107 protein-coding genes, 2 rRNA genes and 1 pseudogene (2 of these 110 running past the window's edge) are annotated in these 110,725 nt (G+C 57.5%); 44 read left to right on the top strand and 66 right to left on the bottom strand.

The annotated features are described in order from the left end of the window. The 5 genes from rpsN to KUF54_RS14150 all read right to left on the bottom strand — a co-directional run. Positions 1-209, bottom strand: the 5' portion of a protein-coding gene (gene rpsN, locus KUF54_RS14170) for a 30S ribosomal protein S14 (RefSeq protein WP_219343419.1). The gene continues 97 nt to the left of window position 1, outside the view; only the first 209 of its 306 coding nucleotides appear in the window; its start codon is at positions 207-209; the stop codon falls past the left edge of the window. Positions 210-217: 8 nt separating this feature from the next. Beyond that, the gene (gene rplE / locus KUF54_RS14165; protein WP_191722409.1) at positions 218-757 is read right to left on the bottom strand and encodes a 50S ribosomal protein L5; all 540 of its coding nucleotides are present in this window, start codon (positions 755-757) and stop codon (positions 218-220) included. Between the two features lie 10 nt (positions 758-767). After that, a complete protein-coding gene (gene rplX / locus KUF54_RS14160; protein ID WP_219343418.1) occupies positions 768-1,088 on the bottom strand; it encodes a 50S ribosomal protein L24 in 321 nt (106 codons plus the stop codon). Between the two features lie 11 nt (positions 1,089-1,099). Continuing rightward, the gene (gene rplN / locus KUF54_RS14155) at positions 1,100-1,468 is read right to left on the bottom strand and encodes a 50S ribosomal protein L14 (protein WP_099735453.1); all 369 of its coding nucleotides are present in this window, start codon (positions 1,466-1,468) and stop codon (positions 1,100-1,102) included. A 422-nt stretch (positions 1,469-1,890) separates the two neighbouring features. After that, positions 1,891-3,486 (bottom strand): glycerol-3-phosphate dehydrogenase/oxidase, encoded by a 1,596-nt coding sequence (locus KUF54_RS14150; RefSeq protein WP_219343417.1) that lies wholly within the window; start codon positions 3,484-3,486, stop codon positions 1,891-1,893. Positions 3,487-3,885: 399 nt separating this feature from the next. Here KUF54_RS14150 and KUF54_RS14145 point away from each other — a divergent pair, with 399 nt between their 5' ends. The 4 genes from KUF54_RS14145 (at position 3,886) to KUF54_RS14130 (ending at position 7,792) form a co-directional block, all read left to right on the top strand. Continuing rightward, positions 3,886-4,650: a DeoR/GlpR family DNA-binding transcription regulator gene (locus KUF54_RS14145; protein WP_219343416.1), complete on the top strand. Its 765-nt coding sequence runs from the start codon at positions 3,886-3,888 to the stop codon at positions 4,648-4,650. Then, entirely contained in the window at positions 4,647-5,144 is a 498-nt protein-coding gene (locus tag KUF54_RS14140; RefSeq protein ID WP_219343415.1) for a GNAT family N-acetyltransferase, read from the top strand. Before KUF54_RS14145 ends, KUF54_RS14140 begins: the two co-directional genes overlap by 4 nt. After that, on the top strand, positions 5,141-6,637 hold the full coding sequence (gene glpK / locus KUF54_RS14135) for a glycerol kinase GlpK (protein ID WP_219343414.1): 1,497 nt from the start codon (positions 5,141-5,143) through the stop codon (positions 6,635-6,637). The genes KUF54_RS14140 and glpK overlap by 4 nt, the downstream gene beginning before the upstream one ends. A gap of 183 nt (positions 6,638-6,820) precedes the next feature. Then, positions 6,821-7,792, top strand: a complete 972-nt coding sequence (locus tag KUF54_RS14130; protein ID WP_219343413.1) for a tripartite tricarboxylate transporter substrate binding protein — start codon at positions 6,821-6,823, stop codon at positions 7,790-7,792. An 82-nt stretch (positions 7,793-7,874) separates the two neighbouring features. On the opposite strand, the gene aqpZ is transcribed toward KUF54_RS14130, so the two are convergent. Then, complete coding sequence (aqpZ, locus tag KUF54_RS14125; RefSeq protein ID WP_219343412.1) at positions 7,875-8,573, bottom strand: aquaporin Z; 699 nt, start codon at positions 8,571-8,573, stop codon at positions 7,875-7,877. Positions 8,574-9,111: 538 nt separating this feature from the next. Between aqpZ and proC the strand changes: the two genes are divergently transcribed. Next, entirely contained in the window at positions 9,112-9,951 is an 840-nt protein-coding gene (gene proC, locus KUF54_RS14120) for a pyrroline-5-carboxylate reductase (protein WP_219343411.1), read from the top strand. 83 nt (positions 9,952-10,034) lie between these two features. On the opposite strand, the gene ubiA is transcribed toward proC, so the two are convergent. The 3 genes from ubiA to recG all read right to left on the bottom strand — a co-directional run bounded on the left by ubiA (position 10,035) and on the right by recG (position 14,344). After that, entirely contained in the window at positions 10,035-10,937 is a 903-nt protein-coding gene (gene ubiA, locus KUF54_RS14115; protein ID WP_219343410.1) for a 4-hydroxybenzoate octaprenyltransferase, read from the bottom strand. A gap of 97 nt (positions 10,938-11,034) precedes the next feature. Then, complete coding sequence (locus tag KUF54_RS14110; RefSeq protein WP_219343409.1) at positions 11,035-12,003, bottom strand: LysR substrate-binding domain-containing protein; 969 nt, start codon at positions 12,001-12,003, stop codon at positions 11,035-11,037. A gap of 142 nt (positions 12,004-12,145) precedes the next feature. Beyond that, positions 12,146-14,344, bottom strand: coding sequence for an ATP-dependent DNA helicase RecG (gene recG, locus KUF54_RS14105; protein WP_219343408.1), 2,199 nt, complete (start codon positions 14,342-14,344; stop codon positions 12,146-12,148). A gap of 149 nt (positions 14,345-14,493) precedes the next feature. Between recG and KUF54_RS14100 the strand changes: the two genes are divergently transcribed. The 3 genes from KUF54_RS14100 to KUF54_RS14090 all read left to right on the top strand — a co-directional run bounded on the left by KUF54_RS14100 (position 14,494) and on the right by KUF54_RS14090 (position 17,889). Then, positions 14,494-15,726 carry an HD-GYP domain-containing protein gene (locus KUF54_RS14100; protein ID WP_219343407.1) on the top strand — a complete coding sequence of 411 codons (1,233 nt, stop codon included), beginning with the start codon at positions 14,494-14,496 and terminating at the stop codon, positions 15,724-15,726. Between the two features lie 87 nt (positions 15,727-15,813). Further along, the gene (queA, locus tag KUF54_RS14095) at positions 15,814-16,902 is read left to right on the top strand and encodes a tRNA preQ1(34) S-adenosylmethionine ribosyltransferase-isomerase QueA (RefSeq protein ID WP_219343406.1); all 1,089 of its coding nucleotides are present in this window, start codon (positions 15,814-15,816) and stop codon (positions 16,900-16,902) included. 126 nt (positions 16,903-17,028) lie between these two features. Beyond that, positions 17,029-17,889 carry a Wzz/FepE/Etk N-terminal domain-containing protein gene (locus KUF54_RS14090; protein ID WP_219343405.1) on the top strand — a complete coding sequence of 287 codons (861 nt, stop codon included), beginning with the start codon at positions 17,029-17,031 and terminating at the stop codon, positions 17,887-17,889. 68 nt (positions 17,890-17,957) lie between these two features. Here the strand turns inward: KUF54_RS14090 and KUF54_RS14085 are convergent, their stop codons facing one another. Further along, entirely contained in the window at positions 17,958-18,692 is a 735-nt protein-coding gene (locus tag KUF54_RS14085) for a uracil-DNA glycosylase (protein WP_219343404.1), read from the bottom strand. Between the two features lie 166 nt (positions 18,693-18,858). Here KUF54_RS14085 and KUF54_RS14080 point away from each other — a divergent pair, with 166 nt between their 5' ends. Beyond that, positions 18,859-19,263, top strand: coding sequence for a winged helix-turn-helix domain-containing protein (locus KUF54_RS14080; protein ID WP_219343403.1), 405 nt, complete (start codon positions 18,859-18,861; stop codon positions 19,261-19,263). 20 nt (positions 19,264-19,283) lie between these two features. Here the strand turns inward: KUF54_RS14080 and trpC are convergent, their stop codons facing one another. The 6 genes from trpC to trpE form a co-directional block, all read right to left on the bottom strand. Then, on the bottom strand, positions 19,284-20,084 hold the full coding sequence (gene trpC, locus KUF54_RS14075) for an indole-3-glycerol phosphate synthase TrpC (protein WP_219343402.1): 801 nt from the start codon (positions 20,082-20,084) through the stop codon (positions 19,284-19,286). Positions 20,085-20,099: 15 nt separating this feature from the next. Then, positions 20,100-20,714: a hypothetical protein gene (locus KUF54_RS14070; protein WP_219343401.1), complete on the bottom strand. Its 615-nt coding sequence runs from the start codon at positions 20,712-20,714 to the stop codon at positions 20,100-20,102. Further along, positions 20,711-21,745 carry an anthranilate phosphoribosyltransferase gene (trpD, locus tag KUF54_RS14065; RefSeq protein ID WP_219343400.1) on the bottom strand — a complete coding sequence of 345 codons (1,035 nt, stop codon included), beginning with the start codon at positions 21,743-21,745 and terminating at the stop codon, positions 20,711-20,713. The genes KUF54_RS14070 and trpD overlap by 4 nt, the downstream gene beginning before the upstream one ends. A 119-nt stretch (positions 21,746-21,864) precedes the next feature. Further along, positions 21,865-22,446: an aminodeoxychorismate/anthranilate synthase component II gene (locus KUF54_RS14060; protein ID WP_219343399.1), complete on the bottom strand. Its 582-nt coding sequence runs from the start codon at positions 22,444-22,446 to the stop codon at positions 21,865-21,867. A gap of 4 nt (positions 22,447-22,450) precedes the next feature. Continuing rightward, positions 22,451-22,786, bottom strand: a complete 336-nt coding sequence (locus KUF54_RS14055) for a chorismate mutase (protein WP_219343398.1) — start codon at positions 22,784-22,786, stop codon at positions 22,451-22,453. After that, complete coding sequence (gene trpE, locus KUF54_RS14050) at positions 22,783-24,282, bottom strand: anthranilate synthase component I (RefSeq protein ID WP_219343397.1); 1,500 nt, start codon at positions 24,280-24,282, stop codon at positions 22,783-22,785. Before trpE ends, KUF54_RS14055 begins: the two co-directional genes overlap by 4 nt. A gap of 445 nt (positions 24,283-24,727) precedes the next feature. Between trpE and KUF54_RS14045 the strand changes: the two genes are divergently transcribed. Then, on the top strand, positions 24,728-25,390 hold the full coding sequence (locus tag KUF54_RS14045) for a chalcone isomerase family protein (protein WP_219343396.1): 663 nt from the start codon (positions 24,728-24,730) through the stop codon (positions 25,388-25,390). Between the two features lie 3 nt (positions 25,391-25,393). Here the strand turns inward: KUF54_RS14045 and speD are convergent, their stop codons facing one another. From speD to rpe, 3 genes are all read right to left on the bottom strand, one after another. After that, entirely contained in the window at positions 25,394-25,774 is a 381-nt protein-coding gene (speD, locus tag KUF54_RS14040) for an adenosylmethionine decarboxylase (RefSeq protein WP_219343395.1), read from the bottom strand. A gap of 10 nt (positions 25,775-25,784) precedes the next feature. Continuing rightward, positions 25,785-26,471 (bottom strand): phosphoglycolate phosphatase, encoded by a 687-nt coding sequence (gene gph / locus KUF54_RS14035; RefSeq protein ID WP_219343394.1) that lies wholly within the window; start codon positions 26,469-26,471, stop codon positions 25,785-25,787. Positions 26,472-26,584: 113 nt separating this feature from the next. Further along, the gene (gene rpe / locus KUF54_RS14030) at positions 26,585-27,268 is read right to left on the bottom strand and encodes a ribulose-phosphate 3-epimerase (RefSeq protein WP_219343393.1); all 684 of its coding nucleotides are present in this window, start codon (positions 27,266-27,268) and stop codon (positions 26,585-26,587) included. A gap of 31 nt (positions 27,269-27,299) precedes the next feature. Between rpe and apaG the strand changes: the two genes are divergently transcribed. The 7 genes from apaG (at position 27,300) to KUF54_RS13995 (ending at position 35,214) form a co-directional block, all read left to right on the top strand. Then, positions 27,300-27,707 carry a Co2+/Mg2+ efflux protein ApaG gene (apaG, locus tag KUF54_RS14025; protein WP_219343392.1) on the top strand — a complete coding sequence of 136 codons (408 nt, stop codon included), beginning with the start codon at positions 27,300-27,302 and terminating at the stop codon, positions 27,705-27,707. Positions 27,708-27,725: 18 nt separating this feature from the next. After that, positions 27,726-29,699 (top strand): site-specific recombinase, encoded by a 1,974-nt coding sequence (locus KUF54_RS14020; protein ID WP_219343391.1) that lies wholly within the window; start codon positions 27,726-27,728, stop codon positions 29,697-29,699. A gap of 90 nt (positions 29,700-29,789) precedes the next feature. Beyond that, positions 29,790-30,875, top strand: a complete 1,086-nt coding sequence (locus KUF54_RS14015; protein WP_219343390.1) for an ABC transporter substrate-binding protein — start codon at positions 29,790-29,792, stop codon at positions 30,873-30,875. Continuing rightward, entirely contained in the window at positions 30,872-31,585 is a 714-nt protein-coding gene (locus tag KUF54_RS14010; RefSeq protein ID WP_219343389.1) for a hypothetical protein, read from the top strand. The genes KUF54_RS14015 and KUF54_RS14010 overlap by 4 nt, the downstream gene beginning before the upstream one ends. Continuing rightward, on the top strand, positions 31,582-32,346 hold the full coding sequence (locus tag KUF54_RS14005) for a hypothetical protein (RefSeq protein ID WP_219343388.1): 765 nt from the start codon (positions 31,582-31,584) through the stop codon (positions 32,344-32,346). Before KUF54_RS14010 ends, KUF54_RS14005 begins: the two co-directional genes overlap by 4 nt. Continuing rightward, positions 32,336-33,136: a hypothetical protein gene (locus KUF54_RS14000; protein ID WP_219343387.1), complete on the top strand. Its 801-nt coding sequence runs from the start codon at positions 32,336-32,338 to the stop codon at positions 33,134-33,136. Before KUF54_RS14005 ends, KUF54_RS14000 begins: the two co-directional genes overlap by 11 nt. Beyond that, on the top strand, positions 33,133-35,214 hold the full coding sequence (locus KUF54_RS13995; RefSeq protein WP_219343386.1) for a SpoIIE family protein phosphatase: 2,082 nt from the start codon (positions 33,133-33,135) through the stop codon (positions 35,212-35,214). Before KUF54_RS14000 ends, KUF54_RS13995 begins: the two co-directional genes overlap by 4 nt. Here the strand turns inward: KUF54_RS13995 and KUF54_RS13990 are convergent. Both KUF54_RS13990 and KUF54_RS13985 read right to left on the bottom strand, forming a co-directional pair. Then, complete coding sequence (locus KUF54_RS13990; protein WP_255576118.1) at positions 35,211-35,672, bottom strand: ATP-binding protein; 462 nt, start codon at positions 35,670-35,672, stop codon at positions 35,211-35,213. The genes KUF54_RS13995 and KUF54_RS13990 overlap by 4 nt on opposite strands. A gap of 34 nt (positions 35,673-35,706) precedes the next feature. After that, a complete protein-coding gene (locus tag KUF54_RS13985) occupies positions 35,707-37,467 on the bottom strand; it encodes a solute carrier family 23 protein (protein ID WP_219343385.1) in 1,761 nt (586 codons plus the stop codon). A gap of 97 nt (positions 37,468-37,564) precedes the next feature. On the opposite strand from KUF54_RS13985, the gene KUF54_RS13980 reads away from it, so the two are divergent. The 5 genes from KUF54_RS13980 to KUF54_RS13960 all read left to right on the top strand — a co-directional run bounded on the left by KUF54_RS13980 (position 37,565) and on the right by KUF54_RS13960 (position 41,852). After that, positions 37,565-37,897 carry an STAS domain-containing protein gene (locus tag KUF54_RS13980; protein ID WP_219343384.1) on the top strand — a complete coding sequence of 111 codons (333 nt, stop codon included), beginning with the start codon at positions 37,565-37,567 and terminating at the stop codon, positions 37,895-37,897. Between the two features lie 66 nt (positions 37,898-37,963). After that, complete coding sequence (gene thiL / locus KUF54_RS13975) at positions 37,964-38,941, top strand: thiamine-phosphate kinase (protein WP_219343383.1); 978 nt, start codon at positions 37,964-37,966, stop codon at positions 38,939-38,941. Between the two features lie 68 nt (positions 38,942-39,009). After that, positions 39,010-40,635, top strand: coding sequence for a DUF4139 domain-containing protein (locus KUF54_RS13970; protein ID WP_219343382.1), 1,626 nt, complete (start codon positions 39,010-39,012; stop codon positions 40,633-40,635). Positions 40,636-40,738: 103 nt separating this feature from the next. Then, the gene (locus KUF54_RS13965) at positions 40,739-41,332 is read left to right on the top strand and encodes a phosphatidylglycerophosphatase A (RefSeq protein WP_219343381.1); all 594 of its coding nucleotides are present in this window, start codon (positions 40,739-40,741) and stop codon (positions 41,330-41,332) included. A gap of 19 nt (positions 41,333-41,351) precedes the next feature. Continuing rightward, positions 41,352-41,852 (top strand): CinA family protein, encoded by a 501-nt coding sequence (locus tag KUF54_RS13960; RefSeq protein WP_219343380.1) that lies wholly within the window; start codon positions 41,352-41,354, stop codon positions 41,850-41,852. Here KUF54_RS13960 and KUF54_RS13955 read toward each other — a convergent pair. From KUF54_RS13955 to KUF54_RS13890, 14 genes are all read right to left on the bottom strand, one after another. Then, positions 41,846-43,753: a pilus assembly protein TadG-related protein gene (locus tag KUF54_RS13955; protein ID WP_219343379.1), complete on the bottom strand. Its 1,908-nt coding sequence runs from the start codon at positions 43,751-43,753 to the stop codon at positions 41,846-41,848. The genes KUF54_RS13960 and KUF54_RS13955 overlap by 7 nt on opposite strands. A 22-nt stretch (positions 43,754-43,775) precedes the next feature. After that, positions 43,776-44,225 carry a DUF3613 domain-containing protein gene (locus KUF54_RS13950; RefSeq protein ID WP_219343378.1) on the bottom strand — a complete coding sequence of 150 codons (450 nt, stop codon included), beginning with the start codon at positions 44,223-44,225 and terminating at the stop codon, positions 43,776-43,778. A gap of 30 nt (positions 44,226-44,255) precedes the next feature. After that, entirely contained in the window at positions 44,256-45,968 is a 1,713-nt protein-coding gene (locus KUF54_RS13945; RefSeq protein WP_219343377.1) for a lipopolysaccharide assembly protein LapB, read from the bottom strand. Next, a complete protein-coding gene (locus tag KUF54_RS13940) occupies positions 45,965-46,909 on the bottom strand; it encodes a type II secretion system F family protein (protein WP_219343376.1) in 945 nt (314 codons plus the stop codon). Before KUF54_RS13940 ends, KUF54_RS13945 begins: the two co-directional genes overlap by 4 nt. Next, positions 46,909-47,895 carry a type II secretion system F family protein gene (locus KUF54_RS13935; protein WP_219343375.1) on the bottom strand — a complete coding sequence of 329 codons (987 nt, stop codon included), beginning with the start codon at positions 47,893-47,895 and terminating at the stop codon, positions 46,909-46,911. Before KUF54_RS13935 ends, KUF54_RS13940 begins: the two co-directional genes overlap by 1 nt. Beyond that, the gene (locus tag KUF54_RS13930; RefSeq protein WP_219343374.1) at positions 47,888-49,222 is read right to left on the bottom strand and encodes a CpaF family protein; all 1,335 of its coding nucleotides are present in this window, start codon (positions 49,220-49,222) and stop codon (positions 47,888-47,890) included. The genes KUF54_RS13935 and KUF54_RS13930 overlap by 8 nt, the downstream gene beginning before the upstream one ends. After that, positions 49,219-50,571, bottom strand: a complete 1,353-nt coding sequence (locus tag KUF54_RS13925; protein WP_255576115.1) for a histidine kinase — start codon at positions 50,569-50,571, stop codon at positions 49,219-49,221. The genes KUF54_RS13930 and KUF54_RS13925 overlap by 4 nt, the downstream gene beginning before the upstream one ends. A gap of 18 nt (positions 50,572-50,589) precedes the next feature. Beyond that, a complete protein-coding gene (locus KUF54_RS13920) occupies positions 50,590-51,912 on the bottom strand; it encodes a type II and III secretion system protein family protein (protein WP_255576114.1) in 1,323 nt (440 codons plus the stop codon). A gap of 45 nt (positions 51,913-51,957) precedes the next feature. Next, positions 51,958-52,950, bottom strand: a complete 993-nt coding sequence (cpaB, locus tag KUF54_RS13915; RefSeq protein ID WP_219343372.1) for a Flp pilus assembly protein CpaB — start codon at positions 52,948-52,950, stop codon at positions 51,958-51,960. Between the two features lie 55 nt (positions 52,951-53,005). Then, complete coding sequence (locus tag KUF54_RS13910; RefSeq protein ID WP_219343371.1) at positions 53,006-53,542, bottom strand: TadE/TadG family type IV pilus assembly protein; 537 nt, start codon at positions 53,540-53,542, stop codon at positions 53,006-53,008. Positions 53,543-53,562: 20 nt separating this feature from the next. Beyond that, positions 53,563-54,033, bottom strand: a complete 471-nt coding sequence (locus tag KUF54_RS13905; protein ID WP_219343370.1) for a prepilin peptidase — start codon at positions 54,031-54,033, stop codon at positions 53,563-53,565. Positions 54,034-54,044: 11 nt separating this feature from the next. Further along, a complete protein-coding gene (locus tag KUF54_RS13900) occupies positions 54,045-54,215 on the bottom strand; it encodes a Flp family type IVb pilin (protein ID WP_219343369.1) in 171 nt (56 codons plus the stop codon). A gap of 420 nt (positions 54,216-54,635) precedes the next feature. Then, the gene (locus KUF54_RS13895; RefSeq protein WP_219343368.1) at positions 54,636-54,953 is read right to left on the bottom strand and encodes a helix-turn-helix domain-containing protein; all 318 of its coding nucleotides are present in this window, start codon (positions 54,951-54,953) and stop codon (positions 54,636-54,638) included. Positions 54,954-55,088: 135 nt separating this feature from the next. Further along, complete coding sequence (locus KUF54_RS13890) at positions 55,089-55,886, bottom strand: YecA family protein (protein WP_219346413.1); 798 nt, start codon at positions 55,884-55,886, stop codon at positions 55,089-55,091. A 211-nt stretch (positions 55,887-56,097) separates the two neighbouring features. On the opposite strand from KUF54_RS13890, the gene KUF54_RS13885 reads away from it, so the two are divergent. Together KUF54_RS13885 and KUF54_RS13880 are read left to right on the top strand one after the other, a co-directional pair. Next, the gene (locus KUF54_RS13885; protein WP_219343367.1) at positions 56,098-57,831 is read left to right on the top strand and encodes an FMN-binding glutamate synthase family protein; all 1,734 of its coding nucleotides are present in this window, start codon (positions 56,098-56,100) and stop codon (positions 57,829-57,831) included. A gap of 67 nt (positions 57,832-57,898) precedes the next feature. Continuing rightward, positions 57,899-58,708 (top strand): RIO1 family regulatory kinase/ATPase, encoded by an 810-nt coding sequence (locus tag KUF54_RS13880; protein ID WP_219346412.1) that lies wholly within the window; start codon positions 57,899-57,901, stop codon positions 58,706-58,708. 113 nt (positions 58,709-58,821) lie between these two features. Here the strand turns inward: KUF54_RS13880 and KUF54_RS13875 are convergent, their stop codons facing one another. Continuing rightward, complete coding sequence (locus KUF54_RS13875; RefSeq protein ID WP_219343366.1) at positions 58,822-60,135, bottom strand: dicarboxylate/amino acid:cation symporter; 1,314 nt, start codon at positions 60,133-60,135, stop codon at positions 58,822-58,824. Between the two features lie 329 nt (positions 60,136-60,464). Between KUF54_RS13875 and KUF54_RS13870 the strand changes: the two genes are divergently transcribed. After that, complete coding sequence (locus KUF54_RS13870; protein WP_219346411.1) at positions 60,465-63,077, top strand: PAS-domain containing protein; 2,613 nt, start codon at positions 60,465-60,467, stop codon at positions 63,075-63,077. A gap of 785 nt (positions 63,078-63,862) precedes the next feature. On the opposite strand, the gene KUF54_RS13865 is transcribed toward KUF54_RS13870, so the two are convergent. The 9 genes from KUF54_RS13865 to KUF54_RS13825 form a co-directional block, all read right to left on the bottom strand. Next, positions 63,863-64,501 (bottom strand): response regulator transcription factor, encoded by a 639-nt coding sequence (locus KUF54_RS13865; RefSeq protein ID WP_219343365.1) that lies wholly within the window; start codon positions 64,499-64,501, stop codon positions 63,863-63,865. Between the two features lie 57 nt (positions 64,502-64,558). After that, the gene (locus KUF54_RS13860) at positions 64,559-65,389 is read right to left on the bottom strand and encodes an urease accessory protein UreD (protein WP_219343364.1); all 831 of its coding nucleotides are present in this window, start codon (positions 65,387-65,389) and stop codon (positions 64,559-64,561) included. Between the two features lie 68 nt (positions 65,390-65,457). Next, positions 65,458-66,162 carry an urea ABC transporter ATP-binding subunit UrtE gene (gene urtE / locus KUF54_RS13855; protein ID WP_219343363.1) on the bottom strand — a complete coding sequence of 235 codons (705 nt, stop codon included), beginning with the start codon at positions 66,160-66,162 and terminating at the stop codon, positions 65,458-65,460. 52 nt (positions 66,163-66,214) lie between these two features. Next, positions 66,215-67,105 (bottom strand): urea ABC transporter ATP-binding protein UrtD, encoded by an 891-nt coding sequence (urtD, locus tag KUF54_RS13850; protein WP_219343362.1) that lies wholly within the window; start codon positions 67,103-67,105, stop codon positions 66,215-66,217. Continuing rightward, positions 67,102-68,289: an urea ABC transporter permease subunit UrtC gene (urtC, locus tag KUF54_RS13845; protein WP_219343361.1), complete on the bottom strand. Its 1,188-nt coding sequence runs from the start codon at positions 68,287-68,289 to the stop codon at positions 67,102-67,104. Before urtC ends, urtD begins: the two co-directional genes overlap by 4 nt. Before the next feature lie 3 nt (positions 68,290-68,292). Continuing rightward, positions 68,293-69,906: an urea ABC transporter permease subunit UrtB gene (gene urtB, locus KUF54_RS13840; RefSeq protein ID WP_219343360.1), complete on the bottom strand. Its 1,614-nt coding sequence runs from the start codon at positions 69,904-69,906 to the stop codon at positions 68,293-68,295. 141 nt (positions 69,907-70,047) lie between these two features. Further along, the gene (gene urtA / locus KUF54_RS13835) at positions 70,048-71,316 is read right to left on the bottom strand and encodes an urea ABC transporter substrate-binding protein (protein ID WP_219343359.1); all 1,269 of its coding nucleotides are present in this window, start codon (positions 71,314-71,316) and stop codon (positions 70,048-70,050) included. 160 nt (positions 71,317-71,476) lie between these two features. Beyond that, complete coding sequence (locus KUF54_RS13830; RefSeq protein ID WP_219343358.1) at positions 71,477-72,208, bottom strand: DUF4198 domain-containing protein; 732 nt, start codon at positions 72,206-72,208, stop codon at positions 71,477-71,479. A gap of 203 nt (positions 72,209-72,411) precedes the next feature. After that, on the bottom strand, positions 72,412-72,573 hold the full coding sequence (locus KUF54_RS13825) for a hypothetical protein (protein WP_219343357.1): 162 nt from the start codon (positions 72,571-72,573) through the stop codon (positions 72,412-72,414). On the opposite strand from KUF54_RS13825, the gene KUF54_RS13820 reads away from it, so the two are divergent. From KUF54_RS13820 to ureC, 4 genes are all read left to right on the top strand, one after another. Next, positions 72,572-72,874 (top strand): urease subunit gamma, encoded by a 303-nt coding sequence (locus KUF54_RS13820; RefSeq protein WP_099735397.1) that lies wholly within the window; start codon positions 72,572-72,574, stop codon positions 72,872-72,874. The genes KUF54_RS13825 and KUF54_RS13820 overlap by 2 nt on opposite strands. Positions 72,875-72,940: 66 nt before the next feature. Continuing rightward, the gene (locus KUF54_RS13815) at positions 72,941-73,558 is read left to right on the top strand and encodes a HupE/UreJ family protein (protein ID WP_219343356.1); all 618 of its coding nucleotides are present in this window, start codon (positions 72,941-72,943) and stop codon (positions 73,556-73,558) included. Between the two features lie 10 nt (positions 73,559-73,568). Continuing rightward, positions 73,569-73,874, top strand: a complete 306-nt coding sequence (locus KUF54_RS13810; RefSeq protein ID WP_219343355.1) for an urease subunit beta — start codon at positions 73,569-73,571, stop codon at positions 73,872-73,874. Next, positions 73,874-75,616 (top strand): urease subunit alpha, encoded by a 1,743-nt coding sequence (ureC, locus tag KUF54_RS13805; RefSeq protein ID WP_219343354.1) that lies wholly within the window; start codon positions 73,874-73,876, stop codon positions 75,614-75,616. Before KUF54_RS13810 ends, ureC begins: the two co-directional genes overlap by 1 nt. On the opposite strand, the gene KUF54_RS13800 is transcribed toward ureC, so the two are convergent. Further along, positions 75,601-76,107 (bottom strand): gamma-glutamylcyclotransferase, encoded by a 507-nt coding sequence (locus KUF54_RS13800; protein ID WP_219343353.1) that lies wholly within the window; start codon positions 76,105-76,107, stop codon positions 75,601-75,603. The two genes, ureC and KUF54_RS13800, sit on opposite strands and share 16 nt — an antisense overlap. A 100-nt stretch (positions 76,108-76,207) precedes the next feature. On the opposite strand from KUF54_RS13800, the pseudogene ureE reads away from it, so the two are divergent. The 6 genes and pseudogenes from ureE to KUF54_RS13770 form a co-directional block, all read left to right on the top strand. Next, a pseudogene (gene ureE, locus KUF54_RS13795) lies at positions 76,208-76,750 on the top strand (urease accessory protein UreE); the annotation flags it as partial. Between the two features lie 2 nt (positions 76,751-76,752). After that, positions 76,753-77,085, top strand: coding sequence for a multidrug efflux SMR transporter (locus KUF54_RS13790; protein ID WP_219343351.1), 333 nt, complete (start codon positions 76,753-76,755; stop codon positions 77,083-77,085). A 47-nt stretch (positions 77,086-77,132) separates the two neighbouring features. Beyond that, entirely contained in the window at positions 77,133-77,792 is a 660-nt protein-coding gene (locus KUF54_RS13785) for an urease accessory protein UreF (protein ID WP_219346410.1), read from the top strand. Continuing rightward, complete coding sequence (gene ureG / locus KUF54_RS13780; protein WP_219343350.1) at positions 77,789-78,448, top strand: urease accessory protein UreG; 660 nt, start codon at positions 77,789-77,791, stop codon at positions 78,446-78,448. The genes KUF54_RS13785 and ureG overlap by 4 nt, the downstream gene beginning before the upstream one ends. Before the next feature lie 590 nt (positions 78,449-79,038). Continuing rightward, complete coding sequence (locus KUF54_RS13775) at positions 79,039-79,554, top strand: N-acetyltransferase (protein WP_219343349.1); 516 nt, start codon at positions 79,039-79,041, stop codon at positions 79,552-79,554. Between the two features lie 40 nt (positions 79,555-79,594). Continuing rightward, entirely contained in the window at positions 79,595-80,302 is a 708-nt protein-coding gene (locus KUF54_RS13770) for a hemerythrin domain-containing protein (protein WP_219343348.1), read from the top strand. A gap of 128 nt (positions 80,303-80,430) precedes the next feature. On the opposite strand, the gene KUF54_RS13765 is transcribed toward KUF54_RS13770, so the two are convergent. Continuing rightward, positions 80,431-81,570 carry a 3-deoxy-7-phosphoheptulonate synthase gene (locus tag KUF54_RS13765; RefSeq protein WP_255576110.1) on the bottom strand — a complete coding sequence of 380 codons (1,140 nt, stop codon included), beginning with the start codon at positions 81,568-81,570 and terminating at the stop codon, positions 80,431-80,433. A gap of 43 nt (positions 81,571-81,613) precedes the next feature. Then, positions 81,614-81,934: a multidrug efflux SMR transporter gene (locus KUF54_RS13760; protein ID WP_219343347.1), complete on the bottom strand. Its 321-nt coding sequence runs from the start codon at positions 81,932-81,934 to the stop codon at positions 81,614-81,616. A 248-nt stretch (positions 81,935-82,182) separates the two neighbouring features. Here KUF54_RS13760 and KUF54_RS13755 point away from each other — a divergent pair, with 248 nt between their 5' ends. After that, the gene (locus KUF54_RS13755; protein WP_219343346.1) at positions 82,183-82,986 is read left to right on the top strand and encodes an SDR family NAD(P)-dependent oxidoreductase; all 804 of its coding nucleotides are present in this window, start codon (positions 82,183-82,185) and stop codon (positions 82,984-82,986) included. Between the two features lie 68 nt (positions 82,987-83,054). Here the strand turns inward: KUF54_RS13755 and KUF54_RS13750 are convergent, their stop codons facing one another. The 7 genes from KUF54_RS13750 to KUF54_RS13720 form a co-directional block, all read right to left on the bottom strand. Continuing rightward, positions 83,055-83,570, bottom strand: coding sequence for a putative toxin-antitoxin system toxin component, PIN family (locus KUF54_RS13750; RefSeq protein WP_219343345.1), 516 nt, complete (start codon positions 83,568-83,570; stop codon positions 83,055-83,057). Then, on the bottom strand, positions 83,567-84,868 hold the full coding sequence (locus KUF54_RS13745; protein ID WP_219343344.1) for a class I SAM-dependent RNA methyltransferase: 1,302 nt from the start codon (positions 84,866-84,868) through the stop codon (positions 83,567-83,569). The genes KUF54_RS13750 and KUF54_RS13745 overlap by 4 nt, the downstream gene beginning before the upstream one ends. A gap of 139 nt (positions 84,869-85,007) precedes the next feature. After that, positions 85,008-85,406 (bottom strand): D-ribose pyranase, encoded by a 399-nt coding sequence (gene rbsD / locus KUF54_RS13740; RefSeq protein ID WP_219343343.1) that lies wholly within the window; start codon positions 85,404-85,406, stop codon positions 85,008-85,010. Then, positions 85,403-86,368 (bottom strand): ribokinase, encoded by a 966-nt coding sequence (rbsK, locus tag KUF54_RS13735; protein ID WP_219343342.1) that lies wholly within the window; start codon positions 86,366-86,368, stop codon positions 85,403-85,405. Before rbsK ends, rbsD begins: the two co-directional genes overlap by 4 nt. A 7-nt stretch (positions 86,369-86,375) precedes the next feature. Continuing rightward, the gene (locus KUF54_RS13730) at positions 86,376-87,383 is read right to left on the bottom strand and encodes an ABC transporter permease (RefSeq protein WP_219343341.1); all 1,008 of its coding nucleotides are present in this window, start codon (positions 87,381-87,383) and stop codon (positions 86,376-86,378) included. Continuing rightward, positions 87,383-88,960, bottom strand: coding sequence for a sugar ABC transporter ATP-binding protein (locus KUF54_RS13725; protein WP_219343340.1), 1,578 nt, complete (start codon positions 88,958-88,960; stop codon positions 87,383-87,385). Before KUF54_RS13725 ends, KUF54_RS13730 begins: the two co-directional genes overlap by 1 nt. A 5-nt stretch (positions 88,961-88,965) precedes the next feature. Further along, the gene (locus KUF54_RS13720) at positions 88,966-89,913 is read right to left on the bottom strand and encodes a sugar ABC transporter substrate-binding protein (RefSeq protein WP_219343339.1); all 948 of its coding nucleotides are present in this window, start codon (positions 89,911-89,913) and stop codon (positions 88,966-88,968) included. Between the two features lie 261 nt (positions 89,914-90,174). Here KUF54_RS13720 and KUF54_RS13715 point away from each other — a divergent pair, with 261 nt between their 5' ends. Then, complete coding sequence (locus KUF54_RS13715) at positions 90,175-91,098, top strand: aspartyl/asparaginyl beta-hydroxylase domain-containing protein (protein WP_219343338.1); 924 nt, start codon at positions 90,175-90,177, stop codon at positions 91,096-91,098. Between the two features lie 98 nt (positions 91,099-91,196). Here the strand turns inward: KUF54_RS13715 and rpoN are convergent, their stop codons facing one another. From rpoN to KUF54_RS13675, 8 genes are all read right to left on the bottom strand, one after another. Further along, on the bottom strand, positions 91,197-92,810 hold the full coding sequence (gene rpoN / locus KUF54_RS13710) for an RNA polymerase factor sigma-54 (protein WP_219343337.1): 1,614 nt from the start codon (positions 92,808-92,810) through the stop codon (positions 91,197-91,199). A gap of 142 nt (positions 92,811-92,952) precedes the next feature. Next, positions 92,953-93,738, bottom strand: coding sequence for an LPS export ABC transporter ATP-binding protein (gene lptB, locus KUF54_RS13705; RefSeq protein ID WP_219343336.1), 786 nt, complete (start codon positions 93,736-93,738; stop codon positions 92,953-92,955). Further along, complete coding sequence (gene lptA / locus KUF54_RS13700; protein ID WP_219343335.1) at positions 93,735-94,391, bottom strand: lipopolysaccharide transport periplasmic protein LptA; 657 nt, start codon at positions 94,389-94,391, stop codon at positions 93,735-93,737. Before lptA ends, lptB begins: the two co-directional genes overlap by 4 nt. A 128-nt stretch (positions 94,392-94,519) precedes the next feature. Further along, positions 94,520-95,167, bottom strand: coding sequence for a thiol:disulfide interchange protein DsbA/DsbL (locus KUF54_RS13695; RefSeq protein WP_219343334.1), 648 nt, complete (start codon positions 95,165-95,167; stop codon positions 94,520-94,522). Positions 95,168-95,346: 179 nt separating this feature from the next. Further along, entirely contained in the window at positions 95,347-96,054 is a 708-nt protein-coding gene (locus KUF54_RS13690; RefSeq protein WP_219343333.1) for an SPOR domain-containing protein, read from the bottom strand. An 82-nt stretch (positions 96,055-96,136) separates the two neighbouring features. After that, positions 96,137-97,846, bottom strand: coding sequence for an arginine--tRNA ligase (argS, locus tag KUF54_RS13685; protein ID WP_219343332.1), 1,710 nt, complete (start codon positions 97,844-97,846; stop codon positions 96,137-96,139). 83 nt (positions 97,847-97,929) lie between these two features. After that, on the bottom strand, positions 97,930-98,379 hold the full coding sequence (locus tag KUF54_RS13680; RefSeq protein ID WP_219343331.1) for a DUF2214 family protein: 450 nt from the start codon (positions 98,377-98,379) through the stop codon (positions 97,930-97,932). Between the two features lie 84 nt (positions 98,380-98,463). Continuing rightward, positions 98,464-99,399 carry a LysR family transcriptional regulator gene (locus tag KUF54_RS13675; RefSeq protein ID WP_219343330.1) on the bottom strand — a complete coding sequence of 312 codons (936 nt, stop codon included), beginning with the start codon at positions 99,397-99,399 and terminating at the stop codon, positions 98,464-98,466. A gap of 385 nt (positions 99,400-99,784) precedes the next feature. Here KUF54_RS13675 and KUF54_RS13670 point away from each other — a divergent pair, with 385 nt between their 5' ends. Further along, positions 99,785-100,999, top strand: a complete 1,215-nt coding sequence (locus KUF54_RS13670) for an ATP-binding protein (protein WP_219343329.1) — start codon at positions 99,785-99,787, stop codon at positions 100,997-100,999. 11 nt (positions 101,000-101,010) lie between these two features. After that, positions 101,011-101,697, top strand: coding sequence for a response regulator transcription factor (locus tag KUF54_RS13665; RefSeq protein WP_219343328.1), 687 nt, complete (start codon positions 101,011-101,013; stop codon positions 101,695-101,697). 86 nt (positions 101,698-101,783) lie between these two features. On the opposite strand, the gene KUF54_RS13660 is transcribed toward KUF54_RS13665, so the two are convergent. Next, positions 101,784-102,143, bottom strand: coding sequence for a hypothetical protein (locus tag KUF54_RS13660; RefSeq protein ID WP_219343327.1), 360 nt, complete (start codon positions 102,141-102,143; stop codon positions 101,784-101,786). Positions 102,144-102,640: 497 nt separating this feature from the next. Between KUF54_RS13660 and KUF54_RS13655 the strand changes: the two genes are divergently transcribed. The 5 genes from KUF54_RS13655 (at position 102,641) to KUF54_RS13635 (ending at position 107,898) form a co-directional block, all read left to right on the top strand. Beyond that, the gene (locus KUF54_RS13655) at positions 102,641-104,833 is read left to right on the top strand and encodes a malate synthase G (protein WP_219343326.1); all 2,193 of its coding nucleotides are present in this window, start codon (positions 102,641-102,643) and stop codon (positions 104,831-104,833) included. A gap of 208 nt (positions 104,834-105,041) precedes the next feature. Next, positions 105,042-105,260 (top strand): cysteine-rich CWC family protein, encoded by a 219-nt coding sequence (locus KUF54_RS13650; protein WP_219343325.1) that lies wholly within the window; start codon positions 105,042-105,044, stop codon positions 105,258-105,260. Between the two features lie 142 nt (positions 105,261-105,402). Then, on the top strand, positions 105,403-105,591 hold the full coding sequence (locus KUF54_RS13645; RefSeq protein ID WP_219343324.1) for a 4-oxalocrotonate tautomerase: 189 nt from the start codon (positions 105,403-105,405) through the stop codon (positions 105,589-105,591). Next, positions 105,588-107,072: a DHA2 family efflux MFS transporter permease subunit gene (locus KUF54_RS13640; protein WP_219343323.1), complete on the top strand. Its 1,485-nt coding sequence runs from the start codon at positions 105,588-105,590 to the stop codon at positions 107,070-107,072. Before KUF54_RS13645 ends, KUF54_RS13640 begins: the two co-directional genes overlap by 4 nt. Before the next feature lie 58 nt (positions 107,073-107,130). Beyond that, positions 107,131-107,898 carry a class II glutamine amidotransferase gene (locus KUF54_RS13635; RefSeq protein ID WP_219343322.1) on the top strand — a complete coding sequence of 256 codons (768 nt, stop codon included), beginning with the start codon at positions 107,131-107,133 and terminating at the stop codon, positions 107,896-107,898. A 167-nt stretch (positions 107,899-108,065) separates the two neighbouring features. On the opposite strand, the gene rrf is transcribed toward KUF54_RS13635, so the two are convergent. Both rrf and KUF54_RS13625 read right to left on the bottom strand, forming a co-directional pair. Beyond that, a 5S ribosomal RNA gene (rrf, locus tag KUF54_RS13630) occupies positions 108,066-108,178 on the bottom strand. 182 nt (positions 108,179-108,360) lie between these two features. Then, positions 108,361-110,725 (bottom strand): 23S ribosomal RNA (locus KUF54_RS13625); it runs 514 nt beyond the window's last position.

The raw sequence follows: 110,725 nt of genomic DNA, 5'->3' as shown, positions 1-110,725 counted from the left end.
GGACGGCCAGTGATCTCGCAACGGTTACGTTGACGAGTGGGGTTCGAGTTACGGGGCAGCTTCTGCAGACCCAAGCGAGCGGCATCGCGCTCTTCGTCGGAACGCTTTGCGTCGCCGGCGATTGCCTTGAATTCTGCATACTTGGCAGCAAACTTGGCTGCCAGCTTTTCGCGCTTGATTTCGCGCTGAATCATTGCTACTTTAGCCATGCGCCACCTCAGTTCTTGAAGGGGAATTTGAACGCTGCGAGCAGTGCTTTGCACTCTTCGTCGTTCTTCGCTGTTGTCGTGATGCTGATATTCAGACCACGCAGAGCGTCCACCTTGTCGTACTCGATTTCAGGGAAGATGATTTGTTCTTTGACGCCAACGTTGTAGTTGCCGCGACCATCGAACGAACGGCCCGAAATACCACGGAAGTCACGAACGCGGGGCAGAGCCACGGTCACGAAACGGTCCAGGAATTCGTACATTTGAACGCCACGCAGGGTCACCATGCAGCCAATTGCTTGACCTTCACGGATTTTGAAACCAGCGATAGCCTTCTTGGCCTTAGTCACCACAGGCTTCTGACCAGCAATTTTGGTCAGGTCAGCCACGGCGTTGTCCATCACCTTCTTGTCGGCCACGGCTTCGCTCACACCCATATTCAGGGTGATCTTGCTCAGGCGAGGCACTTCCATAGCGGAGGTGTAACCGAACTTTTCTTTCAGTTCAGCCGCGATCTTTTCGCGATAGAGTTTTTGCAGTCGTGCCATGTGTTACTCCTCAAGCGGCCTTGATTTCAGCGCCGCTGGACTTGAACACGCGAACACGTGCGCCGTCGGCGTTGACCTTGATGCCCACGCGATCAGCTTTGCCGGTCGCTGCATTGAAGATAGCCACGTTGGATTGGTGAATAGGCATAGCCTTTTCAACGATACCGCCGGTGGTGCCCTTCATGGGGTTTGGCTTGGTGTGCTTCTTGACGAGGTTGATGCCGTCCACGAGAACGTGGGAGTCATCCTTACGCAAAGAAACCACGCCACGCTTGCCCTTGTCACGGCCGGCCAGCACGATAACTTCGTCGCCCTTGCGAATCTTGTTCATGGTGCTTTCCTTTAGAGAACTTCAGGGGCCAGCGACACGATCTTCATGAACTTTTCAGTACGCAGTTCACGAGTCACGGGGCCAAAGATGCGGGTGCCGATAGGCTCCAGCTTTGCGTTCAAAAGAACTGCGGCATTGCCGTCGAACTTCACGAGCGAACCGTCTGCACGACGGATGCCCTTAGCGGTGCGCACCACCACAGCACTGTAGATCTCGCCTTTTTTGACGCGACCACGAGGAGCTGCTTCCTTGATGCTCACCTTGATGATGTCGCCAACGCTCGCATAGCGACGATGTGAACCGCCCAGTACTTTAATGCACTGAACAGATTTCGCACCGGTGTTGTCGGCAACCTCTAATCGAGATTCTGTTTGGATCATTTCAATATTCCCAACTTGCTCCAGCAAACAAGAGACAGCCCCAGAGTCTTCTCAAGGGCTGATCGAGCAGCCAGTCAGTCTTGGGCCCGTCGTCCACACCGCGAACCATTTCGCAGTGCTTTTACTGGGCAGAACACTTCACGGTTTTACACGTGAAGCCAGCGATTATCGCAGCAATTCCTTTGTACGTCAAGCGCTTAGCTTGGAATACCCGCAACAGCTGCATCGATAAATGCAGCGTGCTCCAACCCCTTCAACCATGCACTCAAAACGATAGCAGAGCTCATCTATAAATCATTGATTTGAAAACAAAAAGCACCTGAAACCATTGAGATTCAGATGCTTTACGCTCATGTTTTAGAGTGAGGTCTTGGTCAAGCTGCTGTTGCAACTCGACCACGCTTTTATAGCCATGCAAGCGACTACGACTGAGTGGGCAGATATTGCTTAGCTAGTGCTATGAAGTCATTGAGTTGGGCATCACGCTGCAGCTCTTCAACCAAAATAACGGCCACACGAGGAGCAATCTCGGCAGCCTTGCGGGCGTCAAGGAATAACAGGCGACTACGGCGCGCCAGCACATCCTCAACGGTGCGCGCGTATTCATACCGAGCTGCAAAGCGAACCATGGCTTCAGACAAACCATCCGCCAGCCAGTTCTGCGCACCAGGCAGCGCTGCGACCTCGGCAGCTTCTGTTCCATAAGAGTGCAGGCCTTGAGGCTGATTCATACGATGTGTCACCTCAGCTTCTGATGGTGCACCGACCAAGGGCATATTCACGGTCACACCTGCGGGGCGCATGGGCAGGCGGCCAATCTCGAAGCATTCAGCCAGCACGTCTTCGGACATGGCCCTGTAAGTCGTCCACTTACCGCCGGTGACCGTGACTAGCCCGGTCTTGCTAGCCATCACCGTGTGCTCACGGCTGATCTTCTTGGTGTTCTCGCCGTCATCGTCTTGCGGCTTGACTAGCGGGCGCAAGCCCACCCACATGCTGCGCACATCCGCCAGAGTCGGCTGGCGGCTCAGGTATTTACCGGCTTCGCTCAGGATGAAGTTCAACTCTTCAGGGAAAGGCAAAGGCTCTCGCGCCAAGTCATGGCGGGGCGTATCTGTCGTACCCAAAATGACTTTACCCAACCACGGCACCGCAAAAAGTACGCGGCCATCCGCCGTCTTTGGCACCAGCAAAGCGTGATCCGACGGCAAAAACTCACGATCAACAACCACATGCACGCCCTGACTGGGCGCCACCATCGGCTTGACGGGCTTGCCCTGCGCCTCAGCATCTTGCTGGCGAAGCAGGTCTACCCAAGGACCAGTGGCATTGACCACACACTTGGCGCGTACGGTGTAACTCTGGCCCGACTCCGCATCGCGGCAGACCAGACCTGCAACCTGCTTGTCTTCGTAGATCAGCGTTTCAGCAGCGCAGTAATTAACAAGCAAAGCACCCTTAGCAGCGGCCGTGCGGGCCAGCGCCAGCGCCAAGCGGGCATCGTCAAACTGACCATCCCAGTATTTGACGCCGCCCTTGAGGCCTTTTTGCTGCACCGTCGGCAGGTATTGAATGGTCTTGGCGCTGGAGAGAAACTCCGTAGAGCCCAGACCCGCCTTGCCCGCCAGCGCGTCATACATCTTCAGGCCGATGCCATAAAAAGGCGTATCCAGCAGCTTGTACGAGGGCATGACAAACGCCAGCGGCTGCGCCAAATGCGGCGCGTTGTGCAGCAGCGTGGTGCGCTCATGTAGCGCCTCTCGCACCAGCGAGATATTGCCCTGCGCCAAGTAGCGCACACCACCATGAACCAGTTTGGTGGCTCGCGAGGAAGTTCCCTTTGCGAAGTCCATAGACTCCAGCAACACTACCTTGAAGCCACGCGCTGCAGCATCCACGGCCACTCCCAGCCCAGTAGCTCCGCCCCCTACGATCGCTAGATCGTAGGTTTCAGGCTGGGCCAAGCGCTCCAGCAATTGCGCGCGTGTGGTTGTCAAGGGTTGAGTGGGCTGTTTCATGGAAGATTTCTGCAGCGGCATGTTTGACTTCAGCCCATATCACGCTGTTGCGTCACGCAGAGCCAAGCAAAGAACAAATTTCAGATCATGTATTTTCGCTCTTTTTCGTTTTCACTGCACTCACCCCTAGAAACAATGATTCGTTTTTGCGCGATTTAATGCCTTCTTCGCTCAAAAACAGGGCTACCTTGTGGTTTCACGCCATCACTTCAAAGTAGCTCAAAAGCCAGAAAATCTTCACATTCAGCTATCTAGATTTGCGATAACTAAGCAACGCGCATTCATTTTTGTTTCTTCTCGCGCAAATCCATAGAAAATCCCCCTATTCAAGGTTCGTTTGGATTCGTCCACAATCCGGCAGCCGGCAATGTCGTAAATCACTATAACTAGTCAGAAGCCATGAACAGCAACCCCCGTCAGTTACAGCTTGTCGAAGAAGTCCGCGCTCGCCAGTCCACCTCGGTGGAGCATTTAGCCGAAACTTTAGGAGTCACGCTGCAAACCGTGCGCCGCGACATTCAAAAGCTGGCAGATGCAGGCTTGCTGGTGCGCTTTCACGGGGGCGTACGCGTGCCCAGCGCCACGGTGGAGAACTTGGCCCACACCCAACGCCAGGTGCTGCACGCCGACGGAAAAATGCGTATTGCACGTGCTATTGCCGAGGCGATTCCCAATGGCTGCTCGCTTATTCTCAATATCGGCACCACGACGGAAGCTGTGGCTCAGGCTCTGCTGCATCACAAAGGCCTGCGCGTCATCACCAACAACCTCAACGTGGCAGCCATCCTCAGCAGCAATGCGGATTGCGAAGTCATCGTGGCGGGCGGCGTGGTGCGCACCCGCGACCGCGGCATTGTGGGCGAGGCGGCGGTGGACTTTATGCGCCAATTCAAGGTAGACATTGCCGTCATCGGCATCTCAGCCATTGAAACTGATGGCAGCCTGCGCGACTTTGATCTGCGTGAGGTGAAGGTGGCACAAACCATCATCGGCCAGTCGCGTGAAGTGTGGTTGGCTGCCGACCACAGCAAGTTCAGCCGCCAAGCCATGGTTGAGCTGGCACGCCTGAACCAGATTGACCGCCTGTTTACCGATGTGCCGCCCTCCGCCCCCTTTGACGCCCTGCTGCGCGACGCTGAGGTGCGCTGCACGATTGCGCAATGAGCACGTCCAGTTACGTCATTCGCCCTGCCCTGCTTGCTGACGCGGCGGGCATTGCCGAGCTGCTGCACGGTATTGGCTGGTTCAAGGCCTATGAAAACCACAGCATCGCCCAGAACCAGCAGGCCGTAGAAGCTTTGCTGCAAAGCACCCAAACCGCGCCTGAGCAAAGCCTATTACTGGTGGCTGAAGACAGCCAGAAGCGCGTCCACGGCTATTGCGCCGTGCATTGGCTCCCGCTTGCCGTGCTTCAAGGCTGGGAGGCCTATTTAAGCGAACTATTTATTGCTGAGGCCGCGCGCGGCGCAGGTTTAGGCCAGCAATTGCTGGATGCCGCCACACAAGCGGCACGCGACAAGGGCTGTGTGCGCATCTGGCTGGTGAACAACCGCGAGCGCTCATCCTATGTGCGCGGCTTTTACTCTCAACAAGGCTGGAGCGAACAAGCCGAAATGGCGCGCTTTGTGCTCCCCCTCTCAACGACAGACCCATCATGACTACCTATCTGCTCGCCCTGGATCAAGGCACCTCTAGCTCGCGCTCCATCGTGTTTGATACGCAAGGTCGTATCGTGGCCTCTGCCCAGCAAGAGCTGCCGCAAATCTACCCCCAGCCCGGTTGGGTGGAGCATGATCCACGCGAAATCTGGCGCAGCCAGCAAGCCACAGCCAAAGAGGCGCTGGCTAAAGCAGGTCTAAAAGCCAGCGATATTCGCAGCATAGGCATCACCAACCAGCGCGAGACCACCATCGTCTGGAACCGCAAGACCGGCGCGCCGATTCACCACGCCATCGTCTGGCAAGACCGCCGCGCCGAGCCCACCTGCGTAGAACTACGCGAAGCCGGCCACAGCGATAGCATTTTGCAAAAGACCGGCCTGCGCATTGATGCCTACTTCTCGGGCACCAAACTCAAATGGCTGCTGGACAACGTGCCCGGCGCACGCGCCGCCGCACAAGCGGGCGAGCTGGCCTTTGGCACGGTGGACTGCTGGTTGATTTGGCAACTCACAGGCGGCAAGCGCCATGTGACGGATGTGAGCAACGCCAGCCGCACCATGCTGTTCAACGTACACAGCAATCAGTGGGATGCTGACTTGCTGGCCCTGCTGGACATTCCTGCCAGCCTGATGCCCGAGGTGCTTGCATCAGCCGCCGACTTTGGCCAGACCGCTGATGATGTGCTGGGCGGCAGCATCAACATCGGCGGCGTGGCCGGTGACCAGCAATCTGCCCTCTTCGGCCAGGCATGCTTTTCCGCTGGCATGGCCAAGAACACCTATGGCACGGGCTGCTTCATGCTCATGCACACTGGCGGCAACTTCCAAACCTCGGCCAATGGCCTGCTGACCACCAGCGCCGCCCAAACCAGCAGCACCCCCCAGTTTGCGCTGGAAGGCAGCGTCTTCGTCGGCGGTGCCGTAGTGCAGTGGCTGCGCGATGGCCTGCAAGCCATTGAGCACAGCGGCCAAGTGCAGCAACTGGCCGAAAGCGTGCCCGACAGCGGCGGTGTGATGATGGTGCCTGCCTTCACCGGGCTAGGCGCCCCATATTGGCAACCCGACGCACGCGGCACTATTACCGGCCTGACACGCGGCACTACCGTAGCCCACATTGCCCGCGCCGCGCTGGAATCCATCGCCTATCAAAGCGCCGCCCTGCTACAAGCCATGAGCCGCGACGCCGTAGCCAACGGCGGCCGCGCCGTGAGCGAACTACGTGTGGATGGCGGCGCCAGCGTGAACAATTTGCTGATGCAGTTCCAAGCTGACCTGCTGGGCATTCCCGTGGTACGCCCCGCCTGCGTGGAGACCACGGCCTTGGGCGCCGCCTATCTGGCGGGGCTGTCTAGCGGCGTCTATCAAAGCACCGAAGAGCTGTCTTCGCTATGGAGGGCAGATCGCCGCTTCATGCCCACGCTGAGCAAAGACCGCGCCAACACCTTGATGCAGCGCTGGGAGCAGGCGGTGCGCCAAACTACGGCGCTATGAAGGCCTAGAGCAATCCTACTCATCCAAGAAACGAAACCTGCCTGAGCCTTCTCGCGCTCAGGCTTGCATCCGTTTTTTGCATATCAACGTTTCAAGGAAACGCCACCAACACAGGGAAAACAAGCAGCGGCTCTGTACCTCGCTCTTTTTAGCATTTCGTATCGAGAAAAAAGAGAGCGATTGATGCAAGCAGTGTTTTCCATGGTGGCGGCTTTATTGACCGCCAGCCTCCCCGCGTACGCCCAAGACCCTGCGCCAGCCTTCCCCGATAAGCAGATCAAGTTCATTGTTCCCGTGACTGCCGGGGGCGGTGTGGATACGGCTGCCCGCCTCGTTGCCAATCAGCTCAAAAGTCGCCTGGGTCAGGCTGTTATTGTGGAGAACAAGCCTGGTGCCGGAGGAAATATCGGCCTGCGCCAATTGGCGAGTTCGACACCCGATGGCTACACCCTCGCCTTTGTACCCAACAGCTTTACGATCAACCATAGCCTGATGCGTAACCTGCCGTTTGACACATTCGCGAGCTTTGCGCCCGTTATTCAGATTGCAAAAGCGCCCGTCTTTGTCGCTGCTCGCGCAGATTTCCCGGCCTCAACCCTGCAAGAAGTTGTCAGCCTCGCAAAAAAACAGCCCGGCACCATCAGCTTTGCGGCTTGTGACACGGGCTCGGCACTGCATCTATCTGCCGAGTACTTCAAGCAGACAACAGGCGCCCACATCAACCATATCCCGTTCAAAGGCTGCGCTGATTCGGTGCCAAATGTCTTGGGCGGGCAAGTTGATTTGCTATTCATTTCTTACTCCAACATCCAAGGACATCTGCAAAGCAAGCGCCTGAAACCACTGGCTGTTGCGGCGCCCGAACGAGTCAGCTATGCATCCAGTATTCCGACTGGTGCAGCACAAGGCGTCGCGGGCTTTGACATGGAAGTCTGGTACGGCGTACTAGCCCCAGCCAAAACACCACAGGCCATTCTTGATCGCCTCAACAAAGCATTGAATGAAGTTCTTGCCCTGCCAGAAGTGCAGCAAGGCTTGAGCAAAAGCTATCTGACAGTCGCCGGGGGAAGTGCCGCGCAATTCGAGCAAATCATTCGCAATGACGTCAACCGTTATGCACAGGTGGTGAAAAAATCCGGCATCAGCATTGACTGAGTTAACGTTGCGTCAAGCACCATAAAAAAGAGATGCCTAGGCATCTCTTTTGCATTCAAGCACTTGCAGTACTTAGCGCTGATTAGTCATCATCGCCCAGTAGCGCCTTGTGGATCAGCGCGCCGATGATGGCTCCGACAATAGGGGCCACCCAGAACAACCACAGTTGATCCATCGCGATAGCGGGGCCAAACAAAGCAGGGCCCGTGCTACGAGCCGGGTTGACCGAGGTGTTGGTTACGGGGATGGAGATCAGGTGAATCAGCGTCAAGCACAGGCCGATGCTCATGCCCGCAAAGCCCACAGCGGCCTTCTTAGTGGTGGAGCCCAAAATGACCAGCAAAAAGACTGCCGTCAACACCACTTCCGTCACCAGAGCTGCACCCATGCTGAACTTGCCGGGCGAATGCTCACCAAAGCCGTTCGAAGCCAAATCCGTCACATTAGCACCGGCCTTGCCAGTGGCAATGAAGTACAGAGTCGCTGCGGCAGCAATCGCACCCAGCACCTGAGCAATGATGTAGCCAGGTAACTCAGCGACCTTAAAACGACCGGCCACGGCCAGCCCCACCGAAACGGCGGGGTTGAAGTGACCACCAGAAATGGGGCCGAACGCATAAGCACCCGTCAACACCGTCAAGCCGAAAGCGAAGGAAACGCCCAGCAGGCCAATGCCCACGCCGGGAAAAGCTGCCGCCAGCACTGCGCTGCCGCAACCGCCGAAGGTGAGCCAAAAAGTACCCAGAAACTCTGCCGACCATTTTTTGACATTGGATGCCATGATTGCCCCCTGATTTTGATGAATGCCGTCCATGCCACCCCACGCAGCGCAGAACGAGACGTAGGCATCTTAAGAAAGGGCTTGTGCAAAGCACAAGATACAAATGTCAACAATCCACGACATGTTTGGCAAACAAGGCTGCTGACGCTATGCGCCTCTTTGCCTGCCTGCACGACGAATCCCGATACAAAACGCCTTATTTGCCGTGGTCCTGAGGGCAAGCCTTGGCCCTTGTCTGGTGAAAGTTACTGACAACACGACAAGCTGTTTTCCGACGATCTGTAATCGTTTGACTACGGCGCAAGCAGCGGACTGCACTACCTCGTTAGTGATGGCTGATCTGGCATGCAGCCAAGTGGCGCTACGGATCAGCGTCAGACACTTCAATCCGGACGAGGTGAGGCAGTTCATTGCCCTGCGCCAAGAGCTTGGCAGTTGCGGCTCAGGTTTATAGTGCCGGTCTGCACCTGAAATCAGGCTGCTTCTTTGCTCAACAATTGCTCCACACTTGCTTGCCTGCAGACCGAATCGAATCACCATGAGCCAGACCCCAACCTCCAACACCGTTTTTCCGCCCATCGCCTTTATTGGCGGCGGCAATATGGCTAGCGCCATCATGGGCGGCCTGATTCGCCAAGGCGTTCCCGCCAGCGCCATTACCGTGGTTGAGCCTTTTGAAGCTGCACGCGAGGCGCTCAAAGCGAATCTGGGCATCGACTCTCTGCCAGCCGCAACGCCAGCCCTGCAAAACGCCCAACTGGTGGTGTGGGCCGTCAAGCCCCAAACCTTCAAGGATGCGGCAGCCCCCGTCGCGGCCCACACTCGCAGCGCCCTGCACCTGAGCGTGGCCGCCGGCATCACCACCAACAGCATCGCGGCTTGGGTTGCATCAAACCGCATCGTGCGCGCCATGCCCAACACGCCCGCGCTAGTGGGCAAGGGCATGACGGGTCTGTTCGCCAGCCCCGAGGTGGATGCAGCTGGCAAGGCGCTGATTGAATCCGTCATTGGCAGCACGGGCGAGCTGATGTGGGTGGACAAGGAAGAGCACCTCGACGCCGTAACCGCCCTCTCCGGCTCCGGCCCGGCCTATGTGTTTTTGTTTCTTGAAGCCATGACGCAAGCGGGCGTGAACATGGGCTTGTCTGCCGAGCAAAGCTACCAACTGGCCATTGCCACTTTTGCAGGCGGCTCTGAGCTGGCCGCTCGCTCCAGCGAAAGTGCCGAAGTGCTGCGCCAGCGCGTGACCAGCAAGGGCGGCACCACCTATGCAGCCATCACCCATATGCAAGAGCAAAAGCTGCCTGAGCACTTCATCGAAGCCATGCGCAAAGCGCAGGTTCGCGCACAAGAACTCGCTCTAGAGTTTGGCAAATAAAAAAACCGGCCTAGGCCGGTTTTTTTAAGTCTTTTAGCCTTCTAGTCCTTATGAATAATTGACTAGTAGCTATCAAAATAGGACTACTTCAGAGCAAAGCCCAAAGCCACGCCCGCGAAAATTGAAGCGCCAATCCAGTGGCTCTTGCTGAAGGCCACAAAGCAGCCTTCACGCGTGCGATGGCGAATCAGCGTGTAGTGCCAAACAATCTGCGCCGCCGCAACGCCCATGCCTAGCCAGAAGGGCCAGCCCAGCTGGTAAGGCGCTAGCACCCACGCAATCAAGCCCCAGCACAGTACAAAAAATCCCATCACGCCCAGCACATCAAAGCGGCCCAGCGTGATGGCCGAGGTTTTCATGCCGATCTTGAGGTCATCGTCGCGATCGACCATGGCGTACTCGGTGTCATAGGCCAGCACCAGAAACATATTGGCCAGCCACAGCGTCCAGGCGGTGGCGTTCACTTCCCCCGTCACCGCGGCAAAGGCAATCACGATGCCAAAGTTGAACGCAATGCCCAAGAAGGCCTGCGGCATGGCAAAAAAGCGCTTGGTGAAGGGGTAGAGGATGGTGAACAAAACGGCAGGAACCGACCACGCCACGGCCTGCCAACGCGTGGACAACACCAAACCAAACGAGATCAGCGTGAGCACCAGGCCGACCATGGCCGCCTCTTTGACCGAAACCTGCCCGCTGGTAATGGGGCGCTGTGTGGTGCGCTTGACATGCTTGTCAAAGTCACGATCGGCAATGTCATTGATGGTGCAGCCCGCGCTGCGCATCAGCACCGTGCCCAGCACAAAGACGATGAGCAGATGCCAGCCCGGAAAGCCGTTGGACGCCACCCACAAGGCCACCAGCGTGGGCCAAACCAGCACCAGCCAGCCAGCAGGGCGGTTAAAGCGAATCAAGTCCAGATACAGCGACAGGCGGCTGCGCTGCGCTGAGGAAGATGCGGGGCTGGGGGTGGGTGCGGAGACTGTCATTGCGAAAATCTTAAAGGTAGGCTTTGCTTATTGTGCCGCGCATGAAAAAGGCCGCATCAAGCGGCCTTCAAGACAGAGTCTGTCGCAGCGAATCGATTTATTCAGACAAACGCTTCACACCTGTGAGCGGGCTGGCATACACGGCATTGCGCAGCGCGGCAATCGCTTCGTAACGCGTAAAGCTGCGGCGCCAAGCCAGCACCACACGGCGAGTCGGCGGCGCAATGCCATCATCTTCGTGAATGGGCAGGTAACGGATATGCGGCTCATCCACACGGCGACGGCGCTCAGTGGGGGCAAGAGCTTCTTCGGGCACGGACATGCGCGGCACCAGCGTTACGCCCATGCCTGCAGCCACCATGTATTTGATGGTCTCAAGCGACGAGCCTTCAAACGTGCGGCGAATGCCTTCGGAGTTGCTGGCGTAGCGCGCAAACTCGGGGCAAACCTCGAGCACATGGTCGCGAAAGCAGTGGCCTGCGCCCAGCAGCAGCATGGTTTCGTTCTTGAGCTCTGTCGTGGAGACGCTTTTCTTTTGCGCCAGCGGGTGAGAGCTAGGTACGGCGGCCATGAAGGGCTCGTCATACAAAGGCGCCAGCGCCAGTCCGGTATCCGGAAAAGGCTCGGCCATGATGGCGCAGTCAATCTCACCGGTGCGCAGCATCTCCAGCAGCTTGGTCGTGAAGTTCTCCTGCAGCATCAGCGGCATCTGCGGCGTCATGTTGATGGAGTTGCGCACCAAGTCCGGCAGCAGGTAAGGACCTACTGTATAGATCACTCCCAGCGTCAGCACGCCAGACAGCGGGTCTTTGCCGCGCTTGGCAATTTCCTTGATCTCGCTGGCTTGCTCCAACACGCTTTGCGCTTGGCGCACGATTTCTTCACCCAGCGAGGTTACCGACACTTCACCAGCACTTCGCTCGAAAATCTTGACATCCAGCTCTTCCTCCAGCTTCTTGATGGCCACGGACAGCGTAGGCTGGGACACATAGCAAGCTTCGGCAGCACGGCCAAAATGCTTTTCCCGCGCTACGGCGACGATGTACTTCAATTCGGTAAGAGTCATAAAGAGTTGGTGATGGAGATTGTCAAAAAAAGTATTGACTCATCTCTTTGCTCGCATTCAAACACAGTTCAGATTAGCAAACGATTACAAACTGCCTGAGTTAAATGTAACCATTTGATGATATGCCCATTTTTTCAGCATTTTAGGCTTTGAGGTACTCGGCTTTACCCCCCAGCCAGCGGCTGACATGGCGCGCGGCCAATTGTGGGTTTTGCTCAAGCATGCGTGGAGCTAACTCTCGCGCCCAATCGAGCAGCAACAGATCCTGCTCCAAGTCCGCAAAACGCAGCATGGCCGCGCCGGATTGTCTGGCGCCCAAAAACTCGCCGGGGCCACGAATTTCAAGGTCACGCCGGGCGATCTCGAAGCCGTCGTTGGTCTCGGCCATGGCGCGCAATCGCTCTTTGCCGGTATCAGACAGCCGCCCGTTATCGTTGACCGAATACAGCAGCACGCAAGCTGATGCGGCGGCACCCCGCCCCACACGCCCGCGCAACTGGTGCAGCTGCGAAAGGCCAAAGCGCTCAGAGTGCTCAATCACCATCAAGCTGGCATTGGGCACGTCCACCCCCACTTCAATGACGGTGGTGGAGACCAGCACGCCCATGATGCCGGCAGAAAACAGCTCCATCACGGCTTTTTTCTCTGCCGTTGGCATGCGCGAATGCAGCAAACCCACCATCACGCCGGGCAGCATTTCACTCAGGTGTTCATGCGTTGCCGTGGCGTTAGACAGATCCAAGCTCTCGCTTTCTTCAATCAACGGGCACACCCAGTACACCTGCCGGCCGCTGGCGACCTGCGCGCCAATGCGCTCAATCACCTCATCTTTGCGGCTGTCGCCAATCAATTTGGTAACGATGGGCGTGCGCCCCGGCGGCAGCTCATCGATGGTGGAGACATCCAAATCCGCGTAATAGCTCATGGCCAAGGTGCGCGGAATGGGCGTGGCACTCATCATCAGCATATGCGGCTCAAGCCCTGTGGCCGCCAGCTTTTGCCGCAGTGCCAAGCGCTGTGCCACGCCAAAGCGGTGCTGCTCATCAATCACAGCTAGCGCCAAATTTTTGAACTGCACCTGATCTTGAATGACGGCATGGGTGCCCACGACCAGCGCGGCCTCGCCACTGGCCACCAGCGCCAGCATCTCTGCACGCTCTTTTTTCTTTTGCGCGCCTGCCAGCCACGCCACTTTTTTACCCAAAGGCGCAAAAATTGGCTCCAGCCAGCCGACTAGTTTGCCGAAGTGCTGCTCGGCCAAAATTTCAGTCGGCGCCATCAGCGCGCATTGCCATCCGGCCTCAATACAGGCCATTGCAGACAAAGCCGCCACCACGGTCTTGCCCGAGCCCACATCGCCCTGCAGCAAGCGGTGCATGGGAATGTGGCTTTCTATATCCGCACGAATCTCCCCCACCACGCGCTGCTGCGCGCCAGTCAGGCCAAACGGCAGTTGAGCCAAAAATTGCTCACTCAGGTCTGGCATCCCTTGCAGCGGTTTGAGCACGGGGGCGCGAAGACGGGCTCGCTCGCGTTTGGCTTCGTATTGCGATAGCTGCTGGGCCAGCAGCTCCTCAGCTTTGAGGCGCTGCCAAGCAGGGTGAGAGTGATCTTCCAGCGTGGCCAACGCAACATCCGCCGTAGGGTGATGCAAAAAAGTGAGCGCATTACGCAGGTCATAAAAGGACTGTTGGCCATTTTGGCTATAAAAATGTGCCACGGGTGGCTGCTCGCCCGGCGGCAGAGTTTCAGACAAATCAGCCCGCAGCAAGGCCGAGACAACGGCACGGCGCAGATAGGCTTGGGGCAGCGTGGCCGTAGCGGGGTAGACCGGCGTTAACGCCGTGGGCAACTCGCCTCCCGCAACGCGAAAGGCCGGGTGCATCATTTGTCGCCCCCAAAATCCGCCCTTAACCTCGCCCCGAATACGCAGGCGCGCACCGACAGCCATGGTTTTTTGCTGCGATGGGTAGAAGCTGAAAAAACTCAATACGCAAGTGCCCGTGCCGTCATCCACCGTCACTTTAAGCATGCGCCGGGGGCGCAGCTGCACCTCGCTGTGCGTGACGGTGGCTTCGATCTGTACGGTTTCACCATCACGCGCATTTTTGAGAGGGGTGATGCGTGTTTCATCCTCGTAGCGCAGCGGCAGGTGCAAGGCCAGATCAATATCACGCGTCAGCCCCAGCTTGATGAGGGCTTGCTGCGCCGGGCTGATGGTTTTTTTCGGTGCCGCGCCAGCGTCTGGCGCAGCCTTTGTGGCGCGACCAGCACCGCGCTTGGCGGAAACTGCCTTGGCAGCAGGCTTGGGCTCAGCAACAGGCTTTTTTGACACAGGCAACGCAGACTCCTTGGCTACACTACTCGCTCACCGGGAAGTAGTGTATTTATATACAGCATTTTGCACGTTTTCGAGCATGCATTGGCGAACGAACAGCTGTCAAAATCACTACCATCGCAAATTGTTACTTTCTGTCTTCCCGATAATCCATGTTGAAGCGCGTTGATGTTGAGCACCTGTGTCCAGGAATGTTTGTCCATGAGTTTTGCGGCTCATGGATGGAGCACCCCTTCCTGCGCACCCGCTTTTTGCTCAACGAGCCCAACGACTTGGAGCGACTGCGCGCCACCACCATCCGTCAGGTGTGGATTGATACCAGTAAGGGTTTAGACATTCCGGCCGAAGTCACTGCTGCTGAAGAAGTCGATTCACCACCCGAGGAGACAGACAAGCAACTGGCGCAGCAAGCCAAACCCAGTAGCACAAGCAAGGAGCTGCATCAGGCCCGCGCCATCATTGGCCAAGCGCGTGAAACGCTCAAAACCATGCTGCACGATGTGCGGCTAGGTCGCCCTCCGGATTTGCCAGCAGCAGGGCAGCTCATTGATGAGATGACGCTTTCTATCAAGCGCAACCCTCATGCTCTGATCAGCTTGGCGCGCTTGAAAACGGCGGACAACTACTCCTATATGCATAGCATTGCAGTTGGCGCGCTGATGATTGGTCTGGCACGCCGCATGGGGCACGACGACAATCAGGTTCGCCAAGCCGGTCTGGCCGGCCTGCTGCACGATGTGGGCAAGACACGGGTGCCTCTGACCGTACTCAACAAGCCTGGCCCGCTGGATCCGCAGGAATGGGCCATCATGAAATCGCATGCGCAGTGGGGCTATGAAATTCTTCAGCCGCTGCCGCTGGATGAATCCATTGCCGAGGCCTGCCTGCACCATCACGAGAAAATTGATGGCTCTGGCTACCCCGATGGATTGAAGCAAAGCGAAATCAGCCTGCTGGCGCGCATGGCATCAATATGTGATGTGTATGACGCCGTAACATCAGACCGCCCCTACAAGGAAGGCTGGCAACCCGCTATCGCACTGCAGCGCATGGCTCAGTGGACGCCCCAGCAGTTTGACAAAAGTATCTTTCAACAATTTGTGCAAACCGTCGGCATCTACCCACTGGGCTCCTTAGTTCGCCTGCAGTCCGAGCACCTGGCCATTGTGCTCGATGTCTCAGATAACCGATTACTCACCCCGCAAGTCAGGCGCTTTTACTGCCTGCGCGAGCAGCGGCGAATCACCCCTGGGATTGTGGACCTCGCGCTACCGGAGGCAAACAACAGTATCACCGGGCGCGAAGACCCGGCTGACTGGCCTTTCAAAAATCTCGATGAGCTGTGGCACGGGTTCAGCAGCACACACAGCAATTCACAGCCCTGAGGGCTGCAGCCCTAATGGCGATTTGAGACAATCGCCCACTTGTTTGATTGAACTTGGAACGGGCCCCGTTCGGCCCTCAAGCCCCGCATGTCTTCCAGCACCCGTGAATTCACACTCAACGACTTCGACTTTCACCTGCCCGAGTCGCTGATCGCCCAGCACCCCACCGCCGTTCGCAGCGCATCCCGCCTACTCGATGGGAGAAGCCACCCCGCCACTGACCGCATCTTCCGCGAGCTGCCCGAGTTGCTGCAAAGCGGCGATTTGTTGATCTTCAACGACACCAAAGTCATCAAGGCCCGCGTGTTTGGCGAAAAAGCCAGCGGCGGCAAGATCGAACTCTTGGTGGAGCGCGTACTGCAGAACAACGAAGTCGTGGCGCACATGCGCGTGAGCAAGAAACCCTTGCCCGGCGCAAAAATTCATTTGTGCGGCGGCCTGAAAAACGGTGGCTTTGAGGCTACTTTGCTGGGCCGCTGGCCTGATGAAAACGGCCCGCTGTTTCACCTGTCCTTCAAAGGCAACAACGGCGAGACGCCTTACGACTTGCTCGATCAGTTCGGCCACCTGCCGCTGCCCCCTTATATCGAGCGCCACCAAAGCACGGGCGACGACCCCAACGAGGCACAAGACACCGAGCGCTATCAAACCGTGTTTGCCGCCCACCCCGGCGCAGTAGCAGCTCCCACAGCCGCCCTGCACTTTGACGAATCCGTGCTCGCCGCCCTGCAAGCCAAGGGCGTGGAGCGCGCCAGCGTCACCCTGCACGTGGGCGCAGGCACCTTCCAGCCCGTCAAGACCGAAAACTTGGCCGAGCACACCATGCACAGCGAGTGGTATGACATTCCCATGTCCACGCTCGCCGCCATGGAACGCTGCCGCCAGCGCGGCGGCCGCATCATCGCCGTAGGCACAACCACCGTGCGCACCCTAGAGTCTTGGGCTAAATACGGCAACGTGACGGGCAACACCAGCATCTTCATCACCCCCGGTTTTCAATACCAGGTGGTAGACATGCTGATTACCAACTTCCATCTGCCCAAAAGTACACTCATGATGCTGGTCAGCGCCTTTGCCGGCTACGAGCACATCATGGGTATGTACCAGCATGCGATTGCCCAGCACTACCGTTTCTTCAGCTACGGCGACTCGATGCTGCTGGAGCGCAAGCGCTGATTAACTACAGAGTGAGCCTGCATTTCATCCGCTTGGAGTATCGAGTTACATGAAATGCAGCTTGAATCACTTCTTGGTGGTAGATTCCTCGGCTTAGCCAAAATGTTTATTCAGACATAGAAACTCATGGAAATACAAAACCAAAACCCACAAGATGAAGAGCTTGATCTGCTGGACCTGCTGGTAACACTCGCAGAAAACTGGAAGCTATTAATTTTTGGACCACTGATCGCAGGCATCTTGGCATTTGGCATTGGTTTTGTCATTCCAAAAACTTTCGAAAGCCGCTCCTCCGTTCAAGTCGAGCGCCCTGGGTCAAGTTTTTTGGCACCTATGGCCGCTAGTTTGGCAATGTCAGCGGACGTTCTTCAGCAGATTGCTCCCGTTGCAGGCTTGGACGACGGCCTGACTGTTGAAGAAATTTACAAAAAACTAAGCAAGCGCATCAATGTCAGCGTCGGCAAGCAAGACAAGTTGCTGAACATTGAGACGCAAGCCAAATCACCTGAAGCCGCTCAAAAGTTGAATCAGGCTTTGCTGGACACACTTTTCCCATTAAGCCAGCCGCGCGGTCTGGAGAAGAAACAGATTCAAATCCAACTAGACAGCGAAAAAGCACGTCTGCAGGAATCCCTCAAGCTCGAGCATGACACCTCCGCCAGCATTGCATCCGGCAAAAGTGTGAGTGAAGCGACTAGCCGCCTATACGGTGAGCTCCTTTCCGGCAACAGTAATCGTCAAAGGGCAATTCTGGACATGGAGCGCCGTCTTGAAGGCTTGAACAAGGACGATATTATTCAGATGCCTACTCTGCCTGAGCAGTCGGTCAAACCCAAGAAATCACTGCTGGCCATTGGTGGAGCCGTCGCTACTGCCTTTGCTCTGCTGCTGTTCGTCTTCATCCGACAAGCGCTACGCGCGGCCAAAGAATCTTCGCCTGAGCAAGCAGAAAAACTGGCCCGTATTCGCAGCGCGATGCCCTGGTAAAGCAAGCCACCGCACTCACAAGCCCGCGATAATATTCGCGGGCTTTTTTATAAGTACTGGTACTTTTATTAATCGTGCGTGCGCCTAAACTCCTTGGCCTCACCAAAGTGCCCATTACCGATAAACGGTATGGGCGGGCGAAGTGCCGACAGCGGTGAGGGATGGTTGCTCATCAGCACCAAGTGCCCGCGACCCTCAGGAATCAACACTCGCTTGGCTTGGGCATGAGCCCCCCAGAGCATGAAAACCTTGGGACGACCTTGCTCAGCCACGTGACAAATGATGGAGTCGGTCAGCGCCTCCCAACCTTTTTTGGCATGGCTGGCTGGCTGGCCTTCTTCCACCGTCAAACAAGTATTGAGCAGCAACACACCCTGCTCAGCCCAACTCGCTAGACTGCCGCCGGGCACCGGGAAGGCGGGGAGCGGCTCCCCCAGATCTCGCTGTATCTCTTTGAAGATATTTTTAAGCGATGGCGGAATACCTACACCCGGCGCCACTGAGAAAGCCAGCCCTTCTGCCTGTCCACGGCCGTGATAGGGGTCTTGCCCCAAGATGACGACGCGCACATTTTCTGGCTCTGTTAACTCCAGGGCTCTCAACGGCGCAGGGGGAAAGATTACAGCGCCAGCAGCAAGTCTTTGCTCCAAAAACTCCAACAGCGTGCGGCCCGTCGAGCCCTCAAAAAAAGTATCCACCAACGCTTTCCAGCCTGACGTCACTGGCCAAGCCTGTGGGTCACAGCCTTGCAGTTGCGTGACGCTAGGCTCGCCCCAATTCAAACTCTGGCTTGTCAAGTTCATAAAAAGTTCACCTGTCTCAATGACGCATAGCAAAAAACAAAGGGTAAACCCTTTATTTTTAACTAAAAATACCTGATTTCAGTGAGTGACATGTCGTCACAAATTGCAAAGAATTAACTTCAATACAGCCGACCGTTTGACGGTTCAGGCTTACAAGGAGTTATTCATGTACACGTCTTACGCCACTGCCTCACGCAACACAGCCACAACGGGATTTTTTTCATCCCCCCGCTCCGCCTTCAATCGAGGGCCGCAAGGCTTTAAGTTTGCCAACTGGGAGCTACGCCTGCGCTCGCGTAGCCTCGTCAGCGGTGCGGGAGACGAGGTCAATCTCACAAAAACAGAGTTTTCTCTGCTATTGGCTTTACTCAAATGCCCCAAGCAAATCATGAGCCGTGAGCAAATCATGGACATGACTCATGCCGAAGACGAGGTCTTTGACCGCGCTATTGATGTGCAAATGCTGCGTCTACGTCGCAAGATAGAAACATCGGCTCGCACGCCAGCGCTACTGAAGACCAAGCGTGGCTTGGGCTACTTTTTGGATGCCGATGTGCAGGTTTTGACCTAAACCTGCCGCAGCCGCGTCAGTTACTGAAACAATTTGGCCAGCGCCTCACCCGGCTCAGGTGCGCGCATAAAGGCCTCACCCACCAAGAACGCGTCGATACCGGCATCACGCAGGGTCTTCACATCGGTGTGCGTCAAAATTCCGGACTCCGTCACCAGCAAACGGTCCGCAGGCACATCGTTCTTGAGTGCAATCGTGGTCTGAATGTCCACCTCAAAAGTGCGCAGATTGCGGTTGTTGATCCCCACCAGCGGTGTCTTGAGCTTTAGCGCACGTTGCAGCTCCTCAGCGTCATGCACTTCGACGAGCACCGCCATGTCCAAGTAAAAAGCAATCTGCTCCATCTCGGCCATTTGCGCGTCATCCAGACAAGCGGCAATCAGCAGCACGCAGTCAGCGCCCATCACGCGGGACTCGTAGATTTGGTAAGGATCGACCATAAAGTCCTTGCGCAGCACGGGCAGGAGTGTGCTGGCACGGGCTTGCTTGAGGTAGTCGGGCTGGCCTTGAAAGAACTGACGATCGGTCAGCACCGACAAACAAGCCGCACTGACCTTGCCGTCACCGACCATATAGCTCTGGGCGATGTCTGTAGGGTCAAAGTCAGCACGAATCACGCCCTTGCTGGGGCTGGCCTTCTTGACTTCGGCAATCACACCCGCCTGACCCTTGGCAATTTTTGCGCGAATAGCGCCCACAAAATCGCGTGTAGAAATGCGGCTTTCCGCGTCGCGGCGCATCTCTTCAAACGACACAGCTTTCTTGGCTGCTCCCACTTCCTGGACTTTGACGTCACAGATTTTTTTCAGAATATCGGACATTTCAAATCTTTCTCGTTAACTTTGGGGCGCCGTACTGATGCCTATGCCTGAGCGGCGAATACCCAACCGCGCCGCCATCTGTTGGACCAAGGCATGTAGCGCCTCCTGACCCTGCACCGCATGCCCTTCATGCAGCACTGTACACAGCACCATCACCGGGCCTTTGCGCACATGGCGCAGCTCAATGCGCCAGCCATAGCAGCGGCGGGACTTATCGGCAAATGCAATGCAACCCAGACTCCACTCCAACGCGGGATTGAGCTGCCACTGATGCTCGGGCTCGCAACCCAGAGTCTTCACCTGCCGCGCTCTCAGATCCACCCGGCAGCCACGGCCTTGGTCGGACTTCAGGCTTCCCTCACCCAGAGGCCAGCTAAGCCTGCGACTCCGAGCATGACGTACAGCCCAGATTACAGCGATCAATGCCGGAGGCAGCCACATGTCAGCGCCACTGGTGGACTGTACCCACGCCAGCAGTATCAGCCCAGCAATGGCCGCAGCGACCACCTGAGGCACGACCAGCCACGCCGGCGGGGTGAGGTGTATGTACTCAGGCAGATCCCAGACAGCCTCAGACTCCACCATTCGCTGCAAAGGTGCCAACGCATCATGCAGCGAAGCTTGCGTCATGCGTTCAGATTGGCGGTGTAAGCCACCAATTGCTGGAGCTTGGCCAGTGCCGCACCACTGTCCACGGCCTTTTGGGCACGCTCCAGTCCGTCTTCAATCGAGCTGGCTACATTGGCGGCATACAGGGCTGCACCTGCGTTCAAGCAGACGATATCGCGTGCCGGGCCTGGCTCACCTTGTAGCACACCCAGCAGCATGGCTTTGGATTCTTCCGGGTTCTCGACCTTGAGCGAACGGGTGCCTGCCATGCGCAGGCCAAAGTCTTCGGGATGGATTTCGTACTCACGCACCATGCCGTCTTTGAGCTCGCCCACCAGCGTGCCTGCACCCAAACTGATTTCGTCCAGACCATCGCGGCCATAGACGACCAGCGCGTGCTCTGCGCCCAGACGCTGCAGCGCACGCACTTGAATGCCGACCAGGTCCTCGTGGAACACGCCCATCAAAATATTGGGAGCACTGGCCGGGTTAGTCAGCGGGCCCAGGATGTTGAAGATGGTGCGCACGCCCAGCTCTTTGCGCACGGGTGCCACATTCTTCATGGCGGGGTGATGGTTGGGCGCGAACATGAAGCCGATGCCCACGTCGCGGATGCAATCAGCAATTTGCGCAGCGTTCAGGTTGATGTTGACGCCCAGCGCCTCCATCGCGTCTGCGCTGCCGCTTTTGCTGCTGACGCTGCGGCCGCCATGTTTGCTGACCTTGCCGCCCGCCGCCGAAATCACAAAGGTGGAGCAAGTCGAGATGTTGAAGGTGTTGGCGCCATCGCCGCCTGTACCCACGATGTCGACCAGATGGGTCTTGTCGTGCACGTTCACCTTGAGCGAAAACTCGCGCATCACCTCGGCGGCTGCCGAGATTTCGCCAATGGTTTCCTTCTTCACGCGCAGGCCGGTGAGGATGGATGCGGTCATGACAGGGGACAGCTCGCCGCGCATGATCATGCGCATCAGATGCAGCATCTCATCGTGGAAGATTTCGCGGTGCTCGATCGTGCGTTGCAGCGCTTCTTGGGCAGTAATCATTGCCATATCTCTCTATGTTTTTAAGAGCTGCCTGCGCCTGTCTTTTCTGGGTTTCTTATGGTTTTCATTCTCAACCCCAGATAAGACGAGCGCTACCAGCTACTGATTTATGAGTGAAACCCGGTTTACTTCTGATCCAGAAAGTTCTTGAGCATGGCATGGCCGTGCTCTGTCAAGATGCTTTCGGGGTGAAACTGCACGCCCTCAATCGCCAGCGTCTTGTGGCGCACGCCCTGAATTTCACCATCTTCACTGGTAGCAGTGATTTCAAGACACTCCGGCAGCGTGTTTTTGTCGATCACCAGAGAGTGATAGCGATTGACCGTAAACGCCTGAGGTAGCTCAGCAAACACGCCCTTCTGATCGGTGTGGATGAAGCTGGTTTTGCCATGCATTTGCTGGCCCGCGCGGATGATGTCGCCGCCGAACGCTGCACCAATGCTCTGGTGGCCCAGACACACGCCCAGAATGGGCAGCTTGCCCGCAAAATGCTTGATCGCAGCCACCGATATTCCAGCCTCGTTGGGCGAGCAAGGGCCGGGCGAAATCACCAGGCGCTCAATGCCCTCGCGTGCGATCAGCGCCTCCACATCGGCCACGGTGGCTTCATCGTTGCGCACCACGGTCACCTCGGCACCCAGCTCGCCAAAGTACTGAACGATGTTGTAGGTAAAGCTGTCGTAGTTATCGACCATCAGTAACTTCATGGTCTTACTCCTGATTGTGCGTTTTTGGAGTCCCGCGCAGACGCGCGAATTCACTGTGTTCATAGGCGATGCACTCTTCCATCAGCTGGCGGTACACGGCCTCCATCACATCAGCCTGACCGCCTTCCTGCAACGTGCGCTCACGCACGCGGCTGACGATGGCTTCAATACGATCTTCATCGCGCACCTGGCTCACATCGCCCTTGATGCGTGCGGCCTGCTGCATATAGCCAATGCGTGTGACCAGCAGCGGCACCAGCACATCGTCCAGTGCATTCACATTGCGACGCACATCTTCCATGCTGGTGCAGGGCTGTACCAAATCGATTGCCTTGTTCATTCCAGCCCCTCCTCGACCAACTCAGCCGCACGCAGCAAGGCGCGGGCCTTGTGCTCGGTTTCTCTCCATTCCATCTCGGGCACAGAGTCGGCCACCACACCCGCTGCGGCTTGCACATACAGCATGTTGTCTTTGATGACACCGGTGCGAATCGCAATCGCCAGATCCATATCGCCCGCAAAGCTCAGGTAGCCGCAAGCGCCGCCGTAAATACCTCGCTTGGTCGGCTCGAGCTGGTCGATGACCTCCATCGCATGCACCTTGGGCGCGCCGGTCAGCGTGCCCGCAGGGAAGGTGGATTTGAAGACGTCCATATTGTCCATGCCGTCCTGCAAGATGCCTTCCACATTGCTCACGATGTGCATGACATGGCTATAGCGCTCTACCGAGAAAGCCTCGGTCACCTTCACGCTGCCGGTCTTAGCGATGCGGCCAATGTCGTTGCGCGCCAGGTCAATCAGCATCACGTGCTCGGCACGCTCCTTGGGGTCAGCAATGAGCTCTTGCTCGATGGCCTTGTCCAACTCCACCGTATTGCCACGCGGGCGGGTTCCAGCCAGCGGGCGAATGGTGACTTTTTGGCCGTCAGGCGTGCTTTCTTGGCGCACCAAAATCTCGGGGCTGGCACCCACCACATGGAAGTCACCGAAATGGTAGAAGTACATGTAAGGGCTGGGGTTCAGCGAGCGAAGTGCGCGGTACAAACTCAGCGGCGATGCGGTGAAACGCTTTTGAATGCGCTGACCGACCTGCACCTGCATGAAGTCGCCCGCCGCAATCAGATCCTTGGCCTTTTGCACGGCAGCCAAATAGTCTTGCTTGTCAAAACTACGCTCGGCCGGGTAGCTCTCACCCGCGCGAATCTGCGGCGCACTGACTGAGTAGCGCAGCTGATCCTTCAACTGGCGCAGGCGCTTCTTGGCCTTGCCAAAGGCTTCGGCCTCGGCAGGGTTGGCATAGACGATGAGGTAGAGCTTGCCAGAGAGGTTGTCGATGACAGCCACCTCTTCGCACTGCAGGAGCATGATGTCGGGCGTGCCCAGACTGTCAGGCGGGCAGGATTTTTCGAGCTTTTTCTCGATATATCGCACCGCGTCATAGCCAAAGTAGCCCGCCAGACCGCCGCAAAAGCGCGGCATGCCGGGGGTAATTGCCACTTTGAAGCGCTGCTGGTAGGCGGCGATGAAGTCCAACGGGTTGCCGCTGGCGGTTTCCACCACCTTGCCATCGGTTACTACTTCGGTCTTGGCTTCATCGCCAAAGCCCGATGCGCGCACAAAGCTGCGTGCGGGCAGGCCGATAAAGCTGTAGCGACCAAAGCGCTCGCCGCCGACTACGGATTCCAGCAAAAAGCTGTACTTGCCGTCGCCATTGGCGTGGGCCAGCTTGAGGTATAGAGAAAGCGGGGTTTCGAGGTCGGCAAACGCCTCGATCAACAAAGGGATGCGGTTAAAGCCTTGGGCCGCAAGAGACTTGAATTCCAGTTCCGTGATCACGGTGAAAACTCCGGAGACATGGCGCATGGCTCACCTGCTCTGACTTGCTTGAGATGGCAGGTGACGCTTGATTGTCTGGGGGTGCGCCGGTTCATTCCATGGCCCGAGGGTGGGCCGCGAGTGCACGCCGGGCTCGCGGCCGGGTGCTTTAGCAGTTCAGATACGTAGGCTTACGCCAGGGCCAGGCTCCCCGGTCTCCACAACCTGCATTGAACGTGCGATGAATGAACATGATTGAAGCAGTGTAGCGCATACAAAGACGGGCCAAAGCCTCGTGCCATTTGGCTGCTGCAAACACCCCAAGGCAAAGGCTCACATACTCGGGTGAATCCTGATTGTCGCAAGCACTTACAAATTCAAACATACCCAGCACCGCTTATCGCCCCCATCAAAGCCACCTAGGCAATCAGCAAAGCTGCCATGCCAAACCAGCGAGGAGACACCCATGCCCCACACTCGTTTCGCCCGCGCTTTGCTGCTTGCAGCGGCGCTTGGCAGTTGCGCCACAGGCGTCGCTTTTAGTAGCACAGCACTGGCACAAACCGCAGCCACAGAGCCCGTTAAACTCCATGGCGTCACTTATGCCCCAACGGTGCAGTCGCAAGGGCAGACACTAGAGCTAAATGGAGCTGGAACGCGCTACAAGGCGGTGTTCAAGGTCTATACCGCCGGTTTGTATTTGGAAAAACCTGCCCGTAGTTTTCAGGAAGTGACCGCACTGGGTGGCCCCAAGCGCATCTCCGTGACCATGCTGCGAGATATTGATTCCGCCGAGCTGGGCAAGCTATTTGCACGGGGCATGGAAGACAACATGGACAGGGCCACATTCTCCAAACTCATCCCCGGCGTGATGCGTATGAGCGATGTCTTCACCCAGCACAAAAAACTACTCAAAGGCGAGAGTTTTACGGTGGACTGGATTCCCACTCAGGGCGCCATCGTCTCCGTCAAGGGCCAACAGCAAGGTGAAGCCTTCAAAGAGCCAGAGTTCTTCAACGCTTTGCTTGGCATCTGGCTGGGGCCTAAACCCGCAGATGCGCTGCTCAAAAAATCCTTACTCGGCGAGAAGGAAAATGGCTTGCAGTCCTTATTGAATAAAGACTTATAGCTATTATTTTTGAATATCCCCGCGCTGAATTTGCTGGCGCATCACACGCGCTGGCTGATACGCGGCAAGCACCGCATCCATGAGCGCATAGGCTTTGCTGGAGTTATTTGCCGAGAAGTTGCACACATAGACATCCACGGTGACCGAGCCCGTTTCTGGCCAAGTATGAATAGCCAGATGCGACTCCGCCAGCAGCACCGTTCCGGTCACGCCGCCGGGGCTACCCGAACTTCCGGGGAAGGTGACCCATTTATCGGCCATGCAAGTCAAGCCCGCTTTTTCGACCTCGGCACGGCACAGCTGGGCGATGGCGTCGGCCTGCAGCATCAGGCTGGGCGAGCCTTGGCATTGGTAAAGGTCAGCGGTCAGGTGCAATCCGTGCATGGCGATGAGCTTAACCGCGCTTGAATTCACCCAGCGAATGCAAATGGGCTTTGGCCTCAACTTCCGTAATCGGCTGGCCGTGGTTGTAGCCATAGGTCATCAGCACTACCGGGCAGCCTGCGGCGTGAGCGGCCTGCGCGTCGTTGCTGGAGTCACCCACCATCAGCGTGCGGGCCGGCTCGCTGCCCAGCGCCTTGCAAGTCTCCAGCAGCGGCATGGGGTCGGGCTTTTTGCGGGGGAAGGAGTCACCACCAAACACGCAGTCAAAAAAGCCGTTAAGCCCCTTGGCGGCTAGCAGCGGCTGGGCAAAAGACAGCGGCTTATTGGTCAGGCAGGCCATGCGCAGGCCCATGCTTTTGAAGGTCTGCAAGCCCTCCAGCACGCCGGGGTAGAGGTCCGCAAACTGACCATTAATTGCCAGATAGTGACTTTCGTAGCGCTGCCAAGCCTGTGGATAAATCGCGTCGATATTGCTCGCGCCCACATGACTCAGCACAGAGCGAATCAAATGCTCGCTGCCTTTGCCCACCATGTTCTCAATGACCTGCGGCGCAATGGCGGGCAAAGACAAATCAGCCAACATGCGGTTGAGCGCCTCGGCAAAATCACCCAAGGTGTTCACCATAGTGCCATCGAGATCGACCATGACGGCATCCACATCCAGAGCAACGGCGGGAGCGGGAAGATTGAGCTTCATAAGACTATCAATTCCATAGCTGCATGTGCAATCAGTTAAAGCACATGCGGCCAAAAAGACTTAAAAAAAGCCTGCATGACAAGCGCATGCAGGCCTTGGGTTCACCGCAGGGTTTAAGCCGCCAAGTTTTGACGCATGGTGTCAATCACGCTCTTGTAATCAGGCTTGCCAAAAATGGCGCTGCCCGCCACAAAGGTGTCAGCTCCCGCATCGGCCACGGCGCGGATGTTGGCTTCTTTGATACCGCCATCCACTTCCAGACGAATGTCTTTGCCAGAGGCTTCAATGCGCTTGCGCACTGCTTCAATCTTGCGCAGCGTGCTATCAATAAAGCTTTGACCGCCGAAGCCGGGGTTCACGCTCATCAGCAAAATCAGGTCCAGATCATCAATTACCCAATCCAGCACGTCCAGCGGCATGGCGGGGTTAAAGGTCAGGCCGGCCTTGCAGCCATGGCTCTTGATGTTCTGAATGCTGCGGTGCACATGCTGCGATGCATCGGGGTGAAAGCTAATGTAGTCAGCGCCGGCCTTGGCAAAGGCGGTGGCCAGTTCATCCACGGGCTGCACCATCAGGTGTACGTCGATGGGCACGGGCTTGCCATCAGGCGTTACTGCGTGAGGCTTCACGGCCTGACAGATCATGGGGCCGAACGTCAGATTGGGAACGTAATGGTTGTCCATCACGTCGAAATGGATCCAATCTGCACCTGCAGCAATGACGTTTCGCACTTCTTCACCCAGACGGGCAAAGTCGGCTGACAAGATAGAGGGGGCAATACGATAGGTAGGGCTCATGGTCTGCGATTGTCGCAGTTACCATTGGGCCATGCCAATGAACGAGTTTCTGGTTCAAGTCCAGCCCGCCTATTTGCCCGAGCAGTCCACCCCGGCTGCCGGTGTCTATGTGTTTTCGTACACCATCACCGTGACCAACACGGGTGAGGTGCCTGCGCAGCTCATTGCGCGGCACTGGGTGATTAGCAATGAGCTAGGCCATGTTGAAGAGGTTAAAGGCCTTGGCGTGGTCGGCCGCCAGCCTTTGCTGCAGCCCGGTGAATCTTTTGAATACAGCAGCGGCTGCCAGTTGCGCACGCCCACAGGCACTATGCGCGGCACTTACCTGTGTGTGAATCACGAAGGTGAAACTTTTGAGTGCGAAATTCCTCTGTTCGTTCTACAAATGAATGAATCCGGGGGTCCTATACCCATGCCTGAAACACGCGTTTTGCACTAAGACGCACACCATTACTGCATGAAAAAAAGCACTCTTGACCTGCCAGGTCTGCTCGAGTCGTTAGACCCCGATGCAGGCTTGGCGCAACGCCATCTGTGGCTGATTTATCTGGCCGAATGGATACGCGCAGCCCAGCCATCCGTGGATGGTGCCCTACGGCGTGTAGAAGAAATCGTTACCGCTTTTGAGACCGACCCCGAAGCGCTAGAGCGCCTGCGCCGGTGGGCCAAGACGCTGATGAAGACGGTGGACATCACCGCCTTACTGGCCGACTTTGGCTTTGCCCCGCGCACCGCCATGGCCAGTGAACTGGTGGAGCGCCTGCGCTACAAGCTGCCAAGCACGCCAGAGACCGTGGATGCCTCTGAGCTATTCATGCTGGCCTTTCCCGATCGCTTTGACGCCCGCTGGCTGCACGCGCTGGACAGCCAGCTCATGGCCCGCATCTCGGCACTCCTGAACCCGCAGCAACAAGAAGACAGCGCAGAAGGCATCAGCTTTTGGGAGCGATCGCTGCTGGACGCCATCACCTATTGCTCGGGCCAGATTCTCTCCACCGGTTTTGCACCTGAGTTGCGCCTGCGCATGAGCGATCAGGCGCGCGATGACAAGCCGTTTCACGCGCTGATTCATGACGTAGAAAACCTGCGTGTAGAAATCATGCTGCCGCTGCGCACCACAGACCGCCGCGACGCCGCTGCCGCGCAACTGCGCGAGCGTTTAGAAGCCTGCCGCGCAGCCATCGCCTCGGTCTACACCTACGTCGAAGCCGAAGGTATTTCGGTCGGTTTGATCTTCAGGCTGCGCCAAGTGCGCGCGCGCATTGTGCGCATTCGCCGTCTGTTGGACTGCTTGCTGGCAACTGACCGTGCTTACGAGACGTCTGAACTGCTCTCCAACCTCGTGACCGTGGGCATCGAGCGGCGCAGCGTGCGCGCGCTGGTCTCCACCAACTCATCGCTGCTGGCAGCCAAAGTGGCAGAGCGCAGCGCCGAAACGGGCGAACACTACATCACCCGCGACGGTGCGGAATACCGCAGCATGATGGCCAAGGCGGTCGGCGGTGGCTTTGTAATGGCCTTCACCACGCTGGCCAAGTTTGCGCTGTATGCACTGGGTCTGTCCGTGTTCTGGGCAGGACTTGCTGCCGGCTTTAACTACGCCATCAGCTTTGTGCTGATCCAGATGCTGCACTTCACGGTGGCAACCAAGCAGCCCGCCATGACGGCGCCGGCCATGGCCGCCAAGCTCAAGGACATTCAGACCGACTCGGCCATTCAAGAGTTTGTCGATGAGGTCGCCCACTTGGTGCGCTCACAAGTGGCCGCTATTTTGGGCAACGTGCTCATCGTCTTCCCGGCCGCACTGCTGCTTTGCATAGGCTACGCACACCTGGTCGAACACCCTGCACTGAGCACCCACCATGCACAGCAAGTGCTGGACTCGCTGAGTTTGCTGGGCCCATCGCTTTTCTTTGCCGCCTTTACTGGCGTGCTGCTCTTTGTCAGCAGCTTGATTGCTGGCGGTGCAGAAAACTGGTTTGTGCTGCGCAATATCGAATCGGTGATTCGCTATAACCCCGGCATCACCCGCGCATTGGGCGCCGGCCGTGCGGATCGCTGGGCCAGCTTTTTGCGCAACAACATCTCCAGCCTGTCGTCCAACATCTCACTGGGCTTCATGCTCGGTTTGGTGCCTGCTTTTGCCAGCTTTTTCGGGCTGGGGCTAGAGGTGCGTCACGTCACCTTGTCCACAGGGCAGATCGGCGTGGCCGTCGCTTCACTGGGCTGGGGCGTGCTGCATGACGATTTGCTGTGGTGGGCCGTCGCCATGCTGCCTTTGAATGCGGCGCTCAACGTGGGGGTCAGCTTTTATCTGGCCTTCCGCCTCGCTCTGCGTGCGCACAACGTCAGCGGTGTAGACCGCTCGCGCATCTACAAAGCCATACGCCAGCGCATGTGGCGCAAGCCATTTAGTTTTTTCTGGCCATAAAGCGAAAAGCCAGCCACAGGGTCTGAACTGCAATACTTCTGGAGCCTCGCATCCTCATAATTTGGGGGCCTGTTCCACAGTATTGCAGCTATGCCCAAGCCAGTAACTACCCTCAATCGACGCCAGCTACTGGCCTGCGGCCTCGCGACTGCCGGCGCGGGCATGGGTATCAGTAGCGCAGCCATGCGCCCTGTCGGGGTTGAATCACGCCTGCAAGCTACCGCAGGCAAACGCTTTCGTGTGCTAATGCTCACCTACCGCGGCACCACTGATGTGGATATTGGCTTTCAAAACCACCTTAAAGAAGCCGGTCTGAATGTGGAGTTCACGGTACGCGATGTGCAGCAAGATGCCAGCCGCATCGCTGCCATTTTGGATGAGCTTCCCACAATCGCCCCCGACTTAATCTACACATGGGGCACGCCCGTCACGCTGGCGGTCACGGGCACGGTGGAGCAGCCCAACCCGCATCCTGGTCTGCGCAATATTCCCGTGGTTTTTGCGCTGGTGGCAGACCCGCAAAAAGCCGGCATTGTGAATGCGCTCAATGCACCCGAGCGCAATGTCACCGGCGCCATCCACGTTGTACCGCTAGAGCGGCAGTTGCAGCACATGCGCAGCTACCGCGAGTTTGACAAGCTGGGCGTCATCTACAACGCGGCAGAGGCCAACTCTTTGGCTGTGATTGAAGGCCTGCAGCAATACGGGCAAGCCAACGGCAAGCAAATTCTGGTAAGCCCTTTGCAGCAAAGCGCAGACGGTAAACCGACTGCCCAAGGGCTTGAGTCACTCATCGAGCAACTTCATAGCGATGGTGCGCAGTGGCTGTATTTGCCGCCAGACACCTTCCTCGGCACTCTTTACGAGCGCCTTACCCCACTGGCTATGGCACGCAAACTGCCGCTGTTTGCATCCACTGAATTGGCCATGCGCAGCGGCAATGCATTGACCGGTGTGGTGAGCCGCTACTACTCGGTAGGCCAGTTGGCAGCAGCCAAAGCGGCAGACATTTTGCAGGGCAAAAAAACTGTGCAGCAAACGCCGGTGGAATCGCTCAAACGCTTCTCTCTCATGGTCAATATGCAGATGGCGCAGCAGCTAGAGCTATACCCACCACTACCGCTACTGAACTACGCCGAAGTTGTGGCCACTCAATCGGGGGCAAGCACCTCATGAGCCACACCTTAATCAAGAACTTGAGCCAAGCCGAAACCACAAAGGCAATGCTGCCCCCATCGCATTTGGCGCAGCGAGAATTGACAGCTTCCGACCTTGAAAGCGCGCTCGCCTTACATCTGCGCTGCACGCAAAATTGGAGCGAAACGCTGGTACGAAAAGAGTCTTTGGCTTCGCTTCAAAGCTTGCTGCTGCGCAGCCATATGAGCGGTCTTTTTGATCAAGATGAGTTGGTGGCCTATAGCGTTTTACAGCACGATTTGCAGGAGCATCAAGAGCTTCCACCTAGCATCGCTGTAGACCCACAGCGCCCGCAACTCATGCTAGCCGGTGTTTCCGTCGCCCCCGAGTGGCAAGGCCTTGGCTTGCAGCGGCGACTCATCATGCAGCGCATGAGCCAGGCGGGACCTCAGTGCTTGCTGTTTTCCACCGCCGCACCCGCAAACTGGCATAGCTGGAACAACTTACTTGCCTGCGGCTTTCATGTGCGTGACATAGGAGAGCATTACGGCGGTCATTTACGCTATTTGATGGTGCTGGAGCCTCTGCCTGAGCATGCGCTTTACCCCGATTTCTCCAAAGAAATTCATGCGCTCGACATCAAGCGCCAGCAAGAGCTTTTGAGCCAAGGCTGGCGCGGCGCGCAGCCCGGTCACAGCATTGAATACATGCGCTACGTGCCCACTGCATCTCAGCGAATTCGAATATGAACGCACGAGCACAGCTCTTTAGCTTTATCGCGCTAGGTGTGGCTTTGCTGCTGGCGGTTCTCAGCATGGTTTGCTGGCAGTTTTCGCAGATCAACACGCGAAATTTGACGCAAGAGCGCAATCATTTTCTTTTGCAAAGCCTGCGTAAAACTGCCGAAGACTTTTTGGCCACCGGCATGACGCCTGAGCAAATGCCGGCCATGCAAGACATCATCGACCGCGAGAGGGCCAACTTTGCGCAGATCATGGCCATCGATATCTTCAACCCTGCCGGGCGCATCAGCTACAGCACCGATGCCGGAGCATTGCACACTCAGGTGCCGCAAGACTGGGTGAGCCAGCTTGTACAAAGCGGCAGCTGGGAAACCCAAGACCCCACGCAAGACCAGCTGGGCATGCGCTTTGAAAACGATTTAGGCCGCGCAGCCGGCGGCATTGTGTTGACGCTGCAACCCACAGGCGGCGCATGGACGCTGGCGCAATGGCAGGGCGCAGGTGTACAAGCGCTCATCTGGGTGGGTTTGTTCATCGGCTGCTGCGCTGCCGCCCTTGCGCTGCTGCAGTGGGAGCTGTTGCGCTGCCTGCGCCCCTATCGCCAAATCAGCCGCATTCTTGCGCAAGAGCAGGTGCATGAAACAGACTCCGGCAGCGCCGGCGAACTCAAACCATGGGCCGCGCAAGCTGCCAAGCAGCTTGAGCAAGAGTACACACAAACACAGCAAGCCATGCAGCAGTTGCAGGAGCTGGACCGTGGCCAGTAAATACGCGCCAGCGCACGCAGTGCCATTCAAGCTGCGTCGGCAACTGACTCTTCGCTGCGCCGCCATCACCTTGCTGGTGGGCAGCTTAGGCGCCGCGGCGCTGTTGATTGGGCTGGCCCAACACAATCAGCAGCAAGCGCTGGCCGGCCAACAGGCCATTGCCCATTCCGTCGCGCAGACGCTGGTCAATCAGATGGCCCGCGCCGCACGCTTGGGCATTCCGCTGCAGAAGTTGCCGGGGGTAGAAGCCCACCTGCAGCAAACGCTCAACAACACCCCGCAGCTGGCCTACATTGCTGTGGCGGATACCCATGGCCAGCCCATGTACTCCGCCTCACGCGGCACCGCCGAATCTCTGCTGACGCTGCCCGTCGTCGTCAAAGGCCAGTCCGTGGCTCTGATTCAGGCAGGCGCGCGCAACTCGCAAGTGCAAGGCCTGCTCCAACCGGCACTGGCCTGCACGTTCATCGTTTTATTGGCGTCACTGCTGATGGCCTTGGCTGTTTATTTTGGCCCTGCTCTGCGTCTGCAGGCTAGGCATGAGCTGCTGCTGAGCAGCCTGCGCGACGCAACACCGCTAGCTCTGTTGCCGCTGCAAGAACGCCATGCGGGCGACGATCTGCATGGCGCAATCCACACCTTGGCCACGCTGCAGCAGCGCAACCAAAAAGCCCAGCAAGCCGTACAAGACTACGCGGCAGAAATCAAAGCTGTCGATTTTGATCAAAAAATGCTTGCAGCCATTGAATCTATTGAACTAGCAGCTATTAAAAATGGAGTCACTCAATGACCTTGCGGCTGCGCATCATCACGATCGTGGCAGCAGGACTGCTGTTAACCACTCTGGCCTTGCTGGGCTTTGGCTGGATACGTGAGCAACTGCAGCAAGAGCGCATCGCTACGCTGGCCCAGCAAGCGCAAGAGTCGCTGTGGAAGCAGGTTTTGGCAGCTGAAGAACAGTACATGGATGCGGCGCTAGACCAACTCACCGCCCTGCCCGCTATTGCCAGCGCTGCACGCAGTCAAGACAGCAAAGCGCTAGAAAAAAGATTGATCGCAGAAAATCTCGTCCCCGGCGATGGGCAGTTGCTGCAGCTGCTGGCGGTGCTGCGCCCCGGCCATGAGCCCATGACGCTCGGTCAAACCGCTCCCATTCCGTTACTGGACGCGGGTAGCCTAGAGCAACTTTTCAGCGGCGAAGACATCAACGGCCTGCGCTTGGGTAGCGGCAACATCGCCATGCTGATTTCTGCACGCCTTGTGCCCGGCAATGGCGAGCCTGTGGTCTTGGTGGCTGGACGCAGCCTCAGCAGTGCGCTGCAGCGCTTTAGTCAAAACAAGCAAGCAAATCAGCAAAACCAAAACAGGCAGCCAAGCCACTTACAAGCCAGCTTGCTGGACTTGCGCGGCACCTTGCTTGCGACCACTCACCATGAGCTTTGGCAGGCCGTTGCGCCGCTCATTTCACCAAGGCAGCAGCAGTATTTTCAAGCGCCTATCGGCTCAAAAATCTACTCCGTCACTAGCCATCAAGTGCGTGACTTGGCAGGGCATGAAGTCGCCACCCTTGTCACCCTCAAAGATGACTCCAGTCAGATATTGGCCAGCCTATTTTTAGCGCGACTTGCGGCGGGCGTTACGCTGTTTTTGATTGCGCTGGGCCTGCTGGGCCTGTCTTGGTATTTGCGCCGCAGCTTTGAGCCGCTAGACCAGGCCATTAGCGCACTGCAGGCGCTAGCCAAGGGCGATACCAGTGTGCAACTCAACCACCAGCGCAATGACGAAATTGGCCGCATTGCCAAGGCCGTCACCCATTTCAGACACAGCGCGCAAGAGTTAGCCCGCGCACGTAGCCAGCGCGAGCGCGTGCGCCGCCGGCAAGAGCAACTGATACACCAGCAGCTGCAGCAGTTAGCCGATGCCACCGACATGACCAGCCGTGAAGAGGTCTTGCAACTGCTGCAAAGCGACCCAGCCCCGCAAAGCGATGACGGCCAGCTGCGCCAGCTAGCACATGTCATGTCAGACCTGACGCGCCGCATTGCCGAGCAGCACAAAAGCCTGAGCAGCATGGTGGTTGAGCTGCGCGAAGCACTGGTGAGCAAAACCCAGCTCGCTGGCCTGCAGCAAGAGCTGCAGATTGCCGCTGAAGTGCAGCGCAGCATTCTGCCCCAGCAAATGCCGGCCGATGCGCGCCTGCAGCTGCATTGCCACATCACCCCGGCGCGCGAGGTGGGGGGCGATTTCTACGACTATTTCTGGCTAGACAAAGATCACTTGGGACTGGTGATTGCCGATGTCTCCGGCAAGGGCGTTCCTGCCGCGCTGTTCATGGCCATTACGCGCACCCTGCTCAAGTCCACCGCCGCATTTGTGATGTCGCCCAGCTCCTGCATACGCAGGCTCAACGACCTGCTGGCCGCAGAAAACGAGCAGATGATGTTTGTGACCATCTTCTACGGCGTGCTGCATCTGCCCAGCGGCCAGCTGCGCTACGTGAATGCCGGGCACAACGCACCCTATCTACTGCCCGCCCAGCCCGGTGATGCAGAGCCGGTGCGCACGCTGGCGCGCACAGGCGGCGTGGCGGTCGCCGTAAGCGAAGAGTTTGTGTACCAAGAAGCTGTGCTCCAACTGCAGGCCGGCGACCGGCTCTTTTTGTTTACAGATGGCGTAACCGAAGCCTTCAACCATCAGCAGCAAGAATATGGCGATCAGCGCTTGCTGGCCACGCTCAACCCACTGGCAGCAAAGCAATCAAGCCCCGAGGACATCACTCTAGCCGTGCTGCAAAGCGTGCGAGCGTTTGAAGATGGTGCGCCGCAGGCCGATGACATTACTTGTGTGAGCCTGCTGTATCGGGGCTAAAGATCACTAGCAACAACGAGCAAAAGCCAGTTCCAGCCATCACTTCGGCGGTATTCAAAGCGCTGCAAATAGTGGCGCATCAGCCGCAGGCCGTGGCCGCCCATCTCGGCATCATCCAATTTTTTGGCCAGCGGTGCAGCCTCTCTAAGCGTGGGGTCGAACTCTGCTCCGTTGTCTGCAATGCACAGTCCGACCCCATCATTCAGAGTGCCCAGTTGCAACTGAATTGATAGCGGCTGATCGCCTGCTGGATTGGCATGCGTGACGATATTGGTCAAAGCCTCATCCGCGCACAACGTGAGCGCAAAGACGGTTTTAAGCGGCCATTTCTCGCGCTCGCTCACCTCTTCCAGCCACGCGATCACTTCAGCAATGGCTTCGCAGTGCGCAGGCATGGCCCGCTGCTCCAGTAGTTGCAGTGCAGGCCAAGGCAAAGAAGTGATGGGAGCTTGTGCCATGCGTTAAGAGACGAGCTTGGACGCTCAAAAAAGGTCAGTGGGCAAAGTGCAGCTGCAAGCCAGAAGACTGCCCTGCCTGTCCATCATAAGTACTCACGCGGTCCGCAATATGTCGCAGCAGCTGTGATGAGACTTGCGAAAGCGCCGCTTCAAACGCATCGTCATCCGCATCTAGCAAATCATGCGCAGGCAATGCACTGGCTACACCTGCGCCAGCCTTCGTTAACGGCAACGCAGTGCCGGTGTGCAGCAGCTCTAAATCCAAATTGAATTCATCAAAACTGCCGCGTATGGCACTGACTTGCCTGCCTGCTGCCTGAATGCCTTCGGCCCCTTCAAGCGCCGCCAACGCTGCGCGCTGCACCACGTCGCGGCGTGCGCCCCAAGCGCCGCCCTGCGCTTCTACAAAATTAGTGATGTCGTGGTGCAAAGTGGCCGCGCTAGTCAAGGCCTGCTCGGCCTTGCGCGAGGTTCCGAGGCGAAACAGCAAGTTCAGCACAATGACCAGCAGCCCCGAAACCACCAGCGCATTGCCAAACAAAGAGCGCCAGTAAGCCGGCACCGAATTCATCAACTGCGGCATGGCCATCACGGCAATGCCCGCGCTAATCGACAGGCCCACAGCAAAGGTGGAGCGGCTATCCATGGCCCGCGCAGCAATCAGCTCAATGCCCGCCACGATCAAAAAGGCGGCGGCGTACAGCTCCACCGCGCCCAAGACCGGCTCTGGGATTTGCATGATTGCGACGGTGACCTTGGGCATGAAGGCCGCAATGCCCAGGATCACCGCCGTGGCCAAACCAATCACCCGCGCCGTTGCGTGGGTGGCATGGGCCAGCGCAATATTGGTGGCGCTGGTGCAGGTGGGAAAGCCGCCAAACATGCCTGTCACGCAGTCGCCAATCGCATGGGCACGCATGCCGCCTGCCACGGCACGCATGTTGACGCGGCGCCAGTCGGCGTCTTCCAGCTTGTCCATCAGGCTGACGTTGCCCATGGTGTCTAGCTGGGTCAGCATGGCGATCAGGCCGATGGCGACCAAGGTGCCCATGTCGCCCTTGAACTGAGGCATGTGCAAGGCGGGCAGTTGCAGCAAGGCTGCGTCTTTGATGGCATCCCAGCCATGAAGGTTTCCCGTCAACGCAGCGACGACGATGCCCACGCCCATGCCAAGCAGCAAAGCCATCAAACTCAGGCGCTTGCCGCCCCAGACCGAAGCGACCACGATGGTGAGCAAGGTGCATGCCGCTGTTAACGCGCTGGCGCCATCAATCAGCCACTGCGCATCTAACCCCAGCGCATGCTTGACGGCACCTTCGACCAGCAGCAGCCCGCCCATGATGATGACAACGCCCACCACAAAGGCCGGGAACACCGAGCGCATACGCGTAATCAGCGGCGCCAACAACAAAGTCACGCTGCAGTACACCAGCGCAATCAAGGGCATGCCGCCGGGGCCCACAGCGCTCAAGGTAGCGGCCACAAAAGAGATCACAAAGGGGTTGGGAACATGGGGCAGCAAATAGCCGCTGCCCCAGTGCCCGCCCCAAGCCTGTAAAGCCATGCAAACGGCCATGCCCAGAAGCGTCATCGCCAGCATGGATTGGGTGCCAGCGGCATCGAGCCCGGCGGCTCTGGTGGCAACCAGCACATAAGACAAAAACGCAATCGCCGCAGCGCTGTGCTGGGCTGCCAGCACCCAAAGCGAAGACCACGGCAAGCGATCATCGGCCCCATAGACCAAATTGGGTGAACGGCGGCGTACCTCAGAGGGCGGAAATTTCAAACGGCTCATCACTAAAAATTGTTTTCACTGGCTGGTGACATAACTCAGCACCACCAGACTGTTATTCTCGAAAGCATCCCAACGCATTTCATCACGAGTGTCTGCCATGACTATTGCAATTGAGCCCACTGACAAAGCGCACATCATCGCCCTGCAAGGTCAGGTCAACAGCTCCAACGCAGCCACCGTTGAGACAGAGGTCTTGGCCGTCGTCAATCAAGGCGCCAAAAGCGTGCTGCTGAACATGACTGAGCTGAGCTACATCTCCAGCGCCGGCCTGCGCGTGGTGCTGGTGCTGGCCAAACGGCTCAAGCAAGCGGGCGGCAAGCTGGTGATTTACGGCATGCAACCCCATGTGCGCGAGGTGTTCGACATCAGTGGCTTTTTAGCCATTCTCAACGTCACCGCGACCCGCGCCGAGGCGCTTGCGCAGTTTTAACCACCGCCGCCAGTCTTCGCCTGACTCGCGGCCCAACGCGCCGCCTTTGCCGCGGCCAGTGATTTCATGGGTGAATTTGATCTGATCCGCCGCTACTTTCAGCGCCCCGTGCGCCGCGCCGCTTTAGGCGTGGGCGACGACTGCGCGCTGCTGGCTCCCGCGCCCGGCATGCAACTGGCCATCTCCAGCGACATGCTGGTCGAAGGCCGCCACTTTTTCCTCAACGTCAACCCGCGGCTGCTGGGCCACAAGGCACTGGCCGTCAACCTCAGCGATCTGGCTGCCAGCGGCGCCAAGCCTCTCGCCTTCACCCTCGCGCTGTCACTGCCACGCGCTGACGAAGCGTGGATCAGCGAATTTGCCGCAGGCCTGCTGGCACTGGCCGACGCGCATGACTGCGAGCTCATCGGCGGCGACACCACGGGCGGGCCGCTCAATATTTGCATCACCGTGTTTGGCGAAGTGCCCCCCGGCCAAGCCCTGCTGCGCAGCGGCGCCAAGGCTGGCGATGAAATCTGGGTCAGCGGTCATCTGGGTGATGCGCGGCTGGCGCTGGAAGCCTTGCAAGGCCATATTCAGCTGCCAGACACCTTGCTTGAGCAAACCCGCCAGCGACTGGAAAGCCCCACGCCACGCGTGACCCTGGGCCTTGCCCTGCGCGGCATTGCCAGCAGCGCGCTGGATGTGAGCGATGGCCTGCTAGGCGACCTCGGTCATATTCTTGAGCTTTCTAATGTCGGTGCCACGGTGGATAGCCGCCTTACTACGCCTTTGATAGCTGCCAGCGCTTATCCGCAAAGCGCTTCATGGCAATTTGACTTCAATCTTCAGCAGCAATGCACGCTGGCCGGGGGCGACGATTACGAGCTGTGTTTTACCGCCCCAGCAGCGCGCCACGCAGACGTTCTGGCCGCTGGCATTGCCAGCGCGACGCCCGTGACCTGTATAGGCCGCATTGATGCCGCGCAGGGCTTGCGTGTCATCGGTGCAGATGGCGCTTTGCTGGCCAGCCAGTGGAAGTCTTTCGACCACTTTGGCAGCTGAACTCGTTCAGCGCTGACAGGGCTCTCGGTTAAGCTCAAACCCTGTTCACTGCAAACGAGAGCTGCCACATGCATTCACGCCATCTGCTGCCCGCGTACTTTGCCGGCCTTGCCGCTGCCCTGCCTGGATTAGCGGCCGCAGACAACACCAGCCTCAGCGTCTCGGGCAACCGCGCGCCGATTACTGAGGTCACCCTCTACCCGGGCATTGCAGCCGTGCAGCGCGAGGCCCGCATTGAAGCGCAGACCCGCCAGCTCAGCTTTGAGTGCCTGCCCGCCAGTATGGACACCCAAAGCCTGCAGATTAGCGGCGACGAAGGCGTGCGCGTGGGCGAGATCAAGACACTCATGCAAGCCCGCCAGATGGCGGCCAAAGATTGCACCAGCCCGCTGGACCAGCAAATTCGTACACTAGAAGATCAGCTCGCCAGCATCGACGCCGAAGAAAATGCCGCCAAGCTGGTGGGCGACTTTCTGCAAGGCGTGAGCAAGCCCGGCGACGAAGCTCGCGTCACGCCCGCGCAGATCGTCAGTACTAGTCAGGCCCTGCGCCAAAGCAGCCGCGACAACAGCGTGCGCGCCCATCAGATTCAGCGGCAAAAGCAAGACCTGATGGCGCAATTGCAGCCGCTGCGCAATGAGCGCGACCGCACCGGCGGCCAGCAGTCGCAGGTCATGAAAGTCACCGTGCAACTGGCCAGCCCGCGCGCGGCCAATGTCCGCCTGAGCTATCAGGTGCGCGGCCCTAGCTGGCAACCCGGCTACCGAGCGCAACTGAACACCGCCAAAAATCAGGTGCAGCTGGAGCGGCAGGCACTGGTGGTGCAGACCAGCGGCGAGGACTGGAGCAATGTGCGCCTGCGCCTTTCCACCGGCCAGCCCACACGCAGCACGCAAGGCGCAATGCCCCGCCCTTGGGTGGTCGACGTCATCCAGCCTATCGCCCTCGCAGCCCCTGCGCCAGCTCCCGTCATGATGGCCCGTGCCAGCGCCAGGACGACTGCCGGTAAAACTGCTGAAGTCGCTGCCGTTCCAGCTCTTCCAGATTTGGATGTCTCCAGCATCAACACTGCATACAGCACGCAGTTTGTGGTGCCCTACAAGATCACCGTTCCATCCAGCGCAGAGCGCACCACGCTCTCGCTGGGGCAGGAAAATCTGGCCACCAGCCTGCTCACCCGCACGGCCCCTGCTGCAGAAGAAGCCGCCTACCTGATCGCCACGCTGCAAGCGCCGCAAGGCATCTGGCCCGCAGGCCCTGTCACCTTATTCCGCGACGAGGCACTGGTCGGCAACGGACGGCTGGACTTTGGCAACGCACAAGCACTGGCACAAGGCCTGTCTTTTGGCCGCGATGAAAAAGTGGTGGTGCGCCGCCTGCCCGCGCAAAGCAATACCGGCAGCAGCGGCTGGGCTAGCAGCAAGACCGAACGCACGCTGGTGCGCAGTTACGCGGTAGAAAACCGCCATGACCAGCCCATTGCGCTGCAGGTGCTGGACACGGCCCCCATCTCTGGCAATGAGCAGATCAAGGTGCAATCGCAATACGCACCCCAGCCCACCAGCACCCGCTGGAATGCGCAAAACGGCATGATTTCTTGGGAGCAGAATCTGGGCGCACGCAGCACGGCGCAATTTCAGGCCACGCACGAGATTCGCTTCCCCGAAAACCTGCCCATCAGCGGTCTTCAGTAAAAGCGACTCCCACGCAGCCTTGCCCCCGCAAGAAGGGCAAGACTGCGTGACACCCTGACAAGATGAGTATTGGCAGCGCCAAGGCCACGCGTATCATCGAGTCATGACCGATGAACCCTCAAATACCTCTGAAGCGCAGGCAGATAGAGCGCAAGCAGCTATCAATAACAAAGCGCGCCCCGATATAGGGGCCGCGCCCATCGCTCACCCCTCGGTCCGCTTCATGCTGCAGCACCCGGCCCACATGATTGCTCTGGGCTTTGGCTCAGGCCTGCCCCGCATAGCACCCGGCACCTTCGGCACGCTATGGGCCTGGCTGTCCTATCTGATACTAGCGCAGTGGCTGGACAAAGCGCAGATCGGCTGGGTGATTGCCGCCAGTATCCCCGTGGGCTGGTGGGCCTGCACCGTCACCGCACAGAACATGCGCGTGGCCGACCCCGGCCATATCGTCTGGGACGAAGTCGTCGCCATGTGGATTATTTTGTGGCTATGCACACCTCTGGGTTTCTGGGGCCAACTCGTCTGCTTTGCGCTGTTCCGCTTCTTCGATGCCGTCAAGCCTCAGCCCGTCAAGTGGGCAGACCGCCTGTTCAAAGGCTTCGGTCCGCGCGGCGGCTGGGGAATCATGTGGGATGACCTAGTTGCGGCCTTCTGCACGCTACTTGTAATCGCGCTGTGGCGACATTTCTTCTAAATAAGCAATGGAGAAGGCGATGAGCGAACTAGAACCCTGCATTGAAGAACTGGTGCAACAACTAGCTGCCAAGCTCACCGAAGAAGGCTGGATGCTGGCCACCGCAGAAAGCTGCACCGGCGGCATGATCGCCGCAGCCTGCACCGATCTCGCAGGCTCCAGCCAATGGTTTGATCGCGGCTTTGTGACTTATTCCAACGAGGCCAAAACCGAAATGCTGGGTGTTCCCGCCGAGCTGATTGCCAAACACGGCGCCGTCAGCGAAGAAGTGGTGCGTGCGATGGCCGAAGGCGCGATTCGCCACTCACGTGCTCAGGTCAGCATTGCAGTGACGGGAATTGCCGGGCCTGGGGGCGGGTCTGTGCAGAAGCCTGTGGGGACGGTATGGGTGGGGTTGTGTGTGCGAAATAAATGCTTGAGCACGCTGCTACATCTAGAAGGAAGCCGCCACCATATTCGCCAAGCTACTTTGAAATCAGCTCTGCAGGAGCTGCTTAAAACTCTCGCTAGTTATCAATAAACCAACTCCGGATGTACACCACAAGTTAGTCGAGCACCCACTTCCGTCTGAGCCAGATCAATCCCCAATGCTTTGAGAAGCACGTTGATCAAAGGGTCTAGCAGCGGTGAAAGCAAACCTGAAATGATCGTCTGCAGAAGCGACAGCAATGATCCAAGTACATCATTAACCACTTTCAGCAAAGCCTGAATTCCACCCGGTTTGGCACGAGGGTCCGGCGTTAACTCTTTAAGAACATTCAGGCTCTGAACGGTTGCCGACAAGCTACCCACGATGTTATTAGCGGACAACGCCTTCCACTGCGGCTCGTCCTGTAGCCTTGGCGGGTCATTGAATGTGAATTGAGGATTCGTGTTTGCAGCGACAGGCGTATCAACCAAGAGACCTAACCCACCAAAATACTGGGGAGTACGTTTGCCAAAACCGTCACATCCAATGCAATCGAGCCGAACCACCGGCAAGGGTGCCATGCTGACGGGAGCACGCGTTCCAAACGCCTGAGTCTTGGCCTCATCCAGAGAATTTCCAAGACGGCCCAGACGAATATCGGCTAGCGCCGTCCGCGTCGAAGTCACCAATTTTTTGCTTCCAGCATTGCAGTCGTAGTCTGTGACATAGGATTGCCCCCCCCCAACATCAAGACTCAAATCCAGCCGAGTATTAGGTGGCAGGATAGTCATATCCGCATATCCATCCACATTGCCCAGCAACACATTCAAAAGTGCAATGACTGGCGACAGCGGCTTCAGCAAAGCATCAATGACTTGAAACAGGCCACCTAGGACAGGGGCTTCAACTGACACCAAAAGCCGAACTTGCGCAGTACGTACATATATCCGATTAGGTCCAAGAGGGTCCAGCTTTGCCAGTTGCGGGTCACCGACAGAAGACAACTGTGGCGGCTCAATCACTTTAAGAAAAACGTTTAGGTCCAGTAGTCCAGGAAGTGGCACCGCCACTGCGGCAGATACGGCACTATTGCTATTACCAACCTGAATTGCCCCCTGCACCAAGTCAAAAACATTCAAACCCAGATCCAGTGCAGAAGAGTCCAAGCCCGACTGTAAATTCAGCAGTTGCGACAATTTGAGCTTCATCGCAGGCACACCCAGCGCCGCAGTGACCAGTTGGTTCAATGCTTGCACACCCACGGAGGCGGTATTTCCGCTTTGCTGCACCGCATCGACCATGACCTGCAACAACACGCCGACAGACACATCAGCATTCACCAGCTTGTCATAGTCACCCACATTTAATCCAATACGAGGCGCCAGAAAATCAAGAAACTGCAACAGATTAATCTGAGTATTCGCTAATCCATTCCAGCCAACCGCATCCAAGCTGATGCTGGAACCAAGCAAGCCGCCCAAAATTGCATTAAGAATTGGCGACTGTTTTGTATCAACCTTAAGCAGCGTTGAGCGGATCGTCAAAGCGGCTGCAGGCTGTGCTCGCCATGCCACGGCATTCGCATCCACTGTACGAGCTGAGGCTCCCGTCGCTTGCCATACAAAAAGGAATGGAACGGAACGGCTGATCTGTACACGGCTTGCATTAAATGGATCTTGGCCAGCAACAAACATATCGCTGGCTGTAGCGCCCGCCCGTGTTTTATTCCAATTGCCACACTCAGCTTTAACCTCCTGAGAAACTGCTCCATTTTTTAACGCGTTTTGTTGCGCACTTGCGCTGCAGTCTTTCATGGCCGTGACAGATGCCCCCGCCAGCGCAGCCAAATCCGCAATTTTCTGCAACTCCCGTTTCTGCCAAAACACATTGCCAATATCAATGGTCGCCAAACAGATCACCGCAATCATCAGCCATAGCGCTCCCAGCATCGCCACTGAGCCGGATTGGCTGTGGATGCGGGCACGGTGAAGACCTGTTCCAGAAGACTGCATGCAGTGGACCTTTTGCTGGCGTTTACTTGCTACCGCCAGATTTGCTGCCCACTTGCGAATCAGCGCTTTCGGGAATCTTGTGGGTGAAGCTCTCCAGATAGCGCGTATAGCTTCGCTGCGCCACGTCGCTGGTCACAGGGTAGGCATTGCGCGATGCGTGCTGACCGTCCGCTTGCAGTTTCAGCAAGTAGTTGGTGGCGTCCCCCACACGGTTGGTGGCCGGCGGTGTCAACGATGCATTGCTGGGATTCTGCGTCTGAGTCACCGCAGCCTGTGCTGCAGCCGTTGGCGTTGGGGCTGCAGTGACTGATACGGGTGCAACACTTTTTGGAGCGCTCATATTGGTCACGCCGTTGCTGCTGCCTGTACTGGTATTGGCCTGCTGTGCAAGGGCCGCCGAAGCCATGCCTGCAGTCATCGCTGCCAGAGTGATTGCACGGCCCAGCGTGAGGGAAAGAGTTCGGGTGTTCATAAGGTTTCCTTGGAAATTCACGCCAGCGGATCAGGGCCACACACGCTCGGGAGGGGTTGTCTTGGCTGAAGGGGCTGGCTGACTGCTGGTTTCCACATCCGGGGTTTCAAAAAACAGACCTTCAGGCGCTGTGCGGCGCGGCAGCATGGCTTGTACTACCTGCTGACTGGCATTAATTGAACTGGCCTGACGCACGCGCGCAGCAGCGGGGCTGGTGACATTCGCAACAGCCATCACCACAGCACCTTCTTGCAGCGATCTTGCAGGCCCTGTGGGCTGACGGAGTTCAGGCAATTTCTGTACGGCTGCAGGCGTCGCTGCAGGTGCGAGAGTAGGAGCAAGCACCGATGCCTTATTTGCTACAGATAAAGGAGCTGCTGGTGCTTGATGCACCGCCGCAAGAGCTTGATTTGTCATCAAATGCTGCTGCACTACGAGCGGCTCAGGGCTTACAGCAACTACAGAGGTTGACGGCCCGGCGACAACTGCTTTAGCCACAGGTACTACTGAAGCAGCAAGATCCGCTTGCGAAGGCACATACACTGACGCAGGCGCAGGAACCGCATAAGCATAGGTTTGAGAAGTCGCAGGCATGAAGCGACCGGGGTAGCTCGAGCGCCCAGAGTCAAAACCGCCGCCAGACACCATCCACTGGCCGCCACTGGCAGCGCGTGCCGCGCTTTGCGCCTGCATGGGCGGGGCTAAATTTGCCAAAGGCAAAGGCAGCTCAACCAACGCAGCCGGCGCTGTCGCTGGCATGCTGGCACGCGCTGCGTCTGCCGTGATCTCCGGTGTCACTTGCGGCGGGGCTGAGACGATTACCGGAGTCTGCGCCACCTCAGGCTCCGGAAGAGATTTTTTTGCTGCGGGCACCTCCTGCACCTTGGCAGCTTCTGGTGCAACAACGGGCTCAGCGGTTTTAGCCACGGTGGCTGCAGGCTGCACGACTTCTTGGCGCGAGAGATTTACTACTTTTCCTGTGGCCTTCGTCGCGGGGTCTGGCAATGCTTGAGCAGCCTGCTTGGCCCCCTGCAGCCACTCGCCGGCTTGCTCTTTCACGGCCTGCCGAGTCTGCGCATCCAGCTTGCGGTCGCGCATAAATTCTTCGGCTTGCGCAGCTTGGCCACTGACCATCATGAACAAGCTCAGATTGACATTGGCCTGTGCATCTTCAGGGTTGAGTTGTGCCGCCTGCATTAAGGGAATGCGCGCCGCATTCAGGTCACGCGCACGCAGATGCACGTAGCCCAAATCCGTCAACAACTGCGAGTCGACTGGGTTGCTCATGCGCGCCTGCTCCATCTGCTGAGCGGCATAGCGAAAGTCGCCATTTTGCGCGGCTACACGGCCCAAGCCGTAGCGCGCAGCGCCATCTTTAGCCGTGCTCAGCAGGCTTTGATAAATCAGGGCGGCAGCATTGAGCTGACCGACTTGCCGCAAAGCATCGGCACGCATCAGGCGCGAGTCGCTGGAAGCACCCCACTGCTTATCCAGCGCATCAAGGTGAGCAATAGAGGCGTACCAAAGCGACTTGGCCTGCATCTGCTTGACCAGCGAAAGATAAGTCTCTTGCGTGTTGACTGCCACTTCTTTTTCCAGCGGCATCTCAGCGGCGGCTTTGGCAGCGGGAGACAGCTGCGGCTGGCTCTGCCCCATCAGGCTACCCATGCTGGAGCAGCCTGTCAGCATGGATAGGGCAACGGCTGCCAGCGGCAGCATCAGATGCGGGTTTTTTATCGTCATTTGCTCATCTCTCCCAACGCCTGGATTACCGCTAAAAAGCCGGGTCCGGCCGTAATAATGATCAGGGCCGGAAGCAGGGTCACCACCATGACGCCTGTCATCTTGACCGAAATCTTGCCGATCAATTCTTTCATTTTGGCCTTGCGCTGTTCGCGCAGGCGCTCGCCAAACACGCGCAGCGGCTCTTGCACCGCGCCACCGTATTTGTCGATTTGAAGCATCAGCGATGTCAGGTTGGCCAAATTCTCATTTTGATAAACCTCGCTCATGCGGCCAAAAGAGCGCTCGCGCGTGCTGCCTCGGCTGTACTGCTGGTTGGCCAGCATTACCTCTTTAGAGAGCACGGGCATGACGTTGCCAAAGTCCGAACCAATGACTTGCAAAGTCTGGTCCAGACTCATACCTGTGCCTTGCAGCAAGCCCAGCAAATCCACCAGCAGCGGCAGCTCTCGCGCCACACTGGCGCGGCGCCGGCCAGCCACGCTACGCAGCACCCATTTAGGGGCCAGAAAACCGACGACAAACGCCGCAAAAAGGTAGAACAGAAAATTCTTACTGCCCGAAAAAACAAAGATGCCAAGCAGCGGCAACACTAGCGCACATACGCTGCGCGCTATCAAGTATTGCAGCTGCGAACGGGTGGAGCCCCACCCACATTTACCCAGCAAGATACGGTCTTCTTCAGCCACCAGCGCCTTGCCAAACGAGGTGTTGAGCCAATGCTCTGGCAGGGCTTCGCCGCCGTTGAAGGCCTTGAGAATATTTACTGGTTTACCGAGCACTGCAGCGGCTGTCACACCGCTGCGATTGAGGGCATCAGTCATCACCTGACTGCTGCGTTCACGCCGCTGATGGGCATAGGCAATCAAACCCGCCGCAACCAGCGCCGCCAGCATCAAAAAGGCCACGCTGAGCATTAAAAGAAGGCGCGAGGTTTCCATCAATCAGCCCCCTCATCGAGCTTAGCCAAGCGGTAGAGCAGAGCCACGCCAAACACCTGCAAGGCCGCAGCAGCCCAGATGATGTTGCGCCCACTGGCGTCGTTCCACATCTTCAAAAAATAGCCTGCGTTAAAGGAAATAATCAGCCCGCATACCGCGACTGGCAGCAGACTTAGCACCCAAGCCGACATGCGCGTTTCTGCCGTCATGGCGGACAAGTCCTGCTCCGCTTGCTCTCGGTCGCGCATAAAGCTGGCAACGCGCTCCAGCAGCAAATCGACCCGGCCGCCATAACGCACGCTGATGCGCAAAATAGCCGCCAGCAAATGCAGCTCATCGAGCCGCGTTTGGCGCGCTACATGGGCGACGGAGTTTTCAAGATCCATGCCCGCGCGGGCCAGACTGGCTGACTTTTCCATCACCGACTGCAGCGGCTCTTTGGTCGTCGCGGCAGCTATCTGAAAAGCGGCTTGTATGGAGTTTCCAATCGTCACCAGCCGCACGGTGTTATCTAAAAAACCCGGCAACTGACGCGTGAGCCGCGAGCGGTATTTCTGCGCCCGTGAATATAGAAAAAAGAAGAAGGCAATGCCCAGCACCACCACGGCAGCACTCGCAGCAAGCCAACTGGCCGCAAGGCCTATGACCATAAACATGGCCGCAATCAGCGCCAGCCCCCCGTAAAACAGCTTGGCGCTGACTGTGCCAAGCAAGATGGCGGGAACAGGCCAACCTGCTTTTCTTTCTTTAGCCAGCAGCGCATCTGCAATGGAGGTATCAAATGCTGAGGCATTGGCATCTCTGGCTGTAAAAGCTGCAGAGGCGGCAGAAGCAGCGGACGCGGCTGCGCTTTTCTCAAGGCTTTGCTCCAGATGCTGCGCCATCTTGCGCGTCTTTTGCTGGCGACTGGTAAACATCCACAGCGCCACAGCGGCGGCGGCTATCAGCAGTGCCAAGCTCAATAGCAAGAAGGCGCTACTAGCCATGGCGCATCCCAGAGTTATTGCCAGTTTGGCTACCTGCGTGTTGCAGCAGCGCTCTGAAACGCGTCAGTTTTGGCGTATGCGGCACCATGCCCAAACTTGTCCAGCGCTCTAGGTCTTCGCCCTCGGTCTGCGGCAAAATCTCGTGTCGATAAAGCTCTTGCGTGGCAATCACGCTATCCGTAATGCCGGTGACTTCGGTGATCGATGTAATGCGCCGCTTGCCATTGGGCAGGCGACTGATTTGCACAATAAAGTCCAGCGCATTGGATATTTGACGGCGCAAACTCACCTCGCTGCCCTGAAAGCCTGCAAAGCCCGCCAGCATTTCCATACGATGCAGACATTCACGCGGTGAGCTTGCGTGAATCGTGGCCATAGAGCCATCGTGGCCGGTGTTCATGGCCTGCAGCATCTCCAGCACTTCAGCGCCGCGCACCTCGCCCACCACAATGCGATCAGGGCGCATGCGCAGGCTGTTGCGCATCAAGTCGCGTATAGAGATAGCGCCTGCGCCTTCAAAGCCCCCGGGGCGGCTTTCCATGCGCACCACATGGGGGTGCGGCAGCGTTAGCTCCGCCGTGTCTTCAATGGTCACCACGCGCTCATTCACAGGAATAAAGCCCGCAATGGCGTTGAGCATGGAGGTCTTGCCGCAGCTGGTGCCGCCGCTGATGACAATGTTGCAGCGCTCTCGCACGGCCAGCTCTAAAAGGCGGGACATGCCTTCATCCAAAGTACCAAAACTGACCAGATCCTGCACCGTCAGCGGGTCGTCGCGAAACTTGCGAATGGAGACTGCGGGGCCATCTAGCGACAGCGGCTCGATCACGACATTGATACGTCCGCCATCCGGCAAACGTGCATCAACCATAGGGTTGGACTCATCCAGACGGCGCCCCAGCGGCGAAATAATGCGGCGCACGATGCGCAGCACATGGGCGTTGTCGGTGAAGTGCAGCGTCTCTTGCTGCAGCACCCCTTTGCGCGAGACAAAGACGCTCTTGTAGCCGTTGATCAGAATGTCTTCGACTTCAGGGTCTGCCATCAAATCATCAAGCGGCCCTAGGCCCGAAAGCTCTTTATTCAGCGCCTGCGCTATCCATTGCACTTCATCATCGTTGACAGGAAAGCGCTGCTGGCGCACAAACTGCTCCAGCTCCTGATGCACAAACTGGCGCACACGGCTGCTAGACCACTTGGCAAAAACTGCGCCCAACTCTTCCACTCTTGTCAGCAGGTGTTCATGCGCGACGTTTTTGATCAGCAGCAGCTGTTTGGAGTCCGAAAAGTTACTGTCCTTTTCGGCGAAAACGACATCCATGCTCATTCACCTCTCCTCAATCGCTTGGCCCATTGCCCCAGAATGCTTGGCGAGGGTGTCGCCAAGACTTTCTCGCCTGCCAAGGCATCGCCGAGCAAGTCTCGCGCCATGCTGCGAATACCTGTCACGTACGGATCGCCCCTTAAGGTTTGCGACAACAACTGACCGCAGCTGGCGGCATTGAGCAGTGCCGTTGAGCGATCTGGCAGCACATGCAGCAAATCAAGCCCCAGACGCTGCGCCACCTCTTTGGCAGGCAGGCCCGCTTGCGCATTAAAGCGGTTGAGCACCAGCTTAAGTGTGCTGCGATCAACGCCCTTGGAATCCAGCTCTTTGAGCAGCTGCGCCGTAGAGACAATGCCGCCCAGCGACTGATCGCAGACCACCCAGCCTTGCCCGCTTTCTCGCAGTACCGGCGCCAAAAAATCGGCCTGCATCATTCCGCCTAAATCAATCACCTGAGCCTTGAGTAAATCCTTGAGCGCACCCACCACGTTGGCAGCAGCCGCCGGACTGACCTCGCGCAGCCGCCCCAAGTCAGAGGGCCACGCAAGGGTTGCCGTGCCGGTTGAGTGCTTGGCAAAGGCTGAATCAATCAGTGTTGCATCAAGACGGCGCATGCCTTGCACGGCATCCACAAAATTGAAGTCACCTGCTACGCTTAAATACAGCAAGCCGTCTCTTGCAGGCAAGCCCAAATCAAGCAGCGCGGCGTGTACGGCCTCATCCTGCGGCAATTGACTGGCACCAAAAGGTCTTGCAACTTGTTTTCTGCGCGTTGCGCCGCGCACATCATGGGCCTGCATCTCTTGCAGCATTACTGCAAGATGCGTGGCCAGCGTCGTCACCCCCATGCCTGCGCGTGCTCCCAGCAAGGGCAGCGCAAAGCCATGTGTTTCAGACTCTAGTGCCACAGGCTCCTGTACTTGGGCGCGGGCATGAAGCTGCTGCTTAACAGCGCTGCAGGCCTCGCTCTCCGTCGCATCCCAGTCAATAAATTCAACCACTCCACAGCGCAAGGCTGCGCGCATGGAGGTGGGCTCTGCAGCAGCCCCTGCACCCATGATGACGACACTGGGGAAAGCGCTGCGCAGCTCGCCCACCAGACTCACTCCGGAGTCAGTCATGGGCGAAGAAAAGTCCACAACCACCACACCCATACCGGGGGCAGACATGGTCGACTGCAGCAGTGCAAGATCGTTGGCCACGGGAATCACCTGCGCGTGATTGCTCAAAGCGCTGGCCAGCCAAAAAGCATGTGCTGACGATTGCGTCACCAGCACCACCCGTGCATCACCTGCAACCGGGCTTGGCTGCGCAGTGTTGAGGTAGGAAGAATCAGTGCGCATATTCATGCCTAAACACCTTGACCCTCAACGCGAGAAGCCGGGCGCCACGCTGCGTGACAGGCCCCCTGCCACCCACGGGCCCCAGACGGAAGGATTACGCTGCTCTGTGCGCCCTGGCAGCAACGCATCCACATCCACATCACGAGCCAACGGCTTGACCAAACGCGGTGTCACCACGATGGCCAGCTCACTTTCCTTTTGCTGAAATTCTTGGCGCTTGAAGAGCACACCCAAGATGGGAATATCGCCGAGCAAAGGCACTTTATCCGTGCCAGACATTGTCGCTCGGCTCACCAAGCCACCGATCACAAAACTCTCACCATCGCCCAGCTCTACCGTCGTGTCAGCACGACGAGTCGTAATAGATGGGACAGTCGCACTGTTGAGAACAATGCTGTTGGCATAGTCCAGCTCACTTGCCTCTGGTGCGACCTTGAGCACGATGCGATCGTTAGACAGCACCGTTGGAGACACGGTCAGGGCTATGCCATAAGGCTTGTATTGAATGGCAACCATGCCAGTGCCTGCAGGTACAGGAACGGGCACCTCACCACCCGACAAAAAGCTAGCGCTTTGACCTGACAGAGCCACCAGAGTAGGCGCTGCAAGCACCCGCGCGAGGTTATTGCCTTCGAGCATGCCTATGTTCACGCCAATACCTGCCTTATCAAACTGCATCAGCAAGTTGAAGGCCTGAGTCAGCGGATTCGCAGAAGATCCGGGGATAGAACTCCCCCCACTGTTACCGTAAGAGCCGCGGCCAAAAATACCGAAGCTGAAACCTGAACTATTGGGCGCAGTGTTGAAAAGGTTCAGCCCCACCTTTTTCATCTGTGTCTTGTTGAACTCCACCACCTTGACTTCAACCTGCACCACATTGCTCTTGAGCTGAACGCTGGAGAGGTCCACAGTTTTCACTTTGTCGCCAGACTGAGCGTTGGCCAGCTCATTCGCGAACTGCTGCTCGATCAAACTCGATGCTTTAGCCGTGCGCAGATCCACGCGCTGCTGCACATTCAAAACATAGGTCTGCGCTTGCGCAGAGCCACGCGGCCAGACCATGAATGAGGTGGAGCCGGGCTTGAGCGGATTGAGCAAAATTTTGGCGGCGGCCCCTTTACCGGCGCGCTTGATATGCACGCCCGCCACCGTATCGTCGCCAATCGCAATACGCTCTACGCCATTGGGCAAATTCAGCTCATGCTGCGAACCTATGACGAGCTTGATTTCTTTGGCGCCAGCAGCTTGATTTGCTATTTTTTCAGAAGCGTCTACTGCTTGCTGTGCAAACGCTGAACCGCCCAAAGCCATCAACGACAGGCTGCAAAGAACAGACAGACGATTCATAGTCAGGATACGGGCGCAGGTCAAAGTAATCTTGTGATGCATAGATCAATACCGCACTGTTTGAGAGTTAGCGCCGCGCACAAATTCAACGGACAAAGAAGGATCTGCAGAGGCAGTGCGCGCACGCGGTGCTACTGGCTTGGCAACACCGGCCGTCATTGGCTTAGCGGCATTCATGCGCGTGCTTGAAGCAAGCGTCGAGCCTGCCAAAGCACCCATCGCCACACCAGCTTGCGCAGCGTCAGCGCCTTCTAGGCGCGCATTGGTTGCTGTGCCCTTAGGCAGAGCAACCGCCAGCACGCCGGGCAGTGGCGCAAATTTCTCAAGGTCAGGCTCGCTCATATCTGTGGGATTGCGCAACGCCAGCACCAGACTGCCGCTGGAGCCGCCCAAGGCCAGCTGGCTTACCTCTGCAACAGGAACGGCCAGCACCGCTGTACGAGCGTTGTCAGGACCACTGCCTTGTTTACCATCGCTCTTATCGGCCGTGGTCAATGCATCCACTGATGCCGCGCCATACGCCAAAACGCGCTTGCGCGAAAGCAGCAAGCGGGCTTGGCTCTGATCAATCTCAGTGCCATCGCGGCGCAGCACAAAGAACACATCAACAAAGTCACCGGGGCGGATGCGATTGCCAGCGCCAATGCTTTCATCGACCTTGACGGCAACCGCTCGCTCGCCTTCTGACACCTTGAGAGCAAGACCGGTGACCATCTGCCCTTTAAGAACTGGCGCACCTTGGGGAATATCTACAGCAGGTACAGAGCCCACAGCAGCTTGAACATCGTCATAAGCGCCATCGGGCTTGGAAGGCAGGCCCGAGACCTGCAAGTCTTCCGCCTTGAGCGCCTGGCCAGCAGGTACCGCTTTTGCCGCCACAACGACGCTCACTGCTGCGCTAGATTGAGTGCCTGAGCTTGATGTTTGCGCCTGTGGGTCTGATGCAGCTGGCGCTTTGGCGAGCATCCACCCATAAATACCCAAAGCCAGCGCAAGCGCCAGCAAAACCCCGACCGCAATCTTTGCGAGATTCACCATAACGTCCCCTCTTCTTGCCTTGCTTATTGAGACAAGGCTTTATCGTTTTAGTCAGTCAATCAATCAGGCTAATTTGCGCCACTGCTTTTCCCTGCAACAGATCAGGCGTTGGCAGACTCAACAAAGGCCCTAGCAACTTGGGAATCAGTGGAGCAGCAGCGTAGTTGTAGTTCACCTGCATGGTCATGCAGTTCACCAAACTGGCATCAGTAGAGGCCGTAAAACTCGCCGAACCTGTGCCGCATTGACCGGAGGTTGCATAAACCCCAGCAGCAGAACTAACTCCTGTGCTGCAGGATGTAGCACCAAGTCCTGCACCCATTGTTTTAAGCCAGTCCGTGGAGACATTAGCGCTCGCACATGCAGCAGTCAGCCTGGCCTGCAGTTGCGCAGGCTTTGTCATGGTGCTTCCTGAAGCTAGTGCCGGATATCGCACTGCGGCTCTTGCCCCTTCGGCGGCAGCCAGCGTTAAGGTCTGCTGCGCAGCAAAAATCAAACCATAGGTAACGATGGCATAAAAAATCAAGAAAAAAATCGGAAAGATAATTGCAAATTCAATGGCTGCAGCGCCTTTTTGTTTTTTGAATTGCATATCTCCCCCTTTATAAACTGCTATTTATCAAGAATTAAAACAATTACTGCCGCTACTGACAAATAAGTTACGTAAGGGATAAATCGTCTCCCTTCCTCTTCAGAGCCATCTCGCCACTTGATTACAGGCGAAAGGAAGTATTTCAAATTACTGCGCACAACAAGCCCATGGATCACTGAAAAAGCACAACTTAAAGCCCAAATTGGCAAAATTAATTCCCAACCAACCCACGCACCAAGCACCGCAGCGAACTTAACGTCGCCTGCACCCATAACCCGAAATAAATAAAATACAAGAAAAATAATAAATGCCAATAAAAATCCAAACACTCTACTCTGCACAGTGATATTTAAAGAATGTGATTCTGAGATTAGCGCAGCGCTGGATAATGCCGCAAAAAATCCCAAAATCACAATCCAGTTAAAACATTTTCGATAAATAAAATCGCAAACTGCTGAAATGCATAGCCAAGTGAGAAGAATTATTCCCACATTATTTCCTATCAAGTCTTAGGCAACTTAGTACCGATCAGATTGAATAATGCACTCAGGTCTCCACCAAGCGCTGTTAAAGCAACAACCAATCCAACCGCAATCAGCCCCGCAATCAGCCCATATTCAATAGCTGTTGCACCTTCTTCATCACGCCAAAATTTAATGATTTGCTCTTTCATGATCAACTCCTTGAACAGTCAGTTTGAAGAATCGCTGTGGCGACCTTTTCGACCACCGCGGGATTGATCTTACGCAGACTGAAACATCTTGAAATATTTGAAATAGCTATCAACATTTATCTAGCATAGATTTCAAGCATTGGTTTTCATTGATAAGCAATTATCACAACAATAAAAATCAATAAAAACAACGGCCTACGCTATGCACACTTAATGGGAATGTGTCTTGCAGAACAAGGCTCACGCTGTAGCGATATTTCAAGCTACGCAGTTTTCATTTCCATCCTACATAACTATAGGCTTAGTCCTACATAATCGAACGAGCCAACTCGCTTCCGACAGCAAATACAAAAAAAAAGACCTGCCAGCTGCAGGTCTTTAGAAATCTTATTCACAACTCAACTCACAGCAATCAAAAATTTACTGCAAGGCCTTAAGCAATTTAATAGCAATATCTTGCAAAGGCGGCCCCAGTTTTCTATAGCAGTCCAGCAAGCGCTGCTCATCGGTAGGCAGCGATTTAGTCTCGCTATATAAGCCTTCCATCAGCTCCAGCGCGGTGGTCTGCAAGCCCAAGGCAAGACGAGAAAGCGTGTCGTTCTTAAGGGTGCGAATGGCACCCGATTCAATCTGCGATATGGCGGAAGCCGTGACATCCGCCAATTGAGCGAGCCGCCCTTGGCTCAAACCCAGCTCTTGCCGCCGCGCACGTATGCGCTCACCTAAATGCGTCGTCATTAACTCAACTAACTCATCTCACAAAACTTGCCAGCACCTCTGACGCGTCAGAGGCTGCAAGCAAGGGCCGTCCCCGCGGCAATGCTGCTGTCCCCCTTGGGGGAAGCGGCAACGCCGCTCAGGGGGTCGCTCTAGTTAAGCACCGTGGCACTTCTTGAACTTCTTGCCGCTGCCGCAGTGGCAAGGATCGTTACGGCCGATTTGCTCGCCCTTGACGATGGTTTCCTGGCGCGGGCCCATGCTCTTCCACAGGCGGTGCAGGTCATAGACGGCCCAGATAGCTTCGCCGAAGGCGTCCACACGCTCTTGGCTGGTCGATGCGGGGCCGGATTCTTCGTACAGATTCAGCGCAGGCGTGTCGGTGTCGTCTTCGGTCAGGTTGACGATGAACTCCATGGCGGCGTCCAGCCACTGAGCGGCTTCCTTGTCGCGGGGAGCGGCCCACTCTTCTGGCCAGTTTTCCACCACGAACATAAAGCCCAGCGCCCACACTTGTGAGAAGGAAGGGATCTCTTCGCCAGCCAGCTCGGCCTGCTCCGCTTCGGGCAGGATCAAGATAGCACCGCGGGTGTCCAGTGCTTCGGGCTGGAAGGCCACGTCGTCAGCCAAAGACTTGATGTCGGTGTTGAGCTGGGTGCGCACTTCGTTCAGGCGCAGCTCAAACAACTCCATGAAGCGGGCTTGCTGGGCTTCGTCCTTGAAGGCTTCCAGCTTGGGCAGGGGCTGGCCAGCAGCCACATCCAGCGACTCGCCGTCGCCCAGCAGCATGGGCAGGTATTCAGCGGCTTCAATGGGGCGGCGTGTGCACACCAGCGCGGTCAGGAAACCATCGCAGAACTCCCACTGAGGGATTTCGTCGCCACGGGTGCGCATTTCGTCGAGCAGCGCATCCAGCTCTTCGAGCTGATCGTTGCTCAGTGCGCCCTCAGGCATGTCGGCGGATGCCTCATCTTCTACGGCGGGATTGTTTGCTTGTTCTTGCATAGGGAAAGGCTTTTATGATGGCCCGGACTGGTTTCAACACTATCGAAGAGCAGAACCGGGCGATGGAATAAGGGGCTAAGGCATCCAATGCGGATGTGCCCAGACAGGCCTGAATTTTAGCGGGCTGCCATCAACACCCTCTGCCAAGGGAGTATCTGCAGTGAATCGTGTTCTCAATAGCTTGCCTTTGCGCTACGGCGTACTCATCGCGTCGGCACTCGTTTTAGTGGTCTCGCTGTATACGCAGATGACGGCTGGCAAAGGCCTGTGGTGGCTGATTGCCTCGGCTTTACTCGTATTACTGGGCATTTGGGATTTACTGCAAAAGCCCCATGCCATCTTGCGCAACTACCCCATCATGGGTCACTTTCGCTTCTTGTTTGAGTTCATCCGTCCTGAGATTCGTCAGTACTTTATAGAGGGCGACAACGAGGCTCAACCTTTCTCACGCGCTCAGCGCTCCTTGGTTTATCAACGCGCCAAAGGCCAAGTCGATAACCGCCCCTTCGGCACCCAGCTCGATGTCAGCCAACAAGGCTATGAGTGGGTGAATCACTCCATGCAGCCCAGCAAGCTAGGCTCGCACGACTTTCGGGTGTGGATTGGCGGCACGCCAGATCAGGCGCAAGAAGGCCACGAGCCCAGCACCCGCCCCTATCACGCCAGCGTCTTCAACATCTCGGCCATGAGCTTTGGCGCGCTATCGGGTAACGCCATTCAGGCGCTAAACCAAGGCGCCAAGATGGGCGGTTTTATTCACGACACAGGCGAAGGCTCCATCAGCCAATACCACCGCCAGCATGGCGGCGACCTGATCTGGGAAGTGGCTTCCGGCTACTTTGGCTGCCGCAATGCGGACGGCACGTTTAGCGAGGAAAAATTCACTACCAACGCCGCTGACCCGCAGGTCAAGATGATTGAGCTCAAGCTAAGCCAAGGCGCCAAGCCCGGCCACGGCGGGATGCTCCCCGGGGCCAAGGTCACTCCTGAGATTGCAGCAGCGCGCGGCATCCCTGTGGGTGTGGACTGTATTTCGCCCTCTAGCCACAGCGCATTTTCCACCCCTGTGGAGCTGATGCAGTTCATAGGCAAGCTGCGGCGCCTGTCGGGTGGCAAGCCCACGGGCTTTAAGTTCTGCGTGGGCCACCCGTGGGAGTGGTTTGCCATTGTCAAAGCCATGCTGGAGACCAACATCACGCCAGACTTCATCGTCGTAGATGGGGCCGAAGGCGGCACGGGCGCTGCACCTGTGGAGTTTGTCGATCACGTGGGCGTGCCGCTTCAAGAAGGCTTGCTGCTGGTACACAACACGCTGCTGGGCGTGAGCCTGCGCCACCGCATCAAAATTGGCGCGGCGGGCAAGGTCATCACTGCATTTGATATTGCCCGCATGATGGCTCTAGGCGCTGACTGGTGTAACTCTGGGCGCGGCTTCATGATGGCGCTGGGCTGCATTCAGGCGCAAAGCTGCCACACCGGCACCTGCCCTACGGGCGTGACCACGCAAGACCCCGTGCGCCAGCAAGCGCTGGTAGTGCCCGACAAAGCCACGCGCGTGGCCAATTTTCATAAAAACACGCTGCACGCGTTGCAAGAGTTGGTGCAGGCCGCGGGCCTCAAGCACCCCAATGAGATCACGGCTCACCATATCGTGCGACGGCTCGACGATACGCAGGTCAGCTTGCTATCCAACCTCATCATGCGTGTGGAGCCAGGCGGCCTGCTGAAAAACCTGGACCAGCAGCACAAAGTCTTTCAAAGCTACTGGCCGCTGGCTACGGCGCAAAGCTTTCAGCCACTGCACCAGCCGGTTCTTCGCCCATCTGCTCCGAGCAGTGCCGACAACGCGGCACAATCGCAGACCTTGCCTTTGCGCAATGGAGTTTGGACCTAAGAGGGCCAGAACCTTCCCCCCACAGACCTTTGCCGTGAAATTTCAGAAGATTCCCGCTCAAGCCAAGATGCATCAAGCGCAGACAGCTATCAATTACGAAGCATTTTTGCATGATCATCTGAACCAGCCGCACAACATCATGCGTTATGACAATGCGCATGAAACCCTATGGGTCAAGTGCGCAGGCAAGGGCAACCCAGCTCTCAACTACTGGCTGCTCAGCACGCTGGCCAAGCTCTTTAGCGCCCCCGTGCTGCAGCCCGTACCCAACCCCGGCGGCTCCGAGTCGATTCAGACCGAGGCACGCCGCTTGCGCAGCTTTAAAACCAAGGGACTGCGCGTGCCAGAAGTGCTGGCCACGACGCAGCAAGCCTTTGTGATGCGCCACCTAGGCCGCCCCGGCCAAGAAGCACCGTCGCTGAGCAATGCCATTGAAGACGCCATTGCCCAAGGCGCTGGCGCCACGCTCAAACTGTGGCAACAGGGCTTGGATGCGATTCACAACGTGCACAACCAAGGTGAGGTGCTTAGCCAAGCCGTGGCGCGCAACATGGTGGTCTGCGCTGATGGCGTAATTGGCTTTATCGACTTTGAAGACGACCCCGCTGCCCACCTGCCCCGTGCCGTGTGCATGGCGCGTGATGCACTGAACTACGCCCAATCCACCGCGCTGTTTTTGCAGCAAGCAGGCGCTATGGAGCAGGCAAAAGCGCTTTGGCTGGCCTTTGTTAAGCAACTGCCCGGCGATGCCCAGCAAGTGCTGGCAGGCACCGTTAAAAAGCTGAGCTGGGTGCGCATTTTGCCACGCAGCAAGAGTTTGGGACGAGACACGCTGCGCGTGTTGGCGGCGCATGAGTTACTCAATACGGCTGCTTAAAACCCACAAAAACTTCTTAAACAATAGCTACATGTCCTTTATTTGATTGGACTAGGCAACAAAAAAGCCCTGATCTTTCGAGCAGGGCTTTTGTTATTCAGCGCGAGGCTTTATCAAGCTTTCACAGCAGTTGGTTCAGGCACAGCCTGGCCATCGAGTACCGCGTTCAGCTGCTTCATGTCCACAGCCTTTTCCCACTTGGACACCACCACAGTCGCCACAGCGTTGCCGATGAAGTTGGTGATGGAGCGGCACTCAGACATGAATCGGTCCACACCCAAGATCAGCGCCATACCGGCTACGGGTACTTCAGGCACCACGGCCAGCGTTGCGGCCAGGGTGATGAAGCCCGCACCCGACACGCCTGCCGCGCCCTTGGACGACAGCATGGCCACCAGCAGCAGCATGATTTGCTGGCCCAAGCTCAGATCTACGTCGCAAGCCTGAGCGATGAACAGCGCAGCCAGCGTCATATAGATGTTGGTGCCGTCCAGGTTGAACGAGTAACCGGTAGGAACCACCAAGCCCACCACCGACTTCTTGCAACCGGCCTTTTCCATCTTTTCCATCAGCGATGGCAGAGCCGACTCCGAAGACGAAGTGCCCAGCACCAGCAAAATTTCTGCCTTCAGATAGCGGCACAGCTTGAAGACCGAGAAGCCGCACACACGCGCCACGATGCCCAAGATCACGGTAATAAACAGGAACGAGGTGATGTAGAAAGCCGCCACCAACTCCGCCAGATTCACCAGCGAGGACAGACCGAACTTACCAATCGTGAAAGCCATGGCACCGAAAGCGCCGATAGGAGCGGCCTTCATCACGATGTTGACCAGCTTGAAGATGGGGCCGGTCAGGGATTCGAGGAAGTTCAAAACCGGCTTGCCAGACGCACCCACCATGGCCAGAGACACGCCAAACAGCACGGCCACCAGCAGCACTTGCAAGATGTTGTCACCCACAAACGGGCTAATCAATGTCTTGGGGATGATGTCCAGTACAAACGCGGTCAGCGTCATGTCGTGCGTCTTGTTCACAAAGCCTTGCACGGCCTTCTGATCCAGATCAGCGGGGTTGATGTGCATGCCAGCGCCGGGCTGGAACACATTGGCCACGATCATGCCGACGATCAGCGCCAGCGTGGAGAAGGTCAGGAAGTACGCCATGGCCTTGCCGAACACGCGTGAGACGCTGCTCAGCTGGGTCATGCCAGCAATGCCGGTCACGATGGTCAAGAAGATCACCGGGGCAATGATCATCTTGATCAGCTTGATGAAAGCGTCGCCAAAAGGCTTCATCGCCGCGCCGTAAGCGGGCTCAAAGTGACCCAGCAAAATGCCAGCCACGATGGCGGCGACGACTTGAAAGTAAAGCTGGCGGTAAAACGGCAGCTTGAGCTTGGTCATTGCCTGAGCAGGTACATGCATACAAAAATTTCCGGAAAACTGGAGGGTGAGTCCAAAAACAAATGCACCTCTTGGGTGCCAATGCCCGGTTTGTACGTCCGTAACGCTTTTTTACCGATAACCCATTGGTATTAGATGCAGCCTCACTCCCTAGGAGAGCGAGCGCAAACCTAGGGAAATCCCTAGTGCTTGACAATCACCTCTGCCGCGCTTGGCCGCCCACACTGGATCTCTGCCTCATCGCCCCTCTGACCCACCCTCTCACCCAACTGCTTCGCTCTGTGCCCCCATTTTTTCGAAGACTTGTGCGCCACCGCCTGCTGCTGACGCTATTCATCGTGCTCAGCGGCATGCTGCTGAGCATGTGGGCTGCCAGCCATATTGCGCTGCAAACCTCGCTGCAAAAAGAAAGTCAAGGCGTGCAACGCCAGCTCACGCTCTACGCCCAAGCCATGGTGCAGCGCGTGGACCGCTACCGCACCCTGCCCAAGGTGCTGGCGCTAGACACCGAGCTTAAAAACGCCCTCAGCCAGCCCTTGAGCGCAGCCGATGTGGATGTCATCAATCGCAAGCTAGAGCTGGCCAACGGCGCTAGCCACTCCTCCACCCTCACCCTCATCGACAAGCATGGCATGGCGCTAGCCTCCAGCAACTGGCGCGACGCGCGCAGCAACGTGGGCGAGGATTACAGCTTTCGCCCCTATGTCACGCAGGCGCTAAGCCAAGGCAGCGGGCGCTTTTACGGCATTGGCTTGACGACCGGCTTGCCCGGCTACTTTTTATCTCAGGCCATTCGCGCAGATGACGGCACGGTGATTGGGCTCATTGCTATCAAAATCATTCTCCAAGAGCTAGAAGGTGAGTGGCGTCAGTCACCCGATATCGTGCTTGCATCAGACGAAAACGGCGTGCTCTTTCTCGCCAACCGCGATGAATGGCGCTATGGCCTGCTCCAGCCCCTGTCTGCCAAAGCCGCACAGCACATACAAGACACGCAGCAATACGCAGATCAAACCCTGCAAGCGCTGAGCTACCGCATCAGCCCCGCCGCACAGGGCAATGAAGGCGTGCTGGCCTCCTTTAGCCAACCTAAGCTCAGTGACTCCGTGCTCTGGCTGCGCACCAACTTGCCCAATAGTGCTTGGCAGTTGCACCTGCTGCATGACATCACGCAAAGCCAAGCCGCCAGCCGCTGGGCCGCGCTAAGCGCTGGCGGGCTGTGGCTGGCTGCATCGCTGCTGGTGCTCTACATCCGCCAGCGCCAGCGGCTGGCAAGCCTGCGCCAACGCAGCCGCAAAGAGCTGGAGACCGTCCTCAACCAGCACGCCCAAGAGCTGCGCACCGCACAAGACGGCATTGTTCAAGCCGCCAAGCAGGCCGACACCGGCCTCTCGCGCAGCCTGCAGCACCTGCCCCAAGGCGTGGTGGTGGTTGACCCGCTGCTGCGGCTGGTTGCATGGAACTCGCGCTATGTCGAGCTGTTTCGCTACCCACCGAGCCTGATGCGCGTGGGCCAGCCCATTGAAGCCCTGATACGCCACAACGCCAAGCGCGGGCTGCTGGGCAAGGGCGATGTGGACCGGGCCGTGCAGCGGCGCTTGGAGCATTTGCGCAGCGGCAACGCCCATCTGCATGAAAGTGCCAAGGGCGATGGCACGGTGCTGGAGATTCGCGGCAACCCCCTGCCCGATGGCGGCTTTGTCACCAGCTATGCCGACATCACCAGCTACAAAAACACGGCGCGTGAGCTGCGCAATCTGGCCGACACGTTAGAGCAGCGCATTGCCGAACGCACCCACGATCTGGCCCAAGCCAAGCAAGAAGCAGAGCGCGCCAACCGCTACAAAACCCGCTTTGTCGCCTCCGCCGTGCACGATCTGCTGCAGCCGCTCAATGCCGCGCGCATCTTCACCAGCTTGCTGCCCGCCCATTTGCACGACGAAGCCGGGCGCCAACTAGCCCAGCGGGTGGATAAGTCTTTGGCATCGCAAGACGCCATTCTCACCAGCTTGCTCGATATCTCGCGCATGGAATCAGGCCAGCTTGAAGTGCGTGTGCGCGACTTTGCTCTGAGCTCCTTGCTGGAAGTGGTGCACAACAACTTTGTCCTGCAGGCCGAGCACGAGGGTCTGCTTTTGCACAGCGTGCCCAGCCGCCTTGTCGTGCGCAGCGATGAAGCCCTGCTGCGCCGCATCCTGCAGAACTTTGTCTCCAACGCCATCCGTTACTCACGCACAGGCCGCATCGTTGTGGGCTGCCGCCGTGAGAGCAGGCCCCATGGCGACCATATCCGCATTGAAGTTCATGACCAAGGCCCCGGCATTCCAGCAGCCCTGCAAAAAGAAGTTTTTGAAGAATTTCGCCGCCTAGACGAAGGCCACGCCGACGACCGCGGCACAGGCTTAGGGCTTGCCATTGTGGAGCGCCTAGGCAAGCTGCTGGGCCATGAAATTGGCCTGCGCTCCACCCTTGGCAAAGGCAGTGTCTTTTGGGTGAGCGTGCCTTTGGGCAACGCTGCGGCAGTCGCACCCGCACTGCAAGAACCATCGCCGAGCACGCGCAGCGACAGCCCCCTGCAAGGCGCTGCGGTCTGGTACGTCGAAGACGACCCCGCCACACGCGACGCCACCTGCGCCCTGCTGCAGCGCTGGGGCTGCGAAGTACCGCTGGCCGCCAATGCGCCAGAAGCACTGGCGTTTGCCCAGCCCGGCAACGCGCCGCAACTGGTGCTGCTAGACGTGCATCTGGGCCAACTCTATGGTCCCGATGTCTACGCCCAACTTTGCGAGCGCTGGGGCCAGCAGCCACCCGTCATCTTGCTCACAGCCGAGGGCGACAGTACCCTGCGCCGCCAAGCGGCAGAGCGCGGCTGGGGATTTTTGGCCAAGCCGGTGAGGCCGCCTGCGCTGCGGGCGTTGATGAGTCAGACGTTTTTGCGGGGACGGGAAGGTGGCGACTCTTAAGCGCGACTGGCGGCAAATTAATCTTGCCATGTCGCCAGCGACAGAGGCCGGGTCTCGCCCCGGCTGGCGACCTTCTTTTCTTGCTCGTGCAAGCAAAGAAGGCAAAAGAACACGCCCCCTACTGTCTGCGTCCCTGCGCTGCGCTACGGGCAAACCTGCGTCACGCAATTCAGTCTGCGGTGCCGCCCAACTCGCTGGGCGGCTTTGCCGCTTCGCTCAGACAAACGGCGGCAATTCAGATGACGAAGCAACGCTGTCCTTCGGCAGCGTTGCCCGCAGCCTGAACCGCGTGCCGCAGGCACAGACACAAGGGGTGGAAACCGGGAACGGACGGCCTGCCTGATTTGTGACGAAATTAGCTTCTAGTGCTTATTCCACCTTGGGTAGCAGCTATTAAAACGATAAAGAAGCTATCTGGCTGCCCGCATTCGGTATCTCGCCCCTTGTGCCCACGTCTGCGACGGCAAGTTCTTGGGGCTGGCAGTTGCACCGCAGAGTGCAACTGCATCGTCATCTGACTTGCGGCCGTTTGTTTGTACGAAGTGCCGCAGGCACGCAGTGAGTTGGGCCGCGCAGCCCCAAGAGCTTGACGGCGCAGGTTGCCCGCAGGCGCAGCCGAAGGGTCGTGGATAGTAGGGATGCGGCTCTTTGCCTACTTTCTGGCAGCAGAAAGTAGATTGCCCGCCGGGGCGAAACCCGGCTCCTGTCCGCAAATCAGGCATAAGGTCAAATCAGCCTCTAGTGCTTATACATATTGCACTAACCGCTATCAAAAAAGACAGCCCTCACACCTCGTGATCGTTCTCCAGACTCTTCACCAGCACCGCCGCCTGCGTGCGTGAATAACACTCCAGCTTTTTCAGCACCGCCGTCACATGCACCTTGACCGTGTTTTCAGCCAAGCCGAGTTCATGGGCAATTTGCTTATTCAACAAGCCATCAGCAATGCACAGCAGCACCCGAAACTGCTGGGGCGTGAGCTGGGCCAACCGCGCTGCCAAGCTGGCGTCAGCTTCAGAGCGCTCAGCCACCATAGAAGGAAAGCTCACATCACCATCGAGCACATCGTCTATAGCCGCACTCATGTCTTCAGCGGCGGCGGACTTGGAGATAAAACCGGCTGCACCAAACTGCTGGGCGCGGCGGATGATGCGTGAGTCGTCGTTCGATGAAATGATGATGACCGGCACCTGCGCATACTCGCCGCGCAGATGCAGCAGCGACGAGAAGCCCCGTGCGCCGGGCATGGCCAGGTCCAGCAGCACCAGCTCAATCTCAGGGTGTTCTTGCATGGCAGCGCCCACGGTCTGGGCACTGGCCGCTTCAACAATGCGAAATTGTGGATAGCGGTCGCGCAACACCTGAATCAGCGCGGCGCGAAACAGCGGGTGATCATCGGCAACAAGAAGTGTGGGCTGGGACATGGCCGCAAGTCTGCCATGCTCGCCCTTTACTGGGCACGGCTGGGACTATCGCAGCACTCACATTGCCCAGATTCGAGGCGTTGCACCTTGCAGCTTCCAGAGCTCTTTCCTCCAAAAATCCCACACAGTTTTCCACAGCATCATCACAGGCTCAACCACAGGTGATACACCGCGCAAAATCAGCATGTTTTCATTGGGAGATGTGACACCACTAAAGACTCCAGCAGGGCCTGCCGAGAGCAATTCGTGCGTGCCTTCCAGCAAGGTCTCGCGCTGCTGGCGGGTGATGGGGGTTCCGCTGGCAAAAATCAAGCTGCCCAAACAGCGATGGCCGGCCAACCCCAAGTCGCCATTGAGCAAAAAATCATCGTGAGCATTGACCACGCCGCGCTCTAAAAAACGGTTGGGCCATTCCATATGCTGCTCAAACGAGCCTGAAACATAAGGCTGCGCCGCCAATGGCAAACCCAGCGCAGTGACATCCCAAGTCAGCAGCTGCGCACCCTCTTGCAGCTCAAACTCCAGATGGTTCATGGCATCGCAAGCGTTGTAGGCAATAGCCTCCAGCGGCAGCCATTCCAAGCGCGAGCCTTTTTCCAGATGCAGCTTGGTGCGCTGCAAAGCACGCTGCCCATTGCTTTTGTAAAAACGCGTGGCGCCGGGCGTGGTGATCAACGCATGCGCGCCTTCGCTCACGTGCACATCAATGTCCAGCACATCGCCGCCGACCAAGCCGCCGGGCGGATGCACCAGCACGTTGTGGCAAATGCTATGGCCTTCTGGGTACAGGCTTTTAAGGATGCGCAGCGGCCCATCGTGCGTGAAGTGCACTGATGTTTTATCCGCTTGATGCGTGTAATTCAGCGCCAACTTCGCATTCCAAGTCATAGGCTCTCCTTATAGGTTGAATGAGTGCGGCAAACACCACCGGGCAAACCAAAGGTTTGCGTTTGAGATCAGATGGCCACCAACGACCGCACATTCTTGGCCTGCATCTCGCTGCCCGGGCCAGAGGCAATCACCTCGCCACGCTCCATCACCACGTAGTGATCGGCCAATTCTTCGGCAAAGTCGTAGTACTGCTCGCAAAGCAAGATTGCCACCGGCTCGCCGTTCAAGCCGCGATCAGCCAGCATGCGAATGACGCGGCCAATGTCTTTGATGATGCTGGGCTGAATGCCTTCGGTGGGCTCATCCAGAATCAAAATTCTGGGCTGCGGCGCCAGTGCGCGGGCAATGGCCAGCTGCTGCTGCTGACCACCTGATAGATCGCCACCGCGGCGGTGCAGCATTTGCTTGAGCACAGGGAAAAGCTCAAACAACTCAGCCGGAATTTTGCTGCGCGCCGAGCAGTAGGACAGACCCATGCGTAAGTTATCTTCCACCGTCAGCCGCGAGAAGATTTCGCGACCCTGCGGCACATAGCCAATGCCGCTGCGCGCGCGCTCATACGGCGTTTTTTTGGCGATGTCTACGCCCTGCCATTGCACACTGCCGCTTTTGATGGGCACCAAGCCCATCAGGCTTTTGAGCAGCGTGGTTTTGCCCACGCCGTTGCGCCCCAACAGTACGGTGACCTTACCGACTTCTGCCTGAATGTTCACATCCCGCAAGATGTGCGAGCCGCCGTAGTACTGGTGCAGATTTTTAACTTTAAGCATTTTTGGACTCTGGTCAGTTATTCATCATGACTTGCAGCTATCAAATGAATAGCTATCGTCCCAAATACACTTCAATCACTCGCTCATCGGCTTGCACCTCGGCCAGCGTTCCTTCAGCCAGAACCGAGCCATCACACAGCACCGTGACCTTCTCGCTGATGGTGTCGATAAAGCTCATGTCGTGCTCCACCACCATGAGCGAATGCTTGCCTTTGAGCGTGAGAAACAGCTCGGCTGTGCGCACGGTTTCTTCATCCGTCATACCGGCGACAGGCTCGTCGAGCAGCAGCAGCTTGGGCTCTTGCACCAGCAGCATTCCAATCTCCAGCCACTGCTTTTGACCGTGGCTGAGCAGGCCCGCTTGGCGCGTCACACTGTCTGCCAGATGAATGGTGTGCAGTACCTCGGCAATGCGATCTTTTTGCGCGCCGCTGAGCTTGAACAGCATGGACGCCACGATGCCTTTGTGCGTTTTCAGCGCCAGCTCCAGATTCTCAAAAACACTCAGCTCGGCAAACACCGTGGGCTTTTGAAATTTGCGGCCAATGCCCATGGCCGCAATCTCGGGCTCGCTGTAGCGCAGCAAATCGATGGTGGAGCCAAAGAACACCGTGCCGCTATCCGGGCGGGTCTTGCCGGTGATGATGTCCATCATCGTGGTCTTGCCCGCACCGTTGGGGCCGATGATGCAGCGCAGCTCGCCGGGCGCAATGTCCAAGTTCAGACCCTTGATGGCCTTGAAGCCATCAAAGCTCACATGCACGTCTTCAAGGTAGAGGATGCGACCGTGGGTCACATCTACCTCGCCCGAGATGACAGGGCGCGCCATGCTGGCGTTGCGGCCGCCGGATTCGGTATTGCGTGCGGCGCTCTGTGCAGCGTTCTGTGCGGCTTGATAGTCAGCCAAACGCTGCGCGCCTTCTTGCATCAGGTCGGGAGTCATGCGCTGACTCCTTTGAGGTTTTCTGACGCGTCTTGAGCGGGCTGGGCATCACCGGCGCGATGGTTCACCGCTTGCGCTTTGCGCTTGTCCAGCCACTCGCGAATTTGCTGGGGCAAGCGAATCACGCCGCCGGGCATGAACAGCGTGACGATGATGAACAGCGCGCCCAGCACGTACAACCAATATTCAGGCGCAGCCACCGTAAGCCAGCTCTTGCCGCCGTTGACGGCAAAGGCGCCGATGATGGGGCCGACTAGCGAAGCACGCCCACCCACTGCCGTCCAGACCGCCATTTCGATGGAATTGCCCACGCTCATTTCACTGGGGTTGATGATGCCCACTTGCGGCACATACAGCGCCCCCGCCAAGCCGCACATCATGGCCGAGATGACCCAGATCGACAGCTTGTAAGGCAGCGGGTTGTAGCCGCAAAACATGGTGCGTGTTTCTGCATCACGCACGGCCTGCAGCACGCGGCCATACTTGCTGCGAATCAACCAGCGCGAAAACAAAAAGCAGCCCAGCAACGCCAAGCCCGACAGCGCAAACAGCAGCACCTGCATGCGCTGAGAACTTAGCGAGAAACCTAGCAGCGTTTTAAAGCCGGTAAAGCCATTGTTGCCGCCCAAGCCTGTCTCGTTGCGAAAGAACAGCAGCATGGCGGCATAGGTCAGCGCCTGCGTGATGATGGAAAAATACACGCCTTTGATGCGCGAGCGAAAGGCGAAATAACCAAACACGCCGCCAATCAACCCCGGCACCAACAACACCAGCAGCGCGGTGGCGACAAAGCTGTGCGACAAGGCCCAGTGCCAAGGCAATGCCTTCCAGTCCAGAAAGCTCATAAAGGCAGGCAGCGCATCGGGGCCCGCGGCTTCGCGCATGAGGTACATGCCCATCACATAGCCGCCCAACGCAAAGAACAGGCCGTGGCCTAAGCTCAAAATGCCGGTATAGCCCCAGATCAAATCAATGGCCAGCGCGCAGATGGCGTAGCACATGAACTTGCCCAGCAAGCCCAGCATGTAGTCGGATAGATGCAGCGCACTGCCTTCAGGCACCCACAAATTCAGCGCGGGAGCCACGGCGCAGACCACGATCAGCGCGACCAAAAAACCCGCCCAGCCTTTGCCGCTGAGCAAACGCTCTGGCGCTGGGAGTTGAAAAGAGGTGTTTGTGTTCATAGGTCAGGCTTCCGCGCTGCGGCCTTTGAGAGCAAAAATTCCTTGGGGACGTTTCTGGATAAACACCACGATGAACAGCAGCACCGCAATCTTGGCCAGCACCGCACCTGTCCAGCCTTCGAGCAGCTTGCTGAGCACGCCCAGACCCAAAGCGGCATACACCGTGCCTGCGAGTTGGCCCACACCGCCCAAAACCACCACCAAAAAGCTGTCCACGATGTAGTTCTGACCCAAGTCAGGGCCTACGTTGCCAATCTGGCTCAAGGCGCAACCGGCTAGGCCTGCAATGCCCGAACCCAGCGCAAACGCATAGGTGTCGGTGCGGGCCGTGTTGACGCCCACGCAAGAGGCCATGGCGCGGTTTTGTGTGACGCCGCGCACAAACAAACCCAGACGTGTTTTGGCAATCATGAAAGCCACGGCGCCCAATACGGCAAAGGCGAAAACGATGATGGCAATGCGGTTGTAAGGCAGCGTGAGGTTGGGTAGCAGCGCAATGCCGCCGCTCATCCAAGCCGGGTTTTCGACGCCCACGTTTTGCGCGCCGAAAAGGCTGCGCACGGTTTGCTGCAGCACCAAGCTGATGCCGAAAGTGGCCAGCAAAGTTTCAAGCGGGCGACCGTACAAAAAGCGAATCACGCCGCGCTCAAGCACCGCGCCCACGAGAGCCGAAGCCATAAACGCCACTGGAACTGAAGCCACCAAATACAAGCCAAAAGCAGCTTCAGGCAAAAATCGCTGAAAAGCGACTTGCACCAAGTACGTGGCGTAGGCGCCGATCATGATCAGCTCGCCATGCGCCATGTTGATGACGCCCATCAAGCCATAGGTAATGGCCAGCCCCAGCGCAGCCAGCAGCAGCACCGAACCCAGACTGATACCGCTAAACGCAGCGCCCAGCCGCTCGCCCCACGCCAGCTTTTCGGCAATGCCTGCCAGTGCTGCGTTGATGGCTTTTTGCACCGCAGGATCTGTCTCGTCGGCCAAGCGCTGATTGAGCAAAAGCTGGGTCTCTGGCGTCTGCGCCTGAGCCAGTTGCGCCGCGGCTTGCAGGCGCTGCTGCGGGTCCTCGCTTTGCAGCAAGCTGGCAGCTTTGACGCGGCTCAGCAGCGCTTTGACTTGTTCATCCGTCTCACTGGCCAGCGCCTTGTCAATCAGCGCAAGGCGCTGCACATCGGGCTCAGCGGCCAGCTTGCCAGCCGCAATGCGGCGCGCTGCCACATCGCGGCTACCCAAGGCCAGCGCGGCCTGCGCTGTGTCGATGACAGAGCGCATGTAATTGTTGTTGACGACTTCTTCGGCATCCACCGGCAGTTTGGCGCCCTGCCCTGTCGCCGGGTCTATCGCGGCATCGCCGCTGACCACATAGGCCTTGCCTTGTGCGACCTGCACCTCGTCGTTGGCAAGCGCTTGAAGGTAAGTCGCAAGGCGCTCACCATCCATCTGAGCATCAGGGGCCAGTACCGCCTGATTGATGGCCTGCACGCGCTGCTCGGTGTCGTCGGCCGCAGCCATTGCATAGGCTTGCTCGGCAGTCAGCGCGTGGCTGGAAACGCTCAGCAACGCGCCTAAGCTTGCGGCCAGTGCCCATCTCCATGGCTTGCTCAGAAGGTTCATATTAATTTCTAATCATTTTTGTGCTGAAGCCTTTTCACTTCAAGCACATGTAGCTATCTTTTTTAAAGCCACTCTAGAGCCACTCTAAGGACCGGAGAGCCCACCAGACCCCTCCAGTCCACGATTCACGCTAGCGCTGAATCAAGAGCTTTTGCCATTCGGTTCATCTTTCTTTTTGTCGTTACCTTCGATGAAAGGACTCCATGGCTGGGCCTTGATAGGACCCTTGGTCTTCCAGACCACGCCGAACTGCCCGTCCGCCTTGATTTCACCCACCATCACGGGCTTGTGCAGGTGGTGGTTTTTCTCGTCCATCTTCAAAGTAAAGCCGCTAGGCGCTGCAAAGGTCTGGCCGGCCATGGCGGCGATTACCTTGTCTGTGTCTGTGCTCTTGGCTTTTTCAACGGCCTGCTTCCACATGTGAATGCCGACCCAAGTCGCTTCCATCGGGTCGTTGGTCAAAGGCTTGTCTTTGTGGCCGGCAATGTTCTTGGCCTTGGCATAGTCGCCCCACTGCTTGATGAAAGCGGTGTTGGCGGGGCTCTTGACGCTCATGAAATAGTTCCACGCAGCCAGGTGACCCACCAGCGGCTTGGTGTCCACACCGCGCAGCTCTTCTTCGCCCACGCTGAAGGCGACAACCGGCACATCCTTGGCCTTCAAGCCGGCATTGCCCAGCTCTTTGTAGAAGGGCACGTTGGAGTCGCCGTTGATGGTGGAGATCACTGCGGTCTTGCCGCCGGTGGAGAACTTCTTCACATCGGCCACGATGGTTTGGTAATCGCTGTGGCCAAACGGGGTGTAGGTTTCCATGATGTCGGAATCCTTCACGCCATTGGACTTGAGGAAGGCGCGCAGAATTTTGTTGGTGGTGCGCGGGTACACATAGTCAGTGCCCAGCAGCACAAAGCGCTTGGCGCTGCCGCCTTCTTTGCTCATCAAATATTCGGCGGCCGGAATAGCTTGCTGGTTGGGCGCAGCGCCGGTGTAGAACACGTTTTTCGACAGCTCTTCACCCTCGTACTGCACGGGGTAGAACAGCAGGCCATTGTTTTGCTCAAACACGGGCAGCATGGATTTTCGCGACACGCTGGTCCAGCCGCCAAACACCACGGCCACCTTGTCTTGCGTGATCAGTTGCTTGGCTTTTTCCGCAAACAAAGGCCAGTTCGACGCGGGGTCCACCACCACAGGCTCTAACTTTTTGCCCAGCACACCGCCCTTGGCGTTGATGTCCTCAATCGCCATCAACACCGTGTCTTTGAGCACCGTCTCAGAGATCGCCATCGTGCCTGAGAGGCTGTGCAGCACGCCGACTTTGATGGTGTCCGCTGCCAGTACCTGAGAAGTCAAACCAAGGCCCAAAGCCATAGCTGCAGCCAGTGTTGTGAGGGTTCCGCGACGATTCATTTCAGCACTCCCAGGTGATGTTGTTCGGTCACATTGACCGCATCTCCTCAAGTGCAAGTACCGTGCCAGTGTTTTAGTGCCTCAAATCGCGTATTGATGCACCACATAAAGACTTAAAGCGGCGTTTTGCCCCATTGAGGTGCAGATCTATGCATCACGCTCAATGCGCCGAAAATTTCAGCAGATATTCGTAACTGTGCTGAGTTGTTTTGACATCACCTTGCACCTCTTGGCGCCAAATAGCCTGCAGGGCATTACTGCCCGCTGCAGGTTTCATCGTTGCCATGCCTTGCGCATCGCTCAGAGTCGGCGTGCCGCTTTCACCCCAAGACAGGCGTGCGCCCGCCAGAGGCTTGCCGTTAAGCAGCACCTGCAGTTTGAGCGGCTGGCCTGCGTGCGGCGCCTGCCCAGTCAGCGGCACGACTTCAAACATCTGGCCCAGCGGCTTTTGCATCACCGCGCCCCACTGCACCACCGTCTTGTGAAACTTGCGCGCATACACGCCGCGCACCGCGCCGGGGTTTTTATCCATGGATAGGGGCAGCATGTCGCCATCGGGCTTGGCGCTGCTGAAGTAACCGTTGTCCAGCTCCACCGCAATCAGCGCCGCCTTGGCATCGGGCTTGACACGAATTCCGCCGCGCACGTTCTGAACCTCGCAATTCACATCGCGCCCGCGCAGGTCATAGGCATGCACGCGCTGCAGCTTGGCCGGGTCAAAGGTTTCGGTTTTGCCTTCATGGCCACCAAACTGCATGACATAGCCGCCTTGGGTATCAGGCTCCAACCACACGTTGTGGGCATACACAGGATTGGCGCTAAGCAACCACGCTGCAGCGGTGGTGCAAAGAATGCGTGCGATCACGCTTTTACGGGTCAGGGGCTGAGACATGAAAACTCCAAAATTCATAGCGAGAACGACAAGCCTGCTGCACGCTGCACGACCTGCAACTCCAGATAGCCATGAGATTGAGCCTTCACTCTTAAGCCACCCTCGAGCAGCATCACTCGCTTAAGTGGCTGCGCATTTTTTATTGATAACCAACGCTTGTTCATACCTCTGAAAAAGCAAAGTCCGTGCCACTCCATGCACCATCAAGGCTCCAAACTCGCACCAAAAAGTGGATAAAGCACCATCACATCTTCATTGCGGTGCAGATAGACAGTTTGTGCGCACCAACTCAGTGCCAGATCTGCACCAGCATGCAGCCCAGCAAGACCCGCCACTGGCATGGCACTTGCTAACAGACAAGGCATGGAACTCACACCCCGAGAAAAAGACAAGCTGCTGATCTTTACCGCTGCCCTGCTCGCAGAGCGGCGCAAGGCGCGTGGCCTCAAGCTCAACTACCCGGAGTCTGTGGCGCTCATCAGCGCCTTTGTGATGGAAGGAGCACGCGATGGCCGCACCGTCGCCCAGCTGATGAGCGAGGGCCGCAGCGTGCTGACACGTGCCGATGTGATGGAAGGCATTCCCGAAATGATTCCCGACATTCAAATCGAGGCCACCTTCCCCGATGGCACCAAGCTCGTCACCGTACACGAGCCCATTGCCTGAACCTGGCCCTCGCCACATTTCAAGCCATTCAGCCCTCAAGCCCTTATCCATCAAGCGTAGACAGCTATGAAATTCAAAAATCTTCTCCTTTCTACAGCTGCCACTGCGGCGGCCCTGCCCCTGTCTGCACTGGCCCATGTGGGTGCTGATGGCGGCGGTCATCACCATTTTCTGGACAGCCTGACGCATGCCTTTGCCCACCCCTTCACGGGAGCAGATCATCTGGCCGCCATGCTGGCCGTGGGCGCGTGGAGCGCGCTGACCGCGCCCAGCCTGCGCACCGCATGGCACGCCCCTGCCGCCTTTGTAGCGCTGCTGGTTGCCGGTGCGCTGGCAGGCTTTGCGGGCCTGTGGGTGCCGGGCGTTGAGCCGATGATTGCCGCATCGGTGCTGGTGCTGGGCCTGCTCGTGCTGGTACAGAAAAAAATGCCTTGGGCAGCAGCCGCCGCGCTGGCAGGCCTGTTCGCTTTCTTTCACGGTGCAGCCCACGGTTTTGAGCTGGCTGGCGGCAGCGGCATGGCTGCAATCGGCGCCTTGGCGGGCATTGCACTGGGCTCGGCCACGCTGCATATCGCAGGCATGGTGCTGGGTCATGCCGTCATGCAGCGCCACCAATGGGTTGCCAAGTGGGGCGGCGCAGCTACAGCGGCTTTTGGCGCATTCATGTTGACACGCTTGGCGTAAGGAGGTCTGCATGATTCCCGGTGAACTACTGCTGGATGCAGGCGCACATGAACTCAACCCCGGCCGCACGGTCACTACGCTGGTGGTGCAAAACGCCAGCGAGCGGCCGATTCAAGTCGGCTCCCACTATCACTTTGCGGAGACGAACGCAGGCCTGTCGTTCGACCGCGAGGCCGCCCACGGCAAGCGCCTGAACATCGCCAGCGGCATGGCCGTGCGTTTTGAGCCGGGTCAGCAGCGCACGGTGGAGTTGATAGATATCGGCGGTGATCGCCAGATTTACGGCTTTCGCGGCCTGATTCAAGGGAGCTTGTAATGGCCACAATGGACCGACGCGCCTACGCAGAAACCTTTGGCCCCACCGTGGGCGACCGCCTGCGCTTGGCCGACACCGACCTCATCGTTGAGGTTGAAAAAGACTTCACCTTGAACGCCGGTGGCTATGGCGAGGAAGTGAAGTTTGGCGGCGGCAAAACCATTCGCGACGGAATGGCCCAAAGCCAGCGCACGCGGGACGGGACGGGAACAGGCCCCTGCGGTGGCGGCGCCGTCGATACCGTGCTGACCAACGCCCTGATCCTCGACCACTGGGGTATCGTCAAAGCCGACATCGGCCTCAAAGACGGGCGCATCTGCGCCATTGGCAAAGCGGGTAATCCAGACACCCAACCGGGTGTGGACATCATCATTGGCCCGGGCACCGAAATCATTTCTTGCGAAGGCAATATCGTCACCGCAGGCGGTATTGATACCCACATCCACTTCATTGCCCCGCAGCAGATTGAAGAGGCCTTGACCAGCGGCGTGACCACCATGATTGGCGGCGGCACAGGCCCCGCCACCGGCACCTTTGCCACCACCTGCACGCCCGGCCCCTGGCATATGGAGCGCATGCTGCAAGCGGCCGATGCCTTCCCCATGAACATTGGCTTTTTAGGCAAGGGCAACGCCAGCCTGCCCGCCGGTTTGCACGAGCAAATCAGCGCCGGTGCCATTGGCCTGAAGCTGCACGAAGACTGGGGCAGCACGCCAGCGGCCATCAGCAACTGTCTGGATGTGGCTGAGGAGACCGACACCCAAGTCGCCATCCACACCGACACGCTCAACGAAAGCGGCTTTGTGGAAGACACCGTGGCCGCCTTCAAGGGCCGCACCATTCACACCTTCCACACCGAAGGCGCGGGCGGCGGCCATGCGCCGGACATCATGAAGGTGGTGGGCGAGTCCAACGTGCTGCCTAGCTCCACCAACCCCACGCGTCCCTACACCATCAACACGCTCGATGAACACGTCGATATGCTGATGGTCTGCCACCACCTGGATGCAGGCATTGCCGAGGATTTGGCCTTTGCCGAAAGCCGCATCCGCAAGGAAACCATTGCGGCCGAGGACATCCTGCACGACATCGGTGCAATCAGCATGTTTAGCTCGGACAGCCAGGCCATGGGCCGCGTGGGCGAGGTGATTTTGCGCACCTGGCAAACCGCGCACAAGATGAAGCAGCAGCGTGGCCAGCTATCGGGAGACAGTGCCCGCCACGACAACTTCCGCGTCAAGCGCTACATCGCCAAATACACCATCAACCCCGCGATTGCCCACGGCATCAGCCATGAAGTGGGCAGCTTGGAGGTGGGCAAGTGGGCGGATATTGTGATCTGGAAGCCTGCGTTTTTTGGCGTCAAACCGTTTTGCATTTTGAAGGGCGGCAGCATTGCCATGGCCGCCATGGGCGACCCAAATGCATCCATCCCCACGCCCCAGCCCGTGCACTACCGCCCCATGTTTGCCAGCTTTGGCGGGGCGATTGCCAAAACCTCGCTCACCTTTGTCTCGCAAGCCGGTCTGGCCGCAGGCATTGGCCAGCGCTTCGGTTTGAGCAAAACACTGTCAGCCGTCAAAGGCATTCGAAGCGTGAAAAAGCAACACATGATTCACAACGATTTAGCGCCGCACATGGAGATCGACGCGCAAACCTATTCGGTGCGCGCCAATGGCGAGCTGCTGACTTGCGAGCCCGCCACCAGCCTGCCCATGGCGCAGCGCTACTTTTTGTTCTGAGCGGTTTGGTTCTGAACGGTATTCAGCGAAAACGCACTATCAGGATGCTGAACACCCTTGCCCGCAAACCACTGCAACCAATCGCTAGCCACAATCTGCGGCGCGTGTTGCACGGTGGCGGGCATGGCTTCATACACCAGCACCGTCATGGCCTGCTGACTGCCATCGATCCGCATCACGGGCAGCGTCAGAATGCGTTTGCGGTATTCGCCCACATCTTCTGGCCACAGGCCTTCGATGCGGTCCATTGCCTGTTCCAGCGCAGCGTTCATAGGGTAGACCTCGGCCAACACGCTTTGCGCTCCATTGAGCGTCAGACCGGGGTACCAGCCCAAGTCAAACAGACTTCCTATCAGCTGCGCTTTGCCCATGCAGACAATCCCCGGCTGCAGTCTGGCGATGTCGTTAACGCCACCTGCGCGCAAAGTGCCATAGACCGCTACAAAAGCTGCACCGCAGGCTTGCCAGCCCGTCGAAGGTTCTTTTTTCATTCCTGCATCCAGAGAGTTCTTCACAAGGTTTTTTTGCAGCAAAAATCACGCCAAACTATTGAAAATCCTGAGACGCCCGCTCCTATTTTTTGATCACTTCATGCTGACTGCCAACAAACTACTCCCACAAGGCCAAGGCCTATCTTCCGTGCTGCTCAAACGCGCAACAACCATGGAGCTGGACTGGGATGTACGCCAAAAATCACGCTTTGCGGCCACCGACAGCCAAGGCCGTGAGCTGGCCATCTTCTTGCCACGCGGCCAAGCCGTGCGCGGGGGTGATGTGCTTGTGGCCGAAGACGGCAGCCTTATTCGCGTGCTGGCAGCACCGCAAAAAATCCTGAAGATCACTGTCTGCGCCGAGCATGGCACACCGTTTGATTTGATGCGCGCAGCCTATCACCTGGGCAATCGTCATGTGCCGATTGAGCTGCAGCCCGATCACCTGAAAATCGAGCCCGACCATGTGCTGGCCGACATGCTGCGAAGCATGCACATGACCGTGGTCGAAGCCGATCTGCCATTTGAGCCCGAAGGCGGGGCTTATGGTGGTCATGTGACGAACGATGGGCACAGTCACCACCACGGGCACGGCCATGCTCACCCTCACGACCATGCCCACTGCAACGCAAAGCACGAGCACTGATGAGCTGGGTCTATTTAATTGCTGCAGGCCTGTGCGAGATTTTCTATGCCGCAGCCATGCCGCGCACCGAAGGCTTCACACGCCTGTGGCCAAGCCTGTTTTGCGCCGCCTTTATTGCGGCCAGCATGTATTTGCTGTCTCTGGCCACGCGCAGCATTCCCGTGGGTACGGCCTATGCGGTCTGGGTCGGCATCGGTGCGGTGGGCACGGCCATCTATGGCGTGATGTTTCTGGGTGAGGATCGCAGCTTGCCGCGCATGGCCTGTTTTGCCATGATTTTGATGGGCATTGTGGGCCTGAAATTTCTCAGCCTGCGCGGGGATGCTGCGTGAGTAGTAACGCCTCGTTGAGCCTTAACAGCAGCAGCTTTTTACAGCTGATGTGGCTGGCCTCGCCTGCGCTACCCATTGGGGGGTTTTCATACTCTGAGGGGCTTGAAGCCGCCATCAATGCTGAACTTGTCGCTACAGAAATACAAGCGTCTGACTGGCTGATGCAGCAATTGCATCTGACCCAATCACGCGGCGATATGGCCGTGATTGCGCAGGCCGTTGCAGCATGGCAGCAGAATGACCTGAGCCATGTAGCAGCACTGAACCAGTGGGTGCGAATTACCCGTGAAACCAGCGAGCTGCGCCTGCAAACCGAGCAAATGGGCAGGTCACTTACGGAGTGGCTCAAAAACCGTTACGCCGAAGAAGCTGAACGCTTGGACTCCATCACCTGGCTGGCCCAACAAGATGCCAGCTACCCCATTGCCTTCTCTTTTGCGGCTTTTTGCACAGGCGCTGCGTCCAAAGATGCGCTACTGGCCTATGCCTTTGGCTGGGCAGAAAACATGGTGCAAGCCGCCATCAAAGCCGTGCCTTTGGGCCAAAGCGCAGGTCAGCGCATTTTGGCGCGGCTGACGCAAGAAATTCCACAAGCTGTTGATTACGCACTGGCCCTGCCAGACAGCGGGCGGCAAGCCTTTTCACCCATGTTGGCGATTCTGTCTGCCCAGCATGAACACCAATACTCACGCCTTTTTCGATCATGAGCACTGCACTGCACCACATCCCCAACCGCACCAAAAAGCTGCCTCCCCTGCGTGTGGGCATTGGCGGCCCCGTGGGCTCGGGTAAAACCACCATTCTCGAAATGCTGTGCAAGGCCATGCGCGAGAAATGGGACTTGGTCGCCATCACCAACGACATCTACACCAAGGAAGATCAGCGCCTCTTGACCGTCAGCGGCGCGCTGCCTGCCGAGCGCATCATGGGCGTGGAAACTGGCGGCTGCCCGCACACCGCGATTCGTGAAGATGCATCCATCAACCTTGAAGCCATTGACCGCATGCTCAAGGACTTCCCCGATGCCGACATCGTGTTCATCGAGTCGGGCGGAGACAACTTGGCGGCAACTTTCAGCCCAGAACTTTCGGACCTGACCATATACGTCATCGACGTGGCGGCGGGCGAGAAAATTCCGCGCAAGGGTGGGCCCGGCATCACCAAGAGCGATCTGTTCGTCATCAACAAAACAGATCTGGCCCCGCATGTGGGCGCCAACCTGGACATCATGCGCAGCGACACCATCAAGCAGCGCACCACGCCCAAGGGACTCAAGCCCTTTGTAATGACCAACCTCAAAACGCTGGACGGACTCGATGAAGTGGTGGCCTTCATCGAAAAGCAGGGCCTGCTGGCGGCCTGATTTCAGGCGAAAAAAAGCCGCCTCAAACGGCGGCGTTTCTCTAACCAGCTCAATGATTACTGGTTTGCCAGGTCCAGATGAAACTCGCGAGCTTCTTGGATGAATTCGATCAGGGAATTGAAGGCTTGGCGCATGATGTACTTTCTGTGAAATCAAGAGATGCACTTCAAGCGATGGACAGTCTGCATCTCAAACACTGCCAGCACCGGGTTAACCCCTAAGTGTTAGCCCTTGAAATAAGTATAAACCACTACTTTTGCATTTGCAAACGCTCGTCTTGTAGGACAACACGGCGTTGCTCAAAAAAAGACATCTCGCTCAACATAATTCCTCCACTCAACCTCAACTTCTGCAATTAAATGCTCTGAATTTTCCAAAATCGCTGTGCTTTTTAACAGTACAGCGTGGGGCTTTCGCGTCGGCTGCTACGCTATAGCTTGTTGACAATGTTGAATGCGGGCTCACAACACCCGCAAGCGGAAAATAGACATGGCGCGTGATTTGGGTTTGCAGCAGATGGCCGAGCTTCCGGCTCATCGTATGAGCGTCGGTACCCTCGCCTTTGAGCTTCACCCATGTGGAGCCTGTGCATGAAATCCACATCGATAGGCGGCAGCACGCCCGCGCCCTGGAACATCACCACGATGAACCCGGCAGAAGCCCCTTGGCATCTGCTACTGCTGGCTGACCCCTCACGCGCGCGCATTAAACGCTACCTGCCCCACTCCACCTGTTTTGCGGCCCGGCACACTACGCAATTCACACCCAGCGGGCTAGGCACCTTGATTGGTGTCTGTGTATTAAGACCCAAAGACACGGAGCAAAAACAGTGGGAGCTGATGAATATCGCCGTGGCCACCGCTTGGCAGTGCAACGGCATTGGCTCCGCTCTGCTCAACCGAGCCATCCGTGAAATGCGCGAGCGCGGCGCACAGCAGTTAGAAGTGGGCACAGGCAGCTTCGGCGATCAATTGCTGTTCTATCAGCGCCTTGGCTTTCGCGTCACCGACATAGAGCCCGACTTCTTTTTGCATAACTACACCACCCCTCTATGGGAGCGCGGCGTGCAGCACAAGGACATGCTGAGGTTGACGCTGGAGTTATAGTCCCACGCTGCTTTAGCTAGGAAGGCATTCATGAAAGCGTATGGCCTACACAAAGGTCTGCAGCATCGGTCTACAACGCTTGTACCACGATCACTTCAAGCAAGATGCCATGCCCACACCTCACACCTCAACTCGCAAACCTGCTGTTAAGGCAATTTCTGCCCCCCAAGCTAAAAGCAACGCCAACGCCAACGCCATCGCCAAAGCCAAAGCGATAGCCCCTCAAGTCCCTGCAAAAATTGGCAGCACACCGCAAACCAAGTTTCGAGGTAACCCCGACATCTTTGGCCGCCTGGTGGAAGACCATGACCGCCACCGCGCTCTGCTGGCCATGATCTCTGCCACCAAAGGTGAATCACCAGAGCGAAAAAAACTCTTCAAGGAGCTGGTGAAAGAGCTCAAAAGCCATGCTGCCGCCGAAGAGCAGGCCCTATGGTCCAGCGTTATGCGCAACCCCAAGACCACAGACGATGCTCGCCACGCCGTGGGTGAGCACAAAGAAATCGACAAGATGCTGGACGATCTGGCCGCGCGCGACATGGCTTCTTCAGGCTGGCTGCGCCGCTTTGCCGGCTTGCATGAGGAATACCTGCACCACATCAAGGAAGAAGAGCAGGAGCAGTTTGTGCATGCACAGCGGCACCTGTCCGATACCGATGTGCGCTATATGAAGCAGGTCTTCAACCGCCGCAAAACCGAAGAGAAAGCAGCTGCCAAAGTCGTGAAGAAAATACGCCTCAAAGACTGAAATTGCTTCACTACTTCATAGCAGCGAGCGAAAGCGAAAAAGCCACTTTCAGGCGATATTTTCCTGAAAGTGGCTTTTTATTTACGCCCCCGCTCCTGATTCAGAAGCAGTCAAGGAATGAAAACAGATCAGCCCTTGTGCGCCCGGCGTGCACGCACTGCACCCGCCAGTTGCGCTAGCACAGGAATGGTCTGCTCCATGCTGATGCAGGCATCGGTCAGAGACACGCCATAGGCCAGCTCTTCGCCTTCCACGATATCCTGACGGCCTTCGTGAATATGGCTTTCAATCATCACGCCGGTAATGCGCGCATCACCAGCAGCAACCTGCTGGGCCACATCAGCAGCGACGTCAATCTGGCGACGGTGCTGCTTACTGCTGTTAGCGTGCGAGAAGTCAATCATAACCTGCGGACGCAGGCCGGATTTTTCCAGAATCTCGCTGGCTGCCTGCACATGGGCCGCGTCGTAATTGGGCGTCTTGCCCCCGCGCAGAATGACGTGGCAATCCTGGTTGCCACGCGTCTCGAAGATGGCGCTCTGGCCCATCTTGGTCATGCCCATAAAGGCATGTGAGGACTGTGCAGCCAAGATGGCGTCGCTGGCTACCTTCACGCCACCATCCGTGCCGTTCTTGAAGCCCACGGGGCAGCTCAGGCCACTGGCCAGCTGGCGGTGACTCTGGCTCTCCGTCGTGCGCGCACCAATGGCGCCCCAGCTGACAAGGTCGCTGATGAACTGCGGTGAAAGCAGATCGAGAAACTCCGTTCCCGAAGGCAGGCCCAGCTCCAGAATATCCAGCAGCAGACGGCGTGCCAGCTCCAGCCCTTCGTTCACGGCAAAGCTGCCATCGCGGTAGGGGTCGTTGATGTAGCCCTTCCAGCCCACCGTGGTGCGCGGCTTTTCAAAGTACACGCGCATAACGATGAGCAGATCGTCCTTGAGCGCATCGGCCTGCACCTTGAGCTGGCGAGCGTAATCCATGGCCTGATCGTGATCGTGAATCGAGCATGGGCCGACCACCACCACCAGACGGTCATCCTGACCATGCAGTACGCGCGAGATGGCTGCGCGGCTGGATTCGACCAGCGCGTAGGCTTGCTCGGTAATAGGCAGCCACTCTTCCAGCAGCGCGGGCGTGAGCAGCGGGCGCACGATCTTGATGCGCGTGTCATCGACGCGGGTTTTGTCCAGCGTGGTCAGCTTGGGGGTAGCGGGCACGGCCTTGCGCGGGGCCGGTGCAGTCGTGGAAGGCGTGGAGGAATTCATCCCCCATTGTCACCTTGCTCGGGCGGCTGTGCGCTCAGACCTGTTATTCGCCGCTGGAGAGCTTCATCAGCACCAGACCGCTGACGATCAGCACGGCTGCGCCCACGCGCATGGCACTGACTTGCTCGCCCAGCACCGTAATGCCCATCACAAAGGCACCCACGGCGCCAATGCCCGTCCAGATCACATAGGCCGTGCCCAGCGGCAGCGTGCGCATGGCAATCGACAGCAGGCCAAAGCTGGCAATCATTGCCACGATGGTGACAGCGCTGTATCTGAAGTGAGTGAAACCGTTGGACTGCTTCATGGTGAAGGCCCAGAGCACTTCAAGAACGCCGGCAATGAGCAGATAAACCCAAGCCATAGCAAACCTCTTTGGAGATGAATGGCCAGGTCGTCCCGGCAAGAAAAAGCCATGTGCAACACAGCGAAGCAAGGTCGTCCCTGCTGATGGAATGCTAACCGGGGGCGGCAAACCCGGGCCAGCCTTGGGTGGTTTAGGCGTCGCAGGGGCTGGTACTGGCTCTGGCAAATACTTGGTCCAACTCAACGATGCCGACACGCTGATGCTCACGCACAGTGAGCCTGACAAGCAACAAGGAGAGCTGACAAATGAACCGACTGCAAAACCGCGTCGCCCTGATTACTGGCGCAGGAGCTGGCATTGGCAAAGGCGTTGCCCGCCGCTTTGCCGCCGAGGGCGCTAGCCTGTGGCTGGCCGATATCAATGCCGAAACCTGCGCCGCAGCGGCGCGCGAAATCAGCGAAGAATTTGGCGTGCAAGTCGGCTACTTAGCAGCGGATGTCAGCGAACATGCGGCCGTGCAAACCATGGTCGATGCTGCGCTGGCGCACTTTGGCCGGGTGGACATTCTGGTCAACAATGCCTGGGGGCGCCGCCCCGGCGCCAAGCCAGGCTTTGCGCAGATAGAGACGCTCAGCGATCTGGATGCCGACTGGGCTTGGCGCATTGGTACGCAGTCAGCACTGTGGGCCATGCAGGCCGTCTTTCCCGGCATGAAGGAGCGGGGCTGGGGCCGGGTCATCAATATGTGCTCGCTCAATGGCGTCAACGCCCACCCTTATTCGGTGGACTACAACATGGCCAAAGAAGCGCTACGCACCCTCACCCGCTCCGCCGCGCGTGAATGGGCGTCCCATGGCATCTGCTGCAACGCTATCTGCCCCGGCGCAGCCACCGAGGCCTACAAAAAGTTCGCCACCGCTCAGCCCGATAACGCGGCCGACATGCTGCGCATGAACCCCATGGGCTACATGGGCGACCCCGAACGCGACATTGGCGGCGCAGCGCTCTTCTTGGCCAGCGATGACTGCTGCTATGTGACGGGCAACACCCTGTTTGTCGATGGCGGCAGCCATATCAATGGTGTGCCTTGGTTGCCCAAACAGAAATAAGCACTCTCAAAAAAATAGCTGCCTGCGCTTATCTAGCAAGCGCTGGCAGCTATTTTTAATGGAAAAAGTCAGGCCTCGACGGTCGCCTCAGCAGTCACCTCAGTCACAGCCTCTTCCAACAAAACGATATTTCCCACCGTCGCACCGTAGTGGGTTGCTACGCGCTTACGCTGCTTGAGAACGGCGCGGTCTTTGCTGACCAGAACCGCTTGGTGCAGGCTGGCCAAGTCCAGAAAATGCTGATCGTCCGGATCTGTGCAAGTAAAGCGAATCTTGGGCGCTTCGGCCACATATTCCACCGCTGCATCAAACGCAGCCATCACGCCTTCGGGCGTCTTGCCGTAAAAGCTCACACGTGGGGCGATCTGGCTGTAATGCAGCACGCGGCCCAGCTCAATGCGCTGGGCTTGATCGGCAATCCAGCGCACCTCGCCCTTGGCCACTAACTCACGGATAGCTGGGATATGCGGGTCGTCAAAGATAAGCATGTCCAGCACCACATTGGTGTCCAAAATCATGGGGCGGGGCAACGGGCCTTCGTAGCCGGCGTTACAAGCCGGCCAGCGCAGGGGCGCAATCTTCATGCCTTGCGGCCTTCGCCACTTTCGCTACCTTCAGCAGCGCCATCGGCATTTTTGCGAGGCTTGGCCGAGCCCTTGATCATGTCGAAGCGGAACAGGCGGCACTCAATCGGGCCGTTCCACATAGGCGTGCGGCGCGATTCTTTGAGGCGCATCTGGCTGGGCAGCTTCAGGTCGGGCGTGAGCATGTAAGCGCTCCAGCCGCTGTAATTCTTCTTCCAGTGGCTGGCCAACTGGTTGAAGAACTCGCCGCCATCTTCGGTCTGTGCAGTTTCGCGGCCTGCGCGATCGACCTCGTCCATACGCTCTGCCGCATTGCGGCCATAGCTACCAGCTGCGGCAATACGCTCGCCATAAGGCGGGTTCAAAATCATCATGCCGGGCTGATCGGTAGGCGGCATACGCTGCAAAGCATCGCCGCCGCGCAGGCTGATGGTCTCGGCCACACCCGCACGTTCGGCATTGCGCTGGGCAAAGTCGACCATACGGAAGGCAATGTCCGAGCCATAAATACCCACGGGGCTGGCGGGCAGGATGGCGGCTTCGGCCTCATCCTGAATCGCTTCCCACACGTGACGCTGAAATGGAACCAGCTTTTCAAACGCAAAGCGGCGCAGGATGCCGGCAGGAATCTTGCGCGCAATTTGCGCGGCTTCGATCAGCACGGTACCGCTGCCGCAGCAGGGGTCGTACAGGGCTTGGGGGTTGTCGCCGTGCGGGTTCCAGCCACTGGCGGCAATCATGGCGGCGGCCAGCGTTTCTTTGAGCGGCGCGTCGCCCTTGTCCTCGCGCCAGCCGCGCTTGAACAGCGCTTCGCCCGAGGTGTCGATGTAGATGGTGGCGCCATCGGTGGTCAGGTGCAGGTGCACGCGCACATCGGGGTGATGCGTCTCAACGCTGGGGCGCACGCCGTGGCGCTTTTCGCGAAAGCGGTCGGCAATCGCGTCCTTGACCTTGAGGGCCGCAAAGTTCAGGCTAGTCAGCGGGCTGTGCTGGGAGGTGACTTCAATCTTGAAGGTTTCTTTAGGCGAGAACCAGATTTCCCACGCCACCTCGCTGGCAGCGCGGTACAGGTCGTTTTCGCTGCGGTACATGGTGTGCGACAGCTCGATCAGCACACGCTGCGCCAGGCGGCTGTGCAAGTTGAGCAGCAGCGCATCGCGCCACATGCCGCGCAGCATGACGCCGCCTCGACCCACGAGCAAATCTTGCCCAGTGGCGCCAGTGATGGCGTGGACCTCATCGGCCAAGAAGCTCTCAACGCCGGCGGCGCAAGGCAAAAATAAGTGCAGTTGGTTCATAGCAAGCCGCCAAGGATACGCGAGACGTCCCGGCCTCAGAGCAAGGTCGACCACTCCCGGTTAACTCAATTTTCAAGAAAAAATAGCTTGAAGTCCTTATTACAAAAGGACTTCAAGCTATTTTTTTAATAGTGAAGAACTAAAAAGTAACGCCAGACACCAGCATCACATTGGCATAAGGCGTGCATTCGCCGGTGCGCACCACCGCTCGCACCTTGGCGCAGCGCTGTTTGAACTCTTCGTGAGAGATTTTTTCCAGCGGGCGTTGATGCCATTCATCGGGCAGCCAGTCAGGCATTGCTTGAGCGCTGCGCTCAAGCGTTTCATCGGCTAGCACCACACGTTCCACCTGCATTTCGGCTTCAATGGCCTGCAGCACTTGGTTGATGGAGGGAACGCCAAGGCTCACCGCCAGATCGATGCGCTCTACCCCGGCAGGAATGGGCAAACCCGCATCCCCAATGACCAGCACGTCTCCATGCCCCATGGTCGCAATGACCGCCGAGAGCGGCGCGTTCAGCAACATGCCTTTTTTCACAATATTTCTTCCACTTGCAAACGGGTAGGAATGGAGGGCTGAGCGCCCGCCTTGCCAATACACAGGCTGGCCGCACGTATGCCCCAAGGCACGGCCTGAGCCAGCGTACTGCCTTGCGCCAGACGCGTCACCATTGCGCCCAGGAAGGTATCGCCTGCTGCCGTGGTGTCCACCACTTCTACACGGCGAGCAGCATGCTCGCTGAACTCGGGCGAGTCGCCCTGCACCTCTACAGCCAGCGCGCCTTGCGAGCCCAGAGTCACCACCACTTGCTTTACGCCACGCGCCAGCAGCGCCAGCGCAGCAGCCCGTGCAGTCGCCAAGTTATGGACCGGCTGAGCGGCAAAGGCGGCGGCCTCATGTTCATTGACCACCAGCGTGTGGACCAGCGGCCACCAGTCATCAGGCACATCGCGCACGGGCGATGGGTTGAGCACCACCTTGCAGCCCACCGCCTGAGCAGCCAGCATGGCCTGATGCACGATGTCATGCGGGGTCTCAAACTGCAGCACCAGATATTCTGATTTCGCCAGCACCGGGCGCAGGCTGTCTTGATTAAGGGTGAGCAGCGCATTCGCACCGGCCACCACACAAATGCGGTTCTGGCCTTGTGGCTCCACCATGATGACCGCTGTGCCAGTAGGCACACCGTCATGCACGCTGACATGCTGCACATCGACACCATCAACGCGCAGCCCTTGCAACAGGCTTTCGCCATGATGGTCGTCGCCCACGCTGCCAAATAGCGTGACTTGCGCGCCATGGCGGGCGCAGGCCACGGCCTGATTGCCGCCCTTGCCGCCTGGCAAATAGCTCAGACTTTGCGCAGCCACTGTTTCACCTGCTTCGGGCACACGACCCAAGGACAGCACCACATCCATGTTCAGGCTACCCACGACCACGACGCGCGCAGCCTGAGTTGCGGCGTCAGCAGCGCTCTTGTTTTGCTCTTGTTTTTGCATGCCTACCTCAAGCCTTGTGCTGACCACGGCGCTGACGCACCGTATCCACAATCACCGCAATCACGATCACGGCGCCCGTGATGATGCGTTTGCTGGGCTCGCTGGCACCGATCTGGGCCAGACCTGCTTCCAGCACGGCAATGATGAGCACACCAAAGAAGGTGGTGATGACCGAGCCACGGCCACCCATCAAGCTGGTGCCGCCTATCACGACAGCCGCAATCACTTGCAGCTCCATGCCCGAGCCGGCATTGGGGTCAGCCGCTTCAAGGCGAGCCGACTGCATCAGTCCACCCAGCGCTGCCAAAAAACCCATCAGTGCAAATACCGCAATACGCACGGGGCGTGGGTCCACACCTGCCAGGCGCATAGCCTCTTCATTGGTGCCGATGCCCACGACATAGCGGCCAAAGACCGTGCGACTGAGCACCAGCTGACCAATCACGACCACCACCAGTGCGATGAAGAACGCTGTGGACAAGCCACCAACCCATGGCGCAGCCAAGGCACCCATGGCATCACCCACATATTGGGTGCGCGAATCGGTCACCAAATACGCACCGCCGCGCACCGCCTCAAGCATGCCCAGCGACACAATAAAACTAGGCAACTGCCAAGCCACGGACACGCCGCCTGTAATAGCGCCGCAGACCAAGCCGACCAATAGGCCCAGCATTGCTGCGCCCCAGGGGTTGATGCCGCCCTGCAAAATCGCTGCCGCACTGACTGCCGCACTGAGCGCGAGCACCGAGCCCACCGACAGGTCAATGCCCGCGATGATGAGCACAAAGGTCATGCCCACCGCCATCACGGCCAGAGCCGGGATTTCGTTGGCAATAGAAAGCAGCGTCTCTTTGGTGAGGAAGTATTCAGATTGGCTGCTAAACAGCGCCACCATGGCGATCAGCACCACGGTCAAACCAAGGTAGGTTCCTAGCTCTTGGCGCCATGCGCTGCGAGGCGCCGGGGTCATTTCGTCAACGCTGACGGAAGAAGTATTAGTTTTATTGTTCATTACATTTCACTCTCTGCAAGCTGACGACTCTTTGCCGCTGATGAAGCTGCTGAAGCCTCACCAAATGCAGCTTCCAGCATGGCTTGCGCGCTCCAGTGCCCCCGTTCAAAGGTGGCAACAATGCGCCCGTCATGCATCACGCTAATGCGATCGCACAGCTCCATCAATTCACGCAAGTCGCTAGACACCACCATCAGCGCCTTGCCTTGATCGGTCATGGTGTTGAGCTCGGCATAAAGATCCGCGCGAGCCCCAACATCCACGCCCCGCGTGGGTTCATCGAGCAAGACCACGGGACAGTCACGGTGCAGCCAGCGCGCAAAAATCACCTTTTGCTGATTGCCACCGGACAAGGTGCCCACAGGCTGCTCTTCATCACGCGAACGAATACGCAGGCGCTTGACCATGCGCTGCGCCAACTCTGTCTCAACAGCAGGCTTGAGCCAGCCAGCGCCCGAGACCGACTTCATATGGCTGAGCGAAGTATTCACGCGGATGGATTGCGACAGCAGCAAGCCCTGCGCCTTGCGGTCTTCCGTGACCAGCGCAATGCCCGCACGCATGGCCTGCATGGGGCTCTTCCAGTTGGGGGAAACGCTGCAAGCCTGTTGCCCAGCAGCCTTCCCCGTCAATTCAATATGGCCCGAATCCGCCTTGTCCGCGCCGTACAGCAATCGCAGCAGCTCCGTGCGGCCAGCGCCCACCAGTCCCGCAACGCCTAGCACTTCACCGGCGCGCAGCTCTAGGTCTACACCTTGCACCAGCTTGCCACGGCGCAGCCCCTTGGCACGCAGCAGCACTTCGCCCGCTTTGCGGCGGGGCTTGGTATCTAAGGATTCAACCGCACGGCCCACCATGCGCTCTACCAGCTCGGGCTCACTCAAACCCTTCATCGGCAGCACATCGACCAGCCGCCCATCGCGCAGTACGGCGACGCGCTCTGCCACGCGCTGCAACTCTTCCAAGCGGTGCGAAACATAGACCAGCGCCACGCCCCGCGCCTTCATCAGATCAATCTGAACAAACAGGTGCTCGATTTCCTTGGCCGTCAGCATGGCTGTAGGCTCATCGAGCACCAGAACACGGTTGCCGTCTCGCAGGTTGCGGGCGATTTCCACCATCTGCTGCATGCCAATGCCCAGCTGGCCCACGGGGGTCATGGGGTCGATATGCTCCAGCCCCATCTTGGCCAACTGCTCTTGCGCTTGGGTAACCAGGGCCTTGCGATCGAGCCAGCCCAAACGTCTTGGCAGGCGGTCCAGCAACAGGTTCTCAGCCACTGTGAGAGTGGGCACCATGCCCAGCTCCTGCAGCACCATGCGCACACCCTGCTTTTCTGCATCAGTGCGCGAGCGCGGAGCAAAAGGCTGACCACTGAGCTTCATCAGCCCACGCGTTGGCGTCACCAGACCGCAGAGCATTTTGGACAACGTGGACTTGCCAGCACCGTTCTCCCCCGTCAGCGCCAGGCATTCACCTGCGCGTAAATCCAGCGTAACGCCATCCAACACGGTACTCGGACCGTAGTCCTTAGCCATGCCTTCCAGCGTCAGCACGGTGCTATGCACTTCACTCATGGCAATTACTTGGTCACCAGTACAACGTCTGTCTTAACTTCAGCAGGCATCTGAGCCTGAGGAGTCTTGGCCTTGATTGCCTTTAGAGCAACATCAATACCAAATGCGGCCTGCTTGGCGGCGTACTGGTCTGCAGTTGCCAGCACACGGCCATCCTTGAGCATGGGGCGAATCGCTTGGATATTGTCGTAACCCACCACAATCACCTTGCCTGCCTTGCCTGCAGCCTTGACCGCAGCCACTGCGCCCAAAGCCATGGAGTCATTACCGGCCAGCAAGGCCTTCAAATCGGGGTTCTCACGCAGCATGCCGGCAGCCACGGTATTGCCTTGGGCAATTTCCCACTGGCCAGACTGCACACCCACCACGCTCATCTTGCCGGCGTCCATTGCGTCCTTGAAACCCGCCGTGCGCTGCTGAGCATTCGTGGTGGTGGACACACCTTCAATAATGCCGACCTTGTCGCTAGGCTTGAGTTGCTTGACCAAATACTCACCCACCAGCTTGGCACCCACACGGTTGTCAGGGCCGACAAAAGGAATCACCAGATTTTTTTCCTTGAGCGCGTCTGCATCCAGACGGTTGTCAATGTTGACCACACGCACGCCCTTGTCTACCGCAGCCTTGAGCACGGGCACCAGAGCCTTGGAGTCCGCTGGCGCAATCACCAAAGCGTCCACCTTCTGGGCAATCATCTGCTCGACCATCTTGATCTGAGCGGCAGTGTCAGTTTCGTTCTTGATGCCGTTGCTCAAAAGCACGTATTCAGAGGCGTGCTGCTTTTGGTGAGCCTTGGCACCATCTTCCATTGTGCGAAAGAACTCATTGGCCAGCGACTTCATGACCAGTGCGACCTTGGGCTTGTCTTGAGCCTGCGCCGCAGGCGCACACAAGCCAGCCACAGCCAGCGCCAATACACCCAAAGAACTCACAGCATGACGACGTTGCAACATATCTGTCTCCCGGGCACACAAGCCCACAGTTGGAAAAAAAACAAGCAGACAACTCTTATAGGCCGGAGCCACACGACACAGAAGTAGGAAAACTCCCTGCTCTTGTTACGTCGCATATAAGTGCTGTTCTGCTTTACGGACATAACGATACCCAAATGTGCCAAACCTAGGGGGGTAGCAGGGTATGCGCCCACTACACCAAACGTCATCGTTTGACCTGCTGCAGACTGAGTTGAAGGTCGCCCGGTAAAATTGAAAGCTATGGCAAAAATCATCGTTCTGGCATTGGTGCTGCTTTTCTTTGGCTGCGCGCTGTATATGCACCTGCGCGGCAAGGTGCGCCACAAGTTATTGAAGCAGTTGTTTGATCACTCCACGTTCACCGCGCCGCTCAACGTCTTCATGCTGATGTTCAGCAAGGTGCCGCGCACGCCCTACCTGCCCACCAGTACTTTCCCCGAGCTGGCGACGCTGCAAGCCAATTGGCGTGAAATCCGTGAAGAAGCCGTGAATTTGCAAAAGAACATGCAAATCAAAGCCGCCGCCAACAATGACGATGCCGGCTTTAACTCCTTCTTCAAAACCGGCTGGAAGCGTTTTTATCTGAAGTGGTACGGCGACGCCCACCCCTCGGCCATGGAGCTGTGCCCTAAGACCACGGCGCTGGTCAAGTCCATCCCCAGCATCAAAGCCGCCATGTTTGCGGAGCTGCCGCCCGGCGCCAAGCTCAATTTGCACCGCGACCCCTATGCGGGATCGCTGCGCTACCACCTGGCCGTGCTGGCGCCCAATGACGACCGCTGCCTGATCGAAGTGGACGGCACGCCTTACAGCTGGCGCGAAGGCGAAGGCGTGATCTTTGACGAGACCTATATGCACTGGGCCGAGAACGGCACGCAAGGCAACCGCATCGTGCTGTTTTGCGATGTAGAACGCCCGATGACCAATGGCTTTGCTCAGTGGCTCAACCGCTGGCTGGGCACCAACGTGGTGGCCGCTGCCAGCTCGCCCAATAACGAGGGCGACCCGCGCGGCATGATCAGCAAGCTGTTCAAAATTTCGTTCTACGCCGGCAAGTACCGCCGCGCCTTTCGCAACTGGAATCCGACGTTCTACAAATTTTTGAAGTTTGGCCTGATGATTGGCGTTTTAGCGCTGTTCATCTGGTGGTTGATACCGAACTGATGGATACCCGCTGAGGCGCTTCGCGCCTGCCGAGGTCTCTACCCAATCAAAAAAGCCGCTGAGCAATGCATCAGCGGCTTTTCTATTCCCAACAATGACTACAGCGCCTTGCGCAGCGTCGTGGTCGGAATTTTGAGCTGCTCGCGGTACTTGGCCACGGTGCGGCGGGCGCACTCAATGCCTTGCTCCTTGAGCATGTCAGCTAATTTTGCGTCTGACAGCGGTTTCTTCGGGCTCTCGGCATCCACCAACTGCTTGATCAGCGCCCGTACTGCCGTGCTGGAGGCGCTGCCGCCGGTTTCTGTACCCAGACCCGAGCCAAAGAAGTATTTCAGCTCAAACGTGCCTTGGGGCGTGGCCATGTACTTGGCCGTAGTCACGCGGCTGATGGTGGATTCGTGCAGACCCAACTGGTCGGCAATATCGCGCAGCACCAGCGGCCGCATCGCCAGCTCACCATGCACAAAGAAGTTTTTCTGCCGCTCCACAATCGCTTGCGACACGCGCAAGATGGTGTCAAAGCGCTGCTGAATATTCTTGATGAACCAGCGCGCCTCTTGCAAGTGCTGCTGCAGGGCAGCATGGCTTTCGCTGCCTTTATGGCGGCGCAGCACACTGGCGTAAATGTCATGTACGCGAAGGCGCGGCATTACATCGGCATTGAGTTGTACGGAAAAATCGACCCGCCCTGAACTAGCGCGCACCGGGCGCACGATGACATCGGGCACGATGATGTTGCGCTCCACATCCACAAAGCGCCGGCCAGGACGCGGCTCCAGCCCAGCGATCAAGGTCATGGCTTCGCGCAACTGCTCTTCACGTGCGCCGCACAGGCTGGTGAGCTTGCGCAGATCGCGCCGCGCCAGCAAGTCCATGGGCTGTTTGCAAATGGTCTGGGCTAACAACAAGCGACTCATATGGGCTTGCGTCGTGCCCTCATCTTCAGCGGTGTGAATCAAATCGCGCACCTGCAACTGCAGGCACTCCGCCAAACCACGCGCCCCGACACCCACAGGCTCTAAGCTTTGCAGCAGCTTTAGCGCAATGCAAAAGCGCTGCTCTAGCTCTTCGCAGTCTTCCAAATCATCACCGGCCAGACTTTGAGCCAGCTCTTGCAGCGAGTCTTCAAGGTAGCCGTCGTCATTGAGCGACTCAATCAAAAAGCGCAGCGCAGCTGTATCTTCGGCGCCCAAGCGCAGGCTGAGCGCTTGGCGATGCAAAAAAGCCGTCAGGCCCACATGCTCACCAGCCAAATCGATGGCATCAGCCTCGCCGTCGCCATCGTGATTGCGGCTGGAGCCGCCGCCCGAGGGGCCATCCCATTCGCTGCTGGATTCTCCACCCCATTCACCATCTTGGCCGTCAATGCCATCGGCCTCCCAGTTCAGCGATTCTGGGGTTTCAGCGCTGGGGGTTTCCGCTATCGAGTCAGTAGCGGATTGTCCTGAAGTTGTTTCTATTCCAGATGAAATACTGTCTGAAACAGTGTATTCATGGGCAGCAACTGCTATCTCTTGAGGAGCATCAACCCCTCCCTCGCTTGCTCCATCAGCCTCATCGCCTGTACGTTCCAAAAATGGGTTGTCGACCAGCATCTGCTCGACTTCCTGCGCCAGCTCTAACGTCGATAGTTGAAGCAACTGAATGGATTGCTGCAACTGCGGCGTGAGCGATAAATGCTGCGAAACGCGTAACGAAAGGCCGGGTTTCATTCACTAACTCTCTGCCGGTGCCGGCTGCAGAAAATGCTTCTGCCGCTCAAGCGGCGCCGCCTAACGGCTTGAATATCTAAGCCCACACAACAGGCCAAAGCCAGCTGTATGGCGAGGTTGAGAGTACAAAAGCGCACACTCATCACATGCGGAAATGTTCACCCAGGTAGACGCGGCGCACATCGGCGTTCTCCACAATCTCCTCGGGCGTACCTTCAGCAAGCACATGCCCATCGCTGATGATGAAAGCATGGTCACAAATGCCCAGCGTTTCGCGCACGTTGTGATCGGTAATCAGCACACCAATGCCGCGCTCTTTGAGGAAGCCGATGATGCGCTGGATCTCGATCACCGCAATCGGGTCGATACCGGCAAAAGGCTCGTCGAGCAAGATGAAACGTGGCTGGGTAGCCAGCGCACGGGCAATTTCCACCCGGCGACGCTCGCCGCCAGACAGCGCCAGCGCGGGTGACTGGCGCAGGTGCTCCACGCGCAGCTCTTGCAGCAGGCCAGTCAGGCGTTTTTCCACTTCTTCACGTGTGAGAGCCTTGCCTTGCTCATCTTTTTGCAGCTCCAGCACAGCACGCACATTGTCTTCCACGCTGAGTTTGCGAAAGATGGAAGCTTCTTGCGGCAAATAAGACAAACCCAAACGCGAACGCTGGTGAATGGGCATACCACCCACTGGCTGGCCATCAATGAAAATCTCGCCGCCATCGCTGCGCACCAAGCCCACGATCATGTAAAACGATGTGGTCTTGCCCGCGCCATTGGGGCCAAGCAAACCGACCACCTCGCCTTTTTGCACAGACAGCGACACATCTTTAACAACCTTGCGGCTGCCGTAAGACTTGGCCAGGTGCTTGGCCTCCAGACGGCTTGTGGACTCGCCAGTGCGGGTGCTGTGAGAGAAGGTGGGCTCAATCATTTCTTCTCGTCCGCCTTCTCACCGCCCAATGTCATGCTCTGACGCAGAGGTGTCGCGGGAGTCGCAGGCTTGGGCTGAGCGCCAGGCGTGCCTTCCTTGGGCGCCATGATGGCGCGTACACGACCACCTTGACCAATGGACGAGCTGGGCAAGCCGCCGCTGGTCTTTTGACCATCTACGGTGTAAACATCGGTGATGTTGTTGTAGATGATGATGGAGCCGGTGATCTGGTCGCTGAGCTGGCCGCCACGATAGCGGCGCATCTCGCCACGGCGAATGAATTTGACGATGTCGGTCTTGCCGTCGTACTCGATGACTTCACCTTCGCCTTCAATAAATTCTTCAGGCTGGCCCGGCACGCTATCGCGCTTTTGGCGGAAGAAAGCACGCTTGCCCGCTTCGGCCTTAATCACGCCGAACTGATAGCCCTCAGCGTCCTGGCGCACATCCAACTGGGTGCCGCGCAGCACGATAGTGCCCTTGGTCATCACCACATTACCAGTGAAGACACTGGTTTGCTGGAGTTCGTCGTGGCGCAGCGCATCCGCCTCAATATTCATGGGCTTGGCACTGTCGGCTTTTTCGGCATGAGCCATGCCGGTCGCTGCCGCAAGGGCAAAGGCCAGCGCAAGAGGTAGGAGTGATTTTTTCATGGAAGGCACGTTTCTTGCATCCATTGTAGTCATTCCCTTTTTGAAACTTGCGTAAAAAACACCCATAAAAAAGCCCGCACAATGGCGGGCTTGCTGGCGGTCAAAGATTTTGACCTCCATCACGGCTCTCAGGCCTTGCGGCTTGAAGCAATCAGGGCGTTCACGACACGCAGCACGTTTTCCATGCTGCCAGCCTTTGTGCCGTCCGTGTAGTAACGGCCAGCCACGCCCATCGCAGGCACGCCCTCAACGTCATACTCGGTTTGCAGCTGGGCCGCCTTGCGCGCTTGGTTGGCCACGGTAAAGGAGTTGTAGACCTCCTTGAACTTAGCCACATCAACGCCTTGCTTGCCAATCCACTCAAAAATCGCTTCGTCGTTTTTCAGCATGTTGCGCTCGACGTGAATGGCGCGGAAAACCTTGACGTGCAACTGGGGCAGCAAGTTCATGCCCTCCAGCGCAAAGTAAAGCTTTTGTTGGGGCAGGAAGCTGGCATTAAAGGCCACAGGCACGCGGCGCACCACCACATCGGCGGGTTGGCTCTTCACCCATGCTTCAAACTGGGGCTCAAACACATTGCAATGAGGGCAGCTGTACCAGAAGAACTCAATGACCTCGACCTTGCCGGCAGGGGCGCTCACGCTGGCGGGCTTGGCAAGCTTGACGTAGTCCTTGCCTTCTTTGGGCCCTGCGCCTTGCGCCCAGCTAGAGGAAGTGCCCAAGGTCAAGGCACCAGCAGTTGCCGAAGCAACTAAAGAGAATTCGCGACGTTTCATCTAAACAAACTCCTGTATCAGGTTTGCAGTATCAGAGACCGCAGATCAAAAAAAGTTCAGTAGCACTCAAACACTGGCGCACTCCAAGCGAGGGACACCGAGGAAGGGCCACCCCGCACCGAGGGTGTCGTCCCTCTCCCGAAGAGAGAGGGGGAAGCCGCAAAGCGGCTCAGGGGGTGTTATTTACCCGCTCTCACCAGCGTAGAGTCCACACCCGCGCCGTCGAGCTTGCCTTTGAGCTGCTCAGCGTCATCACGCTTGCCAAACGGACCCACGCGTACGCGAAAGACAGTAATACCGTTTTGCTCACGCTCGCTGATACGCGACTCCCAGCCCAGCATGGCCAGCTTGGCGCGTTGCGCTTCTGCCTCACCTTGACCGCGGAAAGCGCCGGCCTGCACGAAGTAGTTAAAAGCCGAGTCAGAAGTGCCGGATGCTTGCGCAGCCGCTTTTTCCTTATCAGCACGTGCTTTTTCAGCCTTATCGGCTGCGGCAGAGCGTTCTTTCACCAAATCACCCAGTGGGTCGCCAGAGGCGGCCTTGGTAGGCTTTTCGGGCACGGGCTTGACCTCAGGCGTGGTCACACCCCCCGTTGATGTGGGCTGAACCGCTGGTGAGGGCGGTGTTATGGTCACATCACTGGGCTGCTGCGCAGGCGCGGCCACTGGGGGCTGTGCAGGCTGGCGGCTTTGCAATGGGGCGTTGGGATCCCAGTTTTTGTTGCGTTCGGCCTCAGCGGCATCGCGCTGAGTGTTGTTACCGCCTTTGTTGAGGAACGGCACTGGCACCTTGGTCACATAGATGGCCACGGCCAAAGCCGCAGCCAAGCCGATGACCATGCCAAAGATCATCCCCAGAATGGTTCCACCGCGTTGCTGTTTTTTCATATCAGTCGCTAAAGGCTTTCTGCTTGAGTTATTCCGCTTTCCAATCCACCGAGACAACGTCAGCGATGGATTGAACACTGGATTACATACGCTCAGGTGCGCTCACACCCAGCACGGCCAGACCATTGTGCAGCACCTGAGCGGTGGCCGCGACCAAGGCCAAACGGGCCAACTTAACCTTTTCATCGTCCACCAAGATGCGCTCCGCATCGTAGTAGCTGTGATAGCTAGAAGCCAAGTCACGCAGGTAGAAGGTCACATCGTGCGGGGCATTGCCATCGGCTGCTGCGGTGAGCATCTCTGGGTACTTGGCCAGCAGCAGCATCAAAGCCAGAGCTTGCGGGCCTTGCAGTGCAGACAAGTCCACATCCTTGAGCGCGGGCACGCCAGCACCGCCGGCTTCTTGCCAAGCGCGCAGCACGGACTGGATGCGGGCATGGGCGTACTGCACGTAGTACACGGGGTTTTCGTTGTTTTGCGCCACAGCCAAGTCCACATCAAAGGTGTACTCGGTATCGGGCTTGCGGCTGAGCAGGAAGAAACGCACCGCATCCTTGCTGGTCCACTCGATCAAATCGCGCAGCGTCACGTAAGAGCCCGCACGCTTGCTGATCTTCACTTCTTCGCCATCCTTAACCACGCGCACCATGGTGTGCAGCACATAGTCGGGGTAGCCAGCGGGAATGCCCACATCAGCGGCCTGCAAACCAGCGCGCACACGGGCAATGGTGCCGTGGTGGTCGGTGCCCTGAATGTTCACCACCTTGGTAAAGCCACGCTTGAACTTTTGGATGTGATAAGCCACATCGGGCACAAAGTAGGTGTAGCCGCCGTCGGTCTTGCGCATCACGCGGTCTTTGTCGTCACCGTAATCGGTGGACTTGAGCCACAGCGCGCCGTCTTGCTCGTAGGTCTTGCCGTTGGCGACCAAACGGTTCACCGTGGCTTCGACATGGCCGTTTTCGTACAGGCTCGATTCGAGGTAGTACTCGTCAAACTGCAGGTTGAAGGCCTTCAAGTCCTTGTCCTGCTCGTTGCGCAGATAGGCCACGGCGAACTGACGGATGTTGTCGTAATCCTCGACATCGCCATTGGCGGTGAACTCGCGGTCATCGGCCTTGATGGTTTCTTTGTTCAAGAACGCGGCAGCGATGTCGGCAATGTAGTCACCGTTGTAGAAATTCTTGGCCAGCGGGTTTTCGCTGTCGGTGGGCCAGCATTCGTCACCGGGCTTGAAGCCCTTGGCGCGCAATTGCGTGGACTTGGTAAGCGTGTCGATCTGCACGCCCGCGTCGTTGTAATAAAACTCGCGGTGTACCTTCCAGCCCTGGGTGGAGTACAGATTGCTGATGGCATCGCCAATCGCAGCCTGACGGCCGTGGCCCACATGCAGGGGGCCGGTGGGGTTGGCGGAGACAAACTCGACCAGAATATTCTCACCACGATCAGCTTGAAAGCCGAATTGGTCGGCCTGCGCCAGCACTTCACGGATGATTTCTTGCTTGGCAGCGGGCTTCAGACGAATGTTCAAAAAGCCGGGGCCTGCAATTTCGATAGCATCAACCCATTGCTGGAACGGGGCTGTAGCCTCAAGCGATGCTTTGAGCTGTTCACCCAAAGCACGGGGGTTGGCCTTCAGCGGCTTGGCCAGCTGCATCGCCGCCGTACAAGCGAAATCGCCGTGTGCTGCGACTTTAGGATTTTCAAACGCAGCGCGTGCGCCAGCGCCGGGCGAGAGTGTTTCGAGCTCAGCGGCCAGAGCGGCGAGCAATTCTTGTTTGACTGAAAGCATGGCGCGATTTTACGTGGCTGCCCTGATCCGCGCAGCCAAGCTGGATTGCGGGGTCGCAACAAGGCGTTGCAGCCCCCACAAAATCACATCCCACGCGCCCAGAAAACGGCGACCACGGCAATCACTGGCACCAAGTGGCTTTGCCACATCACCCACTTGCGGGTTTGCTGGATTTCTTGCGCAGCGGGCAGCTGGCCGGTGGCGTCCAGCGCCTTCTTCCAGCGGCGGAAGGTGAAAGTTGGCTTGAGCGAGAGCAGCACAGCGACGATGAACAGCGTCATCTTGAGGTGAAACAGTGGCGAGGACACATAGCCGCTCATCCCCTTAGCACCCAGCACCAAGCGCGCGATGCCGGTCAGCAGCAGCAGCACGACTGCAGCGATGCCGTAAATCATATCCAGCTTGGCTAGGCGCTGCACTACGGCGGCGTTCATCCACTCCACCCGGCACAAAGCAGCTTGGCTGCTGAGAAACACCACCAAAGTCAAAATGGCCAGCAGGTGGACGCTGGCAAGAACCGCTTCAAGAGTCATGGTTCAGCGAAGCATTACCTATCAAGCCCCGGCGGAATAGCCCGCAGAGGCGACAAATTCAGGCTCCGCCCTCCTTGCTATCCATCATGCCAGCAAGCGGCTGCGAAAAAACGCAGGCTCGCTGTAGTGGAGCTTGAGATAGTCAATCCACATGCGCACGCGCAGCGGCATGTGTTTGCGCTGGGGGAAGACGACAAAAATGCCGTTCGGCGGCGCCGCAAAGTCTTCCAACACGGGCACGAGGCGACCTGCGGTAATTTCTGCCTCCACCTCCCACGTGCTCCGCCACGCAATGCCCCAGCCGCCCAAACACCAATCGTGCAGAACTTGGCCGTCTGAGCAGTCCAGCGGGCCGCCCGGCTTAAAGTGCACCACTTCGCTGCTCGCGTTTTCAGAGTGAGGAATGCTAAAGGCCCAGCCCCGTGTTTGCGATGCGTCGGACGATAAGGTCAAGCAGTCATGCTGCGCCAGCTCGCTAGGGTGTTTGGGCATTCCTCGGCGTGCCAGATAGGCAGGCGTGGCCACGCACAGGCGGCGGTTATCGGCAATGCGCACGCTGACCAAGGCTGAGTCCGGCATATCACCCACGCGCACCGCGCAGTCAAAGCCCTCACCCGCCAAATCAACCACCCGATCGCTCAGGTTCAAAGAGATGGTGACATCGGGGTGCAAGTCACGAAACAGCGGCACCAGCGGCGCAACATGGCGGCGGCCAAAGCCAGCAGGCGCGGTGATGCGCAAATGCCCCGTGGCCTTGACGCCACCTGCGGAAACGCTGGCCTCCGCATTGCTCACATCGGCGAGCAAACGCTGGCAGTTTTCCAAAAACGCACTGCCTTCATGGGTGAGCGAAATGCGGCGTGTGGTGCGCACCAGAAGCTTGACCCCCAAATGCTCTTCCAGCGCATCCAAGCGCCGCCCCATGATGGCAGGTGCCACGCCTTCGGCCTTGGCGGCAGCGGTCAAGCTGCCTCGGGTCGCTACTGATACAAAAGACGCAAACGCCTTGAGTTTGTCCATGCGCGCTGCTCCTGTTTGATGCGTGTTAAGTCCATACTGGCGCTCGCGTCAGCAGAGTGCACTATGAATAAAAGAGCACCATCTGAGCAAGCATCCTTGAATGTTGGAATATTTTTATCTAAAGCCCTTTAAGCAAAAGGACTAGCTGCTATTGAATTAATCAGTCATTCATCAGCGCCATAGGTCCATCTTTCACAGGATTGGCCTCAAGATAACAAAACTATAAGTCACAAATCAAAGGGAAATTTTGAGTTTTATAGACGCTAAAAGCAAAGTTGCGCACCGAGATCACTTCGGTCTCGCAGCGTGAATAGCGCGCACAGCGAAGACCTTTAAACCTATGATTTGCCCAACCCATTGACACGACCCGCTCGCTTCCGAAGTCATGAACTCTGCCTCTCTTGCTGTCACGCCCTGCACACAACCCGCACAGTTGCTTGATTTATTAAGCCAATCCGCCCAAGGCTATGCGCTTTGGAATGCGCAAGGCCAGTTGCTGATGGCTACGCCCGCGTGGTGTCACTGGTTTGATGTGCCGCAGGAAAGCGCCGTGGGCCAAGCTTTGCAGCAGTTGTTGCACACCGAATTTTGGCAAACCCATAACCTACGTTTTACTGCGGCAGGCCAAGGCCAGCGCCAAGAATATGACGACACCCGGCAAGATGACTTTGGGGCGCAGCGCCACCGGCGCATACAACTCACCCCCGGCGCGGCTGACGAGTTGGGGCGCCATGAGGTGCTGATGACCCTCACCGACGTGGGCCGTGAATATGCACGCGGCGCAGTCATTACCCGCCAGCACGAGCAGTTGCAGGCTTTGCAAGAGCAGCTGCGCAGCCGCCGCGATGATGCGGGCGAATTAGACAAGCTGCGCACCCTGCTGAACTGGCGCACCGCCATGCTGACCGAGCACAACGAGATGCTGCAGTTGCTGTCGCACGAAATTCGCCAGCCGCTAAACAATGCATCCGCCGCCATGCAAGCCACGCTCAAAGCCATTGATGACCTGCATTTGCCCGATGCCACGCCCGCCACCAAAGCCTTGCTGCGCGCTGAACATGTGATGCAGCAAGTGATTGGCACGCTAGACAACACGCTGACCGCAGGCACCATTTTGGCCGTGGGCGGCAAGGCGGGAGCCGCCAGCGAAACCGATTTACCCACCCTCATCAAGCTCGTGCTACACGATATTGCAGCCGACCTGCGCCCCCGCATTGATGTGCACTGGCAAAACGCGCCGCGCACGGTACAGCTACACCCGGCGCTGATGCGGCTGACGATTCGCAACTTGCTGCACAACGCCTTGGCCTATGCCCCGGCAGACACGCAAGTAGTACTGCGCATTTCAGAGTCTGATGAGCCCTTGGCGCTGATGCTGGAAGTCATCGATCAAGGCCCCGGCATTCCGCCAGAGCTGCTTCCACGCTTGTTCGACAAAGGCTCGCGCGGCAATCACAGCCACAACCGCCCTGGAGCCGGGCTGGGCCTGTTCATCGTGCGCTCCGTGCTTCAACTGCACCAAGGTACAGTTGAGGCTCTGCCCAACCAGCCCCATGGCACAGTCATGCGTCTGGTCATCCCTCAAGGTCTTGCTGAATAAGAACGCCGCCCATGCTGCCTGCCACCCTTGCTCTGGTTGACGACGACACCGAATACTGTGAATTTCTAGCCCAGCACCTGCGCAATCAAGGGGTGAATGTCACCGCTTACAGCGACAGCAGCGACTTGCTGGCCGATGTCGCGCCCTACCGCTTTGATTTTTATGTGCTCGATTTGATGCTGCCCGGCGTAGATGGTGCAGAGCTTATCCGCATCATCCGCAAGCGCACGCAAGCAGGTGTGCTGATTGTCTCGGGTCGCCTTGGCCCCGAAGTGTTTGCCGAAGTCATCAACGCGGGCGCCGACATGTATTTGACCAAGCCCGTCACCTTTGAGCAGGTGGAGCTAGCCGTACGCGCCGTGCACCGCCGCATCATGACCACGGCCAAAACAGCCACCGCCTGGAAGCTGGACAGCCACCGCAGCGTGCTCACAGCCCCTGACGGTCAAACCGTAGAACTCAGCGCCACCGACTTGATGCTGATGGAGTGCTTTTTAAAGGCCCAAGGCGAAACCGTCAGCCGCGACTACATTCGCGACCTGCTGGCTCACACCAGCGCCGCTGATTCAGACAACAGCTTGCACGCCACCATCTACCGCCTGCGCCGCCGCATTGAGCGCGCCACGCCGGTGGCCGTGCCTTTGCAGTCGCATCAAAAAGTGGGCTACCAATTTCGCGCGCCGCTGATTTCGGCTTGAAATGGCCGTTTGAAATGACGGCCTGAACCGCCTCAAAAACAAAAAAGGACCCGACAGGTCCTTTTTTTGTTTGCGTGACGCAAGGCTTACATGGTGATCTTCGATTCCACATCCGCAATCTTGCGGCGAGCCAAAGCCAAGTTTGCACGACCGCTATCGAGCACGTAATAAACGAAGATGCCGTTGACCTTCTCTGCAGGGCGCAGGATGTGATACTGCTTGCCCAAGGTAATCAGAATGTCTTCAATGGTGTCGTTCAAACCCAAAGACTTCATAGTCTTCATCTTGGCGCGCACCACTTCGGTGTTGCCAGCTGCTGCCAGCTCCAGATCCACACCCGTACCAATGCTACCGAGCAACATACCGCTGTTGTAGTCCACCACGGCCGCACACAAAGCGCCGTCCAAAGTCATCAGGTCTTGCAAGCTTTCGTTCAGATTTGCCATGTGAGCTCCTAGTTAAAAATAACTGATTTAGATCAATCGTGATCAGATGGTTACGAGTCTAACGAATCATTTCTGATTGACTACATTCATTTATGACAGACAAATTCCCGTCTAATGGTAGTGATCACTTACCTTTTAATTCTTAGAAATAAGATAAAAATATGCCTAAAGTCCAATGCAAACATAGACTTATAGCTATATTTTCAGGAGCGAAATTTCATATTGATGCTCAAACCTGATTCGACACTACGCTCAGGCAATGTTTCAAACATCGATCAGAAGTGTCAGAACTGATTCAGAACTCAGCCCTTGATGAATTCATCGCTATTTCTTCACGGAAAGAGTCATAAACCCAGAGACTCCGTATAAAAACATCATGAGTTTTGATCTATTTAAGCTCTTTATGTACTCAAAAAATTCAAATACAGTCTCTGCATACGCTGCTGTCTAAGGCAGCCATTTCTGAATATCCAAAGACATCAACCCTGAGGTTCCACATGACCGATCGCACCCCCATCCACGGACTGCAAGTCGCCAACGAGCTCTACCACTTTGTCAACGCCCAAGTGCTGCCTGGCACCGGTGTCGCTCAAGAGGTCTTCTGGAAAGGGTTCGATCAAATCATCAGCGACTTGGCTCCCAAAAACGCTGCCCTGCTGGTCGAACGCGACCGATTGCAAGCGGAGCTGGACACTTGGCACAAGGCCAACCCCGGCCCCATCACCGACATGGTGGCCTACCGCAAGTTTCTGACGCTGATCGGCTATCTGGTGCCCGTACCCAAAGACGCCAAGGCCACGACAGAGAACGTAGATGCAGAACTAGCCATTCAAGCGGGCCCCCAGTTGGTCGTGCCAATTCTGAATGCGCGCTACGCCCTGAACGCAGCCAACGCTCGCTGGGGATCGCTGTATGACGCGCTGTATGGTACTGACGTCATTAGTGAGGACGGTGGAGCTGAAAAAGGCAAGGGCTACAACCCCGTGCGCGGCGCCAAAGTCATCGCCTTTGCCCGCAGCTTCCTCGATCAAGCCGCGCCTTTGGCTGCTGGCTCACACGCAGACGCCACCAGCTACGCTGTGCAAGGTAGCAAGCTGGTTGTGACGCTGAAGAACGGCAGCAAGACGGGCCTGAAAGAAGAAGCCAAGTTCACCGGCTACCAAGGTGATGCGGCGGCACCCAAGTCGGTGCTGCTAAAGAACAACGGCATTCACATCGACATCATCATCAACAAGGCCACCCCCATCGGCAGCACCGATGCCGCTGGCGTGGCAGATGTGGTGGTTGAAGCCGCACTGTCCACCATTTTGGACTTGGAAGACTCGGTGGCCGCAGTTGACGCCGAAGACAAAGTGCTGGGCTACAGCAACTGGCTGGGCATTTTGAAGGGCACGCTGACGGAGTCTTTCGACAAGGGCGGCAAGACGGTGACACGCGGCTTGAACGCCGACCGCGAATACACAGGAGCGGACGGCAAAGCGGTAAAGCTGCATGGCCGATCGCTGATGTTTGTGCGCAATGTGGGCCACTTGATGACCAACCCCGCCATTTTGTGGGGCGCGGAGCAAAAGGAAATCCCCGAAGGCATCCTGGATGCCATGATTACCACCACCATTGCCTTGCATGACCTCAAGGGCAATGGCACCAACGGCATTCGCAACTCGCGCACCGGCAGCGTCTACATCGTCAAGCCCAAAATGCACGGCCCTGCCGAAGCCGGCTTTGCCAACGAGCTGTTTGGCCGCGTTGAAAAGGTGCTGGGCCTGCCCGAGAACACTGTCAAGCTGGGAATCATGGATGAAGAGCGCCGCACCACGGTCAACCTGAAGGCTGCAATTGCCGCAGCCCCGGCGCGCGTGGCGTTTATCAACACCGGCTTTTTGGATCGCACCGGCGATGAAATGCACACTGCTATGCAAGCCGGCCCCATGGTGCGCAAGGCGGACATGAAGGTCTGCGCATGGTTGCCCGCTTATGAAAAGAACAATGTGCTGGTGGGCTTGGGCATGGGCCTGCGCGGTCGCGCCCAAATTGGCAAGGGCATGTGGGCTATGCCTGATTTGATGAAGGCCATGCTGGAGCAAAAAATTGCCCAGCCCAAATCGGGCGCGAACACGGCTTGGGTGCCATCACCTACCGGCGCCACGCTGCACGCGCTGCACTATCACCAAGTCAACGTGGCCGATGTGCAAAAGGGGCTGGAAAGCCCCAACGCCGACCACGAGTGCGATGAGCTGCTGAACGCGATTTTGCAAGTGCCCGTATCCAGCAACCCCGTCTGGTCGGATGCGGAAAAACAGCAGGAAGTGGACAACAACGTGCAAGGCATTCTGGGCTATGTGGTGCGCTGGGTGGATCAAGGCGTGGGCTGCTCCAAAGTGCCTGACATTCACAACGTGGGCCTGATGGAAGACCGCGCCACGCTGCGCATCTCCAGCCAGCACATTGCCAACTGGCTGCAGCATGGCGTGGTGACCGAAGCCATGGTGCGTGACAGCTTTGCCCGCATGGCCAAGGTGGTGGACGAGCAAAACGCAGGCGACGCGCTATACAAGAGCTTGGTGGCCAACCCCAATGGCGCAGCCTTTCAGGCAGCGCTGGACTTGGTCTTTAAGGGCAAGGAGCAACCTTCCGGCTACACCGAGCCTTTGCTGCACGCTTGGCGCTTAAAGGTAAAGGCGGGCTCTTAATGGCTTGAGCCTTGAGATTCGCTATCTCGCTACTCCTAGTTTCAGAGCAGGTAGTCCCGAATATTCAATGATTTCACTGTGTTTTATGCATTAATTCATTGATTTACTAAGACTCTTAGCTATCAAAAAAGCACTTCCTGTTTGCGCATGGAGTGCTTTTTCTTTGCCCCTTGCGCAGTGCATACAGCATGGCTTCTACACTGCTGCCATGCCAAGCAATACATCCGTCAACACCAGCCTCTGCCCGCTATGCGGTCAGGCCAATCAATGCGCCATCAGCGCGGGCCTGCCGCCCGAAAGCTGCTGGTGCATGCAGACACCGGTGTCCAAAGAAGCACTGGAGCAACTCTCACCTGAAGCGCGCGGCAAAGCCTGCATCTGCCCAGCCTGCGCCCAGCCCATATCGCGGGGCTCAGTCTTGGCCTGATGCGCCTTCTGGCGGTTTTGCCTCATCAAAACTCAGCACTCATGCATCGCGCAACAAGCAGGCTGCGGCTTGCTTTTTTTGCGCCACGCCGCAGTCGCACATTTATGATTGACCTTTAAAAATCCACCAAGAAAGTTCGAACATGCCCACCTATCACATCGAAATGATGGAAGGCCGCACCATTGAGCAAAAGCGCAAGCTGGTCGAAGAGATCACGCGCGTAAGCGTTGATGTCTTGGGTGGCCCGCCCGAGTACGTTGAAATCATCATCACCGATATCAAGCGCGAGAACTGGGCCACGGGCGGCAAGCTCTGGCTGGAGCAAGAATGAACACGGGCGCAAGCAAACGCGGAGCAAGCACCGCCGAGCTTCGCGCCCATTACGGAGAGCGCTACCGCTGGCTGCTTCTGATGGCCGTGCTGGTCGGCGTGGTGGCCTCGGTTCTGCCCTCCACCAGCGTCAACGTGGCCATTCCGGCCATGAGCGCTTATTTCAATATCGGCCCGGCTCAAGCCCAGTGGATCACTTCTGGCTTCATGGTGGCATCCACCATCGCCATGCTGGTTACGCCCTGGCTGCTGCACCGGTTTGGCTACCGCCGCACTTATGTTGGCGCCCTCGTTGTGCTCACCTTCGGCGCAGTGGCAGGTGGACTGGCCCAGCACTACCCGCTGATTCTGGCTTCTCGCGTGGCCGAAGGCATTGCCGCAGGCATCATCCAGCCCATTCCTGCTGTCATCATGATGAGCGCCTTCAAACCCCATGAGCAAGGCCGCGCTGGCGGGCTGTTTGGCATGGGCGTGGTTCTGGCTCCGGCCCTCGCCCCCGCGCTGGGCGGTGTGCTGACGGACTGGCTGGGCTGGCGCTCCACCTTCTTCATGGTCGTGCCTTTTGCACTAGTGTCGATCTGGTTGGGCTTCAAGCTCGTTCCCCTTTCCTCCCCCGGCGGTGAAGAAGCCGGCGCGCAAAAAACACCGCTGGATTGGCTGGGCCTCACGCTAGGCGGCGCAGGCACCGTCTGCCTGCTCAATGGCCTGGCACAACTGCATAACCCCTCAAAGTTAGCCGCAGCCGCACTCCTGCTCGCTTCTGCGGTGCTGCTTGTCTCCTTTGTCCTCTGGCAACGACGGCTGCTGCGCCAGAACCAGCAGCCACTGATGGATTTGCGCCTGTTCGAGTGCCGCCCGTTTGTGATGGGCTGCATCGTTTCCCTTATCTACGGCGCTGCCATGTATGGCTCCACCTACCTGCTGCCACTGTTTATCCAGATGGGGTTGGGCCTGTCAGCCAGCTACGCCGGCAATCTGCTGGTGCCTGCCGGTCTGATCTTGGCCTTTACCTTCCCCGTAGTGGGCCGTATGGCAGATAAGCACCCGGTGCACTGGCTGGTTGGCACGGGCGTAGCGCTTCTGGCGCTGTCCTTCGCTCTCAATATTTGGATTGGTACAACTACGCCCCTGTGGTGGTTAGCCGTCGTCATCATCATTGGGCGCATTGGTCTGGGCTTTATCCTCCCCAGCCTGAATCTGGGCGCTATGCGCCCGTTGGATCGCTCTTTGCTCGCCCAAGGCTCCAGCACCATCAGCTTCATCCGCATGTTGGGCGGCGCTGCGGGTGTCGGTCTCTCCGGGATCATGCTGCAGTGGCGCATCGCAGTTCATGCCACTGATAGCAGCCTCAGTCTTCAGTCAGCACAGTTGGCTGCTTTTCACGAGTGCTTTGCCATGCTAACCCTGCTTTGCTTGATTGCACTGGTTGCAGCAACGCAGCTGCGTTCACCACAAGCCCCAAGCGCCTCTACCCCCAGCTAAGTTGCGCATAATTAAGCCATTGAGGTTTAACGGGCTACGGCCCTTGAGAAAGCATCGCATGTGCCAGCTACTGGGAATGAACTGCAACACGCCAACGGATGTGCGCTTTAGCTTTTCGGGCTTCACCCAACGCGCCGGCAACACCGGCGACCATACTGATGGCTGGGGCATCGCCTTTTTTGAAGAAAAAGGCCTGCGCCACTTTGTCGATCACGAACGCGCAATCGACTCCCCCATCGCCAAGCTGATCCGCGAATACCCCATCAAAAGCAATAACGTCATCGCCCACATCCGCAAGGCGACTCAAGGCGTGGTCAGCCTGCAAAACTGCCACCCCTTTGTACGCGAGCTTTGGGGCCACAACTGGGTCTTCGCCCATAACGGCGACCTCAAAAACTTCGCTCCTAAGCTGCACGCCCACTTTCAGCCCATCGGCAGTACCGACAGCGAACTGGCCTTCTGCTGGATCATGCAAGAGCTGTGGAAATCTCATGCCGGCATCCCCAGCATTGAAGAACTCACCCACACCCTGCGCGAGCTGGCTGCAAAGATTGCACCCCACGGTACCTTCAACTTCCTGCTCTCCAACGGTGAGGCTCTGTGGGCTCACGCCACCACCCACCTTTGCTATATAGAGCGGCAGCACCCCTTTGCCCAAGCTCAACTCTGCGATGAAGACCTCAGCGTCGACTTCTCTCGCGAAACCACCCCACAAGACAAAGTGGCCATCATCGTCACCAGCCCGCTAACCCACAACGAAACTTGGACCCCTATCCGCTCGGGTGAGCTGAAGGTCTTCAAGCAAGGGCAGGGCCTCGATATCTGATGCGTTCATTCCACCAATAAAAAGAGAGCGCATAGCGCTCTCTTTTTATTTGATGTTTGTGTTTTCAGACCCTAACGCTTTCAACGCTCGGATCTTTTGCTATCACTTTTGGATCGCCCAATAAAAAACCCCGTAATCTTTCGACTACGGGGTTTTTCTCTGTAAGAGCCTGACGATGACCTACTTTCACACGGGAACCCGCACTATCATCGGCGCTAAGTCGTTTCACGGTCCTGTTCGGGATGGGAAGGAGTGGTACCAACTTGCTATGGTCATCAGGCATAAACTTTTTGTCAGATCGATCGCTTATTTTCTCGATTAACTTCTTAATCGATTGCTTTCAATCCAACGAATTCATAGAGTCTTAATCAGCTTATTCGATTGCGCCTATTTGGCATAACTTGAATGATCGTTTTCACAATTCATTCTGTCTTTTATTTTCTGAGCTAAACCCAAAGTTATAGGGTCAAGCCTCTCGGGCAATTAGTACTGGTTAGCTTAACGCATTACTGCGCTTCCACACCCAGCCTATCAACGTCGTGGTCTACAACGACCCTTCAGGGGGCTCAAGGCCCCGGCAGATCTCATCTTGAAACGAGTTTCCCGCTTAGATGCTTTCAGCGGTTATCTCTTCCACACTTAGCTACCCTGCGATGCCACTGGCGTGACAACAGGTACACCAGAGGTGTGTCCACTCCGGTCCTCTCGTACTAGGAGCAGGCTTCCTCAAATCTGCAGCGCCCACGGAAGATAGGGACCAAACTGTCTCACGACGTTTTAAACCCAGCTCACGTACCTCTTTAAATGGCGAACAGCCATACCCTTGGGACCGACTACAGCCCCAGGATGAGATGAGCCGACATCGAGGTGCCAAACACCGCCGTCGATATGAACTCTTGGGCGGTATCAGCCTGTTATCCCCAGAGTACCTTTTATCCGTTGAGCGATGGCCCTTCCATACAGAACCACCGGATCACTATGTCCTGCTTTCGCATCTGCTCGACTTGTCAGTCTCGCAGTTAAGCACGCTTATGCCATTGCACTATCGTCACGATGTCCGACCGTAACTAGCGTACCTTCGAACTCCTCCGTTACGCTTTGGGAGGAGACCGCCCCAGTCAAACTGCCTACCATGCACTGTCCCCGATCCAGATAATGGACCAAGGTTAGAACCTCAAACGCACCAGGGTGGTATTTCAACGTTGGCTCCATGTGATCTAGCGACCACACTTCAAAGCCTCCCACCTATCCTACACAGATCCGTTCAAAGTCCAATACAAAGCTACAGTAAAGGTTCATGGGGTCTTTCCGTCTTTCCGCGGGGAGATTGCATCATCACAAACATTTCAACTTCGCTGAGTCTCAGGAGGAGACAGTGTGGCCATCGTTACGCCATTCGTGCAGGTCGGAACTTACCCGACAAGGAATTTCGCTACCTTAGGACCGTTATAGTTACGGCCGCCGTTTACTGGGACTTCAATCAAGAGCTTGCACCCCATCATTTAATCTTCCAGCACCGGGCAGGCGTCACACCCTATACGTCCACTTTCGTGTTTGCAGAGTGCTGTGTTTTTATTAAACAGTCGCAGCCACCAATTTTTTGCAGCCCTTTTTAGCTCCGTTTGTTCAACTTCACTGACTTAGGGCACACCTTCTCCCGAAGTTACGGTGTTAATTTGCCGAGTTCCTTCTCCTGAGTTCTCTCAAGCGCCTTAGAATACTCATCTCGCGCACCAGTGTCGGTTTGCGGTACGGTCGTCAATAGCTGAAGCTTAGTGGCTTTTCCTGGAAGCAGGGTATCACTCACTTCGTGTGCAAGCACACTCGTTATCACGCCTCATCTTAGCTCTCCGGATTTGCCTAAAGAGCACGACTACACGCTTGAACCAACATATCCAACAGTTGGCTGAGCTAACCTTCTCCGTCCCCACATCGCACTATTGATCGGTACAGGAATATTGACCTGTTTCCCATCAGCTACGCATCTCTGCCTCGCCTTAGGGGCCGACTCACCCTACGCCGATGAACGTTGCGTAGGAAACCTTGCGCTTACGGCGAGGGGGCTTTTCACCCCCTTTAACGCTACTCATGTCAGCATTCGCACTTCTGATACCTCCAGCATCCGTCTCCAGACACCTTCACAGGCTTACAGAACGCTCTCCTACCACGTGCAATAAATTGCACATCCGCAGCTTCGGTAACTGGCTTAGCCCCGTTACATCTTCCGCGCAGGACGACTCGATCAGTGAGCTATTACGCTTTCTTTAAATGATGGCTGCTTCTAAGCCAACATCCTGACTGTTTTAGCCTTCCCACTTCGTTTCCCACTTAGCCAATTTTAGGGACCTTAGCTGGCGGTCTGGGTTGTTTCCCTCTTGAGTCCGGACGTTAGCACCCGGTGCTCTGTCTCCCAAGCTGTACTCGTCGGTATTCGGAGTTTGCATAGGTTTGGTAAGTCGCCATGACCCCCTAGCCTAAACAGTGCTCTACCCCGACGGTAATACTTGAGGCACTACCTAAATAGTTTTCGGAGAGAACCAGCTATTTCCAAGTTTGTTTAGCCTTTCACCCCTATCCACAGCTCATCCCCTAATTTTGCAACATTAGTGGGTTCGGACCTCCAGTACCTGTTACGGCACCTTCATCCTGGCCATGGATAGATCACTTGGTTTCGGGTCTACACCCAGCGACTGTTCGCCCTATTCGGACTCGATTTCTCTGCGCCTCCCCTATTCGGTTAAGCTTGCCACTGAATGTAAGTCGCTGACCCATTATACAAAAGGTACGCAGTCACCCCTTACGAGGCTCCTACTTTTTGTAAGCATAC

This window comes from Comamonas sp. Y33R10-2 (assembly GCF_019355935.1).
Classification (GTDB): Bacteria; Pseudomonadota; Gammaproteobacteria; order Burkholderiales; family Burkholderiaceae_C; genus Comamonas.
This window is presented reverse-complemented; position numbering and strand designations above follow the sequence as displayed.

What these genes read in the sequence shown, in the direction of transcription:
- rplE (WP_191722409.1), bottom strand. Translation starts at nt 757, where the DNA reads ATGGCACGACTGCAAAAACTCTATCGCGAAAAGATCGCGGCTGAACTG.
- rplX (WP_219343418.1), bottom strand. Translation starts at nt 1,088, where the DNA reads ATGAACAAGATTCGCAAGGGCGACGAAGTTATCGTGCTGGCCGGCCGT.
- rplN (WP_099735453.1), bottom strand. Translation starts at nt 1,468, where the DNA reads ATGATCCAAACAGAATCTCGATTAGAGGTTGCCGACAACACCGGTGCG.
- KUF54_RS14150 (WP_219343417.1), bottom strand. Translation starts at nt 3,486, where the DNA reads ATGAAACAGCCCACTCAACCCTTGACAACCACACGCGCGCAATTGCTG.
- KUF54_RS14145 (WP_219343416.1), top strand. Translation starts at nt 3,886, where the DNA reads ATGAACAGCAACCCCCGTCAGTTACAGCTTGTCGAAGAAGTCCGCGCT.
- KUF54_RS14140 (WP_219343415.1), top strand. Translation starts at nt 4,647, where the DNA reads ATGAGCACGTCCAGTTACGTCATTCGCCCTGCCCTGCTTGCTGACGCG.
- glpK (WP_219343414.1), top strand. Translation starts at nt 5,141, where the DNA reads ATGACTACCTATCTGCTCGCCCTGGATCAAGGCACCTCTAGCTCGCGC.
- KUF54_RS14130 (WP_219343413.1), top strand. Translation starts at nt 6,821, where the DNA reads ATGCAAGCAGTGTTTTCCATGGTGGCGGCTTTATTGACCGCCAGCCTC.
- aqpZ (WP_219343412.1), bottom strand. Translation starts at nt 8,573, where the DNA reads ATGGCATCCAATGTCAAAAAATGGTCGGCAGAGTTTCTGGGTACTTTT.
- proC (WP_219343411.1), top strand. Translation starts at nt 9,112, where the DNA reads ATGAGCCAGACCCCAACCTCCAACACCGTTTTTCCGCCCATCGCCTTT.
- ubiA (WP_219343410.1), bottom strand. Translation starts at nt 10,937, where the DNA reads ATGACAGTCTCCGCACCCACCCCCAGCCCCGCATCTTCCTCAGCGCAG.
- KUF54_RS14110 (WP_219343409.1), bottom strand. Translation starts at nt 12,003, where the DNA reads ATGACTCTTACCGAATTGAAGTACATCGTCGCCGTAGCGCGGGAAAAG.
- KUF54_RS14100 (WP_219343407.1), top strand. Translation starts at nt 14,494, where the DNA reads ATGTTGAAGCGCGTTGATGTTGAGCACCTGTGTCCAGGAATGTTTGTC.
- queA (WP_219343406.1), top strand. Translation starts at nt 15,814, where the DNA reads ATGTCTTCCAGCACCCGTGAATTCACACTCAACGACTTCGACTTTCAC.
- KUF54_RS14090 (WP_219343405.1), top strand. Translation starts at nt 17,029, where the DNA reads ATGGAAATACAAAACCAAAACCCACAAGATGAAGAGCTTGATCTGCTG.
- KUF54_RS14085 (WP_219343404.1), bottom strand. Translation starts at nt 18,692, where the DNA reads ATGAACTTGACAAGCCAGAGTTTGAATTGGGGCGAGCCTAGCGTCACG.
- KUF54_RS14080 (WP_219343403.1), top strand. Translation starts at nt 18,859, where the DNA reads ATGTACACGTCTTACGCCACTGCCTCACGCAACACAGCCACAACGGGA.
- trpC (WP_219343402.1), bottom strand. Translation starts at nt 20,084, where the DNA reads ATGTCCGATATTCTGAAAAAAATCTGTGACGTCAAAGTCCAGGAAGTG.
- KUF54_RS14070 (WP_219343401.1), bottom strand. Translation starts at nt 20,714, where the DNA reads ATGACGCAAGCTTCGCTGCATGATGCGTTGGCACCTTTGCAGCGAATG.
- trpD (WP_219343400.1), bottom strand. Translation starts at nt 21,745, where the DNA reads ATGGCAATGATTACTGCCCAAGAAGCGCTGCAACGCACGATCGAGCAC.
- KUF54_RS14060 (WP_219343399.1), bottom strand. Translation starts at nt 22,446, where the DNA reads ATGAAGTTACTGATGGTCGATAACTACGACAGCTTTACCTACAACATC.
- KUF54_RS14055 (WP_219343398.1), bottom strand. Translation starts at nt 22,786, where the DNA reads ATGAACAAGGCAATCGATTTGGTACAGCCCTGCACCAGCATGGAAGAT.
- KUF54_RS14045 (WP_219343396.1), top strand. Translation starts at nt 24,728, where the DNA reads ATGCCCCACACTCGTTTCGCCCGCGCTTTGCTGCTTGCAGCGGCGCTT.
- speD (WP_219343395.1), bottom strand. Translation starts at nt 25,774, where the DNA reads ATGCACGGATTGCACCTGACCGCTGACCTTTACCAATGCCAAGGCTCG.
- gph (WP_219343394.1), bottom strand. Translation starts at nt 26,471, where the DNA reads ATGAAGCTCAATCTTCCCGCTCCCGCCGTTGCTCTGGATGTGGATGCC.
- rpe (WP_219343393.1), bottom strand. Translation starts at nt 27,268, where the DNA reads ATGAGCCCTACCTATCGTATTGCCCCCTCTATCTTGTCAGCCGACTTT.
- apaG (WP_219343392.1), top strand. Translation starts at nt 27,300, where the DNA reads ATGCCAATGAACGAGTTTCTGGTTCAAGTCCAGCCCGCCTATTTGCCC.
- KUF54_RS14020 (WP_219343391.1), top strand. Translation starts at nt 27,726, where the DNA reads ATGAAAAAAAGCACTCTTGACCTGCCAGGTCTGCTCGAGTCGTTAGAC.
- KUF54_RS14015 (WP_219343390.1), top strand. Translation starts at nt 29,790, where the DNA reads ATGCCCAAGCCAGTAACTACCCTCAATCGACGCCAGCTACTGGCCTGC.
- KUF54_RS14010 (WP_219343389.1), top strand. Translation starts at nt 30,872, where the DNA reads ATGAGCCACACCTTAATCAAGAACTTGAGCCAAGCCGAAACCACAAAG.
- KUF54_RS14005 (WP_219343388.1), top strand. Translation starts at nt 31,582, where the DNA reads ATGAACGCACGAGCACAGCTCTTTAGCTTTATCGCGCTAGGTGTGGCT.
- KUF54_RS13995 (WP_219343386.1), top strand. Translation starts at nt 33,133, where the DNA reads ATGACCTTGCGGCTGCGCATCATCACGATCGTGGCAGCAGGACTGCTG.
- KUF54_RS13990 (WP_255576118.1), bottom strand. Translation starts at nt 35,672, where the DNA reads ATGGCACAAGCTCCCATCACTTCTTTGCCTTGGCCTGCACTGCAACTA.
- KUF54_RS13985 (WP_219343385.1), bottom strand. Translation starts at nt 37,467, where the DNA reads ATGAGCCGTTTGAAATTTCCGCCCTCTGAGGTACGCCGCCGTTCACCC.
- KUF54_RS13980 (WP_219343384.1), top strand. Translation starts at nt 37,565, where the DNA reads ATGACTATTGCAATTGAGCCCACTGACAAAGCGCACATCATCGCCCTG.
- thiL (WP_219343383.1), top strand. Translation starts at nt 37,964, where the DNA reads ATGGGTGAATTTGATCTGATCCGCCGCTACTTTCAGCGCCCCGTGCGC.
- KUF54_RS13970 (WP_219343382.1), top strand. Translation starts at nt 39,010, where the DNA reads ATGCATTCACGCCATCTGCTGCCCGCGTACTTTGCCGGCCTTGCCGCT.
- KUF54_RS13965 (WP_219343381.1), top strand. Translation starts at nt 40,739, where the DNA reads ATGACCGATGAACCCTCAAATACCTCTGAAGCGCAGGCAGATAGAGCG.
- KUF54_RS13960 (WP_219343380.1), top strand. Translation starts at nt 41,352, where the DNA reads ATGAGCGAACTAGAACCCTGCATTGAAGAACTGGTGCAACAACTAGCT.
- KUF54_RS13955 (WP_219343379.1), bottom strand. Translation starts at nt 43,753, where the DNA reads ATGCAGTCTTCTGGAACAGGTCTTCACCGTGCCCGCATCCACAGCCAA.
- KUF54_RS13950 (WP_219343378.1), bottom strand. Translation starts at nt 44,225, where the DNA reads ATGAACACCCGAACTCTTTCCCTCACGCTGGGCCGTGCAATCACTCTG.
- KUF54_RS13945 (WP_219343377.1), bottom strand. Translation starts at nt 45,968, where the DNA reads ATGACGATAAAAAACCCGCATCTGATGCTGCCGCTGGCAGCCGTTGCC.
- KUF54_RS13940 (WP_219343376.1), bottom strand. Translation starts at nt 46,909, where the DNA reads ATGGAAACCTCGCGCCTTCTTTTAATGCTCAGCGTGGCCTTTTTGATG.
- KUF54_RS13935 (WP_219343375.1), bottom strand. Translation starts at nt 47,895, where the DNA reads ATGGCTAGTAGCGCCTTCTTGCTATTGAGCTTGGCACTGCTGATAGCC.
- KUF54_RS13930 (WP_219343374.1), bottom strand. Translation starts at nt 49,222, where the DNA reads ATGAGCATGGATGTCGTTTTCGCCGAAAAGGACAGTAACTTTTCGGAC.
- KUF54_RS13925 (WP_255576115.1), bottom strand. Translation starts at nt 50,571, where the DNA reads ATGAATATGCGCACTGATTCTTCCTACCTCAACACTGCGCAGCCAAGC.
- KUF54_RS13920 (WP_255576114.1), bottom strand. Translation starts at nt 51,912, where the DNA reads ATGAATCGTCTGTCTGTTCTTTGCAGCCTGTCGTTGATGGCTTTGGGC.
- cpaB (WP_219343372.1), bottom strand. Translation starts at nt 52,950, where the DNA reads ATGGTGAATCTCGCAAAGATTGCGGTCGGGGTTTTGCTGGCGCTTGCG.
- KUF54_RS13910 (WP_219343371.1), bottom strand. Translation starts at nt 53,542, where the DNA reads ATGCAATTCAAAAAACAAAAAGGCGCTGCAGCCATTGAATTTGCAATT.
- KUF54_RS13900 (WP_219343369.1), bottom strand. Translation starts at nt 54,215, where the DNA reads ATGAAAGAGCAAATCATTAAATTTTGGCGTGATGAAGAAGGTGCAACA.
- KUF54_RS13895 (WP_219343368.1), bottom strand. Translation starts at nt 54,953, where the DNA reads ATGACGACGCATTTAGGTGAGCGCATACGTGCGCGGCGGCAAGAGCTG.
- KUF54_RS13890 (WP_219346413.1), bottom strand. Translation starts at nt 55,886, where the DNA reads ATGCCTGAGGGCGCACTGAGCAACGATCAGCTCGAAGAGCTGGATGCG.
- KUF54_RS13880 (WP_219346412.1), top strand. Translation starts at nt 57,899, where the DNA reads ATGCATCAAGCGCAGACAGCTATCAATTACGAAGCATTTTTGCATGAT.
- KUF54_RS13875 (WP_219343366.1), bottom strand. Translation starts at nt 60,135, where the DNA reads ATGCATGTACCTGCTCAGGCAATGACCAAGCTCAAGCTGCCGTTTTAC.
- KUF54_RS13870 (WP_219346411.1), top strand. Translation starts at nt 60,465, where the DNA reads ATGCTGCTGAGCATGTGGGCTGCCAGCCATATTGCGCTGCAAACCTCG.
- KUF54_RS13865 (WP_219343365.1), bottom strand. Translation starts at nt 64,501, where the DNA reads ATGTCCCAGCCCACACTTCTTGTTGCCGATGATCACCCGCTGTTTCGC.
- KUF54_RS13860 (WP_219343364.1), bottom strand. Translation starts at nt 65,389, where the DNA reads ATGACTTGGAATGCGAAGTTGGCGCTGAATTACACGCATCAAGCGGAT.
- urtE (WP_219343363.1), bottom strand. Translation starts at nt 66,162, where the DNA reads ATGCTTAAAGTTAAAAATCTGCACCAGTACTACGGCGGCTCGCACATC.
- urtD (WP_219343362.1), bottom strand. Translation starts at nt 67,105, where the DNA reads ATGACTCCCGACCTGATGCAAGAAGGCGCGCAGCGTTTGGCTGACTAT.
- urtC (WP_219343361.1), bottom strand. Translation starts at nt 68,289, where the DNA reads ATGAACACAAACACCTCTTTTCAACTCCCAGCGCCAGAGCGTTTGCTC.
- urtB (WP_219343360.1), bottom strand. Translation starts at nt 69,906, where the DNA reads ATGAACCTTCTGAGCAAGCCATGGAGATGGGCACTGGCCGCAAGCTTA.
- urtA (WP_219343359.1), bottom strand. Translation starts at nt 71,316, where the DNA reads ATGAATCGTCGCGGAACCCTCACAACACTGGCTGCAGCTATGGCTTTG.
- KUF54_RS13830 (WP_219343358.1), bottom strand. Translation starts at nt 72,208, where the DNA reads ATGTCTCAGCCCCTGACCCGTAAAAGCGTGATCGCACGCATTCTTTGC.
- KUF54_RS13820 (WP_099735397.1), top strand. Translation starts at nt 72,572, where the DNA reads ATGGAACTCACACCCCGAGAAAAAGACAAGCTGCTGATCTTTACCGCT.
- KUF54_RS13825 (WP_219343357.1), bottom strand. Translation starts at nt 72,573, where the DNA reads ATGCCTTGTCTGTTAGCAAGTGCCATGCCAGTGGCGGGTCTTGCTGGG.
- KUF54_RS13815 (WP_219343356.1), top strand. Translation starts at nt 72,941, where the DNA reads ATGAAATTCAAAAATCTTCTCCTTTCTACAGCTGCCACTGCGGCGGCC.
- KUF54_RS13810 (WP_219343355.1), top strand. Translation starts at nt 73,569, where the DNA reads ATGATTCCCGGTGAACTACTGCTGGATGCAGGCGCACATGAACTCAAC.
- ureC (WP_219343354.1), top strand. Translation starts at nt 73,874, where the DNA reads ATGGCCACAATGGACCGACGCGCCTACGCAGAAACCTTTGGCCCCACC.
- KUF54_RS13800 (WP_219343353.1), bottom strand. Translation starts at nt 76,107, where the DNA reads ATGAAAAAAGAACCTTCGACGGGCTGGCAAGCCTGCGGTGCAGCTTTT.
- KUF54_RS13790 (WP_219343351.1), top strand. Translation starts at nt 76,753, where the DNA reads ATGAGCTGGGTCTATTTAATTGCTGCAGGCCTGTGCGAGATTTTCTAT.
- KUF54_RS13785 (WP_219346410.1), top strand. Translation starts at nt 77,133, where the DNA reads ATGTGGCTGGCCTCGCCTGCGCTACCCATTGGGGGGTTTTCATACTCT.
- ureG (WP_219343350.1), top strand. Translation starts at nt 77,789, where the DNA reads ATGAGCACTGCACTGCACCACATCCCCAACCGCACCAAAAAGCTGCCT.
- KUF54_RS13775 (WP_219343349.1), top strand. Translation starts at nt 79,039, where the DNA reads ATGAAATCCACATCGATAGGCGGCAGCACGCCCGCGCCCTGGAACATC.
- KUF54_RS13770 (WP_219343348.1), top strand. Translation starts at nt 79,595, where the DNA reads ATGGCCTACACAAAGGTCTGCAGCATCGGTCTACAACGCTTGTACCAC.
- KUF54_RS13765 (WP_255576110.1), bottom strand. Translation starts at nt 81,570, where the DNA reads ATGAATTCCTCCACGCCTTCCACGACTGCACCGGCCCCGCGCAAGGCC.
- KUF54_RS13760 (WP_219343347.1), bottom strand. Translation starts at nt 81,934, where the DNA reads ATGGCTTGGGTTTATCTGCTCATTGCCGGCGTTCTTGAAGTGCTCTGG.
- KUF54_RS13755 (WP_219343346.1), top strand. Translation starts at nt 82,183, where the DNA reads ATGAACCGACTGCAAAACCGCGTCGCCCTGATTACTGGCGCAGGAGCT.
- KUF54_RS13750 (WP_219343345.1), bottom strand. Translation starts at nt 83,570, where the DNA reads ATGAAGATTGCGCCCCTGCGCTGGCCGGCTTGTAACGCCGGCTACGAA.
- KUF54_RS13745 (WP_219343344.1), bottom strand. Translation starts at nt 84,868, where the DNA reads ATGAACCAACTGCACTTATTTTTGCCTTGCGCCGCCGGCGTTGAGAGC.
- rbsK (WP_219343342.1), bottom strand. Translation starts at nt 86,368, where the DNA reads ATGCAAAAACAAGAGCAAAACAAGAGCGCTGCTGACGCCGCAACTCAG.
- KUF54_RS13730 (WP_219343341.1), bottom strand. Translation starts at nt 87,383, where the DNA reads ATGAACAATAAAACTAATACTTCTTCCGTCAGCGTTGACGAAATGACC.
- KUF54_RS13725 (WP_219343340.1), bottom strand. Translation starts at nt 88,960, where the DNA reads ATGAGTGAAGTGCATAGCACCGTGCTGACGCTGGAAGGCATGGCTAAG.
- KUF54_RS13720 (WP_219343339.1), bottom strand. Translation starts at nt 89,913, where the DNA reads ATGTTGCAACGTCGTCATGCTGTGAGTTCTTTGGGTGTATTGGCGCTG.
- KUF54_RS13715 (WP_219343338.1), top strand. Translation starts at nt 90,175, where the DNA reads ATGGCAAAAATCATCGTTCTGGCATTGGTGCTGCTTTTCTTTGGCTGC.
- rpoN (WP_219343337.1), bottom strand. Translation starts at nt 92,810, where the DNA reads ATGAAACCCGGCCTTTCGTTACGCGTTTCGCAGCATTTATCGCTCACG.
- lptB (WP_219343336.1), bottom strand. Translation starts at nt 93,738, where the DNA reads ATGATTGAGCCCACCTTCTCTCACAGCACCCGCACTGGCGAGTCCACA.
- lptA (WP_219343335.1), bottom strand. Translation starts at nt 94,391, where the DNA reads ATGAAAAAATCACTCCTACCTCTTGCGCTGGCCTTTGCCCTTGCGGCA.
- KUF54_RS13695 (WP_219343334.1), bottom strand. Translation starts at nt 95,167, where the DNA reads ATGAAACGTCGCGAATTCTCTTTAGTTGCTTCGGCAACTGCTGGTGCC.
- KUF54_RS13690 (WP_219343333.1), bottom strand. Translation starts at nt 96,054, where the DNA reads ATGAAAAAACAGCAACGCGGTGGAACCATTCTGGGGATGATCTTTGGC.
- argS (WP_219343332.1), bottom strand. Translation starts at nt 97,846, where the DNA reads ATGCTTTCAGTCAAACAAGAATTGCTCGCCGCTCTGGCCGCTGAGCTC.
- KUF54_RS13680 (WP_219343331.1), bottom strand. Translation starts at nt 98,379, where the DNA reads ATGACTCTTGAAGCGGTTCTTGCCAGCGTCCACCTGCTGGCCATTTTG.
- KUF54_RS13675 (WP_219343330.1), bottom strand. Translation starts at nt 99,399, where the DNA reads ATGGACAAACTCAAGGCGTTTGCGTCTTTTGTATCAGTAGCGACCCGA.
- KUF54_RS13670 (WP_219343329.1), top strand. Translation starts at nt 99,785, where the DNA reads ATGAACTCTGCCTCTCTTGCTGTCACGCCCTGCACACAACCCGCACAG.
- KUF54_RS13665 (WP_219343328.1), top strand. Translation starts at nt 101,011, where the DNA reads ATGCTGCCTGCCACCCTTGCTCTGGTTGACGACGACACCGAATACTGT.
- KUF54_RS13660 (WP_219343327.1), bottom strand. Translation starts at nt 102,143, where the DNA reads ATGGCAAATCTGAACGAAAGCTTGCAAGACCTGATGACTTTGGACGGC.
- KUF54_RS13655 (WP_219343326.1), top strand. Translation starts at nt 102,641, where the DNA reads ATGACCGATCGCACCCCCATCCACGGACTGCAAGTCGCCAACGAGCTC.
- KUF54_RS13650 (WP_219343325.1), top strand. Translation starts at nt 105,042, where the DNA reads ATGCCAAGCAATACATCCGTCAACACCAGCCTCTGCCCGCTATGCGGT.
- KUF54_RS13645 (WP_219343324.1), top strand. Translation starts at nt 105,403, where the DNA reads ATGCCCACCTATCACATCGAAATGATGGAAGGCCGCACCATTGAGCAA.
- KUF54_RS13640 (WP_219343323.1), top strand. Translation starts at nt 105,588, where the DNA reads ATGAACACGGGCGCAAGCAAACGCGGAGCAAGCACCGCCGAGCTTCGC.
- KUF54_RS13635 (WP_219343322.1), top strand. Translation starts at nt 107,131, where the DNA reads ATGTGCCAGCTACTGGGAATGAACTGCAACACGCCAACGGATGTGCGC.